We start from the raw sequence: 115,343 nt of genomic DNA, 5'->3' as shown, positions 1-115,343 counted from the left end.
ACCATTTGGAATGTTTCAACCGCAGTATCCCGATTGCACCCGGTCATAATTAAATCATAAGAACATCTTCGGCATTCAATTTCAATTTGGTCGATAATGGATGCAATAAATCCCTGATTTTCCTCAACAACCATCCCATGGGCAGCATATTTGACAAACTGGATGCTTCCGCGCAACGTATTTTTCCGGACTTGCGGAAGAGCATACTGGTGCTCTTCCGCGACTTTCCGAATTTTCCGGCGCGTTTCTTCACTGACACCTTCTTTATTGTTGAGCGCCAATGATACTGTGGCAGGTGAGACTCCGATCAGCGCTGCAATTTCTTTAACTGTGATCAAATTGAATCTGCTTTCTCAGATATAAAAATTGCGAAACCTTTCATCAGTAAATCGGCAACAGCAGCTCCGGGATCCAATAAATCCCGTGATTGTTCACCGCGACCGGCAGCTCTGCCAAATTGAGCTAACATTCCTTTTGTATTAAGGAAGCCTTGATGTGCCGCCTGGGAAGCATGTTCGGCTGCTTCCTTTAATGGCAAGTTGGCAGCCGCATCGGTCTTTAATGATTCCACTGCTCCGAAGAGTCCATCCAGGAAAGTCTTATCACCGACCTGGGCTTTTCCTCGGCTCTGTACGCCGTCAAAATATGCCTGAAAAAAAGATACAATCCCATCCATATCTAGATCAGTGCAGCCTTTCAGCGTTTTACCTACAGCCATCAGACCGGAGGCCATCAGCGTACCCATTGTCGAAGGAACAGCCGTGGACATCGCCTTTCCGGCGTTATAAACAAGCTTTCCGATGTCCGACTCGTCTAAATCGGCGATTGCATTGCTGGCAGCTGTAAAACCATCTCCCATCGTTAATCCCAGATCACTGTCTCCAACGTGGCTGTCCAATTCAATCAGATAGTCCCGGTTTTGAACCATGACCTCTGCCCAACACTGCATCAGTTTTTTTATATCACACGCATTCAGCATGCTGACCTACCTCCAAATTAATATTTGAACTGTTTAAAGAACGGCGTATCAGCAGGGAAACGCAATAGTTCTTTCAATTCATCATCCACTTTCAACAGAGAGATCGAAGCGCCCGCCATTTCCATCGATGTTGCATATTCGCCAATATACGTATGGAAAATATTAATGCCTTTTTCTGAAAGGACTTGATGAATTCTGCGGAACATGACATATTGTTCTTCCAATGGAGTAGCGCCCAATCCATTTACCAGAATTGCGACCTCGTCGCCGTTTTGATAGGGGAGATCCTCGATGATCTTGTTCAGCATCTCATCCACAATTGCGTCAGCCGGCATTAGTTTACCACGTCGGATCCCCGGTTCGCCATGAATGCCCATACCGATTTCCATCTCATCCTCAGCAAGTTCAAAACTCGGATGACCAACTCTTGGAACTGTGCACGGTGTTAAAGCCACACCCATCGTCCGCACATTTTCACAAACTTTTTCTGCAACACGCTTCACTTCATCCAACGGCAGCATCTTTGCAGCAGCAGCTCCTGCGCATTTGTAAACGAAGAAAATTCCGGCAACACCACGTCGTGTGTTTTTCGCACCTGGTTTAACCGGAGCGCCAGAAGCAACATCTTCTCCTGCAACAACAGATTCAACATGGATATTTTCTTCAAAATCAGCCATTTCCGCTGCCATGTCAAAATTCAGAATATCGCCGCCATAGTTGCCATAAATATAAAGAACTCCAGCTCCAGAATCAATTTCTTTGGTTACAGCGAGCATTTGTTCAGCACTGGGAGATTGGAAAACATCTCCAATTGAGCAGCCATCCAGCATGCCTTCGCCAACATAGCCTAAAAAGAGCGGAAGATGCCCTGATCCGCCACCGGTTGCAATTCCAACCTTGCCGGGGATTTTTTTGGTTGATACCAGGCAGTGCAGATCACCGCCAGCGAATTTCACCAAATCCGGATGCGCCGCATAAATCCCTTCGAGCATCTCAGTGATAAATTTTTCTGGAGTATTGATTATTTTCTTCATGGTTCGATCCTTTGGAGTTGTTTTTAGATTTCGATTTGCATAAAATCTTCTTTGGAATAATCCACTACAATACAATCGTTCATGTAAGTCCGTTCCGGAAGACCGATCAGGATGTGTGCTTTTTCCTGATCAATCGGGAATGGCGCCAAATGCCAGACTCCGGTTCGTAGAACGACCAGCGTTCCTTTTGGAACGATGAAAGCCTCGGTCAATTGCGGAACAGGCTGTTTGGAAGCCGGAGCAACATGAATCAGAATGTCACAGTCAATCGGTAGAATGGCTTCCTGAGCGTAATTATGATATTCGGATTTTTCAACGATGCAAGCTGCGGTTTTCTCAACAACCAACGGTGAAAAGCCGACTGGAATTCCACTGGAGACAGGCATCAGAGCCTTATCCGGAAAAAAGCTGCCAAGTGAAAACCCTGTCGGATTCAAAAAATCAAAGAATTGACCATATGGTGAAAATGCATCTTTCGATAATTTTTGTGCTTTAATTGTCTTCATGTATCCTCCAATTTCCATCGTAATACCCCTTTTTTTAACAATCAGTAATTTGAAATATTGAATTACTATTCGAAGAAAGAGGAAAAAACGTGTTTTTGTGATGTTTTTGCGCTTTGCGGAAAATACATCACAAAAACATGGGATCCTCCCCATATTTCAAATTACTTATTAACAATACAATATTTTCCAAATCATTAGTCTCGGCTTTGTCTACGTTCGATCAAATAGGTTGCAGTCATGATCAATAATAAAATCAAACCCCAGGCAAAGGTCTTAACAAAAGCATTTACACGTAAGATGTTAAATGAACTTGAGACAAGCTGCAGTAAAATAATGGACATCACGACACCCTGTACTTTGCCGCGTCCACCATTGGGATTAACACCTCCTAAAACCGCAATTAATAATGTCAATAACGTATAGGATGAGCCGTAATCCGATTTCGCTGAATTGTAATGGGATACCATCAGTATCCCTGCCAGACTTCCAAAAACTCCAGAGATAGCATATGTAAGCATCGTAATTTTTAGATTATTGATTCCAGAAAACCTGGAAGCAACCATGTTTGTTCCCATCAGATAAACGCACTTGCCATAGACAGTTGAATAAAGAAGATAGCACAAAATAAGAGTGATGAAAACGAAAACTAATGCGCCAATCGGGATGCCGGCAATGGTCCCGTTGGCGATATTGCTGAATGACTCCGGCAGTCCAGTAATAGCCGGGCCCTTGGTAATAATAAGAGCAATCCCAGTGTATAACTGCAAACCGCACAATGTTACAAGCATTGCTGGAATTTCAAGGTATCCGATGATCCACCCATTAAACAAACCGCAAACGCAACCAACAGATAAAGCAGCCAGAATTGCCGTAACAATGGAAAAATCATTACCACCCAGATTGAGCATCACAACCGCTGCGACAATTCCGGACAAATTTGCAATTCCGACCAGAGAAAGATCAATTCCACCAGCGATCATAGCGATCATCATACCAAAAGCGAGGATACCGTATTCTGGAATTTGAATTAACATCCCCTGTAAATTGGATTTTCCAAGGAATTTTGGATGAGTAACGCCCATGAGTACGGTAATTATGACAGAGCATACCAGCAGCGCCAATGCAATTCGATCAGTTTTTTTAATAATATTCGTTATTTTTTGCATCTTACTGCTTCCTCTATACTTTGATACTGTTTGCAATATGCTTCGCCTTGAGCGAAGTAATCGATGTTCCGATAATCATGATCAGACCAACTACAAAAGTCTGATAATGAGCAGGAACACCCAGCATGATGAGATTATTTTTTACCAGCGCAATCAACGTGACGCCCAGGATGGTGCCGATGACCGTTCCGTGACCTCCAGTGATTCGCGTGCCACCCATCACAACCGCAGCTATGACCATCATTTCGCTTCCCATTAATACAGACGGATCTGCTGCGCGCATAAGAATCATATAAGTTACTCCGGCAATTCCAGCCATCGTACCAGAAAAAATATAAACAAAGAAAAGGATACCTTTGACATTGAATCCAGCAATACGGGCAGCACGAATATCACCACCCACCGCATAAATTCCTCTGCCAAACATCGTAAATTTTAGCAGAAGCCAGCCCAGTAAACAGATGAAAATCGGTATCAGAATCAAGATCGTTAAAGAATAGGTAATACCCTCCGCATTGGTATACGTGTACAGACTGACTTTATATAATTTATCCAATTTCCCAGGCAGATTTGTAATGATTTTTGCGCCAAAAATTGCCAGCGTTGCGCCGCTGGTCATACTGCTGACACCCAGTGTCGCAATCAGAGGTGGCATCTTGATGATAGCTATCAGTATCGCATTCAGAGCGCCAAGGGATGCACCAATGAGCGCACCCATGATAAATGCTACCGGAATATTATCAATCTGATTCTTCAACATGATATTTCCGGTTGCAATCATTGCCAAACACGCAATCGCCGGAAATGAGACATCAATTCCTCCGGAAACAATCACCATCATTTCACACATCGCAAAGATCAATGTCACTAACATCGTTCTGGAAAGATTTACCACCGTAGAGATGCTATTAAATGCAGGATTGACTAATCCGATCAGAACGGCTAACCCAATAATAATGTACACAACAATCATCTCATTCGTCGTCAGGAAAGTTTTTATTCTGTATTTCATCATTTCCTCCTGCCTATTGACTGCTCAGCATCTCAGCTAATTCTGTTTCATTGATTTTTGAACTTTCAACAGTTCCTGCAATACGACCATTTTTCATAATGATGATTGAATTGCAATTCTGTATCAATTCCGGAAGATCATCTGAAATCACAATAATCCCGATACCCTGTTCAGCTAGCTTGTGCAGCATCTGATGAATATCGTATTTCGCTCCAATATCGACACCAACAGTCGGTCCATTCAAGATCAATAAGGCTGGCTTTGTATTCAGCCATTTGGCAATGACGATCTTCTGCGCATTTCCGCCGGAGAGTGTCCGAATTGCCGGATCCGGAGAAGGAGCCACACACCCGATTTTCTTTATCCATTCCTTTGTATCCTGAAACATAATTTTTTCATCCAGCCTGCCTCGGATAAAATATTTTTTGATGGATGCGGCAATTGTGTTATCTTGAATTGATCGATCCAGGAATAAACCTTGCGTCAATCGGTCTTCAGGGACATAGGCAATGCGGTTTTTAACCGCATCCGCAGTTGAGCGAATTTTTATCGGTTTTCCATGTAAAAAGATCTCTCCACTTTGTGCAGGATGAATTCCGAACAGGGCATCACCAATTTGCCCTCGTCCAGAATCTAATAAACCCGTAATTCCCAGAACGTCACCTTTCTTAATATGAAAACTGACATTCTCAAAAGCACCTTTCCGAGAAAGATTCTCAACCCGGAAAACTTCACTTGCAGAAGTTCGCGGTACGTAAGCACTTTCGGAAATATCTCTTCCGGTCAGATCTTTTACAAACCGTTTTCGATCATATTCCTGAATGAGGCCAGTGGAAATTTTTTCGCCGTTCCGCAAAATCGTCAAACGATCCGCAATTTCGAAGACTTCACCCAGTTTGTGGTCAACGATCATAACAGCAATTCCTTTGTCACGAAGACAACGCAGAATTGTGTATAGTTTTTGTACTTCTTTGGACGTCAACGCGGCTGTAGGTTCATCCAAAATCAATAACTTGGCATCGTTGATGATGGTTCGGCAAATTGCAACCATCTGTCTGTTAGCAACGGACAGGTTTTCAACGAGAATATCCGGATCCATCCTGGCGCCGATTTGCTCCATCGCTTCCAGCGCCAGTTTCCTCGCACAATTCCAATCCATCATTTTCGCACCTGTACTGACGGCACGATTCATCGCAATATTCTCAGCAACAGTCAAATTCGGGAAAATTGCAAAATCCTGATAAATGACCTGGATTCCATGTTCGATCGCTTGAATTGGAGAGAGATGTGAGACTTTTTGACCTTCAATAAAGATTTCGCCTTTTGAAGGATCGTGTGCACCGGATATAACTTTAATAAGTGTTGATTTTCCTGAACCGTTTTCACCAGCCAGACAATGAATTTCTCCGCTTCTGATCGTCAGGTCAACGCCTTTCAATGCCTGAACACCGCCAAAAGATTTGTAAATGTCCTTCAGCTCCAGAAACGTCTCTGTCATGATGAACCTCCTGTCAAATAAGTCATTGTTTTCAGTAATTCAAAAAAAGAGAAAAGTTTTATGTTGTTCTAATATTTTTACGTTTCTTGCAAAACCATAAGAACAATATAATTTCTCAATTGATTCAAAAAATCATCCGATTTTTCGAATTGTTGATGTTTTTAAGGAAGACCTCATAAAGAATCCTTTATGAGGTCTTCATCATTTCATTCGAAAAAAAATCTCTCAGGTAATTTAGAAATTATAAGCGGGATCATCGACATTGTCTTTAGTGACATCAACCCAGGCTTCTCCGGTCAATACTTTATCGGCTAAAGCTAAATTGGTGTACCCTTCGATTCCCAGATCCAAACCGTTCTCAATCTTTTCGCCAGCAAGAACTTTCTGTGCTAAAGCGATCATTGCTTTGCCAGCCATCGCCGGATCCCAGAAGGAAATCATGTCAATTGTTCCTTCACGAACATACTTGCCGGAAACTGAGACGAGGGAAGTACCAACGATATTTACTTTTCCAGCTAAACCAAGTTCTTCAACTGCCAGCGCTGCACCGGCGACGTCAGCCATCGCAGAGCCCTGGATCGCGGCAATATTCGGATTGGCAGTTAAAACTTCCTTAATTTTTTCATAAGAGACAGATTGATCATCCTTTGTTTCAATCTTATCACCATATTGTTTCATGTTCGGGAATTTTTCTTCCTGTAATGCTTTTGAACCATCGACCCACTGGTTATGGGAAGCTGAAGTTAATGCGCCAACTTCAAGAACATATTCACCTTCTCCACCTGTCAGTTCGCCAATGCGTTCCATGAAATGCCGTCCATAGGCATCATTGTCAAAAGCTTCAATATCATAATCGATATTTTCCATACCGGCAGCTTCATGAGAAATTACGACAATTCCTGCTTCGCGTGCTTTCTTCAGAACCGGTTCAAGCGCTTCTGTTGAAAACGGGACAACACAAATTGCATCAACGCCTTGTGCAATCAAATCTTCGATGACCTGGGCCTGTAAAGCGCCATCACCTTCTGATGGACCTGTATAGAAAGCATCGACACCGGTTTCTTTTACATAATCGTTGACACCAACTTCCATTCTCTGGAACCAGGCAATACTTGTCATCTTCGGAACAACTGCAATGGTGTAATCATCTGCAGCAAGAACCGTCAGCGATGATACCAACAGAACAAACAAAACAACAACGAACGTGAAAACGGAAAGCTTTTTCATTTTTTTTACCTTTCTATTTTTTCTTGAATCTCCTAAACGAGAATTTCGCTTAGAAGTTATTCACACCAGTCTTGCCATTCATTTGTATGTTTAGTAAATTTATGCTTTCTTTTTAGTAAATTTCATGCTCATTCAGAGTCTCATCCGTAAAAATATTAAACGATACAAAAAGATTAATGGGTTATTAACAATCGTATTTTATTCTTTTTATCGGATTTCATCCTCAATTATTAGTAAATAGTCTACCATTTTAAAAATGAATGTCAATAGTTCATATAAACGCTGCCCCCATATTTACTAAATTTTAGGAAAGTATTCAGTATATTTCAATGACATTTCTCATAAATAAACGGCAATTCGAAATATGGACCAGCTTTTTGAATAGAGAAATGAACTATGTTGTTGTGGTGTTGTTGCGCTTCGCGCAACAACACCACAACAACATAGTATTTTTTCCAGATTTCAAATCGCTGATAAAAAAATCATTCTCTTTCAAAAAAAGGCGAAAGAGAATGAGCGATTTATCGACAATAGCAAAGAGCGAATTTTTTGCTCTTTAACTAAATCATTTTTCAGAAAACTACTTCACAGGCAGAATCTGATACACAAATTGATAGCCGGCATTTTGAACAGCCGCCTGAACTTTTTCCCGGATTTCCTCATACCGAAATTGATAGGTATAATCTTTTCCAAATAAGGTCGATTGTTCTTCAATGGAGCCCTGACGGGCGCCTCCGATTGTGTTGTAAGTTTCTTTCTTGAAGCCAAAACCGGACGAGAAATCGTTGTCAAAATCCCCTCCTGTTGACAAACCGGATCCGGCTTCAGCCAACATTTCAGAAAATTTCACCGTTTTCAGTACGTCATCGATTCGGAACTTCATCGAATAAGTAATCTTTTTTTTGGACAAAAAGACTTTCCGTTCTGCAATAACAGCAGAAAATTCCCAGAGACCTTTCTTTTCTGTCCATTTGCCGGAATACCCTTGCAATGCACTCTGGATTTCATTTACGATTGCGGCTGCTGTCATTTTTATCTCCATTTCTTTTTATTCATGCAATAATGTTTTTACCAGCGATTCGAAATATGGACAAGCTTTTCGAATAGAGTAAGAAAATAAGTGATTGTGGTGTTTTTCAGCTTCACGCAAAAACATCACAATAACAATTTATTTTTTTCAAATTTCAAATTACGAAATCAATCGAGGATCTTTTGTGATTTTTCAATTGAGAAATATTTATCCATTCAAATCAGAATAAGAAACCTCCTTTTCACAAATCTTTTTTAATGCATTGCCTTCCGATTTCATTTGGTTCATCAAACTCGCCTTCATCTTCTTCCCGGAAAAAAGATATATGATATTTGCAGGAAATTTCCAATGAATCTGAGCGTGAATGGAAACAACCGAAACATCCGCATTGGATCGAATTGTATAATCCATTTCAATGGTATGGACTTTGCTTTCCAAGTGAAATCCAATCTCCTGATTCAGCTGATATTTCGATATGAACCCTTTCATTTCAAGCGAATTGCTTCCTTCACCAACTGTCTCTCGAAAAACAGTCCCAATAACATCGCCACGCTTTTCGATAATCTCCCAATGTTGTACATCCGGCTGCCAAAGAACTGCCTTTTCCGGATCAGCAATCCAGGGAAAAACTTCCGCTGGTTTAGCATGTATTTCGATTGAATATTGGACATCCATTGCATTTCCTTTTGTGTAATCTCTGCAGCAATTCAAAAAATTGATTTGTCTTTTGAATTGGTTGAGAAAACTTGTTATTGTGTTTTATTTCGATGTGCTATGTTTGCGCATAGCGCAAACATAGCACATCATTATTCTTCGAAAATTATAAATCGGTGCATCATCAGTGATTCCAATGAAATCTACTGCGATGAGACAGATAGAAAACGATCAACGAGTACTTCAGAAAATAAATCCGCCTCTGTAACCCATGGATTATGCCCAGATCGTTCAAACCAGATCAATTCTTTTTTTGGCGCTTGAAGGATCTGATAATACGCTTCGGTCAGATCCGGAGGCGCATTGACATCATGCCTGCCGATCAGAAAATAAACCGGTATCTCAAGAGCTGGCGCCTGAATACGAAAATCGACTTCCCACAACTGTGGATACACGATGTCTAACGTATAAAGCAGACCGCGAAACCAGTTGACTTTGTCGAGCAATCCATATTCATGTCCCGCCAGATCCTGTAAGGTGTTGAATCCGTCATCGGAGATATTGGGATCAGCATTCATATATCGGAAAGTCTCCAATAAAAAAGCTGATTCTTTTAAAGCGGTTCCTTTTCCATAATATGGAGGAGGTCCCTGCTTTTCAAGCGCCTGGATTTTTTTTGTATCACCGCGTTCCCGAGCTTGGTCAATCGCGAAGTGATAACATTTCAAATCGTTCTCCAGAAATGCAACCATTTGACCAGTTCCCGCAAACGCATAGAATAGATCCGGTTCCTTCTGGATCATCCACACACCCAATGCACTGCCCCAGGATTCTCCTAATAAAAAAATCTTTTCTTTTTGGAAACGATCTCGCAGATAAGCCGCCAATGCTAACCCATCATTAACATAGCGATCTACAGTTAACGCTTTTTGATCAACTGCGTTGTACGATTTTCCGGCGCCCGGCTGGTCCCAGTTGACTACAACGAAGGATTCCTCGAGTTTTCCAAGTGCTCTGCGTTCAGTTACTAACTGACTTCCACCAGGACCTCCCGAAAGAAACAACAACACCGGATTTTCTTTGTTCTGTCCACGGATCGTTATCCATTGATCACTGGCATTGATCGTGACTTTTTCGAGCGATGCAATTGCATTGGGAATTTGCTGACCATTGGAATCAACGATTGGCGGAGTCGACGCAAAAAATTGTGAACCGACAACAGCCAACACCGCAATAATCAGCATACCGGTAATTCCTATTATCCTTTTTGTTCGGACCGGCTTTGACACAAACTGAAAAAAAAATAAGAAAAGCACAGCAAGAGCTAAAGGTAGCCAGATCCAAAAAGGAACAGCCGTGATCAGAGGCAACAGGATAACCGGCAAACTGAGTATGATCATCAGAATTAAGACGACAATTAAAACAAAAACTTGCATTTTTTCCATCCTTTGTCCAATTCCGAATTTTTAGTTTTTATTTAAAAATATCGGTTAAAACATTTATCAAATAAAAATCTGTGAACGACATCGGTCGGATTATACAAATTCTCAGAACGAATCAGCGATCTGAAATATGGGAGGATTTCTTTGATGTTATGATAATTTTGCGCTCCGCGCAAAATTATCATAACAATAAGTTTTTCCCGATTAATCTAAAAAACGTGTCAATAATTCGAATTACTGGTTACTATTATTGCCTTTTAAAAGCGAAGAGTACCTATTCGGGTTTTCTTTCAATCGAAATCTTCAAAGAATTTTCGATCAGCAATCCGGCTTCCTGCTGTTCCACCGGTTTCGCAAAAAGAAATCCCTGCACAAATTTACAGTGCAACGCCTTCAGCGTCGATAACTGATCTGCTGTTTCAACTCCCTCAGCTATCACCTGGATACCAAGACTTTTTGCAAACGCAAGGATTGTTTGTACTATTTCAACACTGCCATTTTTATTTCCTAATTGGTTAATAAAAGTTCGATCAATTTTTAGTTTACTGACAGGTATTTTCTGAAGAGATCCCAAAGAAGAATAACCGGTACCGAAATCATCGATTTGCACCTGTATACCCAGCTCCTGCAATCTTGAAAAAAAATCAGATACTGCCATTGAGTCATCAATGACCATACTTTCTGTCAACTCAAGCTGCAAGCTGCTTGGAGAAAGCTGATTTCTATCCAGTTCTTTCTTAATTTTATCGACCAGATTTTTTTCGGCACATTGCCTTGCTGATATATTCACGTTCATCGTGATTGGCGGATCAGAAGGAAATTGTATTTGCCATTTTCGTAACTGAAGACAGGCTTCCTCAAGAACCCATTCTCCAATCGGAACAATTAGACCGGTTTCTTCAGCCAACGGAATAAAATCACCTGGCGTGATCAAGCCGCGAGTCGGATGCTGCCAGCGGATCAACGCCTCGAATCCAATGATCCGATCATTACACAAATCAAGAATTGGCTGATAATAGAGGACAAATTCCCTATGTTCCAATGCTTTGCGTAAATCGTTTTCCATTTCCAAACGCGACATGACACCTTCGAGCATGGAAGGATCAAAAATCTCATACCGTCCCCTTCCCATTTTTTTTGCACGATACATGGCAATATCTGCATCGCGTAAAACATCTTCAGGTTGTGTATAACGTTCATTACCTAAAACAACACCCAGGCTGATAGAAATAAATACCTTATGCCCGCCTAAAATTGCAGGTGTGGAAATCTCATGAATGATTCGATCTGCGACTGGAATAAAACTGTCCGGGTTTTCCAAATCTTCCAACAATACCACAAACTCATCACCACCTAATCGTCCGATCGTGTCTTCGGCGCGGATACAGGCAAGGAGGCGTTTTCCTTCTTCAATCAGTAATAAATCTCCGATATTATGGCCGAGGCTGTCATTGACCACTTTAAAATGATCCAGATCCATAAAGAAAACCGCGTATGAATAGTCCTGATGCCGTTTAGATCGTTCTAATACATGATGAAGCCGATCCATAAATAATGCTCGGTTGGGGAGATTGGTCAAACGATCATGTAACGCATTGTAGGATAATTCAGATTCAACCTGACGTCTTTCTTTGATTTCAGCTTGCAATGACTGGTAACCCAATTCCAATTCCTTTGCCTGGCTGCGTGATAATTCCAGATTTTTTTTAAGCTCCTCATTCAGTTGATGATTCTGACGAATTGTCAACGCCTGTCGAACAATGATCAGTAGCGTGATAATTCCGGATGAATAGGCGATGGATACTGAATTCATCAAAAGGGGCGCTGAATAACTTCGGATCATTAAACCATAGACAGTAAGGATCATTAAGGATGGAAGTATCGCAATGATTGTCCCCAACCATTTCGCGGCATAGTTCAAAAGAAAAGGCATAATAATGACCTTTTTCTGTTCTAATTCAATTAATTGAAACACTCCTGCCATTTCAATCAAGAGAACACTCAAGGTGAAACTGGCATCGATTAAGTGTCCACTGAAATAGGCTCCTTCCATTTCAAGCGAGCTATATAAAATATCGCTGATGATCATAATCAAGCTGCTGACAGCCAACAGCAAGACAGAAATTCCGGGTATTTTCCTTCGTTTTCCATAAAGAATAAAGGTTAATCCGCTAAATAAAATCAAATCGCTAACCGGATAGGCTGTTAAAATGATTCGCTCAAGCAATGAAACATTACTGGAAGAATATGCCAATGGTCCGATCAGAAAATTCCAGAAAATGAGAATCGCAATCAGTAATACGATACTGATATCCAAAATCGTGGTCACCCATTCCCATTTTTTCAGTTTCTCACTTGGAAATAAAAGAATACTGATTAAAAAAAGCGGGTAATAAAGCAAATAGAAAAAATCAGTTATGGATGGAAAAGGAGATTTCTGAAAAACGCGTTCAATTACTACCCATAAAAGATCTCCCAAAGCATAAGAAAAAACCGCCGCACTCATGACGATCCAAACCAGAAAAATCTGCTTTGAGTGCATTCTCAATTGTCTGGATACAATCAACAATACTGCCACTGCAAAAAATTCGACCAATGGACTATATACATCCGAAAAAAATCCGCAAAGGAAAGGATCAGAAACAAAAACAAGAGCCCCCAAAAATATTCCCCAAACGATAATGGGGATCAATAATGTGAACCAAATTAGTTTTTTATGGGTAATATATAAATCATGCATGACTATGAGTCCTTGTTTTGTGCACATTTGATTTTTAAATTTGATTCAGAAATATTGTCCTGATCACTAAGTGAATTTAAATCATTTTACAGTGAATTATTCAAAAAGCATATCCATATCCAGTGATTTAAAAAATAGAATGAATTATTTGTTGTTGTGGTATTCTTGCTCGGAACACAAAACTACCACAACAACAATTTTTCTCTCTTTGTGTAAAAGGTTTTTCCAAATTTCAAAAAATTGATCCATATCAGCAATTCGGAATATGGAATAGACTTAATAAAAGAAGAGTTAGTTTATTGCCGAGTGGTTTTCCCGTAATTCGATTTGGTGTACTCGTTTTTGAAATTGTAGCAAAAATAGAATTCTATTTTTATTACCAGAAGCTTAATCTTTTTCATTTGCTGTTCGAAATACATTTTTTCTCTGAATATTAAAATGCCCGGTAATATTTCAACTTACAGGATCAGGCCCTTATTTGTTGTTTTTCATTCCGAAATCAAAATTCATTGAACAAATCCAGGAGGCTTTAATAATGCGATAATCCTTTCATATTCATAGCGATTCGCAAAATCCATTAACTTTTTACCAATTTCTGAATGAGATGCAGCAATATCTTGAATGATCTCAATTAATTGAAAATAATCTGCATTTTCAGCAGCCCTACAGCAATCGATAATTTTTTGCGAAGGAAGCTTATGGATTTCCTTCTGAAAAATTGCGAAATCTTCGTTTTCGATTATTGTGTTTAAAGTCTCTTCCTCTTCATAGCGAAAAGCTGCTCCGGTGAGTTGCGTAATTGTTTCAAATAAGGAATCCACTTTAAACGGTTTTGAAATATATCCGTCTACACCGGCTTCCATAATTTTTAATCGATCCTCCTGAAAAGCGCTTGCAGTCATCGCGACAATCACCACATTCCTTCCATCAGCAGTCTGCTTTATCTTCCGAGTCGCTTCATATCCATCCATGACCGGCATCTGCATATCCATAAATATGATTCTTGGTTTCCAGATTTGGAATAGTTTTACAGCTTCCGCACCGTTTGCGGCTTCCATGACAATAAAACCAACTGAAGTAAGAATCTGTGTAAGAATTTTACGATTCGTCTCACTATCATCAACGATTAGAATCCGAAATTTATCTTGTATGGATACCAGACCGACAACTCGCTTTTTTTGTTTTGATTGTGAGATCTCACCGGGTATTCCTTGTTGATAAGGGATGGCAAAACTGAAAATACTTCCTTTTCCGATTGTACTTGAAACTGAAATGATCCCTCCCATCATTTTTACAAAACCTTGACTCAGCGATAAACCCAGCCCTGTCCCTCCTGTCTTTTCACCAGAACTTGCCTGTTCAAATGGTTCGAACAATTTTGCAGCCTCTTCTTCAGAAATTCCAGGTCCTGTATCTTCGATTTCGAAAAGCAGCAATTCCTTTCCCCCGAATTCAGGACTGACATTAATCCTGACTATAACGCTGCCTTTGGAAGTAAATTTCACAGCATTTCCGATGAGATTAATCAAAACCTGCCGCAGCTTATTTTGATCCATAAGAACCCAAACCGGGACATCTTCCGCCATTTCGATATGCAGTTGCAGACCTTTTTTGTCCGTGCTCACTCGAAACATCATTTCCAGATCATCCATCATCGAAAGAAGGTTGAAATTATTGGGAACCAGTGTCGATCGTCCAGCTTCGATCTTTGATAATTCCAGAATGTCATTGATTAAAGCCAGCAAATGTTCGCCGCTGTGATTAATGATATGAAGATTATCCCTCTGCTGTTCTGTCAAATTCGAATCATGTTCCATCAACTGCGAAAAGCCAAGGATTGCGTTCATCGGAGTACGAATTTCATGAGACATATTCGCCAGAAAAATGCTTTTTGAATGATTCGCTGTCTCAGCAAGTTCCTTAGCCTCCTGCAATTTCCGTTCAGTCTCTCTTAGTTCGGTAACATCCTGCAAAGCTTCGATCGCACCCTGAAGTTCACCTTTGGAATTATACAAACCACTTGCAAAACCGATGAGCATAAGGCCATTTTCACCTAAGTTTCCGCAAAAATTTTCTGCAGACAGAATGTTTCCATGATGTTTCACATGAAGATATCTTTTTTTCAAGATTTCATCTGAAACTGAGATGAGATCGATCAACATAGGAACTCTTCTGCCATAAAAAGGGATTGCATATTCATAATTTCCCTTACCGATCATATCTTCACTTTTTACGCCAGTCATCGTCTCGACAGCTCGATTCCATGCTGTGACCCGGGACTGATTATCGATCACAATCGTCGCAATCGGAAGAAAGTTAATGATATCCAACAGACGTTGTTCTGATTCGCGCAAGGCCTCTTCATTCTTCTTTCTTTCCGTGATATCCGCAGCAATCACCAGGGTCCCGTTGGGTTTCCCCGCTGTATCCCGTAAGAAAGTCAATGAACTTTGAAAAAATACGATTGAGCCATCTTTGCGAATCTCTTCCAAATCCATTGTGATTGTCTGATCGCTATCAAGATCGGAATAACAGGTTTGCGACCCGCCATCCGTTATAAACTGGTACAATATTCGAATCGTTTCAGGCGAAAAATATTCATTCGGATTTTGTGCAAGTCTCTCTTCCGGAGTATATCCTGTCAGCGTAAATACAGAAGGGCTGACATACATACAGTGCAGATTCAAATCAAAAATGGAGACATAATGGGTAAGATTCTGAACGATTTTTCGGAATTTCTCTTCACTTTTTCGTAACTCCTCCAGCGCTTCATTGCGCTGTTGAGCGAGCTGTTTTTTCTCAAACGCTTCGGCTAACGAAATTGCAGTCGATTTCAGAAGATTTCGATCGATTTCTCCATAGATATAATCTCCGTTTTCAGCCTCCAGCAGAATCGCGCCTAAAAAATGATGGTTTTTCCGGATGGGAACTGCAATTCCAGCCTTTGAATTCTTCAGGGAGGGTAGCAGAAAATTCGCTTCATTTGCTTTCCTCCCAGCCATGAAATATTCACATTGTGGATTTTCTCTGAATTTTTCTATGAGAAAATTAATATCCGGATAATTTGTATGATTTTCCTTACTATTCCCTTTTTCAAATGAATAATAATTATGAACCTGGTTCGATTTTTTCTCATAAAGTCCGATAGTGATCCTAATCGGATTAAATATCCCGCATAGCTTTTTGCCGACCGTATCGATAATCTTCTCGATTGGTTCTTCCTCTGCCAAACCGGATTGTATTAAATTAACAATTTCCAATTCAACCGATCGTTTTCTTTCAGCTTCCAATGCTAAGAACCGTGTCAACGCAGTAGTTATATGCGTGGCGAGAGAATTCAGTATTTCTTCATCCCGTTCAGTATAGAGGATTGTCTCATCATAACTCTGCAGGAAGATGGCACCGATCACCCGATTTTCATTTTTTAGCGGAGTTCCAATTCCATCTTTGAAATCAAAACCGTAAATCATCACTTCTCCGCTGGCTATCAGTTGATTGATCTGATCTTTGCCATGTTTGATTGAATTTCCGGTTCGAATCATATAACCGGTTATTCCGTGAAACTCATCCAGGGGTTTTGTCGTAAATACTTCATCTTTTTCATCAGAAAAATATGGCGAACTGATAATTCCTGTTTCGTCATCATATACGACTATCAGGAAATTTTTTGCATACATCAGTTCGCTGACAATTTGATGAACATCGGAAAAGAAACGATTCAAATCTTTTGAGCTGTTTGCTGCATCCGCGATTCTATACTGAACAGAAAGAATTTTATTCTTCCATTCCAGCTCCTTTATTTGATCTTTCTTTTCACTGGTTACAGTAAAAAGCGGAATCTTTTTTAACTGCTGATAGAATGAATTAATGATTTTCTTGACCAACTGATAACTCCGGGTTTCTGCTTACAATCGAAAAAAAACAGGCGGATTTCCTGATTGATTTACCACTTTTTAATCTCTTTTTTTGATTTCCAAACCAATCCGATCACAAAACTTTTTTTACATTTTTTTCGATCGAAAGCAAGAATTTATTATTGAGAAACGGAAAAATCTGTATTGAATTAATTATATAATTTTTATTGATTAAACATATACACGAAATATCGATTATTCCTTTTGATTATCAGTCATCTGAAACTAAGAAAGGATTATGCAACCCTTTTTCTGTAAATTAGAGTCTGAAATATCCATAGATCTTTAAGAATTCATAAACTTGCCAGTACAAAAATGTTTTCCGATCTGCCATTCTTCGCAGGTCTCCATCAGTAATGCCGAGACCAACCTGAGACAAGAAGCTTGATTTGGAAACACACCAACCACTCTTGTCCGTCTGCGAATCTCTTTATTAATCCTCTCCAGACTATTGGTTGTTCGTATCGTTCTTCGATGTTCCAATGGAAAATCAAAAACCAAAAAACCCTCAAAAAGGTTATTTTCGAGCCAAGATGAAAGCCGCGGAGCAGAAATAGCATACTTCTGGATGGCGCTCTGCAAGAGCTCTTCTGCTGTCTTTCGATCAGGAGCATTAAATATGGCTCTGATGTCTGCTGCCACTTCCAATCTCATCGATTGTCTGGGCAGATAAGCTCCGGCATTCTGTTGCAGATGGAACTGACACCGTTGCCAGGGAATACCGCCAAAAACTGCTCTTCTGGCTGCCCCTAGACCTTCATGGTCATCACTGATAATCAGCTTTATTCCGTGTAACCCTCGCTCTTTTAGACTCTTTAAAAATGCTTTCCAATGTGTTTCATGCTCACTAAGCGAAACTGAAACCCCAAGTATTTGCCGTTCGCCTTCTGGCGTAATGCCAGAGGCCACCAAAACCGCTGCATCTCTTACTTGTCCTGCTTCACGAATCTTCTCATATCGGGCATCCACAAAGAGATAGCTGATCTCTCCTAATGGCCTTTCACGCCATTCTTGCAGTACTTCGTCCAATTGCGCTGTTGCCCGGCTGACTTGTGTGGCTGAGACCTCAATCCCACAAAGCTGTTCCGTAATGGTTTTTACCTTCCGAGTCGATACTCCCTGTACATACATTTCAGCCAGTGTGATCGTAAGGGCTCTTTCACTTCGCAGTCCCTTTTCCAGAGCACTGGGATAAAAACCACCCTCTCTAACCTGTGGAACTGCAAAGGTAATGTTTCCTATCCTGGTCTGTATCGTCTTCGGTTTGAAACCATTTGCATGTCCCTTGCGATCCTTTGTGCGTTCGTACTGTTCAGCTTGTAAGTACCTTGATCTTTCTACTTGCATGGCGTTATTTATCAGCACTCGCATCATTTCTGGAATTGCTTCCAATCCTTTTTCCGCTATTTCCTCTGCAAAGGTATAATTATTTGGGTGAGTCATTTCTAGTCTCCTTTTATGGTTTGGTTACTATAAGGATACTTCTGACTCACCTCTTTTGTTAAGGTTCTTTATTTTACAGAAAATATGTTACACCAACCTAAGAAAACAGCAATTCGAAAAAAGGAATTTTTCCTAATAAAGAGAGAAAGACTGTTATTTTATTGTTTTGCAATTTTTGTAAAAAAAAGCTTTTTTACAGATTCCGTAGCCAAGACATAAACCATCGTCAGCCCGATCAATGCCATTAATAATGGAATCGGCAGCGGGACGAAGCGAAATATTTTAAGAAATGGGATATAGGGAATCACCAGAGTTAATCCAATAAAGAATAACGAACTTGCTAAGAGCAGATTTCCCGGACGGCTGTGGAAAAAGGGACGACGGGTCCTGACAACCAGTGCAATCACCAACTCTGTCAGTAAAGATTCAATGAACCAGCCTGTTCGAAATTCATCCGGTTGTGCATGAAAAAAGAATAATAAAACGCCAAATGTCAGAAAATCAAAAATGGAACTTGTCAACCCGAAAAGGATCATGTAATTGCGAATAAACCTTGTATTCCAATGATTTGGTTTTTCAATCATTTCATAATCTACATTGTCACTTGCAATGGTCAGCCCGGGAAAATCTGAAAGGAAATTATTTAAAAGGATTTGGGATGCAAGCAAAGGCAAAAATGGCAGGTAAACTGAAATTCCTGCCATGCTGATCATATTACCAAAATTTGCGCTGATGGTAGTGAGAATATATTTTAGCGTGTTAGCATATGTTTTCCTCCCTTCATCGATCCCTTTCTGTAAAATCGACAAATCTTTCCTGAGTAATACGAAATCCGCAGCATCTTTCGCAACATCCACAGCTGTATCTACAGAAATTCCAATATCAGCCGACCTTAACGCAGGAGCATCATTAATGCCGTCACCCATATATCCGACAACATGGCCAGTCTTTCGAAGGGCGTGAATAATTCGTTCTTTTTGGTTGGGATCCATCTCGGCAAAAATTGTCGCACTTTCAGCAAGATGCCATAACACTTGATCATTTTGTTTATTCAAGTCACTTCCAGTGATGATGTTCTGAACAGGTATATGTAAATGATTGGCGACATGTTTGGCGACTTTTGCATTATCCCCAGTGATTATTTTTATCTGCACATTACGTTTTTTTAATTCCTCGATTGTCTGCTCAACATCCGTTTTCGGTGGGTCAAGGAAAAGAAGAAAACCGATCAAAGTCATTGCATGTTCATCTTTATAGGTATAGGAATCCGTTTGTTTTTCCACTTCCTTGATTGCTAAACCAAGAACGCGAAAACCTTCTTCACTCCAGTCACCAAATTTTTTTTCGATTGAATCGCGGGTAGCAGCATCCAATGGTATCGTATCGGAACCGAACTGAACACTTTCACAAGCCGGAAGAATCCTGTCCATCGCACCTTTCGTAATCAGAAATCTTTGCCTTTGTTTATTTTCGGCAACAATACTTAAAGATTTACGCACAAAATCATACGGGATTTCGCTGATTTTCTGTTCATCCTGGATATCGATTCCGGCGTCTTGGGCTGCCTGTTGAATCGCTTCATCCAGAGGATTATCCAATCCGGTTTGAAAATGAGCATTAATCATGGCATATCGAAGAACATCCTTGGATGAATTCCCAAAAATATCCAACGCATTGTCAAGATGTACGACACCCTCTGTCAGTGTTCCGGTCTTGTCTGTGCATAAAACATCCATATTGCCAAAATCTTCAATCGCGTTCAACCGCCGAACAATAACACCGTGTTCATTCATCTTTTTAGCCCCATGTGAAAGGGTGATACTGGTTATTGCCGGCAATAATTCAGGAGAAATTCCAACCGCCAAAGCCAATGCAAAGAGCAGAGAATCAAAAAATGGCTTATTCATGAAAAAATTAAGGGCAAGAATTGAAATGACCATTACCATCATAATCTGTGTTAGCAGTGTGCCAAATTCATGCAGCCCGTGTTCGAATTCAGTTTCTGGCGGAGTTGAGACCAGCCTTTCTGCTACTTGTCCGAATATCGTTTCCTTACCAGTTTGAACGATGAATACCCTGGCAATACCACTTCTCACATTGGTCCCCATAAAAACACAATTTGTCCGCTCTGCCAGACTTGCATTTTCAGAAACAATCCCCGGTTTCTTCTCAACAGGAAAAGTCTCACCAGTAAGTACTGCCTGGTTAACAAAAAAGTCATTTGCTTCCAACACAATTCCATCGGCAGGGATCAGACTTCCTGCGGACAGTAAAACAACATCGCCCGGAACCACATTTTCAGACGGCAATATCGTCGATTTTCCATCTCTTAAAATATTCGATTTGATAGTCACCTGTTTTCTCAATTTGTCGATTGCCACGCTGGCAGAATATTCCTGAGAAAAACCGAGGATTGTACTGCCTGCAACAACAACCAGAACGATCAAAGCATCCACCCACTCACCCACAATTCCGGAAATAATGGCAGCAAAGATCAGAATCAGGACCAATGGACTCTTTATTTGATTCAGCATTATGCGCCCTATGGAATTCTGCTGCTTCACCCGGATTGTATTTAATCCATATTTGCTCAGTCGTGCAGATGCATCGTTCGCCTGAAGTCCTTCAACAGAAGCGTTCAATTCCTTCAATACTTGATCAAGCGAGATACTCCAATAGTTGGCTGTCATCTCTGCGAAGGTTGATGGCTGCTGAGAAATCATTTTTTTTCTGTTCATTAAAAAATGTTTCATCATGATCCTCCGTCCTTTATTGATATATAACAAGTAATTTTCAATACTTCCCCGTTTTATTGCTCCATTTATTCAATTATCCTACGATTACCTGCTGTTTGATCTGCATTCAGCAATTCGATTGATAAATCATCCTTAAAAATCAATTAAGAAAACTTGCTATCGTGTTGTTTTTGTGCTTCGCTAAAAAAATATGACAATAAGTAATTCACCATTTCTCAAATGGTTGCCATCAGACTGGAATCATGGATCGATGATAAAATTTGTGTGCAATTTGAATTTCGTTTGGAATAAACTTTGAATCAGTCAAAAAGAATTTATATGGAAATGTTTTATGGTTATCGGCGGTGAATTCTTTTACGATGATCGATGGAATACGACGAATCGATCCGTTTTACCAAAAGACATGCTTTTTCTCAATGGAGGAAAAGCATGTCTGATCGTCATCAGCCGGTTTTTAATCAATCATGGAATCAACCGCGTTTTATTGCCTTCCTATCTCTGCCCGACCATCGTTTCTACGTTGGAACGATGCGGCCTGCATTGCGATTATTACCAGGTTCTTCCCGATTTTTCCATCGACCTGGAAGACTTGGATAGGAAAGCCATCCATCATCAAGTTGTTTACTTTATCAACTATTTCGGCTTTTTCCATTCAGAATATGAACAGACTTTTCTGAAAAATCTCCAGCATCATGGAAAACTGCTGATTGAAGACAATGCGCAAGCCGGATTTAATCCTCATCAATTCGGGGATTTTGTTTTTAATTCCATTCGGAAATTAGCTCCTTATGATGGCGGGTATCTTTCAACAACAACCGATCTGATGATGCATCGGGATCAACAAGACAATTCGTTTAATCACAGGCTGCCGGTTATCCGCAGATATCGAAAACTCATGGCAGATTACGTGTTTCGCGGCTGGGGTCGATACGAGGAATTAGTCGATTTATATAATCTCGCAGAAACGTTCTATGAAACCGATTGGATAATCGAAGGAAATTCTCAGGAGCGTTTTTACATCGAACAATTAGACTGGAAGCAGATCAAAACAAAGCGACAGGAAAATTACAGTTATTTACTGGAACAAATTTCTGGAATTTGCGAATTAAAACCAATATTTACCTCGCTGCAGACAGATAACATGCCGCTCGGCCTGCCAGTTTATGTCTCCGGAATTTCAAGGGACTGGCTTTTCGACCAATTAGGTAAAAATGGTATCGGCTTAACCATCCATTGGAATGGATTACTGTCCGATCCGCGTCTCAATCAAAATGCTATTGCAACGAATATGGCTCGGACAATCCTGACCCTCGTAATTGATCAGCGCTTAAATCGAACCCAATTAGATTACCTTGCATATAATCTGGTTTATTTGTGCAAGAGCGGCAAACGCGTATCTTCAGAAAACTAAATTCTTTCCCAACATCTTCTTTTTCACCCCCTAATTAACGATTTAACATTTATAAACCTCGCTTGAGAAAAGAGAAAAAACCTGTTTTCCTGTTATTTTTCGCGGATTAATAAAAACAACTCAATATCAAGCAATTCTCTTCATATTCCGAATCACTAACTGCAGATTGACATTTATACCAAACAGATGTAAGATATTTCTTGTTTACAAGATATATCTTACACGGAGTGAAGTAATGACAAAACCATCTGACAAAAAACGATTTTACGGCGCAATCACTGTCAGCGACAGAGGACAGGTTGTTATTCCAGCAGAAGCGAGACGTGATTTTCAAATTGATGTCGGCGAAAAAATTCTCGTATTTGGAGACCTGGATCATGGATTGGCGTTTGTGAAAGCATCGTCATTTCTGGAAAAAAGCCCTGAGTTATTCGCGATGCTGGACAAAAAAGAAAAAGAATAAGTAACCAACATCAAAAAGTCATTGGCAAAAAAAAAAGTTGCATTTCGTTTCGAACATGAGCCTTACATATGAACAAAATTAAGCAAGAAATCATTACGAAAATAATTAGTGGGTTGGGTGCCACTGCATTTGCCCTTTCCTTTATCCGCTTTAGCGGGATTAAGAGCATACTCTCCTTAGTCATTCTGTCCATGTTAGCCGGAACTCTGGGGAATCTGTTGTTTCATTGGCTGACAGTATTTCTGCTGAATCAACTTCAAAAAGCAAATCAACGAATCAATACGCATGGGGTCTATGCTTTCGGAAGTTTCCCGCTTGAATCCAGCCTTGCACCTGCAGCCGGCGGAAAAGGTTTGAGCCTGGCGAAATTATTCCAATCCGGTTACCCGATTCCGGATGGTTGCATTTTATTGCCGGAAGCCTTTATTCAGGATGATCTGCGCGAAGAAGCATGGCAGGCTGTACGAGAACAATTGACCCGTTTAAGGAAAGGGAAAACCATTCCGTTTGCAATTCGTTCATCAGCAGCGGTTGAGGATTCGCAAAAAGCCTCTTTTGCCGGAGAATTTGAAAGTGTATTGGATATAAGATCCGATCAGGAGATACGTGAAGCTATCCAAACCGTATTGAAATCCAGACACAGCCAGCGTGTAAAAAGTTACAGTCTGGCACAAGGGCTGCAGAATGATGAGTATTCCATTGCTGTTGTCATCCAAAAAATGATTCAGCCCGATTTTGCAGGCGTATTATTTACAGTGAATCCGCTGACAGGAAATCTTTCGCAAATGACCGGTAATTATACAAGCGGATTAGGTGAAAAACTGGTTTCCGGAGAAATTTCTGCATCAGAATTCAGCATTGACCGGCCGCAGGGATCCTATCATGGTCCGGAAGAAATCGCTCCCATCATTAAAAATCTGCACAGATACGCTCATGCAATTGAAAATGCAGCAGGGTGTCCGCAAGATATTGAATGGGCATCGAAAGGAAAGGAAGTCGCCATTCTGCAAGCGCGTCCCATAACGACCTTGAACAATTTTGATCCGATCCGTGGCGTGTGGAACGACTCGCATAAAGGAAATTTTCTTTGGTCGGCGACCAATCTGATGGAGGCAAGCCCGGAAGTATTGACGCCCTTTACGGCATCGCTGCATTCATATCTGGACGGTCATGGCGGACCTTCGCTATCGGTGAAAAACTACTCTTTAAATGGCATTATTGGCGGCAGGTTTTATGCCAATATCAGCGTACAGGTATCCGCTTTTGCGCGTTTTTTCAAAGGTGATGCACATCGTGCGTATCGCGAAATCTCAGGATGGTGGGGTGAGATTCCAGAAGATCTGGAAATTCCTCTCATTCCGTTGACCAGTTCCGAATGGAGTCAGAATGTGCTTCCTGGATTACTTCGATCCAGCCGCATGTTTGCTGCTTATCGTAAAAAAGAAAAACGCTTCCTTGCAGGAAATGCTGCACGATGCAAAGAGCTCAACAACAAGATAAAGAACACGACAACAAAAGAGGGTTTGCTGAACCTATGGAATCAAGAGGTTTTCCCGCTGTACCGGGATTCTTTGATTCACGTAGTCGCTGCAGCATCCGACCAGCAGGTCAAACTGGAACGGGATCTGCTTCAATACGCCGATCCGGATGTTGTCAATGCGCTGCTGTCCAATCTCAGCGGATTATCCGGGCAATTTGAAAGTATGGGACCGGCAATCGGATTGGGAATGATTCTGAACGGAAAAATGACACAGGAAGCTTATATGGAAGCGTATGGACATCGCGGCGTGAATGAAGGTGAAGCGGCCTGGCCACGCCCGGCAGAAGATCCGAAATGGCTTGATTCGCAGTTGGAAGAATGGGAAAAGAATCCTGTTAATTTGGACGTATTGCGGCAACAACAGAAAAACGCATTTGACAAAGCCTGGCAGCGATTCAGCAGCCAGAATCCACGTCAGGCATCACCTTTCCAAAAAAGGATCTTCCAGGCTGCAAAAGCTGCATATCAGCGGGAAGCAGTTCGATCAGAAGCGACACGCTGCATGACCGTGTTACGAACGTTTGCGCTTCGTGCAGGCAGCTTGCTTGGAATTGCAGATGAAATTTTTTACCTGACGATTGACGAAGTATTAGAACTTTTGTCCGGTCGAGAAAATTCTAACGTTATGGCGCTGATTCCGATCCGAAAAGAGACCTTTCAACAATATTGTGCTCTGCCGCCTTATCCAGCATTGATCTGCGGCCGATTTGATCCGTTCACCTGGGGCTCCGATCCTAATCGAAGAACGGATGTATACGATGCGCAAACTCAACGTGTCGCAGAAATTGGAAATCCGGACCATTCTGATACGCTTCATGGATTTGCCGGAGCGCTGGGTATCGTCGAGGGTACTGTTCGCAAATTGAATTCGTTTGAAGAAAGCAGTCAATTTCAGACTGGTGAAATCCTGGTGACAACGATGACCAACATTGGCTGGACACCGCTCTTCCCAAGAGCAGCAGCAATCGTTACCGATCTTGGCGCTCCGCTCAGTCATGCAGCCATTGTCGCCCGTGAACTGGGCATTCCGGCTGTCGTGGGCTGTAAAGATGCAACCATGCGATTGGAAACGGGTGACAGGGTTCGAGTGGATGGAGGAAAAGGATGTGTTCAAATACTTACGAAAAAAGAATAACAAATTTTCTGGATTGATTCGATAAATCAATCCGGATTTCAGATTGCTGCACGGGAATCCTTCAATCGGATATTTGATTTTTCTGAGATAACAACGGGAACAAAGAGTTGCCTTCCTTGAGAGGATAAGACCGAAAAAGAAAGCAAGAAAAATTCGTGGCATGTTGCGCGGCAGCAGACAGCCGGAAACCATGTAAAGAACAGGTAGGTTCGCGCTTCCTTGAAAAAATCCACCGGATAAAAGATTCCGGCATAATTTCCTGCAGGAACAATTCGTTCGACTAAATTCAGAGTTTGCCTTTGGTTTTTATGCTTTTCAATGCCGATGAATTCATACCGATTCCTCCAATCTGAATTGACCGAAAACGTTATCGTTACCTGCGGTGAGGCACTGACATCGGAAAGGCAATTTTTCAGATCAGCAGCAAGTGAATTTTCCCATTCCTGCAACCCATTTTTATCCTCTATGATTTTTGTCATCAACCCCTGATATCGGGTTTCACTCCAAATAAACAATTCAGGAGAACGAAAAAAATCACTGTTGCGAAAAGCTAAATCGGCTAAGGTTATCTTAGGCATCAGCACGAATTCCTCTGATGGCGCTTCCTCACGCCATTGGCTTGGCTGCATATCAAACATCCGTTTAAATGCACGAGAATAACTTTCCTGGTTTTGAAAACAGAAATCCTGGGCAATATCCGTAATCCGGCGATGACTGTTCGTTAAGATACGAGCAGACTCGCTCAAACGACGGCGAATCAGATAATCATAAGGTGTATGATGAACTATCCGGTTGAACATGCGGATAAAATGAAATAAGGAATATCCAATGAAATCTGCGGTTTGCGCAACAGTTACATTTTCATATAGATGATCTTCGAAGAACTCTATCGCATCATAAATTGATTCAAGCGGTTCATTCATCAGTTACCCTAAGAAAATGATAAGGATTCGTTACGATAGATCGATCGCATGCAATAATTCAAAATATTGGAAGAATTATTCGTTGTTGAATTGTTTTATGCGCTTTGTAAAAAACAATTCACTATTCCCAATTGCAGAATCGCATGGGTTATTGGAGATTTTTGATCGGAATATAAACATCCAATATCGAAGATTCAATATGCTGAATTCCTTTGAATCGCTCATCATAATATTGGAAATTATAGGAATCGTTTCGCTGAAGACCGGATTCCAAAAGGCTGAGCTGAATGGTATTTTCCCAGTCCGATTTAATATCCATCCCCTGCAATGTAAAAATAGCATATTTGCTTTCCGGCAGATTTTTCAGACACAGGTTTTCAGGAATTTTATGAAGAACCGACTCCATAATTGCTATGCCGACAAAAACCTCAAACAATCCTTTTTCTGCCGTGTCTTCATCATATAAATGAACCTCATAGAATCCCGGCATTTCAGCAGCAAGATTTTGACAAAAGGGGTTATGGTAAAGGAACCGCATCCATCGATTCCAGAGTTCACCGATTCGATTTTCCTCATCCCATCCGGCATGTATATCAAAAGGATCTCCATAGAAGGACATTCCGGCGAGCAGTATTTGTCTGGGTTCAGAGATGATCGGGATCATTTTTTGCCTTTCTTTTCAATTATATTCCAAACGATTCTATGAATGAACGAACAGCAATTCCAAATAAGCGCAGGATTCTATCTTATTGTGATGTTTTTACGGAAAGAGTAAAAACATCACAATAACAAGTTATTCCCATTTGGTTCGAATAGAAAATCTGGAATTCGAATTTCCGAAGAATGAGCAGCTGCTATTCGAAAGAGGAGAATGTTTTAATGTTTATTCGCCAAAATTTGTCGGATTACTTGCAAAATACTCGCCGGCGTCCTCCATCCAGACAGGCCAGTCCTTCATCCAATCCGCGACCGACACATATCGTACACGGTCTGATACCGGCAAGTAGGGTTTGAGATCCAAAACAGGGGTGCCATCAAACGCGTCAATCCATGCTAATCGGACAATCCCCTGACTTTTATCAATTTCCAGAATTTGTGAGATTGTGATTCCAATTGGATTTGGACGATATTCACTGCGACAGGCAAAAACGCCCGCTTGAATTCCGGGAGCATAGGGTAATTCTGTCAGCAGCGTATGCCGAGCCTGCGGCGAATCCTGTCGATCTGCCCACCAGAGCACGTTGACATGCTGAAATTGATCGAGTCCTTCCATTGCTTCTCTGAATTCTGGAAGCAGTTTTACGGCAAAAAACCCATCCATTTCTGATACCTGAACAGAACCAACTGTGAAAACTGAGAAACTCTGATGAAGTTCTTTTTTTTCTGACATAACAAATTCCTCCTGTTGATTTGATGAACGAATCATACGCTGGAAGACCAATAAACACCTGACCCGAATTGCTCATAATCGATCGGATTATATTGAAAAATACCATTCATTTGATCAAAATTGCTGCTGAAACGTTAACAGAGGACATGGATTGGCAGCGATGGCAAATCTGGAAATGATTCCTTGTATCTTTGCATCCAACTGACCATTTTTCCGTATATACCAATAGCTATTCGAAAGGCAGACTGATCTTTCGAATTTCGGTTGGCTTGTCAAATTATGAGAGAAATTATTTGCTATTATGTTTTTGCTCTTCACGCAAATTCAATAAAAAATAATCCTTCTCTTATTTTGATTTGCTGGCCGAAGAACAGGTCAGGGCATCAGGATTTTTGGTAAAATGAATGATGAAGGGAATCGAGACAGGCAGAGAGAAACAGGATTTGTTGCTGACAATCAAAATTCGGTACATGAATGCGTCACAACCTGCCAATTTTACGAATAAGGAGAATCAATAAACAAGATGAATATTTTTTCTTTTTTGGTTGTCGGATTGATCGCCGGATGGCTGGCCGGCAAAATTATGAAAGGCGGTGGATTTGGTCTGATCGGCAATTTGATTGTCGGTGTCGTCGGCGCTGTCATCGGAGGTTATGTATTTGATTTCCTCAATATTTCCTTCGGCGGTTTTATCGGATCGGTTGCCGCAGCACTAGTCGGAGCAATTTTACTTTTGTACTTGATCCGTATCTTCAAAAAAATCTGAAGCAGTAAATTTCACTCCATAAAAAAATAATCAGTCGGCGGTTTGGCTGGTATTCCCCTGCATCTGAACTGCATGATCAACTACATTATTTCTCAAAACAAATCGTCAGAAACTTCAATTTATCTTTCGTAAATTGAAGTTTTTTTATTGTTGCCAGATTTTTCTGAAGGTAATCAAGAAAAGAATAATTGTGACCAAAGATGCGGTAAAGTCAGCCAAAGGTGTCGCCCAGGCAATACCGTCCAGCGGAAGAATCTTTGACAAGAAAAACATCATTGGAATATCGACAACCCCTTTGCGCAGCACAGCCACGAGTGTAGCAGGGAATTTCTTCCCGATAGCTTGAAAAACCGTCACTCCAGTATAGCTGATAGCCGTAAATGGAAATCCAAGACTGAGTATCTTGATGAAACGAACACCATACATTACTGTTTCATGATCTTTAATAAAGGAAGAAATAAAAACGTTCGGGTAAAGAAATGCCAGGATCATACTGCAAACAGAAAAAATAAACGCAGCTCCAAAAACCGTCACGATAGACAACTTCATCCTGCGGAAATTTCTGGCTGCATAGTTATATCCAATTAATGGCAGTACTCCCTGTGCGATCCCCTGGGTCATTTGAAAAACCAGCATATTGATTTTTTTTGCAATACCCATACCGGCAAGAATCGCTTGACTGCGGTAAACCGAGATTAAATTATTGACTGTGATATTGGATAATAAAGCCAAACAATTCATCAGAGCTGCAGGAATTCCAACTGAGATTACCTCTCCTGGTATTCCATTTCGATAACTTTCTACAGTCGGTCTAAATGTGATAACACTGGTCTCTCTGCGTTTACGGATAAAAAGAATAAAATATACGCTTGCAATCACATTGGAAATCATCGTTGCTATTGCTGCACCGGCGACTTCATTGCCTTCCGGCAGCAAATAGAACATAAACAGCGGGTCCAGCAGGATGTTAAGAATACCGCCCAAAGAAATGCCAAATCCCGCCTGACGTGATGCACCTTCCGATCGTACCAAGTGCCCAAACAGGGAATTCATTACTGTCGGTACAGCTCCGACAATGACCGTCCAGAACAAATACGTATAACTATACGAAACATCGCTTTCAGTACTTCCCAAAAAGGAAAGTATCGGCCTACGGAAAATCAACAATACAATAGCGTATAAAGCTGCAATTCCTGCGCAGTTAAAAACTGCAAAGGAAGCGGCATTTCCTGCCCGCAAACGATTCCGGACACCCAAAGACCGGGAAATAAGACTGGCCCCTCCGATTCCGAACAGATTTGCAATTGCCGTTAATACCATAAATGCCGGCATGCAGATGGTTATCGATGCCACCTTAGCAGGATCATTCGTCAATCCAATAAACCAGGTATCGGCGAGATTATAAACAATTGTAATAATCTGACCGATCATGGTAGGCACAGCCAATGCGATGACTGCTTTCGGAATCGGCAGTGTCTCGAAAATGGCTTTTTCACGTTCGCGGATGTTTTCAATCATCACACGTTCCAGATTGTTTGGTTTTTAAAAAATAACATTTTAATGCAGCATCTTCTCTTTTGTGATATTGAACCAGCAATTCGAAAAATGGGGAACATTCATTAATGCTGATATCTTTGCGTTTCCTAGCACCAGGTTTTTCACGCCTGATTCGAATAGCAGGTCTATATTTCGAATTGTTGTTTTTGGACAATTCAGATAACGCTCATTCCAATAACAACTAAGCGTATTCGTTATACCACAAAAGAAATGATGAACTGGTTTTCGTTGCAGCAATTTGAAAATTGGGAAGGATTCTTTGTTGTTGTTCCGGACATTTATTTTATGGATTTTTTTAAAGCTGAAATATCAGGGACGTCTATGGAAAATCCATCGGCTGATTATTGATTCAAGCAGCCACTGCAGCCCCAATAATCCAGCGCCGCCCAGGAAGATGATCCAGTAAATTTGGGCTCGGGATACGTCCTGGCGCAATCCAAACATCCCTTTCAAATTCGCTCCGGTATACGGGTCTCTTACTGCAATCACAGCAGAGGCTGCCAGAAAAAGAAGTAAAATCATCAGATTCACCCATTGAATCTTTTTCAAGTCATGACGAAAATCAGATTCAGATTTCTGATTCAGTCTTGCATGTAAACCAAACACAAATGTTATCAAGATACCTGGAAGAAGATTGAAAACGGGAACACCCATGAAAAATCCAAATAATCCGATCATCAGAATGATTTGAACCGCCAATTGATATCCTCGATGATTCAGCAGCAGATGCAGCAATCGATCGCGCTGTATGCGCCAGATCACCAGTCCTGCAACCAGTCCGATCATTCCAGCGATGGGCGAAAAACTGCTGTTAATCGGATAGACTGCAAGAAAGCATATCGAATAAGCGAAAAAAACGATTAGCGTGATATTGGTTAAATGGAGCAGGATGCGCTCGCTTTTCCTCATGGACATTGGATCTACCTCAACTCTTTTCCTTTTGATTTGATTCTGATGCAGCGATTCGAAGTATGGGAAAAAATTATTTGTTGTTGTGTTGCTTTTGCGCTTCGCGCAAAAGCAACACAACAACAAGTTTTCTCTTATTTCTCAAAAAACTTTTCAAATTTTTAAATTGCTGATTCAGATGCACCACACTATGGATTACGATTCAAACTACAGAAAGGTGCAAAATTCGATTCTGAAGACGAAGCGTGATTTGATCGAATTGCCGCGCATGAGTAGTTTTTCCACTTTGGCGCGGACCAAATAGATCGGTCATAGGTCAGTGGTTTGATGCTATTTTTGACTGATTAAAATGATAAGTCTTCTGGATCATATGAATGTTATACAGCATTTCGAAATATGCATTGACTTTTCGAATTGTTGAATGTTATACCTTGACAAACCAGTAGCTATACTGTACAGTAATACTGTACAGATAGGAGTAAAATATGACAATTCAAACTAATTATACACAAGCACGTGATGGACTGGCAAAGCTGATGGATCAGGTAACACAAAACCGTGAAGTTGTTGTGATTCAGCGCAGGGGCGAAGAAGAAGTAGCAATGATCGCTGCTTCAGAATTAGAAAGCTTGATGGAAACAGCTTACCTTCTGCGCTCACCGGCTAATGCCGAACGATTGCTTTCTGCGCTTGGCAGAGCATTAAAAAATGAAACTCAACCATTGACGGTTGACGCATTGCGGCGCGAGGTTGATCTTGAGTAAAAAGGTGCGCACCGCAGTATTCCAGCCAGAATTTATCGAAGATCTGCGTTTCTTGGTGGAAACTGACCGGAAATTTGCGATCAGAGCTTTCGATCTGATCGAGGCCATTTTACGAGATCCATTCAAAGGAATCGGCAAACCTGAACCTCTTAAATATCTCGCACCGGGAGCATGGTCAAGAAGGCTAACCCAGGAGCATCGAATTGTTTATCTCGTTCGAGATCATCAGATCGATTTCTTACAGGCAAGATACCATTATTAAAAATATGTTTCGATAAAAAAAGACAACATCTTGCTAGGATTGACAGCAATTCAAAATTTAGAAAGAATTATTAATTATTGTGCGTTTTTCACAAAGAACAAAAAGACAACAATAATAAATTTTCTCTCTTTGCAAAAGGTGCTGCAAAATTACAAAACGCTTGATTATATGCTTATAGCTTGCAAAGCGAAACATCCTGTCTTATTACCAGCATTTCTAAAAACAAACCAATCTCTCGAATTAATCAAGAAAACTCGTTATTATGTATTATCTCCATCTGCAGGTGAAACAGAAAGCTGCATAGCACACCGCAAAACGCCTGGAATTCCATGTTGGATTTCTTCTTGAAGTATTTGTTCAAGTCGCGGTTCCATCATTGTCGTTTCGATGACTTCGAACCCTAATGAACGATAGAAAGGCTCATTCCAGGGTACCTCTCGGAACGTGGTAAGCGTCACAAATTCGAATTTTTTGCTTTGTGCATATTTAATGGCAGTTTCCATTAATCTCCGACCAATTCCATGACATTGCCATTCCTGTCGAACCGCCAACAACCAAATGTGCAAATCCCTCTCGATAAATTCTGCGCATATGAAGCCTACAATTTTCTCATCTGCAGCTGCTACCCAGGATGTGCCTTTCTTGACATACTGTAAGTGAGTTTCGGCCGACATAACACAATCGTCTGCTATCCATGCAAGCTCAGGCAACTTTCGAAAGCTTTCACCGGCAGAACGTTCTATGTCTGGCAGTAAACGAATATCTTGTTCTCGCGTCAGTCTAATATTTGTATTGACCATGATTTCGGTCCTGTATCAGATGCCTAAGGGTTTGAGTTATTCTGAGTAAACGGGCGTATAATCGGAATGGGAGCAGGAAAAACTCAAAGTTAGTCTGCCCTGGTATTCCAGGTCATGGAAAATTGTATGCCAAATGTGCCGAAGAGTCGAAAAAAGCATAAATTTGTTTTGCAGAAAAAAAGATCTTCCGATAATAAAAACGATTCAAATCATAAATAAGGTTTCCATATTCTCATCGCCATCGAAGAATTTTTCTTCTTCAAGATTTTTACCTGTATAAGATATTCGGCACATGCTGGGATGGTAGATGTATCAATCTATGTGTGTTATATACTGATTCTGATTTCAAGTTGAAAACGGTTGTCTGATCATCATTATCATTTCCAATGTAAGGATAATCGTGATAAAAAATTCCATGATTCAATAAACCTGTAGGGATGAGTTATAGCTTAAACACAAATTGCACCGAATTGTAAAGCTAATTAGCAAAATTACCCTTAAAAAAATTCTCGTTTCCAAGTTTCTTTGCAGTCATCCGAAACATAACGCAACCATCCGGACATACAATTTCTTTGCTATATCTGCTATCCCCACCGATGTTCTCTAAATCGCCTCCGCTCCGCACAGCCTCCATGATGGGGAACATCATCATCATCACTTTCGAACAAATACCTTGACCATCCTTGTTGACAGGGCAGCCATAAGTGCAGGTGTACTTATCTCCAATTTCCTCGCCATTACGGCAATACCGCTCTGTACGGTCACCTCGAAGAAACCCTGTCACTTCGATTTCCCATTCATACTCTTCGTCATACCATTTCTTCACGATCAACCTCCAGATAATTGTTTGTCAAATTGGCATATTATTTCCACGTTATATACTTTATGAAAAAACCTCAAAGAGGATCATACTGGAGAACATAAATTCTGTACAGCCGGTAGGCGGCAATAATTATTCTATGAATTGGATGGTTTTAATCTTTCCATCAGACGAACAGCCCAGGATTCAAATAATTTTTTGATCTGTTGGGGATTCCATTGAATAAGCATATTAACAGGCCATTGTTCCGGTTCGTCAGGAAAGTCGAGGCAGCGATTCAGTGCAATGGCAAACCAGTATGTATCAAATCCTTCATCTTTTTGTGCTGCTCTCTCCAACAATTGGTCAAATGACTCAGTTTGTAAAATTGCATAAAGGTCAACCGCATCGCGTGGCTCGGCTCGTCCATAATATGCCAAAAGTTTATCCACACAAAGATCTGAAAAGTTGTTTACCTGAATTCCTGGAGGACACAGTACAGGCGGCTCAAAACGAAAGGGAGAATCCAGCGCCAGGTCAATTTTGAGGATTTCTTCTTCTTGTGAAACAGATAATTCTACATAACTTGCAAAGCGGCGTAAAACCCGGATATGAAGACCTTGTTGCTTCATAAGCTCTTCCAACTGAAATGAAAACGGTAGCACCAATCCATCCACACCTGTGAAAAAATCCAGGTCATATGATAGGCGGTGCCCCAAGTAAAACTCTGATAGGGCAGTACCCCCAGTCAGGTAAAATTGTTCCTGGTCGGGAAGCTCTGCAAAAACCTGTAAAAAAACCTGCTGCAAAGGTGTGAGCAGGCCATGAGAATTGGGTAATGTGAGTTTTGGATTAGGCATATCGTATTTTAAGAAAAGAACGCCACAAGCGTTCAATATATAAAGGTAAATGGAGATAATCGATTTGTTGCGCCACTTCATCCAAATCCAGACGGCGAATATCATCAGCCGTTCCATAAAGCAGCGTTTGCTGCAATAACCAGCGTCGCTGAAAGGGGTCAGCACCATCAATTTCAGCCTTACTCCAGACAATATGACGAGGTGGAAAAATAACTTTCTTCATAAAAAAATTATACAACAAAAAAATCCCGCTATTTTTCTGAGATTTGTATTGGGTCCAGGAAGTTGTATGTTGCTGCTTTCAACACTTGCCGGAGCTTGCGACCGAAGGGATCACAGCGCCTATCCGTACATTCGACTCGGTCTGCAGGGGAGATGTCGGAGTTTCAATCTAACTGCTTGCGTTACCTGCGTGTGGGCGGGCGTGGACAAGGTTTGTTAGCAGGAAATACTCAAAGCGAGGAAAATGCCGCGGAATCCCACAGGTCAGGCGCACACTTTTTCGGGTGGCGTTCGTAAATTCTTCATTATTGCCGTCCTGCCGAATGCTTCATAGTTTTTGATTTTATGATAAACAATGAGCCGATCATAAGCACTGTGATGAGTGTACCAATCGCAAATGCAACGAAAAAGTCAATCGAAGATATTTCTCCTGGTAGTAGTGAATAGCGAATGAGTAAGTAAGCCAAAATCCATGTTAATATGCTGGCAAGAAGCCCCGAAGAGAATTTATGGGTGACAATTGTTTCTCCGAAATGCCATATTCCGTTCAATATTCGCTCAACTGCCAGAGATAGGGGAAAGATGATCCATCTCCCACCGCCAATATCATATGAAATGATTGCCATCACATTTAGAGTTAGAAGAAAAGTGTTGAACCAAAAGAATTATGTCCAGTCATAGACAGGAAAAAAGTTCTTGCGTACCTTATCGACAAAATTTTCGCCTAAGACCGACTCTTCGAAAATGTGAATCACGTATACGGCAACAAAACCCCAAAATAAAAGCTGGATTGGAATAGCGAGCGATGTGTTTGGACTCGTTGTAAAGACGATATTCATAAGAAATCTCCATCGATTGATATGGAAAAAATACAACTACTATGAAGCACTATATATAAAAGAGCATGTCTTTTTCACTGTATGGAATTCCGAAAATATTGCAGTCAACAGGCAGGTTCGATTTTTACTCTACCGCTTTAACAAAGGCAAATAGTATTATACGCCCCAACAAAAAACGCTCTCCAGATGGAGAGCGTTTTGCATTACGCTTCTATTGCTACCCTTGCATCACCGGTCGGAACTTATACCCGTATATCCGACTCGGTCCGCGTTGTGGAAGTGAAAGCGTTAATCTAATGGCTTACGTTAGCGGCGGGCGGGGGAGTTGGCTGGAAAAAGCCAAAGGTAGAAAATGCTTGAAGGGGCTGAATCCCTTTGGGCGGGGCAACGTCCCCGCCCGTCCGCCTGCCCGCAATGTTGGCAAGCCTTTTGACTGCAAGACTCTTTTGCCATTTTAAGAGTCTCTATTCATCTTCAAAATCTTCTTCATCTTCTGAAATTAAATAGGGTTGCGCTTCTTCCCGTATTACTTGAATTCTTGTATTTGTCGGATTGAGAAAATTCAATATTGGAACAGGTTGTAGTTTTTGCTCGATATAATCACTTAATTCATCTTCTGGGACAGATAGTATTTCAGCACTATAACCAAGTCGGGCTTTTAGACGTTTAGCTAACTCTAAAGCCCAAAATTGCATACTCATTTGAATAATCTCACTGCCAGATTTTTTAGCGGCTTCAATCGTCTTTGTAGTATCGGGCATTTTGTCCACAATAATAAAAGTCTGTGAAAAGTTTGCTGTTCCGTTCTGCTCGACTTCATTGGCATATCGTGTTAATTTGTCTTTCATGATTTCGGGATTGCCTTTGCCAATAAAGCCGATGTCAAATCTTGCTAATTTCCCAGGGCGTAATCTAATCGTGGCGTCGCATTCTCTCACATCCGAACTATCGGACAACCAAAATACTCTTTCTATCTTTGGACTTTGGGAGTTTTCTACATGCTCAAAGCCAAGAATCGTTAGAACTGACCCCATTATCAAACGCTCAAATAATTTTCCGTAAGTGGATTTTTCAGAACCACGAATTGTCAAAGTCGTTGCACCAATTGCAGTAGTTAGGCGTGTTAAATCTTTCCAATTCAAAGCACTGACACTTTGCCGTAATTCTCCATCAACAACATAACCAAGACTCATTGAAATTTCGCCAAAATCTTCTTCACACCTTCTGGCGGCTTCTTCTACAGCATTTTCAAAATCTTGAATATAACTTTGGCGTAATTCTGGATTGCTTCGCAGAACATTTTGGATACTTTTTCCTGTTAATCCAATAAGCCACTGTGCTGGCCAAAATGTATCTTTTTTCGATTGAGGCGTATTATCCATTTGTTCAAGCGCAAAGGCAGACAAATTCTCTGTGAAGTTATCAATTTCTGCCCATCCCTTTGCAAACAAATAAACCATCGCACCCGTAGCGATTGCTACTCGGCGGCGTGTTAAAGGCTCGGTCTGTGTGCGAATATTTTCGCCCCGCAACACAGCAAGAATAACCTGTCGTGCGGTTTCTACGCCAAGTCTTTCGATAAATTCTTTACCGTTTGCGGTCAGAACCAACTTTCCTTTTTCAGGAAATAAATCGTCAATTATCATGTTTCTCCGCCTTGAACAAATCTAACTGTTTATGAATGGGTTTAACGGGCTCGCAATTTATAAACATTACATTGTTCAAATTGACGTTTTTCCAAGACTTAATCTCTTCTCGGATTATTTCTATGTAATCAGGGTTATTGTCAAAAAGAACAAACCTTCTACCTAATCCTGATGCAGCACTCCCAACAGTGCCAGAGCCTGCAAACGGGTCTAAAACTACATCGCCTTTGAAAGAATAATACCGTATCACTTTTTCAGCCAATTCTTTCGGAAAAGCGGCTGGATGTTTAGAATTTGTTGATGGATTTATCTTCCAAACATTTGTTTTTTCGTAACCATCAGGTATTTTAGAATCTTCTATAACTTGTTTGTCAGGATGATTTCTAATAAACCAGTCAATTAGTAAATCGGTGCGCTTTCGATAAACTAAAACATATTCGGTCACAGGCACAGCCTTATATTGCAAAGGGTTTCTATCTGCGGCAAATCGCCGTCCACGTCCAGTAGCCCAGCCTGCGCCTTCTGGCTTTAACCAGATTATGTCGTCAATAAAATCGTAACCTTCTTCAATAAATATCCTGTGGAAGTCAAATGGAACGGCAATTCTTTTTGATGATTCGTTTCTTGAAGCACGGCGTAATAAAACGGGGGATACATTAATGACAAAAAATCTTCCTTCCGCTAATACCCTATGACTTCTTCTAATAATTTGGCGCATTTTGAAAAGATATTCGTCATATTCTTCATATTCTGAATATTCAGGACGAGCATTGTAGTAAGGCGGCGAAGTGAAAATTAAATCCACGCTTTCGGCAGGCATTTCTTCAAGGAAATGTGCCGAATCTCCAAAACCGACAGTATTTCTGAGATTCGATAATCTGTATTCCCTTTTACTCTGCTTTTTCTCAATAATTTTCGATTCGTCCTGCTTTAGCAAACGAGCCGTTAAGATTTCAGGCTTTGTAGTTTTAGAGTGAATAATTTCGGTACTGTAAGCGTCAATTACAACTTCGCCAATTTTTTCGCCATTTTTGACGCATACAGGAACACGCCAATAATGGTATCTGTCGTCAACTTCTGGCAAGCCAAGTTTTGTAACGTGAACAAGATCAATCTCTGAAAGCCAATCCTTTACAATATCTTTGGCTTGTTGAACATTTATTACTAAATATTCTCTTTCTTCCGAAATTAGTTGACTATTACGAGCCATTTTGGGAATTCTCCATTTCTACCAATAAATTATAGTAGGAAAATGGCTGAAAATCAGAGATTGAGGAACTCCCCGTTTTTATATGCCAATTGTGTAAGGGGCTTGCCAACTATTAATTATACGGACTTCTGATACGCTGCAATTACACCGTATATCCAATCATAAAATGTATGTTATACTGCAATTACACTTGATTATCTCAAACATGCAACGCCCCCATTCTTTTAATATTATACACAATCACCTTTTGAAAACTAACATTTATGAACGATCAATCAACTCCAAAATCGAGAAAATTACTCGACCAGATTCGTGATGCAATCCGTCTGAAGCATTACTCCTACAGCACCGAGAAAACCTATGTACACTGGGCAAAACGGTATATCCTGTTCCATAACAAACGCCATCCGGCTGAAATGGGTGCTGCAGAAATTGAAGCCTTTCTCACCCACCTGGCCAAAGATGAAAATATGTCTGCCTCTACCCAGAACCAGGCGTTGAATGCCCTGTTGTTTCTATACCGAAATGTACTGCAAATGGATATTGCTATTCCGATCCATGCACTGCGCGCCAAACCTTGCGAATACTTGCCAACTGTCTTGTCGAAAGATGAAACCATTCGTGTGCTTTCAGGGATGCAGGGGGTGCATCAATTAATGGCAAAGCTGCTTTACGGTTGCGGTCTGCGCCTGATGGAATGTATGCGTTTGCGCGTGAAGGATATTGATTTCGAGCAATCTCAGATCATCGTTCGGGAAGGGAAAGGCGAAAAAGATCGCGCAACCATGCTGCCAGCCAGCCTGGTGCAGTCCCTGAAGGATCAAATCGGCTTTGTTCGAAAAATCCATGAACGGGACGTGGCGCAAGGATATGGCTCGGTGGAACTTCCCTTTGCACTAGCTCGCAAATATCCCAATGCAGATAAAGAATTCCCTGGCAATATATTTTCCCATCTGATCGCCTGTCAATCGATCCACGCAGCGGTATCGTGCGCCGCCATCATCTGGATCCCAGCGGGCTTCAAAGGGCGGTCAGAGCAGCCGCAAAGCTGGCAAAAATCGATAAACCGGTTAGCCCTCACACTTTCCGTCACTGCTTTGCTACCCATCTGCTTGAGGCAGGTTATGATATCCGTACAGTGCAGGAACTGCTTGGGCATAAAGATGTCAAAACCACGATGATTTACACTCATGTCCTCAACCGCGGACCGAAGGCGGTACGAAGTCCGCTGGATTGACAATCATTTTTGAGAGCCAAACAAAAAAAACGTTCTCCTGGTTGGGAGAACGCTTTTATTGTTTTTACTTTAAAAGTTATTACCGCGGACCGGCAATCACCGGTCGGAACTTATACCCGTATAAAATAACGCCGCGTTCGTTGCCATCGTCTTTGATCCGCCGTGTCACCATTTCCACCGGCATCCCGATGCGCACTGGTTCTGCTCCCAGATCGGTTAATTGGGCTGTGACAATCGGGCCCTCATTCAACTTGACCAATGCCACCGCATAAGGAGCCTGTTCCTGATAGCCAGACGGTGCATCATTGATGGTGGTATAGGAAAATACTTCACCTTTTCCACTGAATTGAAATGCTGTTTTTGCTTCCTGACCGCATTCCGGGCACACATCCCGCGGCGGAAAGATTTTTGCACTGCAATGAGGACAAACCTCACCGGTCAGTGAATATCGCTGTTTTTTCAAACGCCAATGACGTGGTGCTTCCATTTTCTATTTGATTCCTTTTTCCCTTTTCATCGCCGGTTCGAAACATGGGCTAAAATTTTTTATCCGATCTTGATAATGACCATTGATTCTTCCCGTATTTCGAATCGTTTTCTTGTAATACAACATCGCGAAATTATATGAGAAAAAAACGGTCAAAAGCTATCCTGATAGTTTTTGATAGTTCATCCATGACCGAGAATGTGCGTAATAGCTGTAGATCCCAGACCTCCCAGCGCCTGAACCAGTGCCCGCTTTGGAAGCTGCGCAATCTGACAAGCGCCAGCTTGTCCGCGAAGCTGCAAAACTGCCTCCGCCAATTGATAAGCGCCGGAAGCGCCCAGCGGATTTCCGCGTCCTAAACAGCCTCCCATGGAATTCAGAATTATATTCTCTGTCTGCCAGCCTTTTCCCGGCAAAGCCAGACCTATCGCTTCCATGGAGAGAACCGTATCGATGGAATTTGCATCCCAAAGTTCAAAGAGATCCACCTCGTTCAAGGACATACCAGCTTTTCGCAGTGCAGACGCTGCTGACTGCGACGCAGCACTATATTGCAACAATTGATGACGATCATGCAATGATAATGGAGCAATTGCATTGGCTGAGCCCAAAACCCGAACCATTTCTTCGCGTGATTCTACCGGAATCAATTCTTCCCGCGTCACCACCAGCGCTGCAGCGCCATCTGCCAGAGAAGAAATGTCAAATAAGCCCAGTGGATCATTTTTGATGGATTGTTTTTGATACATCGCCGCTGTTAAACCGTTCCGGTACATTGCATTCGGATTATCCTGAGCATGTTGATAAGATTGGAGTGCAATATTTTGGAAGATGCTATGATCGAGAAGATGCTCCGATATATAGCGTTGCGCAATGATTGCAGCCCCGGCGGCAACTGTCAGACCGGTAATTCCCTCAAATTCATAATTGAGAATCAGATCCTGTGCCGTCAGAGCAGTTGATCCGTCACAATCGGTAATTTTTTCAACGCCCAATGCAACAGCAACGTCAATCAGACCGGATTGGACAGCCAAACAGGCTGCCCGAAATGCGGCTGCACCGGACGCTCCAGCCGCTTCAAATGTACAAGATTCAATTCCGGAAAAACCGGCTTCATCACTGATTAACGCGCCTAAATTTGCCTGGTGAGAGAGAATGTTAGCCAATCCATTCCCGATATAAATCGCATCCGGCTTCAAGTTTCCGCTGTCTGCAAGTGCCTTTCGGACAGCTCGAGCGCCGAGTGTGCGCAAGCTGAGATCCCAATGCTCGCCTACCGGCAGCATCCCGATACCAGCTATAACCACTTGTTTCTTTTCTTGATTCGTGTTCAATCACCCATCCTTTATATCTGTTAGCCCCTTTTCTAAAGGACCAAACAAATGATTCCACGTATTGATATTGAAATCCGGTTTTTATGAAAATGTGCTACTGCTTTACCGGAAATGCAAATCGCAGAGACAAATTTTATTGTCCGATTCAATCCGATATTTCGATATGCGGATTGGAATATCGTTTATTGATTCGAAAAATCAACCTATTTTTCGTACTGTCGGATCAATTCATGACATATTTTCCGCGATGGCGAGCATAAACCGCATAATCAATTTCAGTCCTGCGGTTGATGTATGCCTGGGTTGACGGAGCCAGGCTGCGGCGTAATCGTATCTGGTCGGTTACCGTAAAGGAAAACGTATCTGAACCGGCTCCGGATCCAAAAGCAGCAGCGAAAATTTTATCCCCCGGTTCCGCAATATCCAGAATCGCTGAAAGCCCTAAAAGGACAGCGCCGGAATACGTATTGCCGATCATCGGCGATAATAGTCCAGTTTGAAACTGCTCTTTGGTAAAGCCAAATTCTTTGCCAAGCTTTTGCGGAAATTTGGCATTTGGCTGGTGAAACACTGCAAAACGGTAATCTTTGGCAGCAGTGCCGGTTTCAGCGAAAAATGTTTCGATCGAACTTTCCAAATGGTGAAAATAAGCGGGTTCACCGGTAAAACGCTGACCGTGTTCCGGATATTTTTGCGTTTGCCGTCGCCAGAAATCCGGTGTATCCGTCACAAACGAATACGCTGCGTCAATTACTGCCAGCGCATTGGATGCAGGACCAATGATCACAGCTGCTCCACCGGCTGCGGCTGTATATTCAAGAACATCGCCCGGGCGTCCTTGCGCCGTATCCATTCCAACAGCCAGCACATAATCGCCCATGCCAGAACCGACAAAGCCCATTCCGGCGATGACGGCTTCTGTGCCTGCTTTACAAGCAAATTCAAAATCCGCCGCTGAAATTGATTCGGAAGCGCCAATTGCTTCTGCCACCACGGTTCCGCTGGGTTTGACGGCATACGGATGAGACTCGGATCCAATCCAAACTGCCCGCAGTTCTTTGGGGTCAATCTGTGCGCGATTTATCGCATTCCTGGCAGCTTCAATGGACATTGTAATCGTATCCTCATCCAAACCTGGAACTGATTTCTCTTTAATCGGCATTCCATCAGAATCGCCATGCCATATTCTGGAAATTTCGGATGCCGGAATCCGGTAGCGCGGTATATAAGCGCCATAACCGATGATACCGACTGGTTTTTCTGGAATTAATAATTTCATAGGTTCTTAAGTATCTCCTTTGCCCGATCGATCCGAATCGTTCCGCTTTGCACCAATTCTGCAGCAAGCTGTTCAATTTTTTCACCGGTCGCACCGGCAGCCATAGCTACCTGCCGTGCGTGCAGGATCATATGTCCTTTTTGAATACCTTCCGTGGACAAAGCTCGCAGTGCTGCCAGATTCTGAGCCAGTCCGACACTGGCCATAATTTGAGCTAATTCTTTGGAGGAGGACACATTCATCAGCTTCAACGCAGCACGCGCACCAGGATGCACGCGGGTAGCCCCTCCGACAATTCCGGCAGCCAATGGTAGTTCTATACTGCCGCACAAACATCCTTCAGAATCCTTAGTCCAATGACTTAATGGCCGAATGACACCATCGCGTGATGCCCAGGCATGCGCCCCTGCTTCAACAGCCCGCCAATCATTTCCTGTCGCGATAACAACCGCGTCAATTCCATTCATGATTCCTTTATTATGCGTAACCGCGCGGTATGGATCCACCTCAGCAAAAGCTGCCGCCTCGACGATTCGATCCAGCACTTCTTCGCCGGAGAAATCTTTCATCGTCAGACAATTCGGGTGGATTCTGCAGCGTGCTCTTGCAAGACGCAAGTCGGCAAGGTTGGAAAGGATTCTTAATCGAACTGCACCGCCGGTTATTTCCGTTATATAAGGGGAAATTTTCTCCAATGCTGTATTGATCGCATTGGCACCCATCGCATCCCGAACATCCAGGATCAGGTGAAGAATCATCATCGGTCCTGCAGGAGTCTGTGGAAACAAGCGTACCTGAAGATCAACCGGTCCCCCGCCAAGGGATACCAGAACCGGATCAACTTCTGCCACCATCTTGAGAATCTGTTCTTTTCGCGCCAGCACATTTGTCTTCGCTTGTTCCAGGTCAGGAATATGAACCAACTGTAGTTGGCCGATCATGCGGGGTTCATCCGAATCCGCCTCAAAACCGCCGCTGAGAGCAACCAACCGGGCACCATTGGATGCAGCTGCCACAACCGAAGGCTCTTCAATCACCATCGGAATCTGCAGCGCTTTGCCATTGATCCGGAAATTCTGTGCAATTCCGATCGGCAGTGAAAAGACGCCAATTGCATTTTCAATCATATGATCGGCAATGTCGTTGGTCAGACCAGTCTCACCGGAAAACGCCTTCATATCCGACTCCTCAAGCCGACTGTCTGATTTCAGTCGTTCTAACCGTTCAGGTATTGTCAGTTGATAAAACTTTTTCGTTTCAGCCATTTTTTTCCTTCAATCCATCAAACCATTTGCCATTCGTTATTATAAGGAAAATTCTATACTTTCATATTTTCAGTGATCCTGTATTTTATGTATGATTCCATAGTGCGCTGAATCGAATACAAATAGCAGCCGTTTTATCAAAAAACATAAGGATCAGTATTCTTCGTTTAAATCTGTTGCTGTACTATTTTATGTGGGATGCACTGGCAAAAACTATCAGGTAGTTCCAGCAAGTTGAAATTTTGAACGACTTTTCACCTGAGTTTCTCGAATTAGTGTCCTGGAATCTCCAAATTTGAGACTAAATAGGGACTATTATTCAAAAAGCAAGAAACTCAGCTTCCCTCCTCGTAAAACCAGATTGCCGTGGGAATCCTGTCATTGCGAGCCCCACAGGGGCGTGGCAATCTCCTAGCCACATTAAGGAAAGATTTCCATGCGAAAAAAGATTGCTTCGTCGGGCTTAAGCCCTCCTCGCAATGACAAATTGTCATGTGGATACTCATGAGTGTCCCGAATTAGCGTCCTGAAAACTCTTATTCTGAGCGTAAAAATGGTCTTTTTTGCTAAAAGTGAGAAACTCAGGTAGTATTTTATGTGGAATGGACTGGCAAAAACTATCAAACACGTCAATTTGAATCATGAGAAGGATTCCAATTCCTCTCTTCACTCGAAAAGCCAACGGAAATGTCATAGTACAGTAGCGCTTTAAGAAAGATTCCCGAAATTTAAAAACAAATCAGGGATGAAGGTTCCTCTTCATCCCTGAAAAATATCTTCCTGCAATTTAAATCGAAACGGGTTTTACGGCTTGTAATACAAGCGGCTGGGCTGTTGTCTTCTCTTTCACAGCCTTTTCCCAGCTTTGAATATCGACTGCAATTCGATCCCAGGTATTATAGTGCATCGGGATGACGATCCCAGGTTTGATCAGGTTGACAGCGCGGATGGAATCCAAAGGTCCCATGGTATAAATATCACCGATCGGCAAAAATGCCACATCAATTCCTTCCTCCCCGATCAATGTCATGTCACCAAACAATCCTGTGTCACCAGCAAAATAAATCTTACGTCCATCTTTAGCAGTCAGAATAAATCCCAGCGCCAGACCTCCATAACCGCCATCCGGCGAAGCAGAACCATGCACAGCGCTGACAGCCTTTACACTGCCAAAAGGCAGCTGTCTTGTTCCGCTGTGATATAAAGGAAGCGTTTTCTCCACGCCGTTTGCAGATAACCACTTGCAAATCTCCGTGTTACTGATGACTTCCGCCTGACAGCGCCGGGCTATTTTTACTGTATCCCCCACATGGTCGCCATGCCCATGACTGACCAGTATCGAATCCGTTTCAATTTCGGTTTCTTTGCACACAGCAGCCGGATTGTCATTCAAATATGGATCCGTCAATACACGATATCCATCAAAATCAAATAAAAAAGCAGAATGTCCAAGCCAGGTAATCTGAATCTTCATCGCCTTCTCACAGATAAACTACTTTTCCGCTGGCAACGGACTCATAGGCAGCCTGGATGACTTCTACGGCTCGCAATCCATCCTCAGCGCTGACGGATGCCTGACGATTTTCCCGGATCGAAGCGGCGAATTCATCGATCATTCCCTGGTTGGAATCAGATCCCCAATCAACCAGAGACAGCCCTTTTGTTTCATGATGGTATACCGATAAATTCTGCTTGAAAGCATCTACCTGGATCGCTCCCCGATCTGTGATCACTTCAAACGACAGACCGCCCCAAATCGGATAATAATCGGGACGTGACCAGGAACAGTCGATGCTGGCAAACACGCCATTTCGAAATTTAAGCATCGCCATTCCGCCTGTTTCCACATCCACTTCACCATGATGAAAAACCTGGTTCGATTGCGCAAAAACAGATTCGACTTCAGAGCGGGTGATCCAGCGGAACAAATCCGTCAAGTGAACCAGGTGATCCTGCAAGGAGCCACCGCCTGCCAATTCTTTATCCACAAACCATTTGCGGTACATTGCCGGCATACGCCCCTCATTGGAGGATTGAAAACAATAAATTTTCCCATAATTACCAAGCTGCAACTGTCGTTTAACTTCCATAACCGGCGCTGAGAACCGTACCGGAAAAGCAGTCATGAGATTGACATGGTTTTTTACTGCCAGCGCTGTAATTTTTTGGGCATCCGCCAAGGTTGTGGCAAGCGGTTTTTCGCAGCAGATATTTCGAATTCCAGCATCAATTGCCATTTCCACCATCGGCAGATGCGCATTATTTTCAGAGCAAATGATCACACCGTCCGGTTTTTCTGCGAAGAATTTTTCAAAATCAGTTGTTGCTGAAACTTGAAACTGCCTGCCAAATTTTTCGACTCGACTTTCATCCGAATCGACGAATCCGATCATTTCTACGTCAGGTATTGCCTTAATATTCTGCACATATGCCTCTGCATGCAGATGAGCAAAACTCATGATTCCAATTTTCATCATGCAGCTTCTCCTTTCATCGAATCGATCATCACCGGTTCACCGCATTCAGCAGATTTCCGTGCTGCTGCGGCAATTTGAACCGCCTTCATGCCATCAACCGAAGTCACACGTGCTTCTTTGTGATTTTGAATGGCATCATAAAATTCTTTGATCTCTGTTGTATAAGGACTTTCGATAAGATGAGATCCGACCAATCCGACATCCGGGGAATCCTGATCCGTTCGAATTAAAACGTGCACTGGATCGGTTTCAGCAGAATCCCAATGGATATTTCCACGGTCACAATTGATGTCAAATCCTGTCTGAAAATTCGGCGGAGGATACGCCCATCCTCCGGTAATGTGCGAAAGCGTCCCGTTTTCATGCGTTAAGATGGTTAGAGCATAATCAATCGGAGCTTCAGGATCCATAGAACTGACTTTTTTTGAAAAGACGTTTTTTACATCTCCCGCAATCCAACGGGCATAATCAAAATCATGGACAGAGAGATCCAGCAACAGTCCGCCGGATTTTTGTTCATCCAGGAACCAGTTCCCGACGGGTTTTTTCGGGCGGTAATTACAGCGTCGCAGATGGATTGTTCCGGGGCGTCCAATTTTTCCACTGTCAACAATCGCTTTTGCTTTCGCATATTCCGGGAAGAAACGGACAACATGCGCTACGAACAATCGAACTCCCATTTTCTGACACACCGCAAGCATTTCAACGGCAGTCTGAACATCAAGCGCTAAAGGTTTTTCACAAATAATATCTTTCCCGGCTCTGGCTGCTTTTTCGACTTGTTCGGCATGCAGAAATGTCGGAGTGCATAAGTCCACCACATCCACTTCAGGAAGCATCTCGTCTATCGATGTATATATTTTCGAATGATATTGTTTTGCCAGCGGTGCGGCTTCAGCAGTGGTCTCTGCACAAAAACCGCATATTTGAGCCGGAGTCTGAGCCCATCCGGCAGCATGGGTCACACCCATGAAACCTGTGCCGATAATACCAACTTTCATGAAAAATTTCCTTTCATCCAACGATTCGAAATACGAGGAGAGTTATTCGTTATTGCGTCGCGTTATTCCGTGTAGCGCAAAAATATCACAACGACAAGGTTCCTCTCTTTTCTCGCATAAGGAGTCCAAGAATTCCCATTACTACCATTTATTTCAACGCGCCTGAGGTAATGGACTTGATCATCTGCTTTGAGAAAATCAGATAAAAAATCAGAATGGGAACCATGGACATCGTCAGAGATGCGAGAACGGCATTCCAATCGGTCATATATTGTCCCAAAAACTGTTGCGATCCCAGCGTAACCGTTGCAGTTTCAAAACTGGGAGCTAAAATCAACGGCCACCACAAATCATTCCAAATCGGAATCATTGTAAAAATTCCGATCGCACCCAAAGCCGGTCTGATTAATGGCAGAATTAATCCATAGATATGGTATTCTGACGCTCCATCCACGCGTGCCGCATGAATTAATTCCTGAGGCACCTGCCGCATGAAAGACGATACAATAAAAATTGTCATTGGCAGGGATTGCGCCACATAAACAATGATCAAAGCAGCCAACGTATTGGTCAAGTGAAGGCTCACCATCAGTCTTAAAATACCGACGGTTGCCAACCGGATGGGGATCATAATGCCGATCGAAAAAACGAGATTCAGGATGGTTACACCTTTGAATTTGTATTGCGCCAGGGCAAATGAAGCCATCGTTCCGATCAATAGTGTCAGCAGCAATGCAATGACAGTGACAAAAATACTATTGAAGAAATAGGTCCCGAAATGCGCTCGCTGACTCACATTTTGAAATCCGATCAGGCTGAAAGTCTCCGCTGACGGTAAATTAAAGGGGAGTTTAAAAATCGCTTTTCGTTCTTTAAAGGCATTAATTAAAATCAAATAAATCGGGAAGAGAGCAATCACGCTCCAAAGGATCAGTATCAGAATAGGAACCGCCTCTCCAAACCAGTTCCGTATTCGATAACTGAATGGAGTTTGCAAACTTTTTTGATGACCGGTTGAATCAGACATTCAATTCCTCCAAAACTTCGATCAATTCCGCAGGATAACAATTACTGACTGCAGTGTGGCTGTTATTTTTCCAGGGATTTGAAAGACAGATTGACATTTTGTATAGCGCCTAATATTCGTAAACCGTTGTACGTTTCTGCCAGATCATGTATACGACAACACCGATTAAAATGATGACGAACTGCATCGTGGCGATCGTTGCGCCCAATGTCTGATTGGGCATTTGCTGCTGTTGTCCAAAAAAGGTTCGATAGAAAAGCGTCCCCATGATATCCGTGGAAAAATTTGGACCAGCCAGTGCACCCTGCATTGTATAAATCAGATCAAATGCGTTGAAATTTCCCACAAAAGTCATCATGGTGACTAAGCCAACTGTAGGAATAATCAGTGGAAATTTAATCTTCCAAAAAATCAGCCAGGGATTTGCCCCATCCACACGCGCAGCTTCCAATAATTCATCCGGTATGGCGATTAATGCGGTATAAAATAAAATCATCGGTGTTCCAATATACTGCCAGACTGAAATCAGAGAACAGGTAATCAGTGCGGATTCTTCCAGCCCAAGCCATGGTTGGAACAGACCTCCCAGGCTGAACAGGTTCAGAATCGTTTTCGATACTCCCCAGACTGGACTCAGAATTAGCTTCCACACAAAACCGACCAGTACGAATGAGAGAATTGTGGGAATAAATAGAACCGTTCGAAAGAAAGTCCGAATTTTTCCACCTTTGCACAAGATTGCTGCCAGAAGAAGTCCGATCGGATTTTGAACCACCATATGTATGATAAAGAAAAGCACATTATGTTTCAACGCCGACCAGAAAATCGGAGAATAGTAATAATCCGTGAAAAGGTATCGGTAGTTGCTTAAGCCGGTAAAAATCGTCTCCCTCGCATTTTCTGGATCTTCCGTGAATAAACTCAGAGATAATGAATCCAATAATGGAATAACCATCACAATGACGTAAACAATCAATGCCGGAGCAAGAAAAACAATGATGTGCCAGGGAAATGGTTTCCGGTGTTTTCTGTATGCGACCATCCGTTATTCTCCTTTAGTGAATGTATACTGATCAATAGAAACAAATAAAAAAACGATCATTAAGCAGCGATTCGAAAGATTTATTAATATTTCGAATTACTAAGCATAAATCCCAAATCTTTGTACAATCAATCAGACAACAGAAAAATTCATCTCTTTTTTGATACCCAATGGAACTTTTGAAAAGAAGAAAAAAATGAAAGAATTTTTTTCAGAAGAACAGCAGCAACGCATCTTTCATACCTTTCTTTTTTTACAAAAGAATCCCTTACAAAAAAGAAATCTTGTTGTTCTTACTATTATAAAAAGATTTTAAATTTTCTGAATAACCTTTAATTCGAAATCTATCGAAGCCTTTTAGAAGAGATTTTAACTGGTTTGTATTTCGAATTGAGCATCCTTAATGGCAAATTCATTATTGCTGAGATCAATTCGCCTGGGATCATGAAATCTTTCAATGACTGTCCTGCTTTTTCAATTTGATTTCCAGAAAAGGGGAGGCTGTTCAGCCCCCCCTTTTTCAATCCTGATTAAGCGGAATATTCCGTTTTTATTTTGCAGGCGAATACCATTTATCTAATGCATCCTGGACGTATTTGGCCGCTTCCTCCGGCGTCATTGTTCCATTGATGACATTGGCAGATGTATTCCATAAATCAGTATCCATACCCGGTTCACCGCGTCCGATGATGGATGCAGAAATTCGGATGCTGGATCCGCAATCTTTTCTCCAGGAAAGGAATTCCTGAGCAACCGGATTATCCACAGAATACTCAATATTTGCCAGCGGGAAGAAACCAACCATATTATTGGCATATAACGAAGCAAATTCAGCCGATGCAACCCAATCCAGGAATATTCTGGCTGCTTCCGGATATTTGGTAGCAGAATTCATGCCGATACCGATATCTGTATGGTCGCTGATAAAGCACGGATCGTCAGCTTTGTCCATCGGAACTCGGAAAGCGCCCATTTCAAACTCACCGGCAATCAATGGTTCAAAAACCGAAATTTCCCAGGAGCCGGTCGGGTAGATAGCAGCCTTACCCATGGTAAACAGCTGCTGTGCATCGGAATATTGAACGGCCTGATAACCATCGGGCAGATAGGGAGCCCATTTTGCCAGTTCTTCAAAGGTCTTCACGAAAGGTTCATCAGTGAATTTTGCTGTTCCATTGATGATGCCGAGACGGCCTTCTTCACCCTTATAGTTTTGAACACCGATGTTATACCAGCCCATCGTTGCTGCTTCCCATAAGTCATGTGTTCCCATGGCCAGCGGAATATACTCGCCATCCGCTTTGATGGCGTCCAATAAGGCGAAAAACTCATCCTTGGTTACAGGGACTTTCCAGCCCTTTTCCTCAAAAGCGGTCTTATTATACATAAAGCCATGGATCACAGAGGCCATCGGAACACAATAGGTTGTGGTTCCATCATCCGTAGTCCAGGCAACTTTTGCTGAATCGCCGAAGGATGCCATTCCAGGCAGATCATTCAACGGTGCCAAATATCCCTTTTCAAATAACGCCAAAGAGGGATCGAATGGACGGCAGGTAATAATATCGCCCGCGGTACCGCCTTCCAGTTTTGTATTCAACTGACCGTTATAATCTTCCTGTTTGGTCGGCTGGAAGATCACTTCAATTTCGGGATGAATAGCTTTAAATGCAGGCAGAATTTTCTCATTCCAAATGGTGATATCATCCTGACGCCAGCTTTCGATAATCAGTTTTGCTCCTGCTTCCTGAGCAGCAACAGGGACAGCAAGAAGCAGCAACATAACCAATACAACAAAAACAAAAAACTTCTTCATTTTTATCTCCTAATTAGATCAAACGTTGATTGGTACCCCGGGTAAATGGGTTTACTAAGACAGATAATCATAATTTTAATCCGCAAGGACAAAAGATTGGAATAAAATCAATCACGAATTCGATCATGACAAAAGTCATATCTGCTATAAATTTTGATAATACTTTTTCAATGATTCAATTCACATGATAAGTAAAAACGAATTGTTTGCTGAAGCAAGATTATTCTATTTTTCTTTGCCATTCTGATTAAGATTCAGCAATTCAATGATCTAAGGACGTTTTGTGAAAATCAAGGATATTTCGAAACACTGGCAAAGCATATCCTTACCTATTCGCAACTTATCAAGAAATCCAATTGAAATCCAATCCACCAGTTTTGATAACAATTGCTTCATCCCTGCGATGGCACAATCTTGTTACGCCTGATGGCACATGAGAAAAATTTTCTTCGTCGGTCGTATGCCCTCCTCGCAATGACAGATTGCCGTGCAAGCCATACTGAGGCGATATTTGTCATTACGAGCCCAGCAAGGGCGAAGCAATCTCCTGGCACGTGATAAAAAAAAGAGGCGGAATATGTTTTCCCCCTCTGAATTCTTTTCCAGCAATTCCAAATGTGGATTGGCTTTTCGAATAAAGAAAGAAAATATGGTGTTCTTATGGTTTTGCGCTTCGCGCAAAACCATAAGAACACCATACAAATTTTTTTTATTTCGATTTACTGGTTCTTATCGGGAAAGAATATTTGAAATCTTTAAGTATTCTTCAGGAAAGCCACGATGTTTTCCGACCAATTCCGGAATTGGCAGTGGCACGATATCCCGACCCTGCAACGCTGTCATAACGTTAAATTTTCCGGTTGTCAAAAATTCAATTGCTTTAAAACCCATCCGTGAGGCAATCAATCGATCAAAAGCGCTGGGTGTTCCCCCGCGCTGAATATAACTTAGATTCGTTCCGCGTGCTTTGAACCCTAAATCCATGGCATCCAATTTAACCGTCAGTTCATCCATCGGAATCGGGAAACCTTCCGCCACAACGATAATGCAATGCCGCCGGCCACGTTTATAAGAATTCGCAATTGTCTGCGCGATTTCTTCCACTGTAATGTTTGGATTTTCCGGAATCAATGCCATTTCAGCCCCTGAAATGAGCGCTGATTCGACAGCAAGAAAGCCACTATCCCGGCCCATGGTCTGAACCAGAAATGCCCTGCTGTGCGAAGCCGCCGTATCCCTGATTTTATCAATCGCTTCCATAATCGTGTTTAAAGCTGTATCGACGCCAATACAAGTATCAGTTCCATATACATCGTTATCGATCGTTCCGGGGATTCCGACAACCGGATACCCTTGAGCTGAGATCGATTGAGCGCCCGCCATTGTACCGTCTCCGCCAATTACGATTAAGCCGTCAATGCCTTCATTATACAATTGGCGGACAGCCTCTCTTTGTCCATGCGGTGTCATCATTTCTGCACATCGGGCTGTACGTAAAAAGGTACCCCCTCGACTCAAGATATTGCTGACATCCCGTCTTCCCAATGGGACAATATCTCCATTAATCAACCCCTGATATCCATCCTGGATACCATACATTTTTAATCCGGCAACAATACCAGCTCGAACAACAGCTCGAACACCGGCATTCATTCCTGGTGCATCACCGCCTGATGTCAATACCGCAACTGATCGAATAGGAGTATCCAGTTGTACAGATTCCATAGTTCATTCCCTTTCATATCCGCGATCCGATTAGAATCGTCAGTAAATATTACTTCAGCAATTCGAAATACGAACTGATCTTTCGAATCAATCAAGAAAAATTACAAAGAATTCATATCACATTACGAATCGCTCATATTATTATCCATTTTACATTCAAAAAATCATATTACAAAAAAAATAAATCGCGATTTCTACCAGTTTGGTTTATGACATTGAAATAATTATTAAACATGTTTTACGATGAGTGGATCAATGAGGCTATTGGGATCGGATTGTCACAATCCCGTAAGGCCGAAATCAATGAATGGAAATTTCGAGAAGACATGAAAAATGAAGAGAATTCATTCTGTTGGATTTGCGCCAAGCGTAAATCCAACAGAATATTCCATAAACCTTTCCTTTTTTTGAATCGATATGCCAAAGTGTTCTTTGCAGATTAACTGCAAATTTACGCTTCACTATTCCTCGATTTGTATGTTATTTTCACCGATCTCTTTACGAATTTTTAAGAGTAACTCCTCACAAATGTTTGTCATGGTATCCGGGAATTCCAATAGATTCGTCTTTCCGCTTTCCTGGATAAGAAAAGCGAATCGATCACGTCCCGGATACGATGTGATTAATCCATGAACTCGTTTCATCTTTCGTATTACTGATTCGATCGGAATTTCCTGGTCTTGTTTAATAATAATCGTAAGCAGTTTCGGTTTCTTTTTTGGAGTGTCCGGAAAGATCAGATCGTCATCATCCTCTTCCTCTACTTCTAAATTTTCTAACAGGCGAGGTTCAATCTCCGAAACGGCAGTAGCTTTTGAGGAATCTGCTGCCAATTGCTCGGATGTATCAAGGGGATGATCGTTTTTTCCATTTTCATCATCACTGCGGAAAATTTCCAATCCGTCATGTTGATTTACCCATATTTTTGATCCGCCAGATGAAACTTCATCTTCCGCCGAATCAACAGGTTCCTGTTTCAATACTGTTTCATTTTTTTGGTTACCTTCGATAGCAGCAGATTTCTCAGGGAGATTTGTCACGGCGAGCGGAACGTCCGGCCATATATCACTCGATCCAGATTCTTCCAATATTTGATTCCATGGGACTTCCGGTTCTTCAGGAGTATCATCAAATTCATTTGCCGTACCATTCTGATAAATTCCGGGAGAAGGCATATTGTCACCCACAGCGATATCGTCAGTATCTAATTGTTCCTCAAGTTCATTCGTGAATGAATCCACAAATTCTGCAACAGCCTGCGGTATTTCACCGACCATCAGAGATTGCGCTGATGAACCGATGACTTGCGCTGTCATCCTGCTTTTGTCCAGACGTCCTTCAACGATCAGAACCGCATCTGTTTTTACGATATCCTGAACTTTTTCCCATTGTTTCGGATAAAAGAGAACATCTGTCAAATCACCATGAATATCCTCCAACTTGACAGAGCACATCGTTCGGCTATCCTTTTTCGTAAGCATCATCCGCATACTCTGAACCATACCGCCTATAGATACCTGAGTCCCCTGATCCAGCATATCCAGTTGCTGATGAGTCAATGCTTTTCGCCGTTTTAATATCGGTAGATGAGCATTTAATGGATGATCGGAAACAAACAAACCCATCAGCTCGCGTTCCCAATTCAGTTTTTCGTGATTATCGACAGGAGGCGTTTCAGTCAGCTGAATATGACAAGTTGGAATAGACATCAAATCAAATAAATTGATCTGGCCTGAATCCTTTGACCGAATGTTCGCAACACAGGTGTTAATTATCGCATCCAGACTTGCCAGCAATGATCCACGTTCACCGAATTGATCCATAGCACCCACTTTAATCAGACATTCCAGCGCTCTGCGCCCGACCATCCGTAAATCCAGTCTTTCTGCAAAATCATCTAAATTCTTAAAAAGTCCATTCTTTTCCCGTTCTTCGACAATCGCCTCAACAGCATTCTGGCCAACATTTTTTACAGCACCCATTCCAAACCGGATTCTGCTTTTTCCGTCCGGATCGTCTTCCACAGAAAAGCCCCAAAAGCTCGAGTTAATTTGAGGGGGCAGAACGTCCACTCCATGGATTTTACATTCATTGATGTAATAGGCGATTTTTGCCGAATCGCTGAGGTTGGCATCCAATGATGCTGTCATGTATTCAATAAAATAATGAGTTTTTAAGAATCCAGTTTGTACTGCCAGAACACCGTAATCTGCAGCGTGGCTTTTATTAAACCCATAGTTCGCAAATTGTTCCCAGTCACAAAAAATATCGACCGCTGTCTTCTCTTCAATGCCATTTTTTATGCAGCCATCAATGAACTTTTTCCGATGCAGTTCAATATCTTTCTTTTTCTTTTTTGAGATCGCTTTTCTAAGACTGTCAGATTCTGCCGCCGTGTAACCAGCAAGATCCATCGCTGCAAACATAATCTGTTCCTGATAAACCGGAATACCGAAAGTATCAGAAAAAATGGGCTTCAAACGTTCATGTCGATATTCTGGTTCCTTTTTCCCATGCAGACAGGCAATATAATCCGGAATAAATTGCATCGGACCCGGACGGTACAGCGCTACCATCGCAATGATATTATCCAGATTGCGCGGTTTCATTTCCATCACATACCGCGTCATCCCTCCGCCTTCCAGTTGGAAGATCCCTGCCGTATGACCGGCGCTGATATAATCAAAAGTCTCCGGATCATCGGTCGGAATGTTGGATAGTGTGTAATGAATGCCATGTCGTTTTTCAATCATCTGGCAGCATTTCTGCATAACGGTTAATGTCGCAAGTCCCAGAAAATCAATTTTCAATAATTTCATCGTATCCACAACATTCATTTCGAATTGAGATACGGATTTGATCGGATTGTCTTCTGTTCCGTTTGTCGGCCGATGTAACGGGGCATACTTTACAATCGGATAATCGGTAATGATGACGCCAGCAGCATGGGTGCCAACACTTTTCGTGATACCCTCCATTTCAGAAGCTGTCGTCACCAACTCTGTCAGAATTGGTTGCGCCTGAATGGCATCACGAAATTCCTGGATTTCTTCCAGACAATTCGCTAAAGTAATCGACTTTCCACTGACCGGCATTTTTGTGCCAGACGGGATCAATTTGCAGATTCGATCCACTTCGGGAAGCGGAATATCCATCACTCGGGCAACATCCCTGACAGCACCTTTCGCACCCAATGTATTAAACGTTATGATCTGAGCTACATGATCTGCGCCATACTTCTGTGAACAATACTCAAGAAGTTTGAACCGCTTATCATCCTGGATATCCAGATCAATATCCGGCATCGAAATTCGTTCCGGATTCAGAAAACGTTCAAAGATTAATTTGAATGATAAAGGCTCAACGGGAGTAATTCCAAGTGTGTACGCCACCATGGAGCCAGCTCCCGATCCGCGAACGTTATACCAGATATTATTTTCTTTTGCATGACGAACCAAATCATATACAATCAAAAAATAGGCATCAAAGCCCATGGTATGGATGATATTAAGTTCTTTTTCTATCCGTTCGCGTACAGCTGGATCACTTTCAACACGATCGCCATATTTTTCTCTCAGACCATTTTCGCAGAGTTTACGCAGTGTCGTTTGAGGGGTCTCTCCCTTTGGAACAGGAAAAATCGGCAGATGATACTCTTTTTGAGTAAGGTCAATATTACAGCGCTCGGCAATTTTCAGCGTGTTTTCAATCGCCCCCGGTATATGACCGAAAAGTCGTTCCATTTCTTCCGGAGATCGTAAATAATACGTCTTGTCTGACATGCGAAATCGATTGGTATCGCTCAAGCGTGAACCCGTTTGGATCGCAAGCATAATATCCTGGTATTTCCAATCATCCGGGTCGACATAATGAATGTCATTCGTTGCAACAAACTGCAGGTTATATTCTTTTCCCAGATCAATCAGCGAATTATTCATCTTTTTAATTTCAGGAATATCATGATCCTGAAGCTCAATAAAAAAATGATCTCTGTCGAAAACCTGTAAATACCAGTCCAATTTTTCACGCGCAGCCTGGAGATTCATTTGAAGAATACTGCGGGGAATTTCAGCAGCCATACAACCTGAAGTACAAATCAACCCTTCGGAATGAGATGCAAGAAAGTCATGGTCGATCCGCGGATGATAGTAGTATCCTTCCAATTGAGAAGCCGTAGCAATTTGCAGCAAATTTTGATAACCCTGATCATTTTCAGCCAGCAGCAACAAATGCGTTGAAGACTTTTCCTGAGCCTCATGCACTTTCATGTTTTCGGAAGCCATATAGGTTTCCAAACCGATAATCGGTTTTATCCCCGCATTTTTTGCTGTCTGAAAAAAATCGACCACACCAAACATCGTTCCATGATCAGTAATCGCCACAGCAGGCATCCCCATCTCTTTGACACGTGTAATTAATTTATTGATTTTAGAAAAACCATCCAGAAGAGAGTATTCGGTATGAACGTGCAGATGGGCAAATGACATTTTTAATCCTCCAAAAGATGTCCTAATTTTAACGTATTTTCACGGTATTCATTGCCCCGCCAGCAATTCGATATATGAAAAGAATTCATTGTTGTTCTTATGTTTTACGCGAAGGGTAAAGTCATAAGAACAACAAATTTTCCTTCTTTATTCGCCATGAAAACAGATTGCTTCGTCGGGCTAACGCCTCCTCGCAATGACAGACAGCCGTGCAAGCCCCTCAAAGGAAAGCAATCTTCCATCAAATGAGAAAAGATAACTTTCCAATTTATCTGGTTTATTGGAAATTTTTAAGAGGTTCCATTCGTACAAAAGAACTTGAATCATGACATTTGCACAAAATATTCTGTGACTTTTATTTATTTACAAGTTAATAAAAATCATTTACACTACAAATAAACAATGCAAACGATTGCATGTTTTTATAAGCAAATACCTGTTGATGTAAATTCGATCGATTTCATAAAGGATCAAAATGATGGTTACGATCAACGATGTTGCAAAAGAAGCAAATGTCTCCGCCTCAACGGTTTCGCGCGTGCTGAACAACACCGGAACGATCAGCCAGCCGACAACGAATACAGTTATCAGGGCTGTCAAAAAACTCGGATATGAACCGAATGTCCTTGCCCGCAATTTTCGAAAAAAACGGACGAGAACAATCCTCATTCTGACTCCAAATATGACAAATCCGTTTTATTCCAATATCATTTCCGGAATATGCGATCTGAGCCGGGATATGAACTATAGTTCTTTTGTCTGCAACACCACAGATGAAACCCAACAGATCAAAAAAACTTTAGACATGCTGTATAAACATAAGGCAGACGGAGCAATTCTTCTGGCATCGGAAAAGGGGCAGCATTGGTTATCCGAATATGCTGAAGAGTTTCCGATAATCCAATGTTGTGAATATGATCCGGATTTGGATATTTCCCGCGTTTCGATCGATAACTATCATGCTGCAGTCGAAACAGTTCGCTATTTAATCGCTCTTGGCCACAAAAAAATCGGCATGATCAGCAGTGTCAACAAATATCTTTCAACTGAAAATCGTTTGAAAGGATATAAAGATGCCCTCCGCGAAGCAGGGCTTGAATCTACGGACCGCTATGTCGCTTTTGCAGGAAAAGATTACAACTATCAGAGCGGATGCAGAGCTGCTGAAAAACTACTCACGCAATCAGATCGTCCTACCGCCTTATTCTGCATTTCCGATGTACTCGCGATCGGTGCAGTCAATACGGCAAAAATCATGGGAATGTGCATTCCAGAAGATATATCCATCGTCGGTTTCGATGATGTGGAACAGACTTCCATGTTTACGCCGAAAATTACCACTGTGGCACAACCATGCTACAGTCTGGGACAGAAAGCCACTGAATTACTGTGCAGAAAACTCGAACAAAACGAATCGATTCCTTTGGAAACAATCCTTCCATATCGGATGATTATTCGAGATTCGACTGGTCCCAGGCCATAACTATTAAAAATCACGGTTAACTAATGATGGTAAACCGTTGATTAAGAATTTTGATTTAGGAGGAGAAAATATGTCGAAGAAATTGTTTGTCTTATCTATTGTGCTCGTTCTTGCTATGGCAATAACGGGTGTTGTCTCTGCAGCCGATTCTTTTAAAATCGGTGTCGTTACTCCGGATGCAGATCATGGCTTCACGGGCGAAAGTGTTGCACATGCACGTGCTGAACTCGAAAAATTATCCAAGGAAATTGGCTTTGAATACAAATTTGAGGTCGGCGGTGAAGCAGCCAAACAAATCGCAGCCATTGAAACGATTCTGGAATGGGGTCCGGATTGTATCGTCTTATGGCCACTCGAAGGAGAACAGTTAAAGAATGCAGCCACCACCATTATGGAAGCCGGCGTGAAATTGATCATCTATGATCGACTGATCGATGGTTTCAAACCGACAGCAGAAATCATGGGCGACAATGAGACCATTGGTAAATGGATGGGTGAATATCTGCTGAAGTATTTTGCTGAACAATTAAAAGCAGGCGAAACCATCACCTATCTGCGGTTCATCGGTGACAGCTCGACTGTTTCCATTCAGCGCTCCAAAGGTATGGATGATGTTATCGCAGCATCCGAATATGCCGCTCAATTCAAACAGGTTCAGGCGGATTATCAAACCGACTGGTCCAACGCCAAAGCCCAGGAACAAATGGAAAACTGGCTGACGACAGCGGACGCCAAAGAAATTGAGGATCTGGATCTGATCGTCACCCATGATGATGAAGTCGTTGACGGTATTGTCGTTGCTCTGAACAACTATTTTGGCAGCGATCCGGCAGCAAAACTGAATATCAAATTGATGACTGGTGTCGGCGGAAGACGTGAAACACTGGCGACCTTTGATAAACCGGTTGCAAACGGAATTGAGCTCGATACCTATTTCTTCAGCCCATCCTTCATTCGCGAAGCCATCCGTCTGGGTGTTGCCGCTGCTCAAGGACAACAATATGCAGGACAGGATATCAATGGACAGCTTTTCTTGATCCCGTCCATCGAGATCGACAAAAATACGGTCGAGGCTTTCCGTGCAAGCAAGGAATTTGAAGAACGATACAGTATTTCTATGAACTAACCTGAAACTTTAAAAGTTCAGGCAGAAGCCGTCCGGCAGTGAGCCGGACGGCTTTCCTATATCCATCATCATTTTGCTTTTTTGAGAAGCATTTTTGAACAGGGGTAATTAAGCGGAACGTATTCATCGACAGGAATCTTACCCATATATGGGAATCACTGCTGAATCAGCGATTCAAAATATGAAAAATCATAATTATTGTTGTATTATTTTTCCGTTTCGCGCAAAAAAAATCGCAACAACATTGTGATCTCAATTTGAAAAAATTATGTTCATTTTTCAACTTACTGATTCGAAAAATTTGTCAATCAGTTTTCAATTACAATTAATATACCAACATGATAAAGGGAGGTGATTCATTTGCTCATAGAGATGAAAGGAATCGTTAAAGATTTCGGGCCCGTCAGAGCGGTTGATCATATCGATTTTACAGTTAACTCGGGTGAAATCATCGGTTTACTTGGGGAAAACGGAGCAGGAAAAACAACCTTGATGAATGTGCTTGCGGGGACATTTCCCCCGGACGAAGGTGAAATTTTTATCGATGGCAATAAAGTACAAATTTCCAATGCACTGCACGCGATGCGCATGGGTATCCGTTTTATCCATCAGGAAATCAGCCTCTGCAATGATTTACGTGTTTTTGAAAACATATTCCTTTCGGAAGAATTACTCCGAAAAAACGGACTGCTGAATAAGAAAGAAATGATCAACCGTTGTCTGAAGGTTTTCGAACGTATGCAGGTACAAATTGATCCGAATGCGATTGTCAGTACACTGCAGCCAGCCGAAAGGCAGCTTGTTGAAATTGCGCGTGCTTTGTTATTCAAATGCGACCTGATCATCATGGATGAGCCGTCAACGGCTCTGGCAACAAAAGAAATTAAAAGATTATTTGATATTATGAGGCAGCTTAAAACTGAAGGGGTCAGTTTTATCTATATTTCTCATAAGATGCCGGAGCTGTTTGAAATCTGCGATATTTACTATATTATGCGTGATGGGAAATTGGTCGCACACGGAAAATTTGCAGAAATTGATGAACAACAGGCAACAGAACTGATGATCGGTCGTCATTTGGCTGACGAAGAATTCTTAAATAAGCCGTATTATGGACAAGAGGAAGTCATCCTTTCTGTAAAAAACTTGTCGGGGAAATCTTTCTTTGATATCAGTTTTGATCTGCACAAGGGAGAAATCCTGGCAATTACCGGTCTGCAGGGATCCGGCCGTGATCTGCTGGCAGATGCCTTGTTCGGCGCTGAAGAGTATACTGGAACCCTGCAGGTAAAAAATCATACGCTGAAACAGAGAAGCACCATTATCGACCACATGAAAAATGGCATCGGCATGGTTCCAAGATCACGCAAGGAACGCGGCATCCACAATGATCTCTCGATTTATGACAATATTTCGATGGCATTCTTCAACACCAAATTCAAACGTCTGCTGATCGACAGCCGAAGAGAGAAAGAGCGATTTTTACGCCAACAGAAAGCACTCTCCATTAAGACCGATCAGCCGAAAAATCCAATCACATCATTGTCCGGTGGAAATCAGCAGAAAGTGATTCTTGGCCGATGGCTTGAGGCGGATGCAGACATTCTGCTTTTTGATAATCCGACTCAAGGGATCGATGTCGGAACAAAATTTGAAATTTATCGTTTGATCATCGAACTGGCAAAAAATGGAAAAGCTATTATCGTTTTCAGTTCCGAATTTCCGGAAATTCATAAGGTTGCCGATTCTTGTATTGTTTTATACAAAGGCAGAATTAATGCCAGGTTAAATCGGGATGAAATAACCGAAATGAGTATTATGTACTATTCTACTGGAGCAAATTTAGAGGCGGTAAAAAATGGTTAGTGTATTTCAAAAATATTCATTTAAAGATCTCATCAAAAAATTATTTGCAGAATACAGCTACTGGCTTTCTTTTATCCTGCTCCTGATCCTGGCTGTCAGCGTCAATACGAATTTCCTGCGATGGAGCAATATTATTAATATCTTTGTGCAAACTGCAACTACAGGAATTATCGCTCTGGGAATGAGCATGGTGATTTCAGCAGGCCAGATCGATATTTCTGTGGGGGCACAGGTCGCCATTATTTCCGGTCTGGGAATTGTTGTATTGAATTTTACAAACAGCATCTGGCTGATGTTTGCATTCTGTCTTCTTCTCGGAACCCTGATCGGATCTTTAAACGGTCTGATGGTGGCAAAAGGTAATATGCCTGCCATGATTGCCACGCTGGCAATGCAGAGTATCTGCCGTTCACTGATTAACCAATGGGGACAGGGTGGACCTTTTACCGTCAGCAATACAAATTTTGATACTTTCCGCCTTGTTGCTGCCGGCAGTATCCGGATCTTCGGATTCAAAATTCCCTATCCTATGATCATGTTTATTGTGTTCTCGATTCTATTCGGGATCATTATGCGGCAGACAAAATTGGGAAAACATATCTATGCAGTCGGCAGCAATACAAATTCCGCACGCCTTGCCGGTGTCAATGTCAAAGGTATTCAGATCATCGTCTTTATGATCACCGGACTGCTCTGTGGTTTTTCCGGATGGTTGTATGCATCCCGTGTAATGGCAGTAGCAGCTGCCAGCGCTGGCAACGCCTACGAGATGGAAGTCATTGCAGCCGTGGCGATCGGTGGTACCTCCATGACAGGCGGGCGCGGAAAAATAATCGGAACTTTTCTGGGCGCTCTGATGTTTAAAATCATCAACAACATTCTGACCATGGCAGACGTCCCGACATTTCTTAACGGCGCAATCAGTGGAGCGATCATCATCGTCGCAGTTCTGCTCCAAAACGTTCAGAATAAAAGTAAATAACTGTAGAAACAGTGATTAGAAAAAATCCTGATGGTTTTTGAAAATCTGGATTGAACTTTAAATGACTGCAGGAGATTGAAAAATGTACAGGATCGGTATTATCGGGTGTGGAAAAATCGCTGAGGTAAGGCATGCGCCAGAATATGCAGAAAATCCAAACTGCAAATTGGCAGCATTTTTTGATGAAATTCCAGGTCGAGCAGATAGTTTCGCACAAAAATACGGCGGAAAAGCATTTGATACCATCGATGAACTGCTTGCCAGTGATCTTGACGCCGTCAGCGTTTGCGCTGCCAATATCGCTCACGCCGCTATCTCCATAAAGGCACTTGAAGCCGGTGTCCATGTCCTATGTGAAAAGCCGATGGCTACCACACTTGAGGACTGTGAAGCGATGGTTTTGGCAGCAGAAAAAAGCGGTAAATACTTAATGATCGGACAGAATCAACGCCTGGCTCGCGCTCATGTAAAAGCAAGGGAGCTGATTCAAGCAGGAGAGATTGGAAAATTACTGAGCTTCCGGACGACATTTGGGCATCCGGGTCCTGAAGGCTGGACCGGGCAGAAGAATTCCTGGTTCTTCGATAAAAAACGCGCTGTCTTTGGCGCGATGGCGGATTTGGGCGTACATAAAACAGATCTCATTCATTTTCTGACCGGTGACGTGATAACTGAAGTGACAGCACATGTTAGTACGCTGGATAAAAAATATCCCGACGGTTCACCGATCCAGGTTGATGACAACGCGTTTTGTATCTATCGCACACGCGGTGGAGTGATTGGCACGATGCATGTCAGTTGGACATTCTATGGAAATGAGGACAATTCGACCATTTTGTATGGAACCGATGGCATCATCCGCTGCTACAATGACCCTAAATATGCGCTGATCGTCGAGAAAAAAGACGGTTCAAGAATTTGCTATGAGCTGGATCAGATGACATCCAACAAAGAACAGACTTCCGGGGGCAGGACCAATACGATGGTTATCGATACCTTCATCGATTGCCTGCTGAAGAAAACGCCTCCCGCAATCTCAGGCCGGGAAGCCATGAAAGCCATGAAAGTCATCTTTGCAGCAGAAAAATCTGCTGAACAAAGATACACCGTTACGGTTGATCAGGAATGACAGACTGAATATAGATTGCTTCGTCGGGTTTCTACCATCCTCGCAAAGACAGAGTACCATGTGAATCCGATTGCAGTGAATCTTCTCATTGCCGAGTTATACAAGTAGCAAGGTTTGTCATTGCCAGCGCATCGATTCTTGTCATTGCGAGCCACATCGTGGTGAAGCACTCTCCTGTCCCATGAAAACAAAGGAGAGCAACAGAATTCTGCAGCTCTCCTTTTTGTTTTTCCAGTGATTTAATATACAGATGAAATTATTTGTATTTGTGTTGTTTTTTATTGATTGTTTTTACGGATCGTCCAAATACTTCCTTTAAAAATCAGCTTTTTCCCAGCAAGAATCACCGCTGCACTCTGCCGGTTGCATTGCCCTTCATGAGCGCATTCACCTCCGCAACTGATACCTGATTCATGTCAAATTCGATCGATTGCTTCAGGCAGGAAGCAGCAACGGCAAATTCAATCACATCCTGCGGCTCCATCCCTTCCAATTCTGAATAGATCAGTCCGCCGCCGAAAGCGTCACCGCCCCCCACGCGATCCACGATATGAATCAGATATTCCTTAGAAAACCAGGTCTGACCATTCCGATATAGCATCCCTGCCCACTGATTATCATTAGCAGAAATACTGGTGCGCAGCGTGATGGCAACCTCTTTACAGCCAAAACGTTTTGACAATGTCTCCGCAACCTGAATATATCCTTCTTTTGACAATTTCCCGGATACTACATCGGTATCTTCCGATTTGATACCAAAGACATCCGCAGCATCCTCCTCGTTGGCGATACAGACATCCACATATTTCATCAGTCCGCTCATGACCTGCCCGGCTTTTTCTCGAGTCCAGAGTTTTTTACGGTAATTTAAATCGCAACTGATTCGAATGCCCATTTCTTTTGCAGTTTTACAGGCTTCCTCACAAGCCGCTGCCATCTTATCACTCAATGCCGGTGTAATACCAGTAAAATGGAACCAGCAAACACCATCAAAAATCTTTTTCCAGTCGAATTCAGAAGGATCCGCAAGCGCGATTGCAGAATTTTCCCGATCATAAATCACTTTAGACCCGCGCTGTGACGCACCTTTTTCTACAAAATAAATACCGAGACGTTTTCCACCGCGAATAATTTTTGAAGTATCTACGCCAAACCTGCGCAGTTCATTGACACATGCCTGTCCGAGCTCATGATCAGGAATTTTCGTCACAAAAGAAACATCTTTTCCATAATTCGCCAGCGATACGGCGACATTGGCTTCACCTCCGGCAAAGGAAACCATCAACCGGTCTGCCTGTACCAGACGCAGATATCCTTCCGGATTCAGCCGCATCATTATTTCGCCAAAACAGACAATCTTTTCCATTCGTTTTAACCCTTCTTAATCGTTCGTAATATAAGGTGGATTCATCATTATTCTTTTTGGTGTTCATAAAAAGAATAAATAAAAGAATAACGATTTTCCGTTCTATATACGAAAAACTATCCGTAATTTAAGAATACTTGAATCTTCCTTTATAACGCTTCGACAAATCCTTTGATCCGTTTCAGACCCTCCTGAATATTTTCCTCAGAGGTTGCATACGTAAATCGCACAAATCCTTCTCCGCTCTCTCCAAAACCGGAACCAGGTACCGTAACCACTCCGGTTTTCTTGAGTAAACTCATACAAAAATCTTCAGATCGCATACCTGTTTTTGTAATATTAGCAAAGACGTAAAAAGCTCCTTTGGGAGTCTTGCAGGAAATACCATCAATTTGATTGATCAGCCCGCATATGATATTGCGTCGCCTTTCATAAATGCTGCGCATTTTTTCAATTTCATCCTGATGAAACCGAAGCGCAGTGGCAGCGGCAATCTGGCTGGGTGCAGGCAAACAGGAAGCGCCGTTTTCATGCAGTTTGGTCATGTTCCGAATAATATCCGGCTTGCTGACAGCGTAGCCGAGACGCCATCCTGTCATGGCGAACATCTTTGAGAAACTGTTGATATAAATGATCTTATCCTCCAGCCCTTCAAAGGAAGTGATGCTGCAATACTGCTCCTGATCATAAACCAGGCGATTATACACTTCGTCGGCAATGATAAAAATATCATGGCTGCGGAACAGATCAGCCAATTGTTTCATCGTATCCGCGTCGATTACAGCGCCAGTCGGGTTTGATGGAGAATTTAAAATAATCGCTTTTGTTTTACTGGTAATGGCTTTTTTAATATCGTCAATATCAGGTACGAAATGATTTTCTTCCCGAGCTGGGACTTCTTTTAAAATTGCTCCACACATACCGATTTGCCCAAAATAATTCGGCCAGGCAGGCGTGACAACAATAACTTCATCGCCGGGATTGACAATTGTAAAAAGCGCCATTTGAATTGCTTCGGTTGCGCCGCAGGTTACAATAATTTGACTTTCCGGATCCGGATTTAATCGTGTTTCATATTTTGCAATTTCCTGCCGCAGCGAAAGGACGCCGGCATTCGGTGTGTAATGGGTCAGGCCTTTCTGCCAATTCAGGCAAGCTTCGTCGATAATCGGTTTCGGTGTAATAAAATCCGGTTCTCCAACGGTAAAACTGATTGTATCCGTCATTTTCAAAGCTTCGTTAAACATCTGGCGAATTGCAGATCCGCCTAAATTTTGGGCTATTTTTGATAGTTCCATATCAATCGTTTCCTTTTTTTTCTCCATTCTTTTATTACGACCAGCAGTTCGAAATTTGGATTGGCTTTTCAAATAAAGGAAGAAAACTTGTTGTTCTTATGGTTTTGCGCTTTGTGTAAAAGCATAAGAACAACAAAGAATTCTTTTCATATTTCGAATTACTGAATTACGACGCATTATGTGCGTCAGTCGATAAGCATTGCAATCTCATGAGACTTGAAAATTCCTTCACAACTACGCACCCAGATAAGACTCACGCACTCGATCATCTTTCAGCAGATCTGATGATTTTCCTTCGATGGATATTAATCCTGTCTCTAAAACATAAGCACGGGATGCAGTCTGTAAAGCAAGGAACGCATTTTGCTCGATCAGGAGAATGCTGGTTCCTGCTTCATTGATTTCTTTGATAATTCGAAAAATATCCTCTACAATAATCGGTGCCAGCCCCATGGATGGTTCGTCTAAAAGCATGAGCTTGCCGCCGGTCATAAGCGCTCGTCCCAGCGCCAGCATTTGTTGTTCGCCGCCGGACAGTGTGCCGGCTAATTGTGCCTGCCGTTCTTTGAGCCGGGGAAAAGTCAGATACGTACGTTCCAAACGTTGTTGAATGATTGAACGTTCTTTGACAATATTCGCCCCAAGCATGAGATTCTCTTTCACAGTCAGGCGGGGAAAAACACGCCGCCCCTCAGGCACATGAGCAATTCCAGCTTCCACGATCTTATGAGCAGGCATTTTGGTTAATTCTTTTCCCAGAAATTGAATGCTGCCCGATTTAGCTCTTTCCAAACCGGAAATGGTTCTTAAAATGGTAGATTTTCCGGCGCCGTTTGCACCGATCAGCGCAACAATTTCACCTTCATCCAGGTTGAAGGATACGCCTTTAACCGCAGTGATCATGCCGTAAGAGACTGCGAGGTCTTTAACATCAAGCATTCGTGATGACATTTTTGTATCCCCCTCCTAAATATGCGGCAATAACATCCGGATTATTCTGAACCTCGTCGGCTGATCCTTCAGCAATCGTTTCACCAAAATTCAATACTTTAATTCTGTCTGCAATAGGCATCACAAAATTCATATGATGCTCAATCAGAATGACCGTCAGTCCAAGTTTGTCGCGCAATTCACGGACCATTTTTGCCATGTCATCCAACTCTGTTGTGATCATACCGGCAACCGGTTCATCCAGCAGTAGAATTTTCGGCTCAAGCATCAATGCGCGCACAATTTCCAGGCGGCGCTGTGCTCCATAGGGAAGATTTTTTGCAAGAATATCAGCTTTACTTTCCAGATCGAACGCTTTCAGTAAGTCCATCGCCCGTTCATCGATCTTGCGTTCTTCCTCAACCATTTTCGGAGTACGGAAGATACATTCAAAAAAAGACTCTTTACATTGATGGGTATATGCCATTTTTACATTGTCAATTACTGTCGATGCTGCAAACAAACGAATGTTCTGAAACGTACGCGCAATACCCTTCTGCGCAAACTGATAAGGTTTTAAACCGAGCAGACTTTCGCCATTGAGCTCAATCGAACCTTTTGTCGGCGCATAAATACCGGTCAGCATATTAAAAATTGTTGTTTTTCCAGCTCCATTTGGACCGATAATCGCAATAATTTCACCCTCCTCCAAGGAAAGGTTGAAATCATCAACCGCTTTTAATCCGCCGAATTCAATAGAAAGGTTTTTAATTTCTAAAATAGACATCGGTTGATCCTCTCTTTCTAATTTGGCGTCTCAGACGGATGAACGGATTTTTTGCTGAAAATGCTTTTCTCATATAAATGTTTGCGGTTGATCTTTAATAAAGGAAGCTCTTTTCCGCCGCACAAACCAAGCGGTCGGTACAGCATGATGATAACCAAAGTCACAGCATAAATCACAATTCTCCAATTCACTAGATTGCCAAAAGTCCGCAGTGCTTCCGGCAATACAGTTAAAAGCAGACCGCCAAGAACAGAACCGGTCAAAGATCCAGTACCGCCTGCGTACAGATACACCAGCAAATCACTCGATTTAACGAAACTGAAGGTATCCGGTTGGATGAAAGACATAATATGCGCATACAATCCACCAGCGACACCTGCGATAAAGGCAGCAAAAACAAAAGAAATGATTTTATATTTGGTTGTATTAATTCCCATCGCATCGGCAGCGATTTCATTATCGCGAATGGCTATGCAAGCCCTTCCATGTTTTGAGTAAATAAAATTCCGTGCCACAATCAGCGTTAATACAACAAAGAATAAAACCCAGGCAAAATTCGTATATGGTGGAATACCGATCATACCTCTGGCAGCACCTATCGGTTCAATCAACCGCAGCGTAGCCCGTACGATTTCGCCAAAAGCCAGCGTAACAATCGCCAGATAATCTCCTTTTAATTTCAACGTCGGGATACCGATCAGAAGACCAACAGCGCCTGCCACCAGCCCTCCTGCCAGTAATCCTAGAAGGAAAACTGGAATTCGAAGATTGGGAGCCACTGAAAAGCCTCCAAAAATCATCGTAGTGACAATCGATGCCCCGTAGGCGCCCAGAGACATAAAACCGGCATGGCCGATACAAAACTGTCCGGTGAAACCATTGACGATGTTCAAACTGATCGTCATCATAATATTCACACCGGCAAACATCAGTACCTGAATATGATACGGGTTCATGACTTTAATCGATTTGAGATACATAATCAGGTAATAAAGTGCAACGACACCCAGAATAGGCAAAAGCTTTCGAATTAATGGTTTCATCGTATCGCCCCTTTATACTTTATCAATCGTCAGCTTGCCCATGATTCCGGCAGGTTTAAATAATAAAATCAGGATCAGAATCACAAAACCGATGGCATATCCGAGATTTGAATTGACAGAAGTTGCTAAGATTTCTGTGATTCCCATAATAAATCCGCCGAGCATTGCTCCGCGAATATCCCCAATTCCGCCGATAACTGCCGCAATGAAAGATTTCGTACCCAGCCATCCGCCCATATATACATCCACCTGAGGATAAATGCTGGCGTAAAAAATTCCGCTTGCCGCAGCCAGCGCAGCGCCGATGAAAAATGTGATTGAAATCACTCGGTTGATATTGATTCCCATTAACTGAGCAGCATCCTTATCCATACTGCATGCCCGCATTTGGCTGCCAATTTTCGTTCGATTGACAACATTATATAAGATGAACATGAATACCAGTGATAAGACGATCATGATAATTTGTGTAGTGCTGATCATAACCCCTTGAATTTGGAATCGTTTTGTGGGAAATAACATCGGAAATGAACGGGGAGAGGGACCGATAAATGGTAAAGCACGGGGAAAATTCTCAAGGAACATAGAAACGCCCACTGCCGTAATTAAAGCCGACATTTTTGGACGATTCCGCAGCGGTTTATAAGCAATTGCTTCCACACCTACACCGATCAATCCGGTTCCCACCATCGCAGTAAACAGGATCAAAGCCACAATCAATCCGGAATAGGTACCGTTGACGGCAAACGATGAAAAGGCTTGAGCAAGAAAAAATGTACCTAAAGCCCCAATCATCAAGAAATCGCCATGAGCAAAATTGATCATACCCACAATACCATACACCATGGTATATCCGAGAGCCAGCAAAGCATAAACGCTGCCTAATTGAAGTCCATAAACCAAAAATTGCATCAGGGTGGACAAATCGATACCTCCATTTTTTTATTGATTTCGGTCGAAATATTGTAAAATGCCTGCCGCTGAAACAAGATCGGCAGGCATTTCCAACTTGCAAATAGGATTGATTACGGATTTACATTCTTGAGGAATGTTGCAACACCCTGGTCATTGTATTGAAGGATTGCAGCGCCTTTGATCGGATTACGATCCTCACCTACAGTGACGATACCGGAAGGCAGCGCCAAACCCTGGATCTGTGCAAGTGCGTCACGAACTCCTGCTCGATCGACGGTCTTGGCATTCTTAATCGCTTCAACTAACATTGCACCCGCTTCATAAGCCAATACGGCGTTGGAGTTCGGTACATCGCCATTGTAAGCAGTCTTGAAGTCATTGACGAATTTCTGAGCGATCGGATCCGGGTTATCGGGGGAGAATGCTGAAATATAAACTGAACCTTTAATATTTTCAGCACCGGCAACCTGCGCAACTTCAGGTGTATCCCAACTGTCGCCACCGATCAACGGAACGGTAATGCCATTGGCACGTGCTTGCTGGATCTGAAGCGGAACTTCATTTAACAGATTCGGCATAAAGACACATTCCGGTTTCGCCGCTGCGATTTTTGTCAATTGGACGTTGTAATCCTTGACATCTGCGCCACTGTAAGCCTGTGTTTCGACAATTTTTCCACCAAGCGCTTCATAGGATTGTACAAAAGCCTCATAAAGTCCTTTGCTGTAAGCATCCGCATTGTTATAAAGCACTGCAGCGGTTTTGTAGCCTTCGCCCCATGCAAAGGTAGCTGCAACCTGACCCTGGAAAGGATCAATGAAACAGGCACGGAACAGATAATCACCAATTTGGGTTACAGCAACATTCGTCGTGAATGTTCCGATAGCCGGGCATCCGGCGGATTGTGCAATCGTTCCGGCTGCCAGAATACATTTAGACATATCCGGTCCGACAATGCCGATAACTTCATCCTGGTAAATCAGCTTTTGATAGACATTGGTTGTGATGTCTTCTTTTGCTTCATTGTCTTCATAAACAAATTCAATCGGGTAGAGAACGCCATTATTCATGACGCCGCCAGCAGCGTTAAGTTCATTCTCAAGCAGCTTCACACCATTGACAATGTATTTGCCAGCTAATGCGGCACTTCCGGAAATCGGGCTGACCACGCCGATTTTCAATGTTTTGCCAGTCTCAGCTGCGGTGACAGATGCAACACTGATCAGTAATGTAAAAAGAACAAGAACAGATAAAATAACATTAATCTTCTTCATAACAGTTTCCTCCATAGTTTCTATTTGTTTTCAGCAAAAGGATTTGCTGTAATTCCATTGTACGATAAAAAAGAACCATTTCTGCCACAATTAGATGTTTTCTAAAACATTGAGAAGAACGTATCTGACATGATGGCAATTTGAAATGGAGATTGGTTCTTCATATGAAAAGAGAATATCGGCAAAATTTGAAATCAATTTTTTATAATATTGTGTTCAGAACGAAAGATCGTGTCGGGTCAAAAAAGTTGTTCCACATTATGGTATTGCATTTCATTATTTTGGAGTATATCATAATTTATATCGGCTTTCAAGCATCGAATATCTCTTAAAATCGAAGATTTGATAGAAAAACCGATAAACAGGATAAAAATCATAAAATGGTTGTGACAAATCAGGTTATTCAGGAATCCATAAAAAAAATGAGTGCGTAACATTGTTCCATCATGCGGATTCTATGCTATACTTTGCAATTATTCTTGATATCGAAACATTTACCAAAGGGTAAAATATGGAAACATCTCACGTACAAGTCATTGACAGAGCATTGGACATTATAGAACAATTAGCCACTTCCGAAAAAGGGCTCAGCATCACCGAATTAGCCCGCAGAACTGATCTGCCGAAGAGCACTGTACACAGAATTTTAAGCTCGTTCATCCCACGCCATCTGATTGAAAAGAACGAACAAACCAACCTGTACATGCTTGGGTATAAATTTGTCGAAATTTCCAGTATATATCTCAATAAAATTGTCTTAAAAACCGAAGCAGTGCCAATTATGCACAACATCGCATCAACTTTCAACGCAATTTCCTATCTCGGTGTTTTGGATCAGAATGAAGTCATGTACTTGGAGCGGATTGAACAATTTAACAGCATCCGTCTGTATTATGACATTGGAAAGCGGGAACCGGTATATTGTACTGCTTTAGGGAAAGTGCTATTATCCCAATTGCCGGAAGATGAATTTGAAGAGCTCGGCAAAAACATCCAATACGTCAAACGAACGACAAAAACGATCACGAACTTCGAAGAACTGGCACGAGAAGTGGAACAAGCCCGCATTGACGGCTATGCTGTTGATCGCGGCGAACACGTCGAAAACAGTTATTGTCTGGCAGTTCCGATTTACGATTTTACTCGCAAAGTCATTGCTGCCATGAGTGTCTCAAGGCTGGATTTGTTTAAAGCGTTTAAACAGGAAGTTGTTCTTGCAAAAATGCGTGAAGCGGCAGAACAGTTATCGCTGCGAATGGGATATACCAAACCGAAATAACATATGATCAGTAATTTGAAATATAAATATGCATTACCAATAGAGAGAGAAAAAATTTTTTGTTCTTATGGTTTTGCGCTTTGCGCAAAACCATAAGAACAAAAATAAATTCTGCGAATATTTCAAATTGACGATTTTCCAACGAATAGCTATATTGTTTTTACGTTCCGGGCAAAAACAACACCACAACATAGAATCCATTTCATATTTCGAATACCTGTAATTGACTCTTTTTTATGGATTGCATATAATTCCTTATTATGGAACGGGATTTCAATCTTTTTTGAAAAGGAATCTGCTATGGCCCAGGAAATTCAAACATTAATCGAACAGCAGAAAGTGATTGCAATCTGCCGAAAAGTATATGGAGCAGAATTGTCAGCATTTGTCTCAGCAATTGAACGAGGCGGCATTCAACTTGTCGAGGTCACCTTCGATCAGCAAGACCCTCATTGCGTTCAGAAAACATCGGAAGCGCTTCAAATGCTGAATGAAACCTTCTCTGGACGTGCCTTTGGAGCTGGAACCGTCCTGACAAGAGATCAGGTAAAAGCCGCTTATGATGCAGGAGCTAAATATATCATTTCACCCAATACAGACATAGAAATCATCCGCTATACGAAAGATCTGGGAATGGTTTCAATACCAGGCGCTATGACGCCTTCAGAAATCATCACTGCGCACCATGCCGGCGCAGATTTTGTGAAATTATTTCCATGCGGAAGTCTTGGCGCTGCTTATATCAAAGAGGTGATGGCGCCGATCAACCATATCAAGATGATGGCAGTCGGCGGAATCAACATGGAGAATCTGGCAGCATTCATGAGTCTTGGTTTTACGGGTGTCGGCATTGGAAGCTCGTTATGCAACCGGAAACTTCTGAGTGAGAATCGTTTTGACCAAATTGAAGAGAATGCGAGAAGAATCCGCGAAATTTTATCCAATAATTAAAAGAGGATCCAGCATGGGAAAAGTAGTTGGTTTTGGGGATATGTTAGTCAGACTCAGTCCCCCAGGTTATCAAAGGTTTTTACAAGCCGCTTCGTTTGATGTAAATTACACAGGGGCGGAAGCAAATGTATTAGTCGGACTAAGTAATAACGGAATCGATACGGAATTTGTCACGCGGCTGCCTGACAATGCAATTTCAGCCTGCGCAGTTTCCATGCTGAAGCGTTTCTCAGTAGGGACTTCCCATATCGCCTATGGCGGAAATCGGCTTGGAGTATTCTATTGTGAAAAAGGAGCTTCTCAACGGCCTTCCAAAATTGTCTATGATCGAAAAAATACAGCTATTTCGGAAGCGAAACCAACAGACTTCAATTGGGACAACATCTTTCAAGGTGCTGACTGGTTCCATTTCACAGGTATCACACCAGCTCTCGGCGAGCATCTGCCGCAGGTCGTCGAAGAAGCCTGTCAAAAAGCGCATGCTGCCGGCATAACGATCAGCTGCGATCTCAATTACCGGTCCGCGTTGTGGTCTGAAGAAAAAGCTCAATCCGTTATGAAAAACTTGATGCAGTATGTTGATATTCTGATTGGAAATGAAGAAGATGCCTGCAAAGTGTTGGGCGCTGTGCCTGGAAATACGGATGTAAACTCCGGGAAACTGGATTATTCGGGCTATGTCAGTATCGCTGAACAACTGATCAATACCTATCATTTCAAGAAAGTCGCCTTCTCGTTACGAGAAAGCATATCGGCTTCAGATAACAATTGGTCTGCCATGCTGTTTTCGGATGGTAAATGTTTCCAGTCAAAAAAGTATTCAATCCATCTGATTGATCGTGTCGGCGGAGGAGATTCTTTTGCTGCAGGATTAATTTACGGACTGATGAAAGCATTCGATCCGCAAACGGTGATTGAATATGCAACTGCCGCCGCCTGTTTGAAGCAAACCATGGAAATGGATTTTAACCTGTCAACGGAAGATGAAATCTTCCGCCTGATGGGAGGAGACAGTTCCGGCAGAATTCAGAGATAAATCAGAAGAACACCTCCGATTTTGCAAGGATTACTGAAACAATTGATTACAGGATAAAAAAATGCAAAAAGAACAGATTATTACAAAATTGAAAGAATGTGGGCTCGTTGCCGTAATTCGCGCGAAAAATACTGAAGAAGCATTGAAAGTCGCCGATGCCTGCGTCAAAGGCGGCGTCGCAGGAATCGAATTAACCTACACTGTGCCGGGTGTGACGGACATCATTCATCGTCTGGCTGAGGAATATAAAGATTCCACGGATTTCATTATCGGAGCCGGAACCGTTCTGGACTCCGAAACTGCACGAATCGCCATTCTTGCCGGTGCCCAATACATCGTCGGACCTGCTTTTGATTCCGAAACTGTCCGCTTATGCAACCGTTATCGTGTCCCGGTCATGCCCGGGGCAATGAGCATCCGAGAAGTGATCATGGATCTGGAAGCCGGTGTGGATATTATTAAGATTTTCCCGGGTGAATTGTTCGGGCCAAAAATTATCAAATCCATCCTCGGACCGCTTCCGCAAGCCCAAATGATGCCGACCGGCGGCGTTTCATTAGAAAACGTCAGTGAATGGATCAAAGCCGGCGCAGTAGCTGTCGGTGTCGGCGGCGCACTCATTAGCGGAGCAAAAACCGGTGACTTTCAATCGATTACCGATATGGCGAAGAAATTCCTTGAGAAAATTAAAGAAGCTCGCGGGCTGTAAATCAAACAGGGAAAAATACTTTTTCTTTAACCTTCCAAAATATTTGTGAAAAATGAGCGCTGGTCTTTCTTTCGGGAAAGGCGATAACAGTGCTCATTTTTTATGGGAAAATCTCCAAAAAAAATGCGAATATGCGGCAATAAGAAAAATGACTTTGATTCGATAGTTGGTCCATGCCTCGAACGGCTGTTGAAAATTCGCTTAATCGTTTTCTACTTGAGTTTCTCACTTTTTGAAAAAAAGTCCCTTTTTACGCTCAAATTTGGAGATTTCAAGGCACTAATTCAAGATACTCAGGAAGACACACATGGCAATATGTCATTGCGAGGAGGGCATCAGCCCGACGAAGCAATCTCTTTTCGTGTGGCACTCTTTACATTATGGGGCAGGGAGATTGCCACACCCCTTCGGGGCTCGCAATGACAGACTTTGCCACTGTGTGACTTGCATGGCAATCTGTCTTTGTGAGAAGAGCATCAACCCAACACGCTGTCATTGCGAGGAGGGCATCAGCCCGACGAAGCAATCTCTTTTCGTGTGGCACCCTTTACAGAATGGGGCAGGGAGATTGCCACGCCCCTTCGGGGCTCGCAATGACAAATATCACCCCTAATGGAACTCGCAATGACAGAATTCTCACCACTGTGTGGGCTCGTATGACAATTTGTCATTACGAGGAGGGTAGCTGAGTTTCTCGCTTTTTGAAAAATCGTCCCTTTTTACGCTCAAATTTGGAGATTCCAGGACACTAATTTGAGAAAAACAGGTGGAAAAATTTCTATTAAGGAAATACTCGAAGATGCAGCAATAAGAAAAATGACTTTGATTCGATAGTTGGTCCATGCCTCGAACGGCTGTTGAAAATTCGCTTAATCGTTTTCTGTATCGAGAAATGTTATATCGATATCAAAATGAATCGATTCACCCGGATTTAAGAACCGGAGGGTGGCGCTCTTTTCGGCATTCGCAACACTGTCATAAAAACTGGTCATCGGTTCCAGCGCGCAATTATAGTCTCCGCGAAACCCGCCGGCTGTCACCCAGAATCCCAAATACGGGAAAATTTGCGGATCATATTGAATTTGAATTGCGGTCTGTTCATTAGGAAATCGGTAGCCAATGCGGCCTTCACGAACTTTGCCCCAAACAAAATATTTTTCATAAGATTCGCTTTCAGGCTGCGGAACCCTTGTGAAATCATAGCCTATCCCAAGCGGTGTATCCTCCGGGAAATCATAGATCGCTCCAGGATAGCCGAGACGTTTTGAGAGCAGTCCGTTCATGATTTTTTCAGTTCCCTTAGGAAAAAGAATCTGCATATTCTTGCGGTAGACTGAAAGACAATGAAAAGCCCAGAGATACGGGAAAGCAATATCGCTTTGATTCTCAATCCGCCAGGATCCATGAAGAGTTTGATCAGAAAGCTGAAATTGTTTCTGATAAGTATATCCCAGCAGATTGCTCTGATAATTCAGTACAGCTTCCTCCTCATGCATAGTAAGATCAAAGGGAGCCGACCATATTTCCCCATGATCAGGATAATGCACCGGATTGCCATCGATCATCACGGTCTCAGCGATAAGGGTCGGAAATGCATCATCAAAACCACACGCTTCAAAATCTTCAAACGAATCCCCGATCGAAGCATCCGAATAACCGAATTTCGGATTTTGAAACAGGAACTCAAAATTCTCCTTTTTGTTATAAAAGGAAGCGATTTTTCCGCCTCGTTTCGGAAGAATCACAGCAGAGGCAGTATCTGTCGACAACAGAACCGCTTGTTCACCCTTCCAGTTCGTTTTGGTTATCATAATTATTTCCTCCCTTAAATCGAACAGATTCATTCGGGTAAATAAAATTTTTTATCAGCCATACGAATCAAGAGAGAATTATATCTCCCCATATTTTGAATCAGTTATTCAAAATAGGAAAAGAATTCATAGCTGTTCGTACGGTTTTGCACTTCGTGTAAAACCATAAGAATAACAAATTTTCTTGATTGACTCCAAAAGTAAATTTAAATTTCGAATTGCGAAATCGTGTAAATCCATTTTATCAAGTGTTTGTTATAATCATTTGCAAGATAAATCACAGCATCGTCACCTGAAGAAATATTCATTTTGCAAGTGACAGTTATCGTTGACAAATTCTTTTATTACTCACATTCCATAATGGACGGGCGGAACATGGAAGAAATTGAACTCATTTTTCCGGAAATGCGGCATAAATCGGCTGCATTGGCTTATAAACAAGAACACTTTGACCATGGGGAATACTCCATCCATGGAAGCACGCTACTGGATAAAATGGATTCGTACGAAGAATGGTTGAAGATGATCCGTGATAATTCGGATGAAAAAACTGTTCGCAGTAGTTGGGTTCCATCCAGTACCTATTTTGCGTTTCGGAAAACGGATGGCAAATTGATTGGTATGATTGATTTTCGTCATCAATTCAATGAATATCTGCGAAACTTTGGCGGAAATATCGGATACAGCGTTTGCCCATCTGAAAGAAAAAAAGGGTATGCGGTCCAGATGCTGAATCTAATCTTGGAGAAAGCCAAACAAATCGGATTAAAAAAAGTGATGCTTTCCTGTTATCAGGAAAATGCCGCTTCAAGGAGAACGATTGAAAAATGCGGTGGTCTTCTGGAAAAAGAAATACAGGAGCCGGACGGGAAAACCTTACAAATCTATTGGATTCAAATCCATTCCTGACACAGGAAATCCACCATGCAGACCACACGCTCACCGGAAACGGATCGTTTACGCAAACTTGAAGTGGTGCTGAAGAAAGCACAAGTTCCGTATACGATTTTAAGTCACAATCGGACAATTCACTCTGCTGCGGAAGGTGCCGCTCAGGGCATTGGAGCGCTTGCTAATATGGCTCCGACATTCATCCTGCACACTGAAAACGGTTTTTTAGCTGCCATCATCTGCGGAGATACGCGCATATCCTACAAAAAGATCAAACGGGCGCTCGGCTTGAAGAATCTGTGTCTGGCTTCTCCGGATGAAGTAAAACAAATCACGGGCGCTGAAATCGGATACGTCTCCTTAATCAATCGCGAATTGTCCACAATCGTTGATACACGGATTATCGAAAAAGAGACCATCTTTGGCGGCTGCGGCATACCCGAACATACACTGCAGATCAACCCGATGGATCTCATCCGTCTGACCCAGGCTTTCGTTTTTGACTTTACTGAACCAAAAGAATAACCAAAAAATAGAGGGCTGACAGGAGCCCTCTATATCTTCACAGAAAGTAATAAAAAGACTGCTTTTTCAAGCAGTTTTTATAATGTATCAATGTTTCTGCAATCCCGCTTTGACGGTTTGCTGATCAAACTGGTCTTCCACGCAATCCCACTCTGCAGGAACATTGCCGGCCTGCAAGGATACTGCCAGCGTTTCCGCCTGGATGTATTCTGCATTGTCATGGATCGCTTCCGCCAGCAGCGGACTTGCTTCATAGATGACAGCAATGCGATCGGAAATTTCCAGTCCGGCTGTCTTGCGCAAATCCTGGATGCGGCGCACAAATTCTCGAGCCAGACCTTCTTTGACCAGCTCCGGCGTCAGTGTCGTCTCCAGCGCGGCAATGCTGGATCCGCTGGTTGCCACGACAAAACCGGTATGCGCATTGGCACGGACTTCCACCTCTTCCGGAAGAATTTCATAATTTTCACCATCTACAGTTACAGTAACCGATTTTCCTTCCAATAACGCTTTACCAGCTTCCATCGGTTCCAGGGCGAGGATCGCCTTGCGCAAAACCGGGAATAATTTTCCATATTTTTGACCCAGTTGCTTCGGCTGCGGATTCAAGGTGAAGTCCATCGCCTCGGAAGCTGCATCCAGCAGCCGTACTTTTTTGACATTCAATTCTTCTTCCAAAATGTCAGCATACTTTTCGATAATCGGCCGATCTTCAGCCAGACCCACAGAAAACGCACATTCCGCCAGCGGCTGGCGAACTTTCAGGTTTTCCTTATTCCGTGCGGCGTGTCCCAGGGAAGCCAGGTCGACAACCAGATTCATCTCATGATTCAGTTGTTCGTCAATCAGCGATTCATCATAGACCGGCCAGTCCGCCATATGCACTGATTCCACAGCATCGGGATCGACGGAACAGACCAGATTCTGGTACAGCTCATCTGCCAGGAAAGGCATAGCCGGGGCAATCAGTTTTGCGACAGTCACCAGGGCTGTATAAAGAACCTGATAGGCTGCATTTTTATCGCCATCGCCTTCACTCTTCCAGAAACGTCTGCGGGAGCGGCGTAAATACCAGTTCGATAACTGATCCACAAAAGCCTGAATCGGACGGGTTGCGGCATTAACGTCGTATTCCTCATACGCCTTGGTGATGTTTCTGACCAGCGCATTCAATGCGGATAAAAGCCAGCGGTCCAGATCACTATACTCGATCTTCTGCTCTTTATTGGGAGTCCAGCCGTCCAGATTGGCATACATTACAAAAAATGAATAGGTGTTCCAAAGCTGCAGCGTAAAACTGCGCAGCACTTCATTGACCAGATTGGATGAGAATCGGCGTTCCTGACCGGCCGGGCTGGAAGTAAACAGATACCAGCGCATCGCATCAGCACCATTGTCCTTGATCACATCCCATGGAGAAACCACATTACCAATGTGTTTGGACATCTTGTGCCCTTTTTCATCCAGAACCAATCCAAGACAAATCACGTTTTTAAAGCATTCCTGATTCATTAGAAGTGTGCTGACTGCGTGCAGTGAATAAAACCAGCCACGCGTCTGATCAATCGCTTCACAGATATAATCCGCGGGATATTGTTCTTTAAATTCTTTCTCATTCTTTATCGGGTATCCCCATTGAGCGTAAGGCATGGCTCCCGAATCGAACCATACATCGATTAATTCCGGAACCCGGCGCATCGTTCCGCCGCATTGCTTACAGTGCCAGGTAACTTCATCCACATATGGCCGATGCAATTCCAAATTCGAATAATCTTTACCAGTCTTTTGTGACAGTTCTGCCCGGCTGCCGATACATTCCTGATGACCGCAGTCATCGCAAATCCAAATCGGCAGCGGCGTTCCCCAATAGCGGTTGCGGCCCAACGCCCAGTCGATATTGTTTTCGAGCCAATTACCAAAGCGGCCGTGTTTAATATGGCCGGGATACCAGTTGATGCGCTCATTCAGCTCCACCAGCCTGTCCTTAAATTGACTGGTACGGATATACCAGGTGGGACGCGCCACATACAACAGTGGTGTACCGCAGCGCCAGCAGAAAGGATAGGTGTGTTTGATCTTGCCATGCTTCAGCATGCGGCCGCGAGAAACCAGTTCTTTGATGATCAATGGATCCGCATCCTTGACAAAAAGGCCAGCCCACGGTGTGACTTCCGGAATAAATTTGCCTGCGCCGTCCACTGTCATCAACAACGGGAAATCTTCCCGTTTTCCGACTTCGTTGTCTTCTGCGCCGAACGATGGAGCAATATGAACCAGACCGGTACCGTCTTCAGTCGTCACATAATCCGCCAGGACAATGCGATGTGCCGGTTTTTCAAGCGGCAGGAAACGATACAACGGTTCGTAACGCCATCCTTTCAAATCACTGCCTTTATAAGTCTCAAGAATTTTTACTTCTTCGCCTGGCAGAACAACCGGAACGAGCGTTTCCGCCATGATCAGTTTTTCAGTGGCACCATCTTCTTTGGTACGTTCAATTTTGACATAGGTGACATCCGGATGCGCAGCGACACCGACATTTGCCGGAAGTGTCCACGGTGTCGTCGTCCACACCAGAAGGTTCGTATCCGGTTGATCGATCAACTGCAGACGGAAATAAATCGATGGATCCTCAGCTTCCTGATAACCTTGAGCGACCTCATGATCGGCAAGCGGCGTCCCGCAGCGCGGACAATATGGTACCACTTTAAATCCCTGGTATAACAAATTGCGGTCAAAAAAGTTCTTGAGGATGCTCCATTCCGATTCGATATACTCGTCTTTATAGGTCACATAAGCCGTACTCAGGTCTACCCAATAGGCAACCCGCTCCGTCATTCTTTCCCATTCCTGTATATTTGTAAAAGCGGATTCTTTACAGAGTTTGTTAAATTTATCAATCCCGAAATCTTCAATCTGCTGTTTATTGGTAAATCCCAGTTTCTTTTCGACTTCGATTTCCACTGGCAGACCGTGTGTATCCCACCCGCCGCGCCGGCTGATATGACAGCCCTGCATCGTGCGATACCGGAGGACCACATCTTTGAAAGAACGGGAAAGGACATGATGGACACCCGGTTTTCCGTTAGCTGTCGGAGGTCCTTCGAAAAAGATAAATTCCTTCTTTCCCGCCCGATTGTCTGTTGATTTTTGAAAAATATCCTTCTCTTTCCAATATTTGAGGATACCTTCTTCCATTTCATTCACATTGAGTTTTGCCGACACTGGCTTGAACATGTTGTTCCTCCGAAAAAAACGAATTTCGTGTATGTTTAAAAAAATAACCGTCCCTATAAGGGACGGACAGATTCCGCGGTACCACCCTTGTTTTCATCATAATGGAATGATGAACGCTTTCATCCAGATAACGGTGGAATTATTCCGTCTCACTTACTTGTATGAAGCTGGCTCATACGTTCAGATCAAAGCTCCGAAAGGATTTTCTCTCTGCACATCGCTGCCCGGCTCTCACCATTCCGGATTCGCTGTAAACGAAACCTCAAAGATACTCGTTTTCATCAACGCCTGATTTATGAGATATTTAACCATATTTTTAACATTTGGTCAAATCAGGTGCATGAGCATAGCAATTCGAAACATGAACGGAATTCATTGTTATTAAATCATCTTTACGCTCCGTACATAACAGTTGAATAACAATTTTATTTAACTTTTTGCCGTTTTTTCGCAGAAAGGGGCACGACGAATGTACCTGCCACCATTCTCCCGATTCAATTAACGTCTTTTTAAGCGAATCTGCTGTTATCGTAGTTATAGGGGATGCTGGTACCGGCAACAACATCCTCAATTTTTTTAACGATCAACCAGTCGTCCATATTGCCTTGATGGTCAAATTGCAGCGGATCAATTTCCTGAACCTCTTTAAATTCTACAAGACACAGGCATTTTTTCGTCCAGCGAAGTATCTGCTTTTCGGAAAGATTCAGTTTATTTTGTCTGTCTCGAATAATTTTTTCGGCTTCCTCATCAGAAAGTTTCACAAAATTTTCCACATCAGCCACAATTGCTTTTGCAGAAATCAACCCGGTTCCCTTTTTCATAAAAAACAGGGGTTCACCCGTAAAAACTCTCGAATGCGGAATTTTTCTTCCGGCAGCGCCACGAATGATCATCGTTTTCTCTCCTGCAAGGATCTTTTCGAGTTCTTTTTCTTTGTCGTCACAATAAACCACATGCACCATATCGTTTCTTCTCCTGACATTTCCTGATCCGCATTGAATAATAAGGAGCGGATTTATTGTTTTTCGGTTGTTTTGTAACGTGCAGCAACAACCGAATAACAATTTTTTCCTTTTTGTTGAAACTCAGAGGCTCCGATGTTTCTTTTCGATGGGCTCGTAGTCAAAATCGAAGCCAAAATGTCGTGGCCCAAAAATATCAAGTCCTTTTTGTGTACGCCATTGCTCCGGAGCAGGCAATCCAATCACCGTGACATTCATACCCTCCGAAAAATGAGGATTGATATTCGGCATATTGGTGTCATCATTAAATATGCAAATCAAATCTGGCGCCATCACATCCACTTTGCCATCTTTCCAGGATGCAATATGTTCATTCTTATACCAGACATGGTATTCGCTGCCGCTGAATTCGCCCTCTCCTTGGATATACGCATCACCTACTGTGAAGCCTTCCACTGTATCATAGGTGTGTTTCGATAATTTTCCGCGGAATAACACATAACCGTTCATTCCTGTTGCGACAGCCATACCAGTCGGTTTTCCCTCTTGTAAAGCTGCAGTAAAGATTTTCCCGATTTTCCATGCATAGGAGATAGCTCCACGGATAACAGCATTTTTTAATACTCCAGCCCGAGCCGGATGATCGGTCACACCGATGCTGTTCTTGCTGGCGACTGCCAAAGCTCGAACCAGGGCTTCTGCACGTGTATCATCAACTACTTGCGGAAAAACTGCCACATCACCAAATTGATTGGCGCATGAAATCGGATAAATCGGCAGATCGAAAATATTGTACGTGGAGTGAATCAATTCCGGGACTGAACGTCCGGCAGGATCTGCATCCATAATGAACCGATCCATCAGCGCTGCAGTATAAAACGCTTCTGCAGTATTTCCGCCGCCTAATTCCGTGGATATTACACCGTAAAATGACTCACCAATGTAGGCTTCCATCGCCTTGTACGCCAGAAAAGCCAACGGATCGTTCAATTCCGGCAAACCTGCATAACGTGCTTCAAGTTCCGGTGTTGTCGGAGAGATGCTGCCGCATACATAGGGGGTTGCGATCCAGGCATCATCCGGAACCTCGGAAAAATCAACCATTCGGAACCGTTTCCCTAATTTAAAAGCCTCCTCAATTAATCGGATTCCCTTTTCCGGTGATCCCCCGCCGCCGGTTCCTAAAATGGTACAACCGTACAGTATTTCTTTAATGTCCTGCATTGATAATTCAATCATTTGAACGAATTCCTTCTCAAATATTTTATTTAATGAAGCATCCAACAACAAACCTGTAAAAATGCTATAACCGGATTTTTATTAACAAATTTTCACGAAATCAAATAAAAAAATTATCCGCCGATCAACCTTTTCGCTTTTTCCGATACATCCGGATGAACAACTACGCCATTCTCCATAAACAATTCATCATCCAGCCAAACGGAAGAGTTCAGACACAACCCATCGCAATGTGATTTCGCCTGGATTCCATCCGGCGGAGCATCGACTGGGCTGAGATAGCCCATTCCCCATTCCGTACATCCCCACACACGCTCATCCTCCAGCACATTGCCGCACATGCGTGCCCCTGGATTAAAACCATAACATCCATGAGCCAGACGGAACATATTAGGATCATCAAAGCTTTCCAGCCAGCGACGCAATTCATCAGCCTGATTTCCACCATAAATCTTTTGTATAACACCATTTTCAATATCCAGAAATACAGGTTCTTTAAGAAAACCGCAGGGCGGAGAAATTGTCCCGTCAAAAACCAGTTTACCCTGAATGGAATCAAACTCAGGGAAAAAGCTGATTTGTCCGCTGAGAAAATGAGCTCCCGGAGTATCTGCCATCCCGTCATCACATCCAACGATCCTTTCTTTAACCAGCCGGAAAGAAAGATCATTTCCGGCAGGAGTCGTAATCCGCATTCGGCCGGCTTTTTGTGTCATTTCAGTCACCTGATGCAGAAAATCGGACAAGAGCGCGGCATCGATTCTGCCGATCAGCCGAACCATCATATCAACGGTCATCCCCACCAAACAGCTATACCGCAGCTTTTTATTCTCTTTCATTGCCCTCTCAAACGGGGTGGAATACAACAGCCATTGCTGGTTAAATTCGACCCAAGCGTCTGCATACAGCAATGCACCGGTCAATGAATCCACAGGAAGCATATTGTCCGCAGCTTTTCCGACACCAAGCGGTGAAGCAAGCACAATGGTCATTGGCTTCGCACCGGCAGTGTGTGCTGCAGCTGCAACTGCATTCACCACCCGCATGTCCGTCTGCGTATCCGCCGTGATAACAAGCGTCTCCCCTTTTTTCAGTCGAAACATATCATTGATCAGGATGGAAGCTGCTTTTGTCAATTCATATTCAAAATATTCAGTCATAATCTCTCCTGGTTACAATTTGAGTTGATTTCGGTTCTTTCTTTGTCAATGGCCGTAAAATCTCAGGATTTAAGTAGATGACAGGCAGCCTGATGATCTTTGTCAACATAGATTGCCTTTGGCTCGATTTCGGAACAAATTGGCATTACCCTGGGACAGCGCGTATGAAACCGGCATCCAGTTGGTGGATTAATCGCGCTGGGAACATTCCCTTCAATAGTCTGCAATTCAGAAAGGTTCTGCATGGATAATGATGGTATGGCATTGAACAATGCCTGCGTATATGGATGGACAGGTTGATTAAAAATTACTTCGGAAGGTCCCTGCTCTACGATCTTGCCTAAATACATGACAATAATACGGTCTGATAAATAATGCACAACACTCAGGTCATGAGAAATCAATATATATGTTAAACCCAGTTTCTCTTTCAATTGCTGCAAGAGATCCAGAATTTGAGCCTGAGATAAAATATCGATAGAAGAAGTCGGTTCATCCAAAACGACGAGTTTTGGTTCCAGCGCCAGCGCTCGAGCAATCGCAATCCGCTGCCGCTGCCCGCCGGAAAACTCATGCGGATATTTATACAGGCTATCTTTGGGCAGACCTACCATATCCAATAAAGATTCGACTTTTTCAGATAATGCAAGACCAGATAATTTCTGGTGAACACTTAGCGGCTCACCAATGACATTTCTTACCAGCATTCGGGGGTTTAAAGACCAGAAAGGATCCTGAAAAACAATCTGAATATTTTTTCGCACTTTATCTCGCATCATTTTTTGTGATACACGGGTAATATCCAACCCGTCAAAGATGATGGATCCTTCCGTTGAGTCTTCAAGCCGCAGCAGGACATTCACAAGCGTTGTCTTACCGCATCCAGACTCTCCGACCAGACCAATTGTTTCACCAGATTGAATCTCCAGATCGATGCCATCCACTGCCTTGACCCACTGTTTCTGTGTTTTAAAAAGGTGGTTAGATCGAACTGGAAAATACTTTTTCAAAGCTTCGACTTTTATCAGCGGCTGATTCATATAGTCCCTCCTGCATAAAAACAAGCTGCTTTTTGAACAGGATTCTGTATATCGTTTAACGATTCTGCTGACGATTCCGTTCGAAATTCTCTTAACATGGGGACATGCGTGGAACAATTTTCTTTACCGATTGTGCATCGGGAAAAATAGGGACAGCCATTTTCTGCTTCCGGTTTGATTATTGTTTTCGAAAATTTCAATTTTTCTGATTTGCTGCGCGGAATCGCAGAAATTAATGTCTGTGTATAGGGATGCAGCGGATTTTGAACAACACAATTGCTTAATCCTTCTTCCACTAATTTACCCCGATACAAAATCCCCGCATTTCTGCAGAAAATATTCACCAGACTGACATTATTCCCGATAAACAGGACACTCATTTTAAAGTCACGCTGTAATTCGTCAATTAATTTTAATATACCGGCTTGAATCGTAACATCCAAGTTTCGCGTTGGTTCATCAGCAATCAAAAATTCTGCACCGCAGGATAAAGCTATAGCAATAATAATTCGTTGACGCTGCCCGCCGCTCAATTCATGTGGATATTTATCGATCAGGTTCATCGTGTCAGGCAATTTGACCATATCCAATAATTCGAGAGACCGCTTCAGACAAGCTTTACCCTTCAGCCCCTCCTGCCGTGTGATGACACGTTCAATTTGCTGCCAGACAGTGAAAACCGGATTTAGTGTCGACATCGGATCCTGAAAAATCATAGCCAATCGTTTCCCGCGATAGATTTCTGCCATCTGTTTTTCACTTTGCTTCAGAAGATCAACCCCATCGAACAGAATGCTTCCGTTCAGGATCATCCCCGCTGGTTTGGGCAGCAAGCCAAGAATGGTTAGTGCTAAAACCGTTTTACCGGCACCGCTTTCACCCACCAGCCCATACGTTTCACCGCGGTTAATTCCTAGTCCTTCAATATTAAGAACAGGTTTTATTCCTTCAAATGTCCGGAAACCGACAGAAAGGTCTTTGATTTCAAAATAGAACTGTGTTTTTTGATCTGTCATGGCTCTCTCCTAAAACTTTCTGGTACGCGGATCTAAAACTTCACGAATGCCGTCACCGATCAGGTTAAAAACCATCACCGTTATGAAGATTGCAATTCCCGGGAATGTACTGTACCACCATGCATTCAAGAAATAGGTACGGCTGGATGAAATCAACAATCCCCACTCAGGAATCGGAGGCTGTGCACCCAAGCCCAGAAAACTTAACGATGCAATTGTCAAAATTACGCCGCCGATGTCCATGGAAGCCTGTACGATGACCGGAGCCAACGTATTGGGGAGAATATGCGAAAAGATGATTTTTGGAAGTGGCGTTCCGATAGCACGTGCAGCGCGAACAAATTGGCGTTCGCGAATGGAAACCGCCTGTCCGCGGATAATTCGTGTATACCAGGGCCACCACGAAATTGCGATTGCCAGGATGGCATTTTCGAGACTTGGACCTAAGAATGAAGAAATGGCAATAGCCAATAATAAAGGCGGGAAAGACAGAAAGATATCGGTTAAACGCATGATGATCTCATCCGCAATTCCGCCCAGACCTCCAGCGATGGCGCCAAGAGGAGCCCCGATTAATAATGCCAGACCTACTGCCAGCAGAGCAGTACGCAACGATATACGCGTTCCATAAAGAATTCTGGAGAACAGATCACGTCCTAATTCATCCGTTCCAAACAAATATTGTCTGGAAGGGGGAAGAAGTTTATCTTTCGGATTTGTGTCACTGATCGCATGCCCTGGATAAGGGGCGATGACCGGAGCGAATATGGCGATCAGGATTAATAGCAGAATAATCACCATCGAAATGCGCTGCAATAAATTTCGATTTAAAAGGTAAAAAGTAACTTTCAATTCCCGAACAGCAGGCTGGATAGCACGTAATAGATTCGAATTTTGTGTCATTTGCAGCCTCTTTCAGGTTCGTACTCGGGGATCCAGCGCAATAATGATATCTGCGGCCAGGTTGAGAAGCACATAGGAAAATGCCGAAAAAATGGTAACCCCCATAATGGCAGGATAATCATTTCCGATCACAGCAGAAGAGATATAACTTCCAATCCCCGGCCAGGTAAAGATCGATTCGGTTAGAAACGTATTGACCAGCGTATATCCAATCGACAGCGCAACAACCGTTGAAGTTGGTCCGATGGAATTTTTCAGCGCATATGACCATAGGACTGTTTTTTCTTTTAACCCATAAGATCGAGCCGCAGTGATGTAATCCTCGTTAAGAATTTCGAGCATTGCAGACCGCGTCATTCGGGCAACCAGTCCGATAGGATACAGCGCTATTGTAATTCCAGGAAGAACAATGTGCCAGAGCGCATCAAAGAAAATCGTAAAATTGCCAGTGATAAGACAATCGAACATCAAAAATCCGGTGATTTTTGGAATATCCATCAGAATCTTTATCTCTGTACTCAACTGGCCGCCCATCGGAAAAATATCCAGAATTCTGAAAAAAAACAATTGCAGAATCAGACCAATCCAGAAAGTGGGCAAAGATACAGCTCCGATGGAAAAAAGACGGCTGAAATGATCGATCATCTTATCTTTCCGTTTTGCAGAGATGACCCCCAACGGAATTCCAATGAACACAGCCGCTATTGTGGATAATAAGACCAGCTCCACTGTCGCAGGCAGACTTTCGAGCAGCTCCTGCGTAATGGGGCGTCGTGTCCGCAATGAATGACCGAGGTTTCCTTGAATCAAATCCGTCAGATATTTTCCGAATTGAACCAACAGCGGTTTATCCAGACCCAGCTCAATTGTTGCTTTTGCAATCTGCTCCTGGTTTGCACGCGGTCCAGCCCATTTCGCAGCAGGATTGGATGGTACAACACGCGCCACAAAAAAAGTAATGAATGCCACTCCCAGGAGGACAATTATTCCTAACAATACACGTCTGAGAATAAATTTCGTCATCCAGGCTCCTTCAATAAATGAATGATAGAAAAAAAGGGATTCTTTAGTTATTTTCAAGAATCCCGTCAAATAACCAGTGAATCAGTGATTCAAAAAATCAAAAGGATTCATCCACCGATTCAAAATTTGAAAAAAAATAAATAAATTGTTGTTGTGGTGTTTTTGCATGAAGCATAAAAACATCACAACAACATATTTTCGCTTTCTATTCGATGAGTTTATCCATATTTCGAATCGCTGGAATTCATTGTTGTCCTTACAGTTTTACGCAAAGTGCAAAACTACACAACAACGAATAATGCTTTTCATAGTGCGAATGGCTGTCACAGTAAGAGCCATCCGGACAGCTTTCCATTAATTCTGAATAGTCAGCTCATGGAAGAAAACTACCGTTGGATAAGCCGGGTTGAATTTAAAACCTTGAATCGTTTTGTACGTCACCCAAATATCCTGACGATCATACATAAAGATGGAAGCAGCATCGTCCAACAGCATCTTCTGTGCATCGATGAACATTTGTTTTGCTTTCTCAATATCCGATGATGTCATTTCATTTCCACCGTCAATTAATTGGTCAAATTCCGGATTCTTATAATAAGCCAGGTTGAACAAAGGCTCATCCTCTGAATGGAAAGTGGAATACAAGAATGAATAAGGACTGGGCAGATCTGGCCACCAATACATCATTAAGATATCCTGGCGTTGAGCTGGATCACCCAATGCCATTTCCCACTGGCTGTCCCATGGCATGCCGCGAATCTCAAGATTTACACCCAATTTGGCTAACTCAGACTTATAAAGCTCTGCAGTGCTTTTCTCTGACTCATTTCCGGCTGTATAGGTCAAGACAAGATTTAGATCGGATCCAACACCAGCTTCTTCCAATAACGCTTTAGCTTTTTCCAGATCATATTCATAACGCGGCAGCTGGTCGCTCCAACCCCATAAACCAGCCGGAACCATACCATAGGATTGCTGTCCATAACCGCCAATTACCGTATCAATAACAGCTTGAAATGGGAATGCGTAGGATAATGCCTGGCGCAGTTTTACGTTATCCAAAGGAGGTTTTTGGGTGTTGAACATCCCGATCAGATTTTGCAGAGAAGGATTAACCGAAACAACCACATCCGGATTGTTTTTCAAAACATCCACATCGGTATATGGCAGTTCAACCGTAATTGCTGCTTCTCCGGTTTCGATCATTTGCCTTCTGGTTGCAGTTTCAGAGACTTTCTTGAAAACAACAATATCGATACTGTTATCCTGCCATCCGCCCCAATATCCATCAAATTTTTCAAGAATCACTTCATCGCCCCATTTAGAGCTTCTTAACATATAAGGGCCAGTACCACAGCCAGATGTCTCATCAATCCAGGTATTGTCTTCATTCACACATTTGGATGAATAGATGAAAGCTGCATAACCGGTAGCCGCAACCAGATCGAGCGGATTTTTATAAGCCAGTTTAAATTCAACAGTAAGTGGATCCACTACATTGATCGATTCAACAGCAGACCAGATATAGGACGCCCCGGCGGCAAGCTGCATCGTTCGTTCAATCGAGAATTTAACATCCTCTGCAGAAAAATCATCACCGTTCTGGAATTTTACGCCGGATCGAAGTTTAAAGGTCCATGTTAATCCATCTTCTGAAACTGTATAAGATTCAGCCAACATAGGAATAATTTTTTCTTCGATCGAATCATAGCGCAGCAGCTGTTCATACATATTATTATGAACATGTATACCGTTTGAAAATTCAATCGCGGGATCCCAATTCGTGAGTGGCTCACTGTTTAGAGCATAAACAGCGAATGTTGGAGAATCCGCAGCAAAAGCCGTACCGGTAATTAGCAGAATACCGATCAGACCTAACACAAAAAATAATATCCTTGCCTTTTTCATTTTTCTCCTCTTTCGTGAAGTTGATAAAAGATACGATTTAAAGAAAATTCAGGCATCAAACATCTGCCGTTTTTCTTATCTAACACAGATATAAAAAGTATTAAAGGGTTATTTCGATTTTTATTGATTCGAGTGTCAGTTGAAAACCGATTATAACAAATAAAAACAAACAATTATCAGGATTTGGCATATTTCAGTATTTCGAAATTTGGATCGGACAGTTGAAGAATTTATCCTTCTCATATTTCGAATTACTGGGTATATTTTCAATAATTCGGAATATATGGAGGATTATTTGTTGTGATGTTGTTTTTTCGTGAAGCACAAAAACAACACCATAACAATATTTCTCTCATTGCTTAAAAGGTTTATCGAAATTTCGAATTACTGAAATCAATCTTAATAATGACTCTCAATTTCACAATCATATGAAGGATAACCATGAAAATCAGAATTATTGCTCCGATCACTTCTTCTGAAATCGTTTCCAAAACGATTCCTGTTCTGCGAAAATATATTTGCGGTAATACTCAGATCAGTCTTGTTAATATTTTAAAGGGACCTGCTTCTCTGGAATCGATTTATGAAGAAACGCTTGCCGCTCCACAAGTCGCTCAGCGAGTATTAGAAGCCGAAAGGGATGGGATGGATGCAATTGTCATAGATTGTATGAATGATCCTGGATTGGAAGCTGCCAGAGAAATCACACGCATTCCAGTAATTGGAGCTGCTCAATCTGCGATGACATTAGCTGCAATTCTGTGCAATAAATTTTCCATAATCGCAACCGCTAAACGAGATCGTTTTCCTTTTGAGCTCCTAATAAAACGATACGGACTGATTGAAAAATATACATCCACACGATCTGTTGAGATACCGGTTCTCGAATTGCATGATAACCCTGAAAAACTGCTTTCTTCATTATTCGTCGAATCCGTCCATGCCATACAGGAAGATGGCGCCAGTGGAATCATTTTCGGATGTACGCGTATGCGGGACATGAAACAGGATTTGAAAGATGCGCTTCAGCAGCACGGGTTGAATCCGTTGATTATCGATCCATCGTCTGCTGCGCTGAAATGGGCTGAGATGACAGCCGGGTTAAACCTCACACAGAGTTTAAAAACATATCCATATGGTAAAAGTTTTCTGCTGCCAGATCATCAAAACCTGAATACAGAATTTACACCATCCTGGAATGGTTTACTCAATGAGGCAGTTAAAATTTGTGTGATGGTTCCCGTTATCCAGGGATACCGGGGAAATAATTGGCTTGAAGAAACGCAAAAAGGATACGCAGCCTATGCACGTCCTACCACCCAGATTACTGTGGAGGCAATACAAACCGGACCGGCTACGATTGAAAACCAGTATCAAAAAGCGATGTGCATTCCGGAGCTTCTGCTCATTGCAAAAAAAGCAGAAAGAGAAGGAGCCGATGCCTTGATTATCGATTGTATGAGCGATCCTGGCTTTGATGCAGTACGCGAAGCAGTGTCCATCCCTGTAATCGGCCAGACTCAGGCATGCAGTTTTCTGGCATCAGCACTTTCACACCGCTTCAGTATTTTAGGCACTCGCAAGGACTATGCGCATAAATTTACCAATCAGGTTGCGGAATATGGAATCAGTTCCAGGCTGGCATCCGTTCGAACGGTTGGCTTGACCGTTGAGGAAGTGGAAACAAATCCGGAAAGATTATTGAAAGCGCTGCTGGATGCCGGTGAACTGGCAGTTGTTCAGGATGGTGCGCATTCCTTAATTCCAGGCTGTACCGGAATGATCGGTCTTGCTGATGCTCTTCAGGAAGGGCTTTCTGAACGGGGAATTCATGTGCCCGTGTTGGAACCGCCTGCAGTAGCTGTCAAATTAGCAGAATTATTGACAGATCTACATCTCACTCACAGTAAAATTACATGGCCGCTTCCTCCTGAAAAAGAAATAAGCGGTTACCCGATAAGTGAATCATGATCATGGAGATAAAAATGGAAACGCTTGAAGCAATCCGAACACGACGCAGCGTCCGATCCTATACTTCGGAACCGATAGATGACGCTGATCTTCAAAAAATTATCGAAGCGGCAGCTTCCGCACCCAGTGGAGGAAACAGTCAAAGCTGGCTGTTCATCAGTGTGTGCGAACCGAAACAAATCGCCAGAATGCGCGCAATTTGTCCCGGCATCATCGGAATCCCTTCCGGAATTATCGTATTATGTCTCGATTTTCGTGGACAGAAAAAGGAAGTTCTTCCAATCATCAAGTATTTGGATATCGGAGCCGCGATGCAGAATATACTGCTGGCTGCACACGATCTGGGATTGGGTGGCTGTGCCATCGGTTCCTTCCATGTAGAAGGTGTAAAAGAATTTCTAAAGATACCGGAACAAGTGGAACCAGTTCTGTTGATCGTTTTGGGCAAACCCAGGAGCATTCCTTCCGCCCCGCGGAAAAAACTTTTACAAGAAATCTATTTCCAGGAAAGTTTTGAAAAAATATAAAATGGAACCAACAGAATTAAAAAACGAATTGTTTATGCTCGTTTCCTACGTAATTACAAGTGCCCGCGGACTTTACGATGAACCTGATAATTATGGGATTTTTCGGTTAATTGATTCAGCGGGGCGATTACTGGCAATTATGGAATCGGCAGGAATGTCCGATGATTTTATCGCTTCGCTCAGAGAACAAATCGATGAAGAACGGGAATCGTCGATGGATGATGATGCCCAAAAAAGGCACCTGGACGCAATGGTATTGAAAATCGCCAGAGAGCTGCAGAAACGCTGACGGATCAAATCGAAGAGGGAATAAATCATCGTCTGTCAATCACTATCCAAAAAAAAGATTGGATGATTAATAAAATAATTGGAGAAGATATGTCGAAAAAAGTTCTAAAAACAAAGCAAGATTGTATCGATTTTCTTACCGGATTGAAACTGCTTGGGACAGGTGGCGGCGGTTCCATGACGACCGGAATGGAATTACTGACCAAAGCGCTTGATGAAGGGTTAACACTATCATGGATCGATGCAGTAGAATTGCCGGAAGACACGTTCACTTGTACCGCGTTCAGTTCTGGATCGATCTCTGCCGGTCGTCCGGAAAGTGAATCAGATATTTCTGAATTAGGGGAAAAATTAGGCATTGAGAATAAATTCGGTTTGCGCGCTGCCGAAATGGCAGTGAAGGAGCTAGAGAAGTATTCCGGTGTCAAAGTGGGTGCTTTGGTTCCAGTAGAGTTAGGCGCTGCCAATGCACCAGCTCCGATGGTGGTTGCTGCCCGGTTGGGAATAAGTCTGATCGACGGTGATTACAGCGGCAGAGCTGTTCCTCAGGAAATGCAGACAACATATTTTTTGAAAGACTATAGTATCACACCAGCAGTTGTAACAGACTGGTGGGGGGATATCATTGTCATCAAAGAAGGCTCAGCTGCCATGGTCGAACGTTTAGGAAAAATGATGGCGATCGCCAGTTATGGCGCTGTATATTTTGCATCTGTTCTGTTGTCCGCGAAAGATACACGAGAAACCATCGTTCCTGGAACTTTATCACTGAGCTACGAACTGGGAAAAGCTGTCCACAAAGCGGTTGAATCCGGACAGAATCCTGTAACAAAAATCAGCGAACAATTGGATGGATGGAAATTATTCTCAGGAGTTGTAACCGGCAAAGAATGGGAGGATAAAGAAGGCGCCATGGCAGGGACAACGCATATCCGGGGAACTGGTGCCGATGAAGGACACACGATGGATATCTGGTTCTTGAATGAAAATCATATAGCATGGCTGGACGGGGAACCATATGTTTTCAGCCCAGATCTAATCATGAACGTCAATCCAAATACGGGTGAGGGATATTCAAATACGGAACTAAAAGAAGGTGATCCAGTTGTAGTGATCGGTTGTAAAATCAATCCGATTTTCCGTTCCGAAAAAGCGATTTCTTTCTTCGGCCCGCGATTTTGGGGTTTTGATTTTGATTACAAGCCGATTGAGGAAATCGTGGCTCGACCCTAAGAAACGTTGAAACAAACACTTTCATAAATTGATAAATCAGAGAATTGGTTTTTGGGATAATTCGCCAATAACCATTTCTCTTTTTTTATTCCGGTACAAGAATCTTGCCAAATAGCGGGAACACAATCAACTCAGCAATTCAAAATATGGATCTATTTTTTAAATTAATTGAGATAGTCTGTTGTTGTGTTGTTTTTAAGTTTTTCTCAAAAACAACACAACAACAAGATCGCTTTTTTTTCTTAAAAAGGCTTTTCCTAATATCGAATTATTGAGCATAAAGCCGGAGGACACCGGAGTAAATGTCAAATCCGATTGAGAAATTATTTACTTTGTCGGAAGAATTTCAATCCAGTAACCATCTGGATCAACGATAAAATAGATTCCAAGTTTTTCATTTTCAAAACAAACACAACCCATTTCTTTGTGTTTTTTTAGTGATGCATCAAAATCATCAACCCGAAAAGCAAGGTGAAATTCATTATCTCCCAGGTCATATTTTGGTTTATTCCAGTCGCGTAACCACGTCAATTCGAGCTGCTGTTCTGTAATTCCATCCTCTAAAAAACAAAGTATAAAACTCCCATCCTCGGCTTCCTTTTTTCTGGCGACCTTCAATCCAAGTGCTTCGTTATAAAACTTCAGGGATCTCTCCAAATCAATCACATTGAAATTGTTATGCACAAACCGATATTTCATTTTTCATCTCCTTGTCCTGGCGCATTCCTCATATAAATCTATCACTGCTTTTCGGATCTGCATATATTTTTCATCAGCAATTTGAAACATGAGAAGAATTATGTATTACTCCGGTCAAAAATTATGTTCGATATATCAAATCGCTGCTTTTTCATAAAAATTCTTTTTCCCCCATTGAAAATAATTCCGTTGTGGTAAGATTGCTTTGTTAAGGTTATGCCTTAGGCAAAAATCACATCGGGGGAATTCATGGGAACCAAATTTATCTTTATCACCGGAGGCGTTGTAAGTTCTGTCGGGAAAGGTGTTACTGCTGCATCTTTAGGACGTTTACTGAAGCAACACGGATTTAATGTAGCAATTCAAAAATTGGATCCTTACATTAATGTATATCCGGGATTATTGAGCCCCTTGCAGCACGGAGAAGTATTTGTTCTGGATGATGGCGGAGAAGCCGATCTGGACTTAGGCCATTATGAACGATTCATTGATATCCGATTGACAAAAGCCAGCTCAGTTACTACAGGAAAGATTTATAAATCCATTCTCGAAAGTGAACGCAACGGCGACTTTAATGGCGGCACGATCCAGGTTATTCCGAATATCACCAATGAGATTTGCGCACGGATTAAAGCAGTAGCAGAACAAACAAAAGCCGATTTCGTCATTGTGGAAGTCGGTGGAACGATCGGTGATATTGAAGGGGAACCGTTTATTGAAGCCATCCGTCAGATCCGCAGTTCACTGCCCGCTGAAGATACCTTAAACATCCATGTCACCTGGCTGCCGTATATTCGTGCAACCGATGAGTTGAAGACAAAACCCACTCAACATTCGGTCAGAACGTTACGCTCCATGGGAGTCGCTCCCGATGCGATCATCGCCCGGTCGGATTTTCCTGTTTCAGACCATTTGTGCCAAAAAATCGCTGATTTTTGCGATGTTGATGTTCAAGCGGTCATCCCGATGGTCACTTGTAAACAACTGTATGAAATCCCGCTAAAATTAGAAAACTCGAAAATTGGTGCCTATATTGAAAAAAGAATGAAGATTCAATCACCCATTGCTGTGCCGGACTGGTCAGAATGGGAATGGATTTTGAAAGAATCAACCCGCAAGAATAAACCGGTTGTTAAAATCGGTCTGGTAGGGAAATATATTGATTTGCATGATGCCTATTTGAGCGTGCGGGAAGCAATTCATCATGCAGCACTGCATGAAGGCGTCAAACTTGAACTCCATTGGATTCCATCACAAGGATTGGAAAACGGTGAATACTGGGATGAGATCCAATCGATGGACGGACTTCTGATTCCGAGCGGACTTGAAGCAAGCGGTACCGAAGGAATGATCCAGGCAGCAAAATTTGCGAGAGAAAACCACATTCCTTTCTTCGGAATATGCATGGGAATGATGGCAATGGCAATTGAATATGCACGAAACGTATTGCAGCTTCAGGATGCAAGTTCCACGGAATTTAATTCGGAAACACCGCATCCGATATTTTATCTGCCGGAACAACACCCTGATCCCGATCATTACGGAAACGGAATGATGCGATTGGGCTTATATCAGGAGCACTTGCTTCCGGGAACAAAAATCGAAACATATTACCATACAACAGAAATACAGGAACGACATAGTCATCAGTATGATTTTAATCCGGCGTATCGTGACATCTTTGAAAAAAGCAGAATGGCGCTATCCGGCTTTTCAGCAGACGGGAAATATCTTGAGTCGATTGAATTAAATGATCATCCATTTATGATCGGAGTGATGTTTAATCCGGAATTTTTATCACGTCCGAACCGCCCGCATCCGGTCTTCTCTGCTTTCATTCATGCAGCTTTCATAAAATCAAACCCATAGAGAGATATCTGATGATAAAATTCGATCTGTCTGTTCCCTATTGTACATTTTTTAAGTCTATATATTTTCCCGCTATGCGGGAAAATATATAGACTTAATTCCATTCAAATATTGTCTGATATGATCAGAATTGTAGGAAACAGAAAAATTGGTTTAATTTAATTCGGAGTTATTGTGATTGATATTCTTATTAGTGCAGTCTCTTTAGGCATCTTATGGGCAATTATGGCGATTGGTGTATTTCTGACATTCAGAATTTTGGATATCGCCGACCTTTCCTGTGAAGGTGTTTTTCCTTTGGGAGCTGCTGTTGCCGCAAAAATGATATCGCAAAACGGTGATCCTTTTACTGCCTGTCTCGCTGCAATTGGAGCCGGAGTTCTGGCAGGATTGGTCACCGGCATACTGCATACGAAACTGAAAATCCCGATCCTTTTGTCCGGGATCTTATCCATGACGGCGTTATATTCCATCAATTTGCGGATCATGGGAAAAGCAAATATTTCTCTGCTGCGAATGGAAACTGTCTATTCCAAAATTGGAAATCTCTTTCATCTGAGCGATAAAGCCTCAACCATTTTTGTCGGCTTGATTTTTGCTATCGCGGTCATCATTCTGCTCTGGTGGTTCCTGAATACAGAATTAGGATATTCTGTTCGGGCAACCGGTAATAACGTCTATATGATTCGGGCGATGGGTGTCGACACAGATAAAATGTTCATGATCGGTCTTATCATAGGGAATGCAATGATTGGACTGGCAGGGGCATTAATCGCACAAAATCAGAGTTATGCGGATATTGGAATGGGAACCGGCACCATCGTTATCGGATTAGCATCGGTGATCATTGGGGAGGTTCTTTTTGGGAAAAGAAATGTCTTCCAGCATATGGTTTCCATATTACTCGGAAGTATTGCCTACCGCATTATCATTTCGCTGGTATTGGAAATCGACTTTAAGATAAAAATCGCGGGTCTGATCATACCGATTTCAGTGGAACCAACCGACTTAAAATTGTTTACATCGGTTATTGTGGCATTTGCACTTTCCCTGCCTGTCATCAAACAATTATCTGCAGGGAAAAAAGCTTCCAAAACAGCAAAATCCTGAGAGAGGAGGATGGTCACATGCTAAAAGTTGAAAAAATTACAAAGATATTTGAACCTGGCACAGTCAGTGAAAAAGTCGCCCTCAATCAGGTGGATCTGGTAATGAATGAAGGTGATTTCGTTACAGTAATCGGTGGAAACGGAGCCGGAAAATCCAGCCTTTTGAATGCAATTGCAGGACGGTTTGAGGTTACATCCGGAAGTATTTTTATTGATGGAACCGATTTGACACGACAACCGGAATATAAAAGAGCCCAATGGATCGGACGCGTTTTTCAGGATCCCATGATGGGCACTGCCGCAAATATGACAATTGAAGAAAATCTTTCCATCGCGTTACGACGTGGAAAAATTCGGACGTTAAACTGGGGTATCGGCAAAGGTGAAAAAGAAGTCTATATTAATCACTTAGCCCAGTTGGATCTTGGTCTTGAAACGAGGATTAAAACAAAAGTCGGACTGCTTTCCGGGGGTCAGCGGCAGGCGCTGACACTTCTGATGGCAACCATTAAAAAGCCAAAGCTTTTGCTGCTGGATGAGCATACTGCAGCACTTGATCCCAGCACTGGCAGAAAAGTCCTTTCACTGACAGATAAACTGGTTAAAGAAAATCGTCTGACTACGCTGATGGTTACGCATAATATGAAAGATGCAATTCAATATGGAAACCGGATCATCATGATGGACGAGGGAAGAATCATCGCTGACATCCCGCTTGAAAAAAAGAAAAATATCCAAGTGGAAGATCTGATCTCCTTATTTGAAAAGACCAGCAGATCCGGAATCGCCAATGATCGATTGCTGTTAGCCTAAGGTTCCATAATGATTGAAATTATATTTGGAGATAATTTAACAGAACTGAAAAAATTGGCAGACCAATCCGTAGATCTGATTTATATTGATCCTCCTTTCAATACGGGAAAAGTACAAAAACGGACAGCGATGAAAACCACGCGCGATGAAAATGGCAGCCGGATCGGTTTTCAAGGACATCATTACGTCAACGAAAAAATCGGTTCAAAAAGCTATCAGGACTCTTTTGGAGATTTTTATGCGTTTCTGCAGCCCCGAATCGAAGAAGCGTATCGAATTTTAAAAAATAACGGTTCCTTCTATTTCCACATCGATTACCGGGAAGTTCATTACTGCAAGGTTTTAATCGATGAAATTTTTGGAAGAGATTCATTTCTGAATGAAATTATCTGGGCGTACGATTACGGGGCGCGGACAACGAAAAAATGGCCTCCGAAACACGATAACATTCTTTTCTATGCCAAAGATCCGAATCACTACACCTTCAACACCGATGATATGGATCGGATTCCATATATGGCGCCAGGACTGGTGGGGAAAGAGAAGAGTGAACGCGGCAAATTGCCAACAGATACCTGGTGGCATACCATCGTTCCGACAAACAGCAAAGAAAAAACAGGCTACCCGACACAAAAACCATTAGGAATCCTGCGTAGAATTATCCGTGCATCCTCCAATCCGGGAGATACTGTTTTAGATTTTTTTGCCGGCAGCGGAACGACAGGAGCAGCTTGTGCCGAATTAGGCAGGAACTGCATACTGATGGATAATAATCCGGAAGCGATCCAAGTTATGAAAGAAAGGTTAAAAACCGCAATATAATGCTCAATTTGGTAGCGACACCCATCGGAAATTTGAAAGATATCACACTGCGTGCACTTGAGACGCTGCAGACTGCAGACTATGTTGTCAGCGAAGACACCAGAAAAACCGGAATGCTGCTGCACCATTTTGAAATCAAAAAACCGCAGATATCCTTCCGCGAGGACAACGAACAAAAAGCATTGCCCAAAGTGATGGAGCATTTAAGAGCCGGTGAAAATGTCGCGCTCGTCACCGATGCCGGCTCACCTTCAATTTCTGATCCGGGATACCTGTTAGTCCGAGCAGCCATTGCAGAGGGCATCCCTGTCAGTGCAATTCCGGGTCCCACAGCTCTGATTATGGCGCTGACGTTATCCGGACTGCCAGTTCATTCTTTTACGTTTCGCGGTTTTCCACCCAGAAAACATGGTCCGCGAAAACGTTTTTTTGCTGTGGACGCAGAAAGCCCGCATACACTGATTTATTATGAAAGCCCATACCGGTTAGTTGCTTTTCTTCAGGACGCAATAGAAGTATTTGGTGATCGATCTGCCGCCGCAGCGAACGATCTGACAAAAATGTTCGAAACTGTCGATCGCGGAAAACTCAGCTTCTTACTTGAAAAATTCCAGGCAGAACCACCGCGCGGAGAATATACCATCGTGATTACTGGTTCTGACGGTTTGTCTGCCGAGGATTCAGAACAGGTAACAGATGAACAGGAAGTGGACTGATGCACCGCTTTTTCATTCCGAGTGAGAATTTCAACGCGGATCCAATCATCCTTCCATCAGATACTTCAGATCAGATCCGAAAAGTTTTGCGATTAAAAGATGGGGAGACCATCTGTTTACTGGATAATTGCGGTAATGCCTCCGAAGCAGCAATTGAATACATGGACGGAAAATCCATCTGTGCTCATGTGAAGCGATCATATCCGGTATCAAATGAACCTGGATGCAGAATCACCCTGTTCCTCTCCTTAACACAGCGCGAAAAATTTGAGTGGATGCTGCAAAAGTGTACCGAAGCAGGAGCTTCTGTGTTTATTCCCATTTTTTCCGAACGCAGTCTGGTCCGAAATACGGATGATGTGATTCAAAAATATCCGCGCTGGCAGAAAATAATACAGGAAGCAGCAGAACAATCAGAACGAGGCATAATCCCTGCACTGCGCCGTCCAATGAAGTTTTCTGACGCGATCCGAACAGGTTTAAGCGACTCCATCCGTCTGTTTTTCTGGGAAGAAGAACGGAATCAGACCTTACAGCAAGCCCTGCAGCCGGTTAAATCCAACTTATCCGCAGCATCCATCATCATCGGTCCGGAAGGTGGTTTTTCACAGCAGGAAGCTGATCTTGCCGTTTCCGAAGGCTGGTTGACAATAACGATGGGAAAGCGGATATTCAGAGTAGAAACCGCTGCAATCGCATCGGTTATCCTGACCCTATATGAACTGGAGCGACAATCATAATCAGCAGGATGCTGCATTTTAGATGAAAAGAAATTATTGTAGTTCATTATTGTTCGAAAGGATCATCGAAATTTCGAATTCGAATCGGTCCTTTCTCTGTCAAAAAATCGGGAAGAAGTATTTGGTGTAGCGTTATTTTACGATTAATTCGAAAGATTAATGGATATTTCGAATTGTTGAGCTAAAGGTAACAAAAACGTATTTATGATATACTAAAACTGGTCAACAATTATTAAAAATTCTTCAACCAGTTATTCGAAATATGAGCAGGATAGATTTGTTGTTGTGTTGCTTATGCGCATTACGTAGAAGCAATATAATAACAAGTTTTCTCAATAGATTCAATCGTTCGGCCAATATTTCGAATTGTTTGTCGTGTACAGGGTCTATTGGTTCAGGAATCTTTTCCGGTTGTTTCAGAAGGTGTTCCTGAGCTAATGATTGATCAGATGGATTGGAAAATCCAGATCAGCCCTCAAAGTGAACCCCCAGTTTTTACACTGAAGGGAATAGGGTATTTTGAGGAAATCATGTCATTAACAAATTCAAATCTTTCTTATGAACTCCCGCAAAAGTTTGAAAAACGTATCGGCTTAAAATTCAATAACACTTTATTGTTATGCAGGGCTTTAACTCACCGATCTTTTCTTAACGAGCATCCGGATGCAATCGAAGACAATGAGCGGCTTGAATTTCTGGGAGACGCTGTATTGGATTTTGTTGTCGGTGCATGGTTGTATAACGAACTACCGGAAATGCCGGAAGGAGATCTGACAAAATATCGATCTGCACTGGTTCACACCGAACAATTGGCAGAATTCGCTCGCAAGATCAACCTGGGAAAAGCATTAAGGCTTGGCAAAGGAGAACTGCAAGCAGGGGGAAAAACAAAAACCGCACTGCTCTGCGATGCATTTGAGGCAGTCATCGGTGCATTATATTTGGACCAGGGAATCGATGCCGTCCAAAATTTTATCCTGCCTTTCATTTCAAACGCGCTTGAAGATATTGTATCCAATCATAAAGGAGATGATCCCAAAAGCCGTCTTCAGGAAATCGTTCAAGCGCAGGAATTGCCTATCCCGCATTATGTCGTTGTAAAAGAGATAGGTCCCGATCACTCAAAAATCTATGAAATTGAAGTTGTAGTCGGAGATAAAACGCTCGGAAAAGGACGCGGTACGAGCAAACAACTGGCGACAAAAATGGCTGCACAAGATGCATTAACCAATCTGGGATATGGGATCTACGGTCAATGACCGATGAGACACACTTTGCTCTCGGATTTACAATCCATCGAAAAAAAGCAGTAATCTGATTTTTTCGTGAAAGAAACAATGGCCCTCCGATTAAAATCAATCGAACTCCAGGGATATAAAACATTTGCAAATAAAGTCCGTTTTGAATTCCCGGCACGGATCACTGCAATTGTCGGACCAAACGGGTCTGGCAAATCAAATATATCAGATTCTATCCGCTGGGTTTTAGGCGAACAATCCTATTCATTGCTGCGCGGCCGAAAAACGATGGATATGATTTTTACTGGTTCGGAGCAAAAAGCACGTGCCGGTATGGCATCCGTCTCGATTCTATTTGACAATCAAGACCATTGGCTGCCGATTGATTATGAAGAAGTGTCAATCACCAGACGAGCTTTCCGGGACGGCGATAACGAATACGCAATCAACGGTCAAAAAGTCCGACTGAAAGACATTAATGAACTTTTAGGGCAATCAGGATTGGCAGAACGCACCTATACTGTCATCGGACAAGGATTGATTGACAATGCGCTTTCACTGAAACCGGATGACCGTCGTAAATTCTTTGAAGAAGCAGCCGGAATCGGACTTTTCCGCAGCCGCAGAGAAGAGGCATTGGAACGGTTGGATGTCACACGCAGAAACATGGAACGGATTGGTGACATCCTTGGAGAATTGGAACCGCGCATCCACAGCCTGGAACGTCAGGCGAAAAAAGCACGCGAATATGAACAAATAAAACAGGATTTAAAAAGCCTGCTTCGGGAATGGTATGGGTACCATTGGCATAAATCGCAGCAACTGTTGATCAGCGCCATGAACCAGCATGCCGTTCAAGAAGAGAAAACAAATCAGACAAGACTGGAATTTGCCGAATTCGACAATCACCTGACAGCCTTACAGGAAAAAGTCCGCACAACCCGTCTGAATCTGAGCCAGTTGCACAACCGGTTGTCTGATGCACACCATCAACTCGAACAATCTACCCGAAGTTCAGCCATTCTTGCAGAACGTTTGACCACAGCGAAAAATCAGCTGGCAGAACAATTGAAAGAAATCGATTCCACGGTTGCCGAATTAGCGATTCTTGAAAATCGTAAGAAAACATATGAGAATGAAATTATTGAGCTTCAAAAAAGCTGCGAGACTGCGCTTCAACAAAAGGATCTGGTCGAACAGGAATTACAAGGAAAACAAAGCGAATTAAAACGGCTCCAAAATGAACGAACTGAAAGAAGAAACAGCCTGACAAAAATTGAAGCGTCGCTGATTCGTTTGAATGCGCGTAAAGATGAGCTTCAGAATCAGATGAATTCTTTGACACAATCGATTGAAAAATTAAAAATCGCCTTGGAAGATCACCAATCCAATCTGGCATCGATTCGCAATGAATCCACCCGATACAGCGCTGAGTTTGAAAAAACCGAATTATTACTTAAGGAAAACATACAGAAGCAGAATCAGATCAGAGAGACACTGCAAAGCCTCGATAAGCAGCGTTCCGGTTTATTAGCAGAACAAAACAAAGCAGATGTGGAATTCTCTCGCTGCGCAGCACAAATTGAAGTGATCAAAAACGCGGATCAGAGTTTTGCCGGATTGAATCAGGGCGCCCAATTTCTAATTAAAGTAGCAAAACAAGGGAAACTGCGTCAAAATTTGCGGTCTTTAGGAAGTCTTTTCATAATTCCAAAGGAATACGAAATCGCAGCCGCTTCTGCGCTGGGCGATCATTTAGATGCGATCTTGATGGAACCGGAAGATTTGAATTATGCAATGGATCTGTTATGCAGCGGTGAAAACGGCCGCGCTGTAATGATTTCAGAAGCCTTTCATTCAGAACGTCATTCCGGTCAGAATAATCCCGCATTGGAATCGCTGCCCTGTCTGATTGACCTGATCCAATTCGATGAAACGCTGCATTCCATTGCCGAAAGGCTCTTTGGAAATGTTTATCTGGCAGAATCACGAAAACAAGCCATGAAACTGCAATCCGAGTTACAGCCGGATCAAATGATTGTAACGCTATCAGGAGATACATTTCGCGCAAACGGCAGTATTATTTCGGGTAATGAAAATCGGCATCAGGTGCTTTCACGTCCCAGAGAAAAGCAGGAATTACAGGAAAAAATGGCTGCAGCGCAAGAAAAAGCAGCGCAGCATCAAAAAGCAATAAAGGATCTGGATTTAACCATTGAGCTGAAACGCAAAGAAAATCAGGAAATCAGCGTTCATATCACAGAATACCGTTTGGCACTGGAAACAATTCAAAAGAAAATGTCTCAGTATTCCATGGAAATCCAAAAGCAGGAGCAGACAATTGCATTCCAGAACCAGCGAATTCGCGAATATGAAAAACAAATTCAAGCAGCCTGCAATACAACCACGCAAGATGACAGCGAAATATTAAAGCTGGAAAAAGAGAGGAATGCACTCCAGGAGACAATTCATCAGCTGACCAATTCGATGCATCAAATTCAGTTGGATGAGCTGCAAAATCAACTACACCATTGGACGCTGGAATGGACTGTTACAGATAAATCAATCCGGGAAACACAATTCCGAATTGCTGATTTGAATGCTCAGATTCAAAAAAACCAGCAAAAAAAGCAACTTAATGAAACAAAAGTCGCAGAAATCAATCATCAAATCTATCAAATGATCCAAAATGAGATTGAAATCAGGAAAGAATCCGAAGAAATCAATTTGCTGTCAAAATCCATTGAAGCGGAGATTGCGCCAGAAGAAATTGTATTAGCAAAACTGGAGGAAGAACACAATACGGCACAAGCTGAATTTCAGGCATTCCAAATCAAATTGAGCGCGGCTGAAAAAGCATTCGCTCAATCACAGATCGACGTAACCAGAAACAAAGATCAGCTTGAGATACTCCGAAAACAAATTGAGGATGATTTTGGATTAGTGGCATTTGATTATTGTGATCAGATTCAAGGACAAACACCGCTGCCGCTTGGAGATTGGGTTGATAAACTGCCGATCATTGAATCCTTACCGCCCGAAATGGAAGAACAAATTACCCGTCAAAAAGCTTTCTTATATCGGATGGGTTCCATCAATCCGGAATCGATTACGGAATATAAGACCGTCAATGAACGCTATCTTTTCCTGAAAACACAAAAAAATGATCTTGAAAAAGCTGCCGGCGATTTGCGCAAAGTAATCAACGAATTAGACGAAATGATGAAGAATGCGTTTCAAAAGACGTTTGAAAAAGTTCAAATTGAGTTTGCCACAATGTTTACACGGCTCTTTAATGGAGGGTCAGCGAAACTGATTCTGACAGATCCGGATGATCCGAATCAATCAGGTATTGATATTGAAGCGAAATTACCTGGTCACCGGGAGCAGGAGCTTTCCCTCCTTTCAGGCGGTGAGCGTAGTTTGACATCTGTCGCGCTTGTTTTTGCGCTCCTGCGGGTCAACCCGACACCGTTCTGCGTGATGGATGAAGTTGATGCAGCATTGGATGAAGCCAATGTCGGCCGTTTTTGTGAACTATTAAAAGAACTCAGCCAGGAAACTCAGTTCATCGTGATTACGCACAACCGAAATACTGTCGAAACCGCAGATGTGATTTATGGAATCACAATGGGGCGCGATTCAGCCAGCCAATCCGTCAGTCTGCGACTTGATCAAGTAAGTAAAGAAATCTTAAATTAAAATTTATGGGTTTTTTGCCAAGCCGGATGATTCGGAAGAATCAATTTCCTGATCACGTTCCAACGTCCGGATTCCATTCCGAATCTGATTGATGGAACGATCCATTTCATATTCAAGCCTTTTTAAAGTATCCAAAGCATATTTATCGGCTTCACGTTTAATCACTTCTGCTTCCGTTTTTGCCTGAGAAGTTATCTGTTCCGCTCGTTTATTTGCTTCATTGACGATTTCATTTTTTGAAATCAGTCCTTCCCGTTCTTCTTTTGCACGTTCGATTATCCGCTCATGTTCTTCTTTTGCCTGCGCTAAGATTCGATCTCTTTGTGCTAAAACCTGCTGACTACGTTTTATTTCATCAGGAATCGATACGCGCATTTGATCGATTATATCCAACATGCGATCTTCATCCAGAATTACATTATGGGTCAATGGAATTGAACGACCTTGACTGAACAATTCTTCCAGTTTATCAACAAGATTCAAAATATCCATGTTCCCTCCAATTTACCATCAATATCATTCAATTCAATGCAATAAATATGCCATCTTCTTCTATCGCCAAATCAGCAGATTGTTTGAATTGTAAAGGAACCAAAGCATAAACAATTCGTTCTTCCGTCAAATCCGGCAAAGAACAGTGGAATTTTCCAACAAGGTTCAGGATCTTTCCTCATATTCGTCAGTAAATCATGATATAGACATACCTTCCGAATAGAGAGAAAGAATATTTCGTTGCTGTTTTTTATGCGAAGAATAAAAATAATACAACAACGAAATACTCTTCTTATTTTTTCGAATCGCTGCTTATTCGTCCGATGATTGATATGGCAGAAGTTTTTTCTTCATCGCTTCCTCCACATAAGGCGGAACCATCGTGCTGACATCCCCTCCCAATGCTACAATTTCTTTCACAGTGGAGGAAGAAATAAATGTGTAACGGTGATTGGTTATCAGAGAAACCGTTTCAATACTCATGTCCATTTCCTGATTTGCCAGTGCCATCCGGAATTCATAATCAAAATCCGAAAAAACACGTAGTCCACGCACCATTACTTTTGCATCGATTTCTTTAACATATTTTATCGTAAGCCCCGAATAACTGACAACTTTGGCATTTTTAATATCGGATGTAGCCCGCTTCAGAAGCGCCAGCCGCTCTTCAGCAGAAAACAATACATCTTTTTGCGGATGCTCGTAAACAGCAATAATCAATTCATCGAATATTGATGCAGCTCTGCGCGCAATATTAATATGCCCGTAATGCACCGGATCAAAACTTCCTGGAAAAACAGCGCGTGTTAACATCAGCTAATCTCTCCTGATCGTGACTGTAAAGCTTTATCCACTTCATCCTTCAAGAATTGATTCGCTTCTGATGAAAGATCTGGATCTTGTTCAAAAAGTTTTTCGGCTTCCGCTCTGGCTTTTTCAATCAACCGAATATCTGTCAGAGAAGCAAGACGTAAATCCATAAAACCGGATTGCCGGTTTCCAATGAAATCTCCCGGTCCGCGCATATTCAGATCATATTCAGCCAGTTTGAAACCGTCGTTCGTTTCAGTCATGGCTTTCAGTCGTTCATTTTCTGCAGCTGAATCATTTTCCGGGATGAGAATACAATACGATCGATCAGCGCCGCGTCCGACACGACCGCGAAACTGGTGCAACTGTGCCAGTCCGAAATGATCCGCTCCCTCGATTAACATCACGGTTGCATTGGGAACGTCAACGCCGACTTCAATCACGGAGGTGGATACAAGAATATCCGCTTCACGGTTCTTAAATGCCTGAAGAACCGCGTCTTTTTCGTCACCTTTCATTCTGCCATGCAGCAATGAAATTCGCAAATCAGGGAAAATTTCCTGCTGAAGTCTGGATTGCGCCTCAACAGCTGCTTTTCCTTCTCGTTCGTCATCATCTCCCTGTTCCACCAGCGGATATATGATAAAAGCCTGATGACCGGATTTAATTTCACGTTCGATTAATTGATAAATACGCTCACGGCTGATTGCCTGCATCACAAAAGTCTCGACCGGTTTGCGGCCAGCTGGCATTTCATCGATCAGTGTCAAATCAAGATCTCCATAAATCGTTAATGCCAGAGATCTCGGAATCGGCGTAGCTGTCATGACCAGCAGATGCGGATTTGTCCCTTTCGATCTTAATGCTGCGCGTTGCTCAACTCCAAATCGGTGTTGCTCATCAATGATCGCTAACTGCAGGTTTTTAAATTTGACGGGATCTTCAATAATTGCATGTGTGCCGATGACAACAAGAATTTCTCCGCTACTAAGTTTTTCTTTTATTTCCCGTTTCTGATTTTCAGGAGTGCTGCCGATCAATAAAGCAATTTGTTCCGGCTGAATCTGGATATTTGCGCCATCATTACGAATTTGCTCCAAAAAGAGGAGAAAATTCCGGTAATGCTGTTCCGCCAAAATGCTGGTTGGTGCCATCAGAACCGATTGACCGTCGGAATTTGACACTATTGCAGCCGCGATACAGGCAATGATCGTCTTTCCTGAACCGACATCGCCCTGAATTAATCGGTTCATGGGAGAACCTGAATTCAGGTCTTTACGAATATCAGCAATCGCGTTGACTTGTGCGTTTGTCAATTGATAGGGTAGGCATTCTTTCCAACGATTCAGCATATCATCCGATATTTCAAAACGATCTGCCGTATTGGAGATCCATTGCCGTTTTTGCAGCAAAACACAGAGTTGCAGAATAAAAATCTCATCAAAAGCAAGGCGTTTTCGCGCTTCTTGCAACATATCCTGATTCGATGGGAAATGGATCTGTTCAATCGCTTTGGTCAGTGGCAGAAGGTTAGCAGAATCCAACACAGAATCAGGAAGAAATTCCTGAAGGTATCCTGACCAGTGACGAACGGTATTAAAAGCCATTCTACGCAGAAAGTTTTGCTTCAAATTCGAATTTACAGAATAAATCGGAACAATTCGGCTTGTATTTAAGTTCTCCTGTTCGCTGGGTTCCCAATCCGGATTATTCATAACAGGACGGCCAAGATAAATGTCAATTTTTCCTGAAAGAACAATTGGTTGACTGACGCGAATCTGATGAACCAACCAGGGTTGATTGAACCAGGAAACCCGAATGTAACCAGTGCCATCACCGACTACGGCTTCCGTGATCTGATATTTGCCGCGCGTCTGGTTTTCAACGGAATAAACAATTCCGATGACTGTAACAGATTCATCGGGGATCAGTTTATTGATGGTTTTAAATTGGGAATAGTCATCATAACGGCGCGGGAAGTAATACAGAAAATCTCGAACTGAGTAGACATTTTGTTTTGCCAATGCTTTGGCATTTTGAACTCCGATGCCGGGAATATTGATGACCGAACTGTCTAAAGAAGGGTCGCTCGAAGATCGCTCGCGCTTTCGATACATTTTTCGCTCTCGAGATGCAAGATCGCCAGCAGGCTTTTCAGACGCTGATTGCATATCCGCAAGGTTTTCATCATTTTCGATCACAACTGAGCGTTCATTTGCAGTTTTTCGTTCTGCTTTTTGGAGAGATCCGGAATTTTGGATCATCGGATTTTCAGGCTGCTCAAGCGATGCATAATTCGTGCGAATGGTTTTATTGTGCTTTGTATTGAGATCGCTTTTTTTTATCAGACTTTCCGGCATTCGCCCAATGCTACTGATCATGTCTTGAATCGACTGTTCTCTCTGATTGATGTCTAATGATCCATAAGAACAAAGAAAAACAGAAACGGTTTCAATCACATCTTTAGGAATGCTCGCACCGGATGCTTCCTTTTGCCAAATTGATTGGAATTTATCCAGACCGCCTACTACTGCTCGGTTATCATAACCACGATTAATTTCCAGTTGAATGAATCTTTGTAATTTTTCTATTGGTGACAACATAATTTTATTTTATCGTATTTTAAAAGTCGTAATTCTTTCATTTGATATTCAGGTTTCATAAAATCTTTGGTTATCCGCGCTTCTGCTTTCTCATACCAATAAACGAATAAATGGTTCTATAGAATTTGGAAAAAAACATTTTTTGGTCTTTAAATTCAGAGATTCGAAATATCGACATGCTATTCGAATCAATCGGGAAAAACCTGTTGTTGCAATGTGTTTGTGCAAAGCGTAAACACATTGCAACAACAAAGAATCCTCTCCATATTTCGAATTGTTACGTATGATTTTACAGAAAGAATACAATCAAAAGACCAGAATTTTTTCCTGTATTTGATATACCGGTTCCTATTTCGAATGGTTGGATAAGAACCGAATTCATTGAGAATCTTCTGAAATATTAAATCGGTTGCTTCTTTCGATCGATCTTTTAAAGAACCGATCCGGTTTACATCATCCAACTTGGAATCGTATACCCTGACATGAAAAGAATTCAGGATAATCCCTAAAACCATTTTGGACAAATGCCTGCCATTATTCAATAGCAATAATGAAGAAGTAATGCGGTTGACCTCCATAATGGTACTCAATTTCATGGTCGGGATATTTTTCCTGAACCAGCTCTACCATCCGTTTTACTTCAGCTTCTTCGATATTATTTCCATAGAAGATGGTAATGCGTTCATAATCTTCTACTTTTGCTTCTTCAAGAAAAGCAATGAGCGCTTCTTCCACAGTATTACGGGATAAGACGAGATCACCATTATGAATAACAATAATCTGACCTTCATTGACTTGGACGCCATTGATTTCCACAGTTCGTGTTGCAATCGTAATCTCACCTGACTGCACATCCAGTAAAGCAGAATTCATATCTTCTACGATTTTTTCAAAATCTCCATCCGGATCCAGACGCAGCAATGCGCTGATTCCCTGAGGCACATTTTTACTTCGAATCACTGCGACCGTTTTATCTGTCTGAGTAATCGCATTATTTGCTGCCAAAATGATATTCTTATTGTTCGGTAAAATGATCACTTTATCCGTAGGCAATTCATTGACGGCATTCAGGATCTCTTCCGTACTCGGATTCATTGTCTGACCACCTTTAATGATCGACCCCACACCGAGACTAGCCAGAATTCTCGAAATACCATCACCCGGAGAAACTGCGACAACACTGATCTGCCCTTCTTCAACCGGAGTAAGAGTAAATTCACTCTGTTTCTTTTTCCGTATATCTTCCATCTGAGCGATCAGGTTTTCTATCGCAACTTTGGTAACAGTCCCTAAACCCATAATGTAGTTTATCGGCGCATAAATATTCTCTGTCGGGACATGAATGTGCATTCGATACATTCCATCACCTTCTCCGACCTGGATTGATGTGCCAATATCCGAAAGACGATCATAGAAAGGAGCGAGATTCAGTTCATTTTTCGGAACAAAATCAACAACCACCTCAAAATCCTGCCCGGGTTCGATGGACTCAGCCTCTTCTTCCTGACTCATTAATGAGATCGGCTTTATTTCAACAATATTCGGATTTATATCCAGTGGTTCATTATTCAGCCAGCGCAAGAATCCCTCGAATATAAAAAACAGACCTTTTCCCCCGGAATCCACGACACCAGCCTGCTTTAACACCGGCAGCAGTTCCGGAGTACGATCAACAGATTGATTCGCAGCCTGAACGGTTTTTTCAAAAAGATCTTTAAAGTCGCTGCAAGCGATAAGTTCAGATTCGACATAATTTGCCGTATCCTTCAAAACGGTTAAAATCGTCCCTTCCACAGGCCGGACAACGCCTTTATATGCGGTATTTTTCGCTTCTGTCAACGCTTTTGAAAAAAGCGTCAGATCCATTACAGGTTGTTCATCCATCGCCCTGGAAAAACCGCGCCAAAATTGTGAAAGAATGACTCCGCTATTGCCTCGAGCACCCATCAATGCTCCCTGAGCAACAGAACGCAAGATTACTCCGGCATTTTCTTCCTGCGAAGAAGCAATTTCATTCCAGCCGGCTTGCATGGTTAACAACATATTTGACCCTGTATCGCCATCCGGAACCGGAAATACATTCAATGCATTGACAATCTGCTGATTCGTTTTCAGCCACAGAGTTCCGGCTTCAATCAGCGATTTAATTTGTTGCCCGCTCATCACGGTTAATTTGCCGCCATTTTGCATGGCATTTATTTTGGATTGTAACTCCATGTTTCTCCTATGACATGTTGCTCAGATAGTACCCTGATTAATCAGGATTGCTGACTCGCAGTCCTCGAACATGGACATTGACATTTTCGACCGTTAACCCTGTTTGACTTTCAATTTGATAAGAGACATTATCCGCAACACTGGAAGCCACAGATGTAATTCTGGTACCATACTCGACAACGATGTACAAATCAATCGCAACGGTTTTTCCATCATATTGAATACTCACGCCTAATGTTGGATCTTTAATAATAGCGTTTGCTAATCCGGCAGCTTTATTCTTGGGAGCTAAACCAACAAGGCCGTAAGATTCCAACGCAGCATAGTAAGCGATCGTTGAAATAGCCCGGTGTGATATAAAGATATTTCCTTTATTCTTTGTTTCATCGCTCATAAGGTGTTTATCCATTTCTCTTTTAATCTTTCGAAGAAAGAAGCATGTCTGGCAATTTCGATTCAGACTCATCCTGTAAATTTTTATTAAGTTTATTTTAACAGGAATGCAACTGATTGGTAATTAATCATGAATTCCGCCTGAAAATTCGAAATACAGGGAAGAAATTTTTTTGTCCCGATTGATTTAGAAAGAAATCAATCTGAATTTCGAATTGCAGTGAATAAATGAATTGGATGGGAAAAAATCATCTGGATTTTTGTTTTGCCCTCCGAATTGTGTTTCGAGCCTGTAAACACATTCGCGTAAACCCGGTAATTTGATACCAGGCTTTCTGGTGACTTTTTTCATCCGAATAAATCGTCGAGATGGGTACCCAGCCAATTTTCCATCCTTGGGCAATACAGAATGTAATCATCTCAACCATAAAATTAAATCCTTTTTCATTGGAATTTAATATGATCGGAATAAATTCTTTGTCAACCAGACGGTATCCTGATTGATTGTCCGGAAGATTTGTTCCAACCGCCCAGGATAATAAGAATTTCCCAATTATATTTGGGATTCTGCGTCTCAATGGAATTCTTCGGTAATCTCGGTATCCGATTACCAAATGATGATGATTCGTCTGGTAATCCTGAATCAAGCGGTCAATCTCTGAAGGTAAATGCTGCCCATCTGCATCCAGCATCACCACCGCATCAAATCCCTGCTCCATTGCCCAGGCTAAACCATCCTTGATCGTCTGGCCGACACCCATGTTGTATCCGCGCGAAAGGACCGTCACACCTTTTTCCTCTGCAATCTGTTTCGTACGATCTTTTGATCCGTCATCTACAACAACAATTTCAGAAATGTACTTTTTTAATTCATCTAAAATACCACCGAGATGTTTTTCTTCATTATAAGCTGGCAGTAATGCTGCAATTTTTCCCATATTCTCATCCTTCGTCTGAAATTATGTTTCCATTATAACCTTTCCATAAGTCTAAGAAAACAGCGATCCGTAATATGAAATAAATTCTTTATTTGAAAGATCAATCCATATTTCAAATAGCTGTTAAGAAAATAACAGTCATTCGAAATATGGGAATGATTCAGCTTAATAACAACAGCATCTTAATTACCCGAAGA

General features: G+C 42.4%; 92 protein-coding genes, 1 pseudogene and 1 other annotated feature (1 of these 94 only partly in view). Of the genes and pseudogenes, 30 read left to right on the top strand and 63 right to left on the bottom strand.

Translation table 11 applies throughout. From position 1 onward, the window contains the following. The 15 genes from ATC1_RS05960 to mgtA all read right to left on the bottom strand — a co-directional run. Window positions 1–338: the beginning of a LacI family DNA-binding transcriptional regulator gene (locus ATC1_RS05960; protein WP_062279301.1), read on the bottom strand. It extends 697 nt beyond the left edge of the window; 338 of the gene's 1,035 nt are visible here — the first part of the coding sequence; it begins with the start codon at window positions 336–338; its stop codon lies off the left edge, out of view. Continuing rightward, complete coding sequence (locus tag ATC1_RS05955; RefSeq protein WP_062279299.1) at window positions 335–979, bottom strand: dihydroxyacetone kinase family protein; 645 nt, start codon at window positions 977–979, stop codon at window positions 335–337. Before ATC1_RS05955 ends, ATC1_RS05960 begins: the two co-directional genes overlap by 4 nt. A gap of 17 nt (window positions 980–996) precedes the next feature. Further along, entirely contained in the window at window positions 997–2,013 is a 1,017-nt protein-coding gene (locus tag ATC1_RS05950) for a dihydroxyacetone kinase subunit DhaK (RefSeq protein WP_062279297.1), read from the bottom strand. A gap of 23 nt (window positions 2,014–2,036) precedes the next feature. Continuing rightward, on the bottom strand, window positions 2,037–2,519 hold the full coding sequence (locus ATC1_RS05945; RefSeq protein ID WP_062283961.1) for an ureidoglycolate lyase: 483 nt from the start codon (window positions 2,517–2,519) through the stop codon (window positions 2,037–2,039). A gap of 194 nt (window positions 2,520–2,713) precedes the next feature. Then, the gene (locus ATC1_RS05940) at window positions 2,714–3,685 is read right to left on the bottom strand and encodes an ABC transporter permease (RefSeq protein ID WP_062279295.1); all 972 of its coding nucleotides are present in this window, start codon (window positions 3,683–3,685) and stop codon (window positions 2,714–2,716) included. A 13-nt stretch (window positions 3,686–3,698) separates the two neighbouring features. Continuing rightward, window positions 3,699–4,697 (bottom strand): ABC transporter permease, encoded by a 999-nt coding sequence (locus ATC1_RS05935; RefSeq protein WP_062279293.1) that lies wholly within the window; start codon window positions 4,695–4,697, stop codon window positions 3,699–3,701. Between the two features lie 13 nt (window positions 4,698–4,710). Next, window positions 4,711–6,195, bottom strand: a complete 1,485-nt coding sequence (locus tag ATC1_RS05930) for a sugar ABC transporter ATP-binding protein (protein ID WP_062279291.1) — start codon at window positions 6,193–6,195, stop codon at window positions 4,711–4,713. 234 nt (window positions 6,196–6,429) lie between these two features. Continuing rightward, window positions 6,430–7,422, bottom strand: coding sequence for an autoinducer 2 ABC transporter substrate-binding protein (locus tag ATC1_RS05925; RefSeq protein ID WP_062279290.1), 993 nt, complete (start codon window positions 7,420–7,422; stop codon window positions 6,430–6,432). 580 nt (window positions 7,423–8,002) lie between these two features. After that, complete coding sequence (locus tag ATC1_RS05915; RefSeq protein ID WP_062279287.1) at window positions 8,003–8,452, bottom strand: hypothetical protein; 450 nt, start codon at window positions 8,450–8,452, stop codon at window positions 8,003–8,005. 207 nt (window positions 8,453–8,659) lie between these two features. Further along, window positions 8,660–9,127 (bottom strand): SRPBCC family protein, encoded by a 468-nt coding sequence (locus tag ATC1_RS05910; RefSeq protein WP_062279285.1) that lies wholly within the window; start codon window positions 9,125–9,127, stop codon window positions 8,660–8,662. Window positions 9,128–9,309: 182 nt separating this feature from the next. Then, window positions 9,310–10,542 carry an alpha/beta fold hydrolase gene (locus tag ATC1_RS05905; RefSeq protein ID WP_201777247.1) on the bottom strand — a complete coding sequence of 411 codons (1,233 nt, stop codon included), beginning with the start codon at window positions 10,540–10,542 and terminating at the stop codon, window positions 9,310–9,312. A gap of 280 nt (window positions 10,543–10,822) precedes the next feature. Next, the gene (locus ATC1_RS05900) at window positions 10,823–13,288 is read right to left on the bottom strand and encodes a putative bifunctional diguanylate cyclase/phosphodiesterase (RefSeq protein ID WP_062279281.1); all 2,466 of its coding nucleotides are present in this window, start codon (window positions 13,286–13,288) and stop codon (window positions 10,823–10,825) included. 506 nt (window positions 13,289–13,794) lie between these two features. Next, complete coding sequence (locus ATC1_RS05895; protein WP_062279280.1) at window positions 13,795–17,172, bottom strand: PAS domain S-box protein; 3,378 nt, start codon at window positions 17,170–17,172, stop codon at window positions 13,795–13,797. A 315-nt stretch (window positions 17,173–17,487) separates the two neighbouring features. Further along, complete coding sequence (locus ATC1_RS05890; RefSeq protein WP_062278182.1) at window positions 17,488–18,645, bottom strand: IS256 family transposase; 1,158 nt, start codon at window positions 18,643–18,645, stop codon at window positions 17,488–17,490. A 158-nt stretch (window positions 18,646–18,803) separates the two neighbouring features. After that, window positions 18,804–21,401, bottom strand: a complete 2,598-nt coding sequence (mgtA, locus tag ATC1_RS05885) for a magnesium-translocating P-type ATPase (RefSeq protein ID WP_236688119.1) — start codon at window positions 21,399–21,401, stop codon at window positions 18,804–18,806. A gap of 331 nt (window positions 21,402–21,732) precedes the next feature. Between mgtA and ATC1_RS05880 the strand changes: the two genes are divergently transcribed. From ATC1_RS05880 to ATC1_RS05870, 3 genes are all read left to right on the top strand, one after another. Beyond that, complete coding sequence (locus ATC1_RS05880) at window positions 21,733–22,812, top strand: PLP-dependent aminotransferase family protein (protein WP_062279278.1); 1,080 nt, start codon at window positions 21,733–21,735, stop codon at window positions 22,810–22,812. Between the two features lie 235 nt (window positions 22,813–23,047). Continuing rightward, complete coding sequence (locus ATC1_RS05875) at window positions 23,048–23,275, top strand: AbrB/MazE/SpoVT family DNA-binding domain-containing protein (RefSeq protein ID WP_062279276.1); 228 nt, start codon at window positions 23,048–23,050, stop codon at window positions 23,273–23,275. Between the two features lie 68 nt (window positions 23,276–23,343). After that, window positions 23,344–25,950, top strand: a complete 2,607-nt coding sequence (locus ATC1_RS05870; RefSeq protein ID WP_062279274.1) for a PEP/pyruvate-binding domain-containing protein — start codon at window positions 23,344–23,346, stop codon at window positions 25,948–25,950. A 38-nt stretch (window positions 25,951–25,988) separates the two neighbouring features. Here ATC1_RS05870 and ATC1_RS05865 read toward each other — a convergent pair whose 3' ends face one another. From ATC1_RS05865 to ATC1_RS05855, 3 genes are all read right to left on the bottom strand, one after another. Continuing rightward, window positions 25,989–26,873 carry a helix-turn-helix transcriptional regulator gene (locus ATC1_RS05865; protein ID WP_062279272.1) on the bottom strand — a complete coding sequence of 295 codons (885 nt, stop codon included), beginning with the start codon at window positions 26,871–26,873 and terminating at the stop codon, window positions 25,989–25,991. A 148-nt stretch (window positions 26,874–27,021) separates the two neighbouring features. Continuing rightward, window positions 27,022–27,537, bottom strand: coding sequence for a GyrI-like domain-containing protein (locus ATC1_RS05860; RefSeq protein ID WP_062279270.1), 516 nt, complete (start codon window positions 27,535–27,537; stop codon window positions 27,022–27,024). A gap of 219 nt (window positions 27,538–27,756) precedes the next feature. Further along, window positions 27,757–28,263, bottom strand: a complete 507-nt coding sequence (locus ATC1_RS05855; RefSeq protein WP_062279268.1) for an SAM-dependent methyltransferase — start codon at window positions 28,261–28,263, stop codon at window positions 27,757–27,759. A 523-nt stretch (window positions 28,264–28,786) separates the two neighbouring features. Between ATC1_RS05855 and ATC1_RS05850 the strand changes: the two genes are divergently transcribed. Beyond that, a complete protein-coding gene (locus ATC1_RS05850) occupies window positions 28,787–29,029 on the top strand; it encodes a GlsB/YeaQ/YmgE family stress response membrane protein (RefSeq protein ID WP_062279266.1) in 243 nt (80 codons plus the stop codon). A 144-nt stretch (window positions 29,030–29,173) separates the two neighbouring features. Here the strand turns inward: ATC1_RS05850 and ATC1_RS05845 are convergent, their stop codons facing one another. Beyond that, window positions 29,174–30,547 carry an MATE family efflux transporter gene (locus ATC1_RS05845; protein WP_062279264.1) on the bottom strand — a complete coding sequence of 458 codons (1,374 nt, stop codon included), beginning with the start codon at window positions 30,545–30,547 and terminating at the stop codon, window positions 29,174–29,176. A gap of 348 nt (window positions 30,548–30,895) precedes the next feature. Then, complete coding sequence (locus tag ATC1_RS05835; protein WP_152024244.1) at window positions 30,896–31,501, bottom strand: hypothetical protein; 606 nt, start codon at window positions 31,499–31,501, stop codon at window positions 30,896–30,898. 479 nt (window positions 31,502–31,980) lie between these two features. On the opposite strand from ATC1_RS05835, the gene ATC1_RS05825 reads away from it, so the two are divergent. Further along, a complete protein-coding gene (locus ATC1_RS05825) occupies window positions 31,981–32,259 on the top strand; it encodes a type II toxin-antitoxin system Phd/YefM family antitoxin (protein WP_062279257.1) in 279 nt (92 codons plus the stop codon). Continuing rightward, window positions 32,252–32,521: a Txe/YoeB family addiction module toxin gene (locus ATC1_RS05820; protein WP_236688118.1), complete on the top strand. Its 270-nt coding sequence runs from the start codon at window positions 32,252–32,254 to the stop codon at window positions 32,519–32,521. Before ATC1_RS05825 ends, ATC1_RS05820 begins: the two co-directional genes overlap by 8 nt. A gap of 260 nt (window positions 32,522–32,781) precedes the next feature. On the opposite strand, the gene ATC1_RS05815 is transcribed toward ATC1_RS05820, so the two are convergent. From ATC1_RS05815 to ATC1_RS05790, 7 genes are all read right to left on the bottom strand, one after another. Beyond that, window positions 32,782–33,321, bottom strand: coding sequence for a GNAT family N-acetyltransferase (locus tag ATC1_RS05815; protein ID WP_062279254.1), 540 nt, complete (start codon window positions 33,319–33,321; stop codon window positions 32,782–32,784). Between the two features lie 478 nt (window positions 33,322–33,799). After that, the gene (locus ATC1_RS05810; protein WP_062279252.1) at window positions 33,800–34,147 is read right to left on the bottom strand and encodes a TIGR04076 family protein; all 348 of its coding nucleotides are present in this window, start codon (window positions 34,145–34,147) and stop codon (window positions 33,800–33,802) included. A gap of 131 nt (window positions 34,148–34,278) precedes the next feature. Then, a complete protein-coding gene (locus tag ATC1_RS05805; RefSeq protein ID WP_062279250.1) occupies window positions 34,279–34,980 on the bottom strand; it encodes a nucleotidyl transferase AbiEii/AbiGii toxin family protein in 702 nt (233 codons plus the stop codon). Continuing rightward, complete coding sequence (locus ATC1_RS14920) at window positions 34,973–35,203, bottom strand: hypothetical protein (RefSeq protein WP_062279248.1); 231 nt, start codon at window positions 35,201–35,203, stop codon at window positions 34,973–34,975. The genes ATC1_RS05805 and ATC1_RS14920 overlap by 8 nt, the downstream gene beginning before the upstream one ends. A gap of 664 nt (window positions 35,204–35,867) precedes the next feature. Further along, complete coding sequence (locus ATC1_RS14820; RefSeq protein ID WP_154664739.1) at window positions 35,868–36,041, bottom strand: hypothetical protein; 174 nt, start codon at window positions 36,039–36,041, stop codon at window positions 35,868–35,870. Window positions 36,042–36,505: 464 nt separating this feature from the next. Beyond that, window positions 36,506–37,687 (bottom strand): CfrBI family restriction endonuclease, encoded by a 1,182-nt coding sequence (locus ATC1_RS05795; protein WP_062279246.1) that lies wholly within the window; start codon window positions 37,685–37,687, stop codon window positions 36,506–36,508. Beyond that, on the bottom strand, window positions 37,677–38,897 hold the full coding sequence (locus ATC1_RS05790; RefSeq protein WP_062279245.1) for a DNA-methyltransferase: 1,221 nt from the start codon (window positions 38,895–38,897) through the stop codon (window positions 37,677–37,679). Before ATC1_RS05790 ends, ATC1_RS05795 begins: the two co-directional genes overlap by 11 nt. 263 nt (window positions 38,898–39,160) lie before the next feature. On the opposite strand from ATC1_RS05790, the pseudogene ATC1_RS15035 reads away from it, so the two are divergent. Further along, window positions 39,161–40,134: pseudogene (locus tag ATC1_RS15035) on the top strand (integron integrase). A gap of 79 nt (window positions 40,135–40,213) precedes the next feature. Here ATC1_RS15035 and ATC1_RS05780 read toward each other — a convergent pair. From ATC1_RS05780 to dnaE, 12 genes are all read right to left on the bottom strand, one after another. Next, window positions 40,214–40,621, bottom strand: a complete 408-nt coding sequence (locus tag ATC1_RS05780) for a Zn-ribbon domain-containing OB-fold protein (protein WP_062279243.1) — start codon at window positions 40,619–40,621, stop codon at window positions 40,214–40,216. A gap of 182 nt (window positions 40,622–40,803) precedes the next feature. Next, on the bottom strand, window positions 40,804–41,955 hold the full coding sequence (locus ATC1_RS05775; RefSeq protein WP_062279241.1) for a thiolase C-terminal domain-containing protein: 1,152 nt from the start codon (window positions 41,953–41,955) through the stop codon (window positions 40,804–40,806). Between the two features lie 223 nt (window positions 41,956–42,178). Continuing rightward, window positions 42,179–43,234 carry a hydroxymethylglutaryl-CoA synthase gene (locus ATC1_RS05770; protein ID WP_062279239.1) on the bottom strand — a complete coding sequence of 352 codons (1,056 nt, stop codon included), beginning with the start codon at window positions 43,232–43,234 and terminating at the stop codon, window positions 42,179–42,181. Further along, window positions 43,231–44,499, bottom strand: coding sequence for a hydroxymethylglutaryl-CoA reductase, degradative (locus tag ATC1_RS05765; protein WP_062279237.1), 1,269 nt, complete (start codon window positions 44,497–44,499; stop codon window positions 43,231–43,233). Before ATC1_RS05765 ends, ATC1_RS05770 begins: the two co-directional genes overlap by 4 nt. Window positions 44,500–45,286: 787 nt before the next feature. Continuing rightward, window positions 45,287–45,973: a metal-dependent hydrolase gene (locus ATC1_RS05755; RefSeq protein WP_062279234.1), complete on the bottom strand. Its 687-nt coding sequence runs from the start codon at window positions 45,971–45,973 to the stop codon at window positions 45,287–45,289. A gap of 7 nt (window positions 45,974–45,980) precedes the next feature. Further along, window positions 45,981–46,976, bottom strand: a complete 996-nt coding sequence (locus tag ATC1_RS05750) for a Gfo/Idh/MocA family protein (RefSeq protein ID WP_062279232.1) — start codon at window positions 46,974–46,976, stop codon at window positions 45,981–45,983. Next, the gene (locus ATC1_RS05745; protein ID WP_062279230.1) at window positions 46,973–47,977 is read right to left on the bottom strand and encodes a Gfo/Idh/MocA family protein; all 1,005 of its coding nucleotides are present in this window, start codon (window positions 47,975–47,977) and stop codon (window positions 46,973–46,975) included. The genes ATC1_RS05750 and ATC1_RS05745 overlap by 4 nt, the downstream gene beginning before the upstream one ends. Before the next feature lie 148 nt (window positions 47,978–48,125). After that, complete coding sequence (locus tag ATC1_RS05740; RefSeq protein ID WP_082174688.1) at window positions 48,126–49,004, bottom strand: carbohydrate ABC transporter permease; 879 nt, start codon at window positions 49,002–49,004, stop codon at window positions 48,126–48,128. A 109-nt stretch (window positions 49,005–49,113) separates the two neighbouring features. Next, window positions 49,114–50,046: a carbohydrate ABC transporter permease gene (locus tag ATC1_RS05735; RefSeq protein ID WP_062279229.1), complete on the bottom strand. Its 933-nt coding sequence runs from the start codon at window positions 50,044–50,046 to the stop codon at window positions 49,114–49,116. 550 nt (window positions 50,047–50,596) lie between these two features. Next, window positions 50,597–51,862, bottom strand: coding sequence for an ABC transporter substrate-binding protein (locus tag ATC1_RS05730; RefSeq protein ID WP_062279227.1), 1,266 nt, complete (start codon window positions 51,860–51,862; stop codon window positions 50,597–50,599). A gap of 729 nt (window positions 51,863–52,591) precedes the next feature. Further along, complete coding sequence (locus tag ATC1_RS05725; RefSeq protein WP_062279225.1) at window positions 52,592–53,587, bottom strand: ATP-dependent 6-phosphofructokinase; 996 nt, start codon at window positions 53,585–53,587, stop codon at window positions 52,592–52,594. 461 nt (window positions 53,588–54,048) lie between these two features. Beyond that, window positions 54,049–58,074 (bottom strand): DNA polymerase III subunit alpha, encoded by a 4,026-nt coding sequence (gene dnaE / locus ATC1_RS05715; RefSeq protein ID WP_062279222.1) that lies wholly within the window; start codon window positions 58,072–58,074, stop codon window positions 54,049–54,051. 475 nt (window positions 58,075–58,549) lie between these two features. On the opposite strand from dnaE, the gene ATC1_RS05710 reads away from it, so the two are divergent. The 5 genes from ATC1_RS05710 (at window position 58,550) to ATC1_RS05690 (ending at window position 64,660) form a co-directional block, all read left to right on the top strand. After that, window positions 58,550–59,557 (top strand): LacI family DNA-binding transcriptional regulator, encoded by a 1,008-nt coding sequence (locus ATC1_RS05710; RefSeq protein ID WP_201777246.1) that lies wholly within the window; start codon window positions 58,550–58,552, stop codon window positions 59,555–59,557. Between the two features lie 70 nt (window positions 59,558–59,627). Next, a complete protein-coding gene (locus tag ATC1_RS05705; protein ID WP_062279218.1) occupies window positions 59,628–60,683 on the top strand; it encodes a sugar ABC transporter substrate-binding protein in 1,056 nt (351 codons plus the stop codon). A 360-nt stretch (window positions 60,684–61,043) separates the two neighbouring features. Next, window positions 61,044–62,549 (top strand): sugar ABC transporter ATP-binding protein, encoded by a 1,506-nt coding sequence (locus ATC1_RS05700; RefSeq protein WP_062279216.1) that lies wholly within the window; start codon window positions 61,044–61,046, stop codon window positions 62,547–62,549. Then, window positions 62,542–63,531: an ABC transporter permease gene (locus tag ATC1_RS05695; RefSeq protein WP_062279214.1), complete on the top strand. Its 990-nt coding sequence runs from the start codon at window positions 62,542–62,544 to the stop codon at window positions 63,529–63,531. Before ATC1_RS05700 ends, ATC1_RS05695 begins: the two co-directional genes overlap by 8 nt. Before the next feature lie 82 nt (window positions 63,532–63,613). Then, window positions 63,614–64,660 carry a Gfo/Idh/MocA family protein gene (locus ATC1_RS05690; RefSeq protein ID WP_062279213.1) on the top strand — a complete coding sequence of 349 codons (1,047 nt, stop codon included), beginning with the start codon at window positions 63,614–63,616 and terminating at the stop codon, window positions 64,658–64,660. A 343-nt stretch (window positions 64,661–65,003) separates the two neighbouring features. Here the strand turns inward: ATC1_RS05690 and ATC1_RS05685 are convergent, their stop codons facing one another. The 7 genes from ATC1_RS05685 to ATC1_RS05655 form a co-directional block, all read right to left on the bottom strand. Then, entirely contained in the window at window positions 65,004–66,026 is a 1,023-nt protein-coding gene (locus tag ATC1_RS05685; RefSeq protein WP_062279211.1) for a sugar kinase, read from the bottom strand. Between the two features lie 149 nt (window positions 66,027–66,175). Further along, the gene (locus ATC1_RS05680; protein WP_062279210.1) at window positions 66,176–67,324 is read right to left on the bottom strand and encodes a pyridoxal phosphate-dependent aminotransferase; all 1,149 of its coding nucleotides are present in this window, start codon (window positions 67,322–67,324) and stop codon (window positions 66,176–66,178) included. Between the two features lie 234 nt (window positions 67,325–67,558). After that, window positions 67,559–68,275, bottom strand: coding sequence for an ABC transporter ATP-binding protein (locus ATC1_RS05675; protein ID WP_201777245.1), 717 nt, complete (start codon window positions 68,273–68,275; stop codon window positions 67,559–67,561). Beyond that, entirely contained in the window at window positions 68,256–69,041 is a 786-nt protein-coding gene (locus tag ATC1_RS05670) for an ABC transporter ATP-binding protein (RefSeq protein WP_062279207.1), read from the bottom strand. The genes ATC1_RS05675 and ATC1_RS05670 overlap by 20 nt, the downstream gene beginning before the upstream one ends. Window positions 69,042–69,058: 17 nt before the next feature. Then, window positions 69,059–70,084: a branched-chain amino acid ABC transporter permease gene (locus ATC1_RS05665; RefSeq protein ID WP_062279205.1), complete on the bottom strand. Its 1,026-nt coding sequence runs from the start codon at window positions 70,082–70,084 to the stop codon at window positions 69,059–69,061. Between the two features lie 12 nt (window positions 70,085–70,096). Beyond that, window positions 70,097–71,008, bottom strand: a complete 912-nt coding sequence (locus ATC1_RS05660) for a branched-chain amino acid ABC transporter permease (protein WP_201777244.1) — start codon at window positions 71,006–71,008, stop codon at window positions 70,097–70,099. Between the two features lie 101 nt (window positions 71,009–71,109). Beyond that, complete coding sequence (locus ATC1_RS05655; protein WP_062279202.1) at window positions 71,110–72,273, bottom strand: ABC transporter substrate-binding protein; 1,164 nt, start codon at window positions 72,271–72,273, stop codon at window positions 71,110–71,112. A 511-nt stretch (window positions 72,274–72,784) separates the two neighbouring features. On the opposite strand from ATC1_RS05655, the gene ATC1_RS05650 reads away from it, so the two are divergent. From ATC1_RS05650 to ATC1_RS05635, 4 genes are all read left to right on the top strand, one after another. After that, the gene (locus tag ATC1_RS05650) at window positions 72,785–73,552 is read left to right on the top strand and encodes an IclR family transcriptional regulator (protein WP_062279200.1); all 768 of its coding nucleotides are present in this window, start codon (window positions 72,785–72,787) and stop codon (window positions 73,550–73,552) included. A gap of 300 nt (window positions 73,553–73,852) precedes the next feature. Further along, the gene (locus ATC1_RS05645) at window positions 73,853–74,503 is read left to right on the top strand and encodes a bifunctional 4-hydroxy-2-oxoglutarate aldolase/2-dehydro-3-deoxy-phosphogluconate aldolase (protein WP_062279198.1); all 651 of its coding nucleotides are present in this window, start codon (window positions 73,853–73,855) and stop codon (window positions 74,501–74,503) included. Window positions 74,504–74,516: 13 nt separating this feature from the next. Next, window positions 74,517–75,539, top strand: coding sequence for a sugar kinase (locus ATC1_RS05640; protein WP_062283951.1), 1,023 nt, complete (start codon window positions 74,517–74,519; stop codon window positions 75,537–75,539). Between the two features lie 61 nt (window positions 75,540–75,600). Then, a complete protein-coding gene (locus tag ATC1_RS05635; RefSeq protein ID WP_062279197.1) occupies window positions 75,601–76,248 on the top strand; it encodes a bifunctional 2-keto-4-hydroxyglutarate aldolase/2-keto-3-deoxy-6-phosphogluconate aldolase in 648 nt (215 codons plus the stop codon). 869 nt (window positions 76,249–77,117) lie between these two features. On the opposite strand, the gene ATC1_RS05625 is transcribed toward ATC1_RS05635, so the two are convergent. Beyond that, complete coding sequence (locus tag ATC1_RS05625) at window positions 77,118–78,059, bottom strand: aldose epimerase family protein (RefSeq protein WP_062279193.1); 942 nt, start codon at window positions 78,057–78,059, stop codon at window positions 77,118–77,120. A 375-nt stretch (window positions 78,060–78,434) separates the two neighbouring features. On the opposite strand from ATC1_RS05625, the gene ATC1_RS05620 reads away from it, so the two are divergent. Next, a complete protein-coding gene (locus ATC1_RS05620) occupies window positions 78,435–78,968 on the top strand; it encodes a GNAT family N-acetyltransferase (protein ID WP_062279191.1) in 534 nt (177 codons plus the stop codon). 15 nt (window positions 78,969–78,983) lie between these two features. After that, complete coding sequence (locus tag ATC1_RS05615; protein ID WP_062279190.1) at window positions 78,984–79,475, top strand: aminoacyl-tRNA deacylase; 492 nt, start codon at window positions 78,984–78,986, stop codon at window positions 79,473–79,475. Between the two features lie 87 nt (window positions 79,476–79,562). Here ATC1_RS05615 and ileS read toward each other — a convergent pair whose 3' ends face one another. The 9 genes from ileS to ATC1_RS05565 all read right to left on the bottom strand — a co-directional run bounded on the left by ileS (window position 79,563) and on the right by ATC1_RS05565 (window position 91,966). After that, window positions 79,563–82,712 carry an isoleucine--tRNA ligase gene (gene ileS, locus ATC1_RS05610; RefSeq protein ID WP_062279188.1) on the bottom strand — a complete coding sequence of 1,050 codons (3,150 nt, stop codon included), beginning with the start codon at window positions 82,710–82,712 and terminating at the stop codon, window positions 79,563–79,565. A gap of 55 nt (window positions 82,713–82,767) precedes the next feature. Further along, window positions 82,768–83,006, bottom strand: a binding site (T-box leader). Window positions 83,007–83,221: 215 nt separating this feature from the next. Continuing rightward, on the bottom strand, window positions 83,222–83,677 hold the full coding sequence (locus ATC1_RS05600) for a hypothetical protein (protein WP_062279185.1): 456 nt from the start codon (window positions 83,675–83,677) through the stop codon (window positions 83,222–83,224). 123 nt (window positions 83,678–83,800) lie between these two features. After that, window positions 83,801–84,916 (bottom strand): DUF917 domain-containing protein, encoded by a 1,116-nt coding sequence (locus ATC1_RS05595; RefSeq protein ID WP_062279183.1) that lies wholly within the window; start codon window positions 84,914–84,916, stop codon window positions 83,801–83,803. Window positions 84,917–85,029: 113 nt separating this feature from the next. Continuing rightward, the gene (locus tag ATC1_RS05590; RefSeq protein WP_062279181.1) at window positions 85,030–86,076 is read right to left on the bottom strand and encodes a M29 family metallopeptidase; all 1,047 of its coding nucleotides are present in this window, start codon (window positions 86,074–86,076) and stop codon (window positions 85,030–85,032) included. Between the two features lie 62 nt (window positions 86,077–86,138). Next, complete coding sequence (locus tag ATC1_RS05585) at window positions 86,139–87,116, bottom strand: ABC transporter ATP-binding protein (RefSeq protein WP_062279179.1); 978 nt, start codon at window positions 87,114–87,116, stop codon at window positions 86,139–86,141. Further along, window positions 87,113–88,132 (bottom strand): ABC transporter ATP-binding protein, encoded by a 1,020-nt coding sequence (locus ATC1_RS05580; RefSeq protein ID WP_062279177.1) that lies wholly within the window; start codon window positions 88,130–88,132, stop codon window positions 87,113–87,115. The genes ATC1_RS05585 and ATC1_RS05580 overlap by 4 nt, the downstream gene beginning before the upstream one ends. A 9-nt stretch (window positions 88,133–88,141) precedes the next feature. After that, window positions 88,142–89,035, bottom strand: a complete 894-nt coding sequence (locus ATC1_RS05575) for an ABC transporter permease (protein ID WP_062279175.1) — start codon at window positions 89,033–89,035, stop codon at window positions 88,142–88,144. Between the two features lie 12 nt (window positions 89,036–89,047). Continuing rightward, window positions 89,048–90,058 (bottom strand): ABC transporter permease, encoded by a 1,011-nt coding sequence (locus ATC1_RS05570; RefSeq protein ID WP_062279174.1) that lies wholly within the window; start codon window positions 90,056–90,058, stop codon window positions 89,048–89,050. 354 nt (window positions 90,059–90,412) lie between these two features. Next, window positions 90,413–91,966 (bottom strand): ABC transporter substrate-binding protein, encoded by a 1,554-nt coding sequence (locus ATC1_RS05565; RefSeq protein ID WP_062279172.1) that lies wholly within the window; start codon window positions 91,964–91,966, stop codon window positions 90,413–90,415. A 441-nt stretch (window positions 91,967–92,407) separates the two neighbouring features. Here ATC1_RS05565 and ATC1_RS05560 point away from each other — a divergent pair, with 441 nt between their 5' ends. From ATC1_RS05560 to ATC1_RS05545, 4 genes are all read left to right on the top strand, one after another. Then, entirely contained in the window at window positions 92,408–93,937 is a 1,530-nt protein-coding gene (locus ATC1_RS05560; RefSeq protein ID WP_062279170.1) for an aspartate/glutamate racemase family protein, read from the top strand. Window positions 93,938–93,951: 14 nt separating this feature from the next. Beyond that, window positions 93,952–94,464 carry a nitroreductase family protein gene (locus ATC1_RS05555; RefSeq protein ID WP_062279169.1) on the top strand — a complete coding sequence of 171 codons (513 nt, stop codon included), beginning with the start codon at window positions 93,952–93,954 and terminating at the stop codon, window positions 94,462–94,464. Further along, the gene (locus tag ATC1_RS05550) at window positions 94,451–94,753 is read left to right on the top strand and encodes a DUF6092 family protein (protein WP_062279167.1); all 303 of its coding nucleotides are present in this window, start codon (window positions 94,451–94,453) and stop codon (window positions 94,751–94,753) included. Before ATC1_RS05555 ends, ATC1_RS05550 begins: the two co-directional genes overlap by 14 nt. Before the next feature lie 89 nt (window positions 94,754–94,842). Continuing rightward, window positions 94,843–95,985 carry a DUF917 domain-containing protein gene (locus tag ATC1_RS05545; protein WP_062279166.1) on the top strand — a complete coding sequence of 381 codons (1,143 nt, stop codon included), beginning with the start codon at window positions 94,843–94,845 and terminating at the stop codon, window positions 95,983–95,985. 327 nt (window positions 95,986–96,312) lie between these two features. On the opposite strand, the gene ATC1_RS05540 is transcribed toward ATC1_RS05545, so the two are convergent. Then, window positions 96,313–96,684, bottom strand: coding sequence for a VOC family protein (locus ATC1_RS05540; RefSeq protein WP_062279164.1), 372 nt, complete (start codon window positions 96,682–96,684; stop codon window positions 96,313–96,315). Between the two features lie 249 nt (window positions 96,685–96,933). Between ATC1_RS05540 and ATC1_RS05535 the strand changes: the two genes are divergently transcribed. The 8 genes from ATC1_RS05535 (at window position 96,934) to smc (ending at window position 107,693) form a co-directional block, all read left to right on the top strand. Next, window positions 96,934–98,553 (top strand): CTP synthase, encoded by a 1,620-nt coding sequence (locus ATC1_RS05535; protein ID WP_062279162.1) that lies wholly within the window; start codon window positions 96,934–96,936, stop codon window positions 98,551–98,553. Window positions 98,554–98,727: 174 nt separating this feature from the next. Next, the gene (locus tag ATC1_RS05530; protein ID WP_062279160.1) at window positions 98,728–99,663 is read left to right on the top strand and encodes an ABC transporter permease; all 936 of its coding nucleotides are present in this window, start codon (window positions 98,728–98,730) and stop codon (window positions 99,661–99,663) included. A 17-nt stretch (window positions 99,664–99,680) separates the two neighbouring features. Further along, entirely contained in the window at window positions 99,681–100,475 is a 795-nt protein-coding gene (locus ATC1_RS05525; RefSeq protein WP_062279158.1) for an ABC transporter ATP-binding protein, read from the top strand. Window positions 100,476–100,484: 9 nt separating this feature from the next. Beyond that, the gene (locus ATC1_RS05520; RefSeq protein WP_062279156.1) at window positions 100,485–101,297 is read left to right on the top strand and encodes a DNA-methyltransferase; all 813 of its coding nucleotides are present in this window, start codon (window positions 100,485–100,487) and stop codon (window positions 101,295–101,297) included. Continuing rightward, complete coding sequence (gene rsmI, locus ATC1_RS05515; protein ID WP_062279154.1) at window positions 101,297–102,013, top strand: 16S rRNA (cytidine(1402)-2'-O)-methyltransferase; 717 nt, start codon at window positions 101,297–101,299, stop codon at window positions 102,011–102,013. Before ATC1_RS05520 ends, rsmI begins: the two co-directional genes overlap by 1 nt. After that, on the top strand, window positions 102,013–102,753 hold the full coding sequence (locus ATC1_RS05510; RefSeq protein ID WP_062279152.1) for an RsmE family RNA methyltransferase: 741 nt from the start codon (window positions 102,013–102,015) through the stop codon (window positions 102,751–102,753). The genes rsmI and ATC1_RS05510 overlap by 1 nt, the downstream gene beginning before the upstream one ends. Window positions 102,754–103,190: 437 nt before the next feature. Further along, window positions 103,191–104,012, top strand: coding sequence for a ribonuclease III (gene rnc / locus ATC1_RS05505; protein WP_236688117.1), 822 nt, complete (start codon window positions 103,191–103,193; stop codon window positions 104,010–104,012). Window positions 104,013–104,090: 78 nt separating this feature from the next. Then, window positions 104,091–107,693: a chromosome segregation protein SMC gene (smc, locus tag ATC1_RS05500; protein WP_062279150.1), complete on the top strand. Its 3,603-nt coding sequence runs from the start codon at window positions 104,091–104,093 to the stop codon at window positions 107,691–107,693. A 3-nt stretch (window positions 107,694–107,696) separates the two neighbouring features. Here smc and ATC1_RS05495 read toward each other — a convergent pair whose 3' ends face one another. The 6 genes from ATC1_RS05495 to ATC1_RS05465 form a co-directional block, all read right to left on the bottom strand. Continuing rightward, window positions 107,697–108,185, bottom strand: coding sequence for an ATP synthase subunit B family protein (locus tag ATC1_RS05495; RefSeq protein ID WP_062279148.1), 489 nt, complete (start codon window positions 108,183–108,185; stop codon window positions 107,697–107,699). Between the two features lie 312 nt (window positions 108,186–108,497). Continuing rightward, entirely contained in the window at window positions 108,498–108,998 is a 501-nt protein-coding gene (gene coaD / locus ATC1_RS05490) for a pantetheine-phosphate adenylyltransferase (protein WP_062279146.1), read from the bottom strand. Continuing rightward, window positions 108,998–111,598 (bottom strand): ATP-dependent DNA helicase RecG, encoded by a 2,601-nt coding sequence (recG, locus tag ATC1_RS05485; protein ID WP_062279144.1) that lies wholly within the window; start codon window positions 111,596–111,598, stop codon window positions 108,998–109,000. The genes coaD and recG overlap by 1 nt, the downstream gene beginning before the upstream one ends. Window positions 111,599–112,132: 534 nt before the next feature. Continuing rightward, window positions 112,133–113,815 carry a DAK2 domain-containing protein gene (locus ATC1_RS05475; RefSeq protein WP_062279140.1) on the bottom strand — a complete coding sequence of 561 codons (1,683 nt, stop codon included), beginning with the start codon at window positions 113,813–113,815 and terminating at the stop codon, window positions 112,133–112,135. Window positions 113,816–113,852: 37 nt separating this feature from the next. Continuing rightward, entirely contained in the window at window positions 113,853–114,209 is a 357-nt protein-coding gene (locus tag ATC1_RS05470; RefSeq protein ID WP_062279139.1) for an Asp23/Gls24 family envelope stress response protein, read from the bottom strand. Window positions 114,210–114,456: 247 nt separating this feature from the next. Next, window positions 114,457–115,146 (bottom strand): glycosyltransferase family 2 protein, encoded by a 690-nt coding sequence (locus tag ATC1_RS05465; RefSeq protein ID WP_062279137.1) that lies wholly within the window; start codon window positions 115,144–115,146, stop codon window positions 114,457–114,459. Between the last annotated feature and the right edge of the window lie 197 nt (window positions 115,147–115,343).

Source organism: Flexilinea flocculi (genome assembly GCF_001192795.1).
Lineage (GTDB): Bacteria > Chloroflexota > Anaerolineae > Anaerolineales > Anaerolineaceae > Flexilinea > Flexilinea flocculi.
This window is presented reverse-complemented; position numbering and strand designations above follow the sequence as displayed.

Excerpts from the sequence above, each read along its gene's own strand:
- ATC1_RS05880 (WP_062279278.1), top strand. The coding sequence starts at position 21,733 with ATGGTTATCGGCGGTGAATTCTTTTACGATGATCGATGGAATACGACG.
- ATC1_RS05640 (WP_062283951.1), top strand. The coding sequence starts at position 74,517 with ATGGGAAAAGTAGTTGGTTTTGGGGATATGTTAGTCAGACTCAGTCCC.
- ATC1_RS05710 (WP_201777246.1), top strand. The coding sequence starts at position 58,550 with ATGATGGTTACGATCAACGATGTTGCAAAAGAAGCAAATGTCTCCGCC.
- ATC1_RS05690 (WP_062279213.1), top strand. The coding sequence starts at position 63,614 with ATGTACAGGATCGGTATTATCGGGTGTGGAAAAATCGCTGAGGTAAGG.
- ATC1_RS05705 (WP_062279218.1), top strand. The coding sequence starts at position 59,628 with ATGTCGAAGAAATTGTTTGTCTTATCTATTGTGCTCGTTCTTGCTATG.
- ATC1_RS05915 (WP_062279287.1), bottom strand. The coding sequence starts at position 8,452 with ATGACAGCAGCCGCAATCGTAAATGAAATCCAGAGTGCATTGCAAGGG.
- ATC1_RS05535 (WP_062279162.1), top strand. The coding sequence starts at position 96,934 with ATGGGAACCAAATTTATCTTTATCACCGGAGGCGTTGTAAGTTCTGTC.
- ATC1_RS05855 (WP_062279268.1), bottom strand. The coding sequence starts at position 28,263 with ATGTCAGAAAAAAAAGAACTTCATCAGAGTTTCTCAGTTTTCACAGTT.
- ATC1_RS05650 (WP_062279200.1), top strand. The coding sequence starts at position 72,785 with ATGGAAACATCTCACGTACAAGTCATTGACAGAGCATTGGACATTATA.
- ATC1_RS05470 (WP_062279139.1), bottom strand. The coding sequence starts at position 114,209 with ATGAGCGATGAAACAAAGAATAAAGGAAATATCTTTATATCACACCGG.
- ATC1_RS05520 (WP_062279156.1), top strand. The coding sequence starts at position 100,485 with ATGATTGAAATTATATTTGGAGATAATTTAACAGAACTGAAAAAATTG.
- ATC1_RS05695 (WP_062279214.1), top strand. The coding sequence starts at position 62,542 with ATGGTTAGTGTATTTCAAAAATATTCATTTAAAGATCTCATCAAAAAA.
- ATC1_RS05945 (WP_062283961.1), bottom strand. The coding sequence starts at position 2,519 with ATGAAGACAATTAAAGCACAAAAATTATCGAAAGATGCATTTTCACCA.
- ATC1_RS05795 (WP_062279246.1), bottom strand. The coding sequence starts at position 37,687 with ATGATAATTGACGATTTATTTCCTGAAAAAGGAAAGTTGGTTCTGACC.
- ATC1_RS05665 (WP_062279205.1), bottom strand. The coding sequence starts at position 70,084 with ATGAAACCATTAATTCGAAAGCTTTTGCCTATTCTGGGTGTCGTTGCA.
- rnc (WP_236688117.1), top strand. The coding sequence starts at position 103,191 with ATGATTGATCAGATGGATTGGAAAATCCAGATCAGCCCTCAAAGTGAA.
- ATC1_RS05575 (WP_062279175.1), bottom strand. The coding sequence starts at position 89,035 with ATGACACAAAATTCGAATCTATTACGTGCTATCCAGCCTGCTGTTCGG.
- ATC1_RS05595 (WP_062279183.1), bottom strand. The coding sequence starts at position 84,916 with ATGATTGAATTATCAATGCAGGACATTAAAGAAATACTGTACGGTTGT.
- ATC1_RS05620 (WP_062279191.1), top strand. The coding sequence starts at position 78,435 with ATGGAAGAAATTGAACTCATTTTTCCGGAAATGCGGCATAAATCGGCT.
- coaD (WP_062279146.1), bottom strand. The coding sequence starts at position 108,998 with ATGTTAACACGCGCTGTTTTTCCAGGAAGTTTTGATCCGGTGCATTAC.
- ATC1_RS05570 (WP_062279174.1), bottom strand. The coding sequence starts at position 90,058 with ATGACGAAATTTATTCTCAGACGTGTATTGTTAGGAATAATTGTCCTC.
- recG (WP_062279144.1), bottom strand. The coding sequence starts at position 111,598 with ATGTTGTCACCAATAGAAAAATTACAAAGATTCATTCAACTGGAAATT.
- ATC1_RS05815 (WP_062279254.1), bottom strand. The coding sequence starts at position 33,321 with ATGGTCAATACAAATATTAGACTGACGCGAGAACAAGATATTCGTTTA.
- ATC1_RS14920 (WP_062279248.1), bottom strand. The coding sequence starts at position 35,203 with ATGAAGAAAGTTATTTTTCCACCTCGTCATATTGTCTGGAGTAAGGCT.
- ATC1_RS05730 (WP_062279227.1), bottom strand. The coding sequence starts at position 51,862 with ATGAAGAAGTTTTTTGTTTTTGTTGTATTGGTTATGTTGCTGCTTCTT.
- ATC1_RS05625 (WP_062279193.1), bottom strand. The coding sequence starts at position 78,059 with ATGATAACCAAAACGAACTGGAAGGGTGAACAAGCGGTTCTGTTGTCG.
- ATC1_RS05750 (WP_062279232.1), bottom strand. The coding sequence starts at position 46,976 with ATGATGAAAATTGGAATCATGAGTTTTGCTCATCTGCATGCAGAGGCA.
- ATC1_RS05825 (WP_062279257.1), top strand. The coding sequence starts at position 31,981 with ATGACAATTCAAACTAATTATACACAAGCACGTGATGGACTGGCAAAG.
- ATC1_RS05850 (WP_062279266.1), top strand. The coding sequence starts at position 28,787 with ATGAATATTTTTTCTTTTTTGGTTGTCGGATTGATCGCCGGATGGCTG.
- ATC1_RS05910 (WP_062279285.1), bottom strand. The coding sequence starts at position 9,127 with ATGGATGTCCAATATTCAATCGAAATACATGCTAAACCAGCGGAAGTT.
- ATC1_RS05510 (WP_062279152.1), top strand. The coding sequence starts at position 102,013 with ATGCACCGCTTTTTCATTCCGAGTGAGAATTTCAACGCGGATCCAATC.
- ATC1_RS05835 (WP_152024244.1), bottom strand. The coding sequence starts at position 31,501 with ATGTCCATGAGGAAAAGCGAGCGCATCCTGCTCCATTTAACCAATATC.
- ATC1_RS05560 (WP_062279170.1), top strand. The coding sequence starts at position 92,408 with ATGAAAATCAGAATTATTGCTCCGATCACTTCTTCTGAAATCGTTTCC.
- ATC1_RS05725 (WP_062279225.1), bottom strand. The coding sequence starts at position 53,587 with ATGGAATCTGTACAACTGGATACTCCTATTCGATCAGTTGCGGTATTG.
- ATC1_RS05645 (WP_062279198.1), top strand. The coding sequence starts at position 73,853 with ATGGCCCAGGAAATTCAAACATTAATCGAACAGCAGAAAGTGATTGCA.
- ATC1_RS05925 (WP_062279290.1), bottom strand. The coding sequence starts at position 7,422 with ATGAAAAAGCTTTCCGTTTTCACGTTCGTTGTTGTTTTGTTTGTTCTG.
- ATC1_RS05585 (WP_062279179.1), bottom strand. The coding sequence starts at position 87,116 with ATGAATCAGCCGCTGATAAAAGTCGAAGCTTTGAAAAAGTATTTTCCA.
- ATC1_RS14820 (WP_154664739.1), bottom strand. The coding sequence starts at position 36,041 with ATGAATATCGTCTTTACAACGAGTCCAAACACATCGCTCGCTATTCCA.
- ATC1_RS05590 (WP_062279181.1), bottom strand. The coding sequence starts at position 86,076 with ATGACTGAATATTTTGAATATGAATTGACAAAAGCAGCTTCCATCCTG.
- smc (WP_062279150.1), top strand. The coding sequence starts at position 104,091 with ATGGCCCTCCGATTAAAATCAATCGAACTCCAGGGATATAAAACATTT.
- ATC1_RS05680 (WP_062279210.1), bottom strand. The coding sequence starts at position 67,324 with ATGGAACTATCAAAAATAGCCCAAAATTTAGGCGGATCTGCAATTCGC.
- ATC1_RS05555 (WP_062279169.1), top strand. The coding sequence starts at position 93,952 with ATGGAAACGCTTGAAGCAATCCGAACACGACGCAGCGTCCGATCCTAT.
- ATC1_RS05890 (WP_062278182.1), bottom strand. The coding sequence starts at position 18,645 with ATGACTCACCCAAATAATTATACCTTTGCAGAGGAAATAGCGGAAAAA.
- ATC1_RS05770 (WP_062279239.1), bottom strand. The coding sequence starts at position 43,234 with ATGAAATTATTAATTCCAGAAAAACCAGTCGGTATCATCGGTTATGGC.
- ATC1_RS05580 (WP_062279177.1), bottom strand. The coding sequence starts at position 88,132 with ATGACAGATCAAAAAACACAGTTCTATTTTGAAATCAAAGACCTTTCT.
- ATC1_RS05735 (WP_062279229.1), bottom strand. The coding sequence starts at position 50,046 with ATGGTCGCATACAGAAAACACCGGAAACCATTTCCCTGGCACATCATT.
- ATC1_RS05655 (WP_062279202.1), bottom strand. The coding sequence starts at position 72,273 with ATGAAGAAGATTAATGTTATTTTATCTGTTCTTGTTCTTTTTACATTA.
- ATC1_RS05870 (WP_062279274.1), top strand. The coding sequence starts at position 23,344 with ATGAACAAAATTAAGCAAGAAATCATTACGAAAATAATTAGTGGGTTG.
- ATC1_RS05540 (WP_062279164.1), bottom strand. The coding sequence starts at position 96,684 with ATGAAATATCGGTTTGTGCATAACAATTTCAATGTGATTGATTTGGAG.
- dnaE (WP_062279222.1), bottom strand. The coding sequence starts at position 58,074 with ATGTCATTTGCCCATCTGCACGTTCATACCGAATACTCTCTTCTGGAT.
- ATC1_RS05475 (WP_062279140.1), bottom strand. The coding sequence starts at position 113,815 with ATGGAGTTACAATCCAAAATAAATGCCATGCAAAATGGCGGCAAATTA.
- ATC1_RS05615 (WP_062279190.1), top strand. The coding sequence starts at position 78,984 with ATGCAGACCACACGCTCACCGGAAACGGATCGTTTACGCAAACTTGAA.
- mgtA (WP_236688119.1), bottom strand. The coding sequence starts at position 21,401 with ATGATGAAACATTTTTTAATGAACAGAAAAAAAATGATTTCTCAGCAG.
- ATC1_RS05860 (WP_062279270.1), bottom strand. The coding sequence starts at position 27,537 with ATGATCCCGATCATCTCTGAACCCAGACAAATACTGCTCGCCGGAATG.
- ATC1_RS05930 (WP_062279291.1), bottom strand. The coding sequence starts at position 6,195 with ATGACAGAGACGTTTCTGGAGCTGAAGGACATTTACAAATCTTTTGGC.
- ATC1_RS05905 (WP_201777247.1), bottom strand. The coding sequence starts at position 10,542 with ATGCAAGTTTTTGTTTTAATTGTCGTCTTAATTCTGATGATCATACTC.
- ATC1_RS05780 (WP_062279243.1), bottom strand. The coding sequence starts at position 40,621 with ATGGAAGCACCACGTCATTGGCGTTTGAAAAAACAGCGATATTCACTG.
- ATC1_RS05745 (WP_062279230.1), bottom strand. The coding sequence starts at position 47,977 with ATGAAAGTTGGTATTATCGGCACAGGTTTCATGGGTGTGACCCATGCT.
- ATC1_RS05525 (WP_062279158.1), top strand. The coding sequence starts at position 99,681 with ATGCTAAAAGTTGAAAAAATTACAAAGATATTTGAACCTGGCACAGTC.
- ATC1_RS05635 (WP_062279197.1), top strand. The coding sequence starts at position 75,601 with ATGCAAAAAGAACAGATTATTACAAAATTGAAAGAATGTGGGCTCGTT.
- ATC1_RS05565 (WP_062279172.1), bottom strand. The coding sequence starts at position 91,966 with ATGAAAAAGGCAAGGATATTATTTTTTGTGTTAGGTCTGATCGGTATT.
- ATC1_RS05955 (WP_062279299.1), bottom strand. The coding sequence starts at position 979 with ATGCTGAATGCGTGTGATATAAAAAAACTGATGCAGTGTTGGGCAGAG.
- ATC1_RS05790 (WP_062279245.1), bottom strand. The coding sequence starts at position 38,897 with ATGGCTCGTAATAGTCAACTAATTTCGGAAGAAAGAGAATATTTAGTA.
- ATC1_RS05865 (WP_062279272.1), bottom strand. The coding sequence starts at position 26,873 with ATGAATGAACCGCTTGAATCAATTTATGATGCGATAGAGTTCTTCGAA.
- ATC1_RS05755 (WP_062279234.1), bottom strand. The coding sequence starts at position 45,973 with ATGAAGATTCAGATTACCTGGCTTGGACATTCTGCTTTTTTATTTGAT.
- ATC1_RS05845 (WP_062279264.1), bottom strand. The coding sequence starts at position 30,547 with ATGATTGAAAACATCCGCGAACGTGAAAAAGCCATTTTCGAGACACTG.
- ATC1_RS05765 (WP_062279237.1), bottom strand. The coding sequence starts at position 44,499 with ATGGCTGAAACGAAAAAGTTTTATCAACTGACAATACCTGAACGGTTA.
- ATC1_RS05950 (WP_062279297.1), bottom strand. The coding sequence starts at position 2,013 with ATGAAGAAAATAATCAATACTCCAGAAAAATTTATCACTGAGATGCTC.
- ATC1_RS05670 (WP_062279207.1), bottom strand. The coding sequence starts at position 69,041 with ATGTCTATTTTAGAAATTAAAAACCTTTCTATTGAATTCGGCGGATTA.
- ileS (WP_062279188.1), bottom strand. The coding sequence starts at position 82,712 with ATGTTCAAGCCAGTGTCGGCAAAACTCAATGTGAATGAAATGGAAGAA.
- ATC1_RS05685 (WP_062279211.1), bottom strand. The coding sequence starts at position 66,026 with ATGGAAAAGATTGTCTGTTTTGGCGAAATAATGATGCGGCTGAATCCG.
- ATC1_RS05675 (WP_201777245.1), bottom strand. The coding sequence starts at position 68,275 with ATGTCATCACGAATGCTTGATGTTAAAGACCTCGCAGTCTCTTACGGC.
- ATC1_RS05805 (WP_062279250.1), bottom strand. The coding sequence starts at position 34,980 with ATGCCTAATCCAAAACTCACATTACCCAATTCTCATGGCCTGCTCACA.
- ATC1_RS05940 (WP_062279295.1), bottom strand. The coding sequence starts at position 3,685 with ATGCAAAAAATAACGAATATTATTAAAAAAACTGATCGAATTGCATTG.
- ATC1_RS05935 (WP_062279293.1), bottom strand. The coding sequence starts at position 4,697 with ATGAAATACAGAATAAAAACTTTCCTGACGACGAATGAGATGATTGTT.
- ATC1_RS05465 (WP_062279137.1), bottom strand. The coding sequence starts at position 115,146 with ATGGGAAAAATTGCAGCATTACTGCCAGCTTATAATGAAGAAAAACAT.
- ATC1_RS05495 (WP_062279148.1), bottom strand. The coding sequence starts at position 108,185 with ATGGATATTTTGAATCTTGTTGATAAACTGGAAGAATTGTTCAGTCAA.
- ATC1_RS05900 (WP_062279281.1), bottom strand. The coding sequence starts at position 13,288 with ATGCATGATTTATATATTACCCATAAAAAACTAATTTGGTTCACATTA.
- ATC1_RS05600 (WP_062279185.1), bottom strand. The coding sequence starts at position 83,677 with ATGGTGCATGTGGTTTATTGTGACGACAAAGAAAAAGAACTCGAAAAG.
- ATC1_RS05740 (WP_082174688.1), bottom strand. The coding sequence starts at position 49,004 with ATGTCTGATTCAACCGGTCATCAAAAAAGTTTGCAAACTCCATTCAGT.
- ATC1_RS05875 (WP_062279276.1), top strand. The coding sequence starts at position 23,048 with ATGACAAAACCATCTGACAAAAAACGATTTTACGGCGCAATCACTGTC.
- rsmI (WP_062279154.1), top strand. The coding sequence starts at position 101,297 with ATGCTCAATTTGGTAGCGACACCCATCGGAAATTTGAAAGATATCACA.
- ATC1_RS05545 (WP_062279166.1), top strand. The coding sequence starts at position 94,843 with ATGTCGAAAAAAGTTCTAAAAACAAAGCAAGATTGTATCGATTTTCTT.